A 113,144-nucleotide genomic window follows, 5' to 3' on the forward strand; every position below is an offset into this window, starting at 1 on the left:
CGCGACCACCACGTGGAGGTGCCGGGCGTGAAGGACGTCCGCAACGAGTTCTCCGCCCCGCTTGAGCTCCTCGAGCTCGCGCTGGAGCAGGAGAAGGAGGTCGCCGCCGACGTCTCCGCGCTGGCGAAGGCCGCGCGGGCCGAAGAGGACTACATCAGCGAGCAGTTCACGCAGTGGTTCCTCAAGGAGCAGGTCGAGGAGATCTCCCAGATGTCCACGCTGGTCACCGTCGCGCGCCGCGCGGGTGACAACGTGTACGAGATCGAGAAGTTCCTCCACCGCGAGTCCGTCGGCGCGCCCACCGCGGACGCCGGCATGCCCCCCGTCGCGGGCGGCGCTCTGTAAGGCTGCCGTTCATCCGGCCAGTCAGCGGGCGCTGTCACCATCAGGCCAGCCATCGCGGAGCCCGGGTTGTCCCCTTGTGGACAACCCGGGCTCCGTCGTTTTGTCGGCACGCGAGACGTGCGGGGCACCGGCGGGTCATGTCGCCGACAGTCGGCTGGCCGGTTCAGGCGCTAGGTCAGACCCACCCGGCCGTCCACAACGCCAGGCCCATGCGAACACCAGCAGCACTGCGCGCGACCGGACCGGGGTTCAGTGCGTCCGACCCACCCAGCCATCCACAACGCCAGGTCCATCCGAACACCAGCAGCACTGCGCGCGACCGGACCGGGGTTCAGTGCGTCCGACCCACCCAGCTGCCCACAACCGCCAGGCCCATCCGAACAGCAGCAGCCCTGCACACAGCCGGACCGGGGTTCAGCGGGCCCGACCTGTCCAGCCATCCAGCCATCCACAAAGTCGCCCACACAGCGGCAGCCACGCCAACTCCACCAGCACCCCTCGAGGACTCACTAGGTCGGACCCGCGCAACTCATCCGCACCGCCCGCACCAAGAGCCCATGGCATCGGTCGGCGCGAGCGACCAGCGATTCGCTGGGTCGGGCGTAGCCAGTCATCAACAGCAGACCGGACCGCAGCACCTCTGCGTGTGGCGAGCCAAGGGTTGTCAGGTCAGGCCTACCCGGCTGTCCACAAGGACGGCGGCCCATTCCGAACGAATTGGGTTCGACCTACCCAGCTGCTCACGAAGGCGGAGGTCGGATGGCAGCTCGTTAGGTCGGGCCCATCGAGCCGTCGCCAGTTGTCCATAAGGGCCCGGACAGAGAGGAACCCGGGCTCTCCCCCTGTGGATAGCCCGGGTTCCTCGGTCGGCGCCAGGCTCAGCCGGCGCAGGTCTGGTTGACGGAGCGGACGTCGAGGCTCGAGACGGAGCCGTCGTCGGCGAGGGTGAAGTGGTAGGCGCCCTCGTCGCCTGTCGGTGCTACCAACTCGTCGGAGGCCTGGGATGTTCCCGGGTACGCGGCGGTCACGTCCTCCTTCGCCGAGCCCTCGCCGACGCCCTCGGGCGTGTGGGCGGCGCCGTCCGGTTTCACGACGACCACGCCGGCGTCCGGCGAAACCACGGCGGTCGCGGCGAGGACGCCCGCACCGGCGACGTCGTAGTAGGTGCAGCCGGCTGATTCCTTGACCTGCGTCAGCGTCAGGCCCGACTCGGCCAGCTGCTCCTCCGTCATCCCGAGCTTCAAGACCCCGAGACCGTCCGCCGTCAGCAACGGTCCCTTCGTGACCTTGTCCGGCGCGTCACCCCGCGTGACCGCCGGCGGTGGTGAATGCCGCTTCGGCGGAGCGGACGAGAGGTGCGACGGCGCGACCGGAGGGGCAACAGGCGGATCTTCCGCCGCCGGCGGCGAGGCCGAAATAACCGGCGCGACCGGCGGCGGACCGGACACGTTCGGCACCGTCAGCCGCGAAGCCGTGAAGTCGGCCGCGCCCGTCGTGGCCTGGAACTTGAACACCACCAGCCCACCCGACACCAGCGCGAGCGCGCACACCGCCCCGGATGCCGACATCAGCACCTTCCGCCGCTGTCGTCGACGTCGCGCACCGGCCATAATCGCCGGAGCCGCGTCGGCCGGCGGCGCGACGCCGAGCCGGTCGTCGGAAAAGAGCGTGCGCAGCCGCTGTTCGAGCTCGTCATCGGAGACGTTCAACCTGCTTCGCTCCCTTCTCCGTGCTTCAGCTTCGTCCGCAACGAAGCGATGGCCTTGCTGGCCTGGCTCTTCACCGTCCCCTGGCTGACGCCGAGCGCTTCCGCGATCTCAGCCTCGGACAGTCCTTCGTAGTAACGCAGCACCACCACCGCGCGTTGCCTCGGCGGCAGATTTCGCAGCGCCTGCCACAGCGGCTCGTGCTCGAACGGGTCGTCCGACGCGCACGGGCTCGTGTCCGGCAGGTCCGCGACGAGGTTCTCCCGACGCGTGCGTCTCCACCGGCTGACGTGCGCGTTGGCCATCGAGCGCCGCACGTACGCGAGCGGGTCGCCCGTCTTCTGCTGGACGTAGGACCAGCGCGAGCCGATCTTCTCGAGCACGGTCTGCACCAGGTCGGCGGCGTCGTGCGGGTTGCCGGTGAGTGCGTGGCCGTAGCGCAGCAAGCCGGGCAGGCTGGCCGCGACGAAGTCACCGAACTCGGCGAACACCCTGGGCTCGGCCGCCACACGTGCGTCCGCGGCCCACGTCGGTTCTCCCCCCGAGATGACAGGTGCCGCTGCCGTCACCAAATCGCCCCCTCCCCGGATGAGATCGCCGCGCACCGCGTCCTCGTCATCTCCCACACGCATGGCAGCCCCCGCAGGTTGTCCAGCTCTCGCAACTACTTTCCGTGAACGTCCACGCGATTCAGCGCACGGAGAGCGACTCGGGCAGCTTCAACGAACCGTCCGCGCCTGATGGGAAATCGTGTACCGCGACCACAGCGTTTCGCGGGATCGGCCCGTAGATGTGCGGGAAGAGGATTCCGTCGGGGTGCGGCGGGGCGCCGTCCTCCCAGACCACGCGCGCATCGACCCGCGTGGGGTCGATCTCGAGCAGCACGAGGTCGGTGCGGCCGCGGTAGAGCGCGTTCGCGGGCAGGCTGACGGTGCCGGGGTCGGAGCAGTGGATGAACCCGATGTCGGCGAGCGAAGGCGCGGCGTAGTCGCCGGCCTCGGGCACGGCGGCCCACTCGTCGCGGGAACAGATGTGCAGGATCACCCCGACGATCGTGCCACCGCGGGGACACGTCGAGGTACGGGTTTACCCGGTGAGCGGGTGTGACTTCAACGCTGCGATCAACGCTGTGGAAGTTCGGCGTCGAACTTCCACAGCGTTGTTCACTAGCGGATGGTGAGCTGGCGGCCGATGAGGCCGTCGCGGGCGCGGCGCTCGGTGGCGTTGAGCGGCTCGGCGTCGAGCGACTTCAGCGCCTCCTCGAGCCGGGCGCCGAGCTGGTCCTTGGCTTCCGCCCATTCGCGCGCGTGCGCTTCGGGGTCGAGGTCCCACACCGGGACGAGCAGGCCGTGGGCGCGGAACGAACCCGCGTACCGCGTGCCCTCGCCGAGGCCCAAAGTGCCGGCCGCGGACAGGCGCGCAAGCGCTTGCAGCAGCAGGTTCTCCGGCTCGGGACGGACCCAGCGCAGGTGCGCCTTCTCACCGGCGAGCACCCAGTACGCACCGGTGCCGAGGCGCTCGGTGGGCATGATGGCGGCATTGGCGCGCTCGAGGGACACCGCGACGTCGCCGCTCGCGTCCGCGTCCTCGGGCAGCCACCAGCCGAAGTCGCTGTGGAGCGTGAGCTCCAGCTCGGCGGCGGGCGCGAGCAGGTCCTGCAGGCGGTTGTGCTCGTCCGGGTCGGTCGGCGTGGTCGTGTCCGGCACGGACAGGACGTCGCCCGGCTTCGCGTCGAGCACCCATCGCAGCGACCGGCCGAGGTCGCGGCTGATGTCCGACGACCGCGTCTGCACCTGCAGCCCGAGGTAGCGCTGCCCATCGGAGCGGACGAACGCCGCGGCCGCCATGGGCAGCACGGTGCCGAGGGTGACGTCGCCGCCGTCGGCGAGCGTGAGCTTCGCCGTGGCCGACGGCACGAACTCGCGCAACGCGATCAGCTCCGGCTCCGCAGCCAGACCTTCGAAGGGCTGCCCGACGAAAACGTCGCGCACCTTTGGTTTGCGGTCCGGCTTGGGACCCTTCTTCCGTGCGCCTTTACCCACTTCAGCCTCCTCAAAGCTCGATGCCAGACGCTATCGAAGCGGGGGCCGACTGAAGCGTCCGGGTTACTAATCCGGCCAAAAGTAGGCCGGCCCCCGCGCGGCACGTATCCGTTGCTACAGAGCCATTCGGCCTGTGACTGTGGTCGGATTGGTAACGATCGGCACAGTAGAGTCGGCTCGTGTTCGACGCTTCCGATCCCGCCTTCCTCGCCGACCCGTATCCCGCGTTCGCCGCGCTGCGCGCCGAGGGCGAGGTGCACCACCACAATGGGCTCGACCTGGCGATCACGGTCTCGCACGCCGCGTCGGCCGCCGTGCTGCGCCACCGCGGGCTGGGCCGGATCTGGACGGACGCGCAGCCGCTCGAGCGATTCGCATCGTTCAACCTGCTGCACCGCAACTCCTTGCTGGAGAACGAACCGCCGGCCCACACGCGGCTGCGGCGCGTGATCGCGGGCGAGTTCGGGCGTGGCCACGTGCAACGGCTGCAGCCGATGGTCGCGGCGCTCGCTTCGTCCATGGTGGACACATTGGCGGGCAAGATCGAGGCCGACGGTAGCGCTGACCTGCTGGAACACCTAGCGCAGCCGTTGCCGGTGGCCGTGATCGCGGAGCTGCTCGGCATCCCGGTGGAGGACGGGCCGCGGCTGGTGGCGTGGAGCAACGCCATCGTGAAGATGTACGAGTTCGGCCTGCCCGAAGCCGGCCGCGACGCCGCCGAGCAGGCCGCGGCCGACTTCGTCTCGTACCTGCGCTCGGTGGTGAGCGGGACGCCGGGCGGGATCGTGGCTGACCTGGTGGCCAGCGAGCTCACGCCGGACGAGGTCGTGGCCACCGCCGTGCTGCTGCTGATGGCGGGGCACGAGGCGACGGTGAACGTGATCGGCAACGGGGTGCTGGCGCTGCTGACTTACCGGTCCGAGTGGGAGCGACTTGGGTCGGACCCAAGTTTGCTCGACTCGGCTGTGGAAGAACTGATCCGGTTCGACGCGCCGCTGCAGCTGTTCGAGCGCACGGCGACTGAGGATGTGGAGATCGCCGGGTACCGGGTGGCGCGCGGCGCGAAGATCGGCGCACTGCTGGGGGCGGCGGCGCGGGATCCTCGGGTGTTCGATTCGCCGGATGTGCTGGACATCGGACGCTCGCCGAACGCGCATCTCGGTTTCGGGATGGGGATCCACTACTGCGTGGGGGCCCCGTTGGCTCGGGTGGAGATCGCGGCGGCGTTGTCGGCGCTTTCCACGCGGCTGCCGGGGTTGCGGCTGGCGGCCGAGCCGGAGAGGCGGCCGGAGTTCGTGATCCGGGGGTTGAGGACGCTGCCGGTGACGGTTTGATCGGTTCTTGCTGATCAAGCTGGGTTCTTGCTGGTCGATCGGGTCAGCGGAGGCCGGCGAAGAGGTCGTCTTCGTGGGTGTACGGGGTGGTGCCGACGAGGTGGTACTCCTCCCAGGGCCACGCGGCGCGTTCGACGTCGCGCGAGTGGTGGAAGAACGGGTGGGCCGGGTCGGCCTGGGTGGCGTGGGCTTTGAGGGCGCGGTCGCGGGTGTCGAAGTACTGCTCGCAGCGGATTCTCGTGGTGGCGCGAAGGCGGTCGGGCGGGAGCTCGTCGAGGACCGGGCCCATCTGTGACTCGAGGCCGGCAGCGACTGTGGCGTCGTGCATGGCCTGGAACCACGCGCGGCTGAGGGTGGCCTGGTAGTAGAGCTTGCGCGGAGTGCCGTCGTCGGTCGCGGCGAAGGCGGCGCGGGTGACTTCGTGGGTCCGGATGTGGTCGGGGTGTGGATAACCGCCGGTCTCGTCGTAGGTGATCACGACCTGTGGACGGAATCCGCGGAGCAGGTCCGCGAGGGGCTTGGCGGCGTCATCAATGGACAGTTTCGCGAAGCAGCCTTCGGGTAACGGCTGGTCGAGACCGGGGTCGACGTGCCCCAGGAACCGTTGGCGCACACCCAGAATCTCCGCGGCGGCGGCCATCTCGCGTCTACGGATGGCGGGGAGGTCCCTGTGGATGGCCGGGGTGTTCAGCGCTGGGTTGAGCACATCGCCGCGTTCGCCGCCGGTGCAGGTGGCCACGAGGACGTCGACGCCTTCGGAGGCGTAGCGGGCGAGGGTGGCGGCGCCCTTGCTGGATTCGTCGTCGGGATGGGCGTGGACGGCGAGCAGGCGCAGGGTCATCGGTGTCCCTTCAAGATTGATTAGGTCGGACCTAAGATTAGGTCTCGTCAATTCGCTGGGTCAAGCACAAACTTAGGTCGGACCTAGTATGCTGAGCCGGGTGAGCCTCAGGGAACAGAAGAAGCTTGAGACCAGGCAGAACATCTCGCACGCGGCGACGCGGCTGTTCATCGCGCGGGGGTTCGAGGGGGTGACGATCGCCGAGGTCGCCGAGGCGGCGCGCGTCGCGAAGATGACCGTGACCAACCACTTCGGGCGCAAGGAGGACCTGGTCTTCGACATCCGCAACGACTTCGTCGACTGGCCGGCGAAGCTGGTGCAGCAGGCGCCGTCGAGCACGCCGTTCGCGGCGGTGCGCGACGGGTACTTCGCGGCGCTCGAGGAGCGGAGCGCGCTGCTGGGGTTCGCGGGGATCGAGTTCGTCGGGATGGTGCGGGCCAGTGTGACGCTCATGGCCGCGCTCACGCAGATGCACCTCGACCGGGAGCAGCAGCTCGTCGCCGCCCTGCTGGAACGCGAGGCCCCCGGCAGCGACATCCTCGCGCGCGCGGCGGCGGCGCACCTGACTTCGGTGCTGCGGCTGCTCTTCGACGAGGTCTGGGACCTCACCTACGCGGGCGACGAGGATCTGGTCGCCAAGGTGCGTGAGGCGGCGACGAAAGCGTTCGGGCAGCTCGAACCGGCGCTCGGCTAAGGCTCACCGAGCAGCGCCGACCGGCGCCGGTGCGGCCGGGATCAAGACCACCTGGTCAGCAAGGCCAAGGCCGCGACTAAAACCTTCGCGCAGCCCGGCTGGGACTCTTGGAGAACGGCGCCGGCCGGACCGTGGACAGCGCACCGGGGGCGCCGACGAAGTGCCGCATGGCTCGATGCGACGGCGGAGGCGGAGGCCTTCGCACAGCTCGAACCGGCGCTCGGCTGAGGTTCAGCGAGCAGCGGTGGCGGTCGGACAACACAGGCAGCAGCGAGCCCCGCGCCAGGGCTGAGGCTCAGGAGAGCTCAGCGAGCGGCCCCGACCGGGCGGGCGTTGTGCAGCTCCGGTTCCGGGGCGCCGTCGACCTTGAGCACGCGCAGCTTGCGCAGGCGGCCGGGGGCGATGGGCATCAGGAGGTCGGAGAAGCGGCGGATGACGAGGGCCGTGGCGATCGCGAGGGCGGCGGCCGTGAGGTCGGTGAGGGCGACGAGGACAACACTGTCCGCCATCGCCTGGACGCCCGGGCGCAGGCGCCAGATGATCGTGACCGCGAGGAGCACCCAGTTGGCCACCCAGGTGCCCCACCAGATGAGGACGAGGCGGGAGGGCTTGGGGCGTTCGTCGCGGGGGCGGCGGAGGACGGCGTGTTCCAGTTCGCCCACCACGGACAGCGCCATGGGCAAGTTCGCAACCGGCACCAGCACGCCGACGAGCACCTGCCACACGGGACGCGCGGGCTCGACGCCGGCCTCGTCGGCGGCGGCGTGGCGGGCGACGAGCAGCCACCACACGGCCAGGCCCGCCGGGAGCAGCGAAAGGATCGTGGTGAGCAGGCCGGCGGTGACCACCAACGCGTCGGAGAACCCGACCACCGAGGTGCTCAGCGCGGAGTCGCGGCTCTGCACCAGCAGGACGTAGCGCCAGATCTCCGACCCCGCCGCGGCGAGGGCGAGGAACACGAACGTCCACAGGATGGTGTTGAGGCTCTGCGCCAGGACCGGGATGCGGTCGATCGCGCGCACCGCGCCGGACGCCGTGCCGGGCACGGTCGTCGGGCGGCGCCAGACGAGGTTCGGGAAGCCCCAGCGCGGCGGGACCGGGTAGGACGGCGGGCCGGTGTACGGCGTGGTCGCCACGGCGCGCCGCCGGATCACCGAACCGGGCGGGGGCGAGGCGACCCACTTCAAGCGCGGACGTTGCCGCGGAGTGGCGGGGTACTCCGGCGCGGTTCGCTGCACCTGGCCCTGCGGGGCGGCGGTGAACGGTCGCGGCTGGTTGGCCGTTTGACCAGGACCGCCGGCCGGCCGCGCACCGAAACCCGGCACCCAGCCGTCGGGAGACGGCTCACCCTGCCAAGGCGGGTACTGCGCCAGGGCACCGCCTTGCTGGGCAGGTGCGGCGAATCCCGGCTGCTGACCGGCCTCGGCCGGGTAGGCGCCGGGGTGTGGGCCAGCCTGCGCCGGGTGGTTGCCCACCTGCGAGTACCCGCCGGGATGGGCCGGGCCGGCCGAGGGCGAAGAAGAGGGACCAGCGCCGCCTGGCGCGGAGTGCGGCACCCCGGCGTGCGAGGCGGTGTGCTGGTCCGAGGCGCCCGCGGGTGAATCAGGACTGCCGGCCGGCGGCGCACCGAAACCCGGCGCAGAGTGAGGCACCCCGGCGTGCTGACCCGAGGGGCCCGCAGGTGAATCAGGACCGCCGGCCGGCGGCGCACCAAAGCCCGGCACCCAGCCGTCGGGTGAAGACTCACCCTGCCAAGGCGGGTACTGGGGCCAGCCCGCGCCGCCCTGGGGACCCGCGGGGTGCGCGGATCCCGGGGGGACGGGGGGCTGGGCTGGGTGCATCCGTCAGATGACCTCGGGTTCGGCGCCCGCGTTTTCGCTCACCATGGCGCGGCCCTCGCGGGCCCAGGCGCCCATGCCGCCGGCGACGTTGACCGCGTCCCAGCCGCTGGCGTTGAGCCAGGCGGTGGCGCGGGCGGAGCGGCCGCCGCTGCGGCAGATGACGTAGACGGGCTGGTCGTCGGGGAGCTCGGCGAGCTCGTCGACCCGCGCGGGCAGCTCGCCGAGGGGGATGTGCACGGCGCCGGGCGCGTGGCCGGCGGCCCACTCGTCGTCCTCGCGGACGTCCAGCAGGGGGACGCCGTCCTTCGGCAGGTCACGGACCTCGGCGGTCGGCAGTTCAGCGGGGCTCACCACAGTTCCATGCTCCCATGTCCAGGCGTTGTACGCGTGTGAGGAACCAGACGCTAGCCCCCGTACTCGGCGCGCAGCTCCGCGGCCAGGGGATCCAGTTTGCGGTTCGCGAAGCGCACATACAACGCCGTGATGACGAACGTCGTCAAGAACTGCGCCAGGCCCAGCACCAAACCCACGGTGATGTTGCCCCACAGGCGCGCGCTCATGAACGCGTGCGCGTAGTCGGCGAGGAGCACGTAGAGCAGGTACCAGGCCAGAAACGCCGCCGACATGGGGAACACGAACCCGCGCCGACGCCGGCGCAGCTGCTGGAACTCGGGGGTCGCCTGCACGTGCTCCCAGTCGACGTCCGCTTCGGTGCGTTCCACGGCGCCCCTTCCCGACAACGACCTGAAAACACCGACACGACCAACACGAAGATCTTCCGCCCCGGAAAGGCTGATGCGACCTCGTCGAATCGGGTGAATACAAAGTGACTCCGAGTGACCTACTTGCGGTGCCGGCCTCGCCCCGCTCGGGCCTTGTCCTCCGCCTGGCCGAACCGCGCGACGGCCCGGTCGTTCATGAGGCCGAGCGGGTCGGGGGCGTGCAGCCGCAGCATGATGTCGTTGACCAGCTCCGGGCGCCCGTAGCGGGTCAGGCGGCTGACCACGTACGTCGTGAGGAACGCCGCCGGCACCGAGATCAGGCCCGGCTGGCTCGTGAACCAAGGCGCTTCGAAACTCGCGTAGCCCGCAGCGATGTCGACGCCCAGCGCCGCCAGCACCAGCCCGCCGCCGACGAGCATGCCCGCCAGCGCGCCCGGCCAGCTGAGCTTGCGCCACCAGATGCCGAGCAGCAGCAGCGGGCTGAACGTCGACGCCGCCAAAGCGAACGTCAGCCCGATCGACAACGAGATGTCCTCCGTGCGCAGCAGGAACGCCAAGCCGAGCGGACACAGCGCGACGATGGCCGTGCCCACCTTGAAATCCTTGACGCGCCCGGGAAGCAGGTCCGTGGACACCACGCCGGCCACGCTCACCAGCAGCCCCGACGAACTCGACAGGAACGCCGCGAACGCCCCCGCCGCCACGACCGCCGCGAGGATCTGGCCCACGATCCCCGGCACCATCGCCGACGGCAGCATCAGCACGGCCGCGTCGGTGTTGCCGGTGACGAGCAGCTGCGGCACGTACATCCGCGACAGTGCGCCCAGCATCGTCGGGAACAGGTAGAACAACCCGAGAAGCAACAGCACGTGGACGGTCGTGCGGCGCGCGGCCTTGCCGTCAGGGTTGGTGTAGAAACGCACCAGCACGTGGGGCAGGCCCATGGTGCCGAGGAACAGCGCGAAGATCAGCGAGTACGTCTGCAGCAGGTCGGTGATCTTGCCGGACGCGGGGTGCAGCCAGGCGTCGTTGCTCGCCGGCGCATCGCTGATCACCGGCACCGGCGTGCCCGCGGCGAACTTGAGCGTGGTGCCCTTCTCGACCGTGTGCGGGATCAGCGGCGACCAGCGCGCCACGCCGCGCGCGGGGCCGTCGTCGATGCGGCCGTCGGCGTAGAAGTAGGTCTCGGTGGTGACGTTCACCGTCACGTCGGTCTGCACTGAAACGGTGGTGTCCTGCGGGAACACGGGCGGGGCGGGCGCACCGAGCCCGCGCACGCCGCCGGGGCCGCCGCCGGAGAAGAACACCATGCACAGCACGAAAGTCGGCACGGAGATCGCGAACAGCTTGAGCCAGTACTGGAAGGCCTGGACCACCGTGATCGCGCGCATACCGCCGGCGATCACGTTGATGCTGACCAGCACCGTGACGACGACCGCGCCCACCCACGCGGGCACGGGCAGGATCGACGCGAGCGTGAGCCCCGCGCCCTGCAACTGCGGGACCATGTAGAGGATCCCGATGAACACCACGAACGCCGTCGCGAAGCGGCGCAGCCCCAGCGAACCGAGGCGCATCTCCACGAAGTCCGGCAGCGTGTACGCGCCCGAGCGACGCAGCGGCGCGGCCACGAACAGCATCAGCGCGAGGTAGCCGGCGGTGAAGCCGACCGGGTACCAGGTGGCGTCGGCGCCTTCCTTGAGCACGATGCCCGCGACGCCCAGGAACGACGCCGCCGAGAGGTACTCACCCGAGATGGCCGCGGCGTTGCGGCGCGAACGGACTGTTCGCCTGGCGACAAGGAAATCGTGTGTGCTGGTGGCCGAACGCGAGGAGCGGTACCCGAGGTAGTACGTCGCGAGGGCGACCAGCACGATGCCGGTCAACGCCCACGGGTTCAGCTGCACGGCTGGAATCCTCGCACGAGCCCGCGGCCAGGTGATGCCCCGCCACCGGGGCTTTCCCGTCCGCGGCGGTCAGTTTTCGATCATGTCCACGAAGTCGCGCTCGTGGCGCTCGGCGAGCCGGTTGTACCAAAGGCCCACCGCGAACAGGAACGGGAACGGCAGCAGCCCGAGCACGAGCCACGGGATCGGGATGCCGATCACCGTGAACCGCGCGACGGCGGGCAGCAGGTAGAACAACACGGGCATCGCACCGAGCACCAGTAGCACGAGCAACGCCAGCAGCACGGCCGTGCGCAGCTGCACCTTCACCAGGTCGCGGACCAGTAGCTTTCCCCAGCTGGTCTGCTCCTCCAGCTCGACGCGCGCGCGCATCCGGCCCGCCGACTGGCGCGGGTCGGCCAGCACCACGCGCTGCCGCTTTGGCTTCTCGTGCGCGGGCTCGGCCGGGCGCAGCGGCTCGGGCGCCGGCGGCACCGGCTCCACGACCGCGCTGTCCTCGGGCACGCGACCCAGCGTCGGGTCCGGTTCGCGGACGCCGTTGGCCAGGCGGTGGTATGGGTCGTCGGGCGCTGACACAGGCTCAGCCGCCGCGGCCGGAGCCGACGAGCCGGTCCTTCAGCGCCCGCGTGTGCCGCCGGCTGACCGGCAGCACCTTCTCCTCGTTGCCGATCACGACCTGGTAGCCACCCTGGCCCATGCGCAGCTCCGTGATCAGCGGCAACGCGACCAGGAACGAGCGGTGGATGCGCACGAACCCGGCCTTCTCCCAGCGTTCCTCGAGCTGGGCCAGCGGGATGCGCACCAGGTGGCTGCCCTCGGTGGTGAACAGCCGGGCGTAGTCGCCTTGAGCCTCCACCCAGCGCACCGACGAGCGCGGGATGAGCTTGGTGGTGCCGGCGAGCTCGACGGGGATCACCTCGTCGTCGTTCTTCACCGGCTCGCCCGCGCGCTGCCCGGGCGGTGGCGAGGCGGCCGAAGCCAGCTTCTCGCGCACCCGCGAGACAGACCGGTCGAGGCGGTCCTGCTGGAACGGCTTGAGCACGTAGTCGACGGCGCCGAGGTCGAACGCGTTCACGGCTTCCTCGGCGTGGCCCGTGACGAACACCAGGATCGGCGACGGGTTCATCGCCGCGATCACGCGCGACATCTCCATACCGGACAGGCCGGGCATGTCGATGTCCGCGAACACGGCGTCGACCGTCGGCAGGCCCTGCGCGCGCCGGGCGATGAGCTCGGGGTCGTCGTGGGAGAACAACCGCAGCGCGTCGGAAGCGTCCGACGCTTTGAAGACGCGGTGGATGTGCGGGTTGTTCTTCAGGCCGTGGGTCAGTTCGTCAAGCCCGTTGAGCTCGTCGTCCACCGCCAGGACGATGAGCTTCCGGGTGTCTTCATGAGCACTCACAGTGAGACGCATCCTGCCGATTGCCGAGTGCAATGTCCAGCCCCGTCCCGCTCATCCGCCCGTCGGGGAAAGCCGACGCCCCCTTTGCCCCATTCCTGGTCACGGGCGCGGCACGGTGCCGTACGACAGTGCGGCCAACCGGGCGAGTGCCGGACGCGCACGGGGGTCCGGAGGTCACAAACCGAAGCGGGCCCACGCGGCCTTGGTGGTCACCGCGTCCAGCACCGCGCTCGCCGCCGCGGGGGCGCCGATGCCGAGCCGGGCCAGCAGCGGCTTCTTCGGCTCCGCCACGGAGATCTCGGCGTCCGGGTACCGCTCGGTGACGATCTGGCGCAGCGAGCCGAGGCCGTCGATCAGGCCGAGGTCGAGCGCCTTCTGCCCGAGCCAGACGTCGCCGGTGAACAGGTCCTCGGTGTCGGCGAGCCGGCTGCCGCGGCGCTCCTTGACCCAGTCGACGAACAGCTCGTGGAGCTGGCTGTGCATCTTCTTCAGCCACTCGACGTCCTCGGGCTTCTCCGGGCTGAACGGGTCGAGGCGCGACTTGTTCGCGCCCGCCGTGTGCAGCCGGCGCTCGATGCCGAAGCGCTCCAACAGGCCCGTGAACCCGAAGCCACCGCTGATCACGCCGATGGAGCCGACCATCGACGTGCGGTGGGCGAAGATCTCGTCGGCCGCGCACGCGAGCCAGTAGCCGCCGGACGCCGCGACGTCCTCGGCGAAGGCGAGCACGGGCACCTTCTTCTCGTCGGCCAGCTGGCGGATGCGCTCCGCGACCAGGCCCGACTGCGTCGGCGCGCCACCCGGCGAGTTGATCAGCAGCGCCACCGCCTTGAGCCGGTCGTGGCCGAACGCCCTGGTCAGCGCAGACTCGACGGCCGCCAGGTTGATCGAGCCGCGCGCCAGCGGCGAAGGCGAAGGCGTGATCACGCCGTGCAGCTTCACCACCGCGACCACGTCCTTGCGCTCGACGCGGTCGCCGAGCACAGGCAGGCGGGACGTCAGCTTCTCGGTAACGCTCATGCCGCCAGGCTAGCCATGTCAGAGGGCGGGCAGCATGCCCGAACGCGATCCGTTCACACCGTTGTGCTCGACCTCGGTGTCCTCGGGGCCGCCCTGTGATGGCACGTCGGCCGAGTAGTCGGGCATGTTCGGGCGCACGCCGAGCTTGAACTTCGGCACGCGCAGCGTCACCTTCATGCCGGCACCGGGCGCGGTGTCGACGGTGAGCGCGTAGTCCTCGCCGAAGACCTGGCGCATCCGCTGGTTGATGTTGCCGAGGCCGACGTGGGCGCCGGTGCGGTGCGCGTTCTTCAGGTCGGTGAGCGCGCGCGGATCCATGCCGATGCCGTCGTCCTCGACGCTGATCAGGGCCTCGGTGCCGTAGTCCTGCGCGATCACCGTGACGCAGCCGCCGCTGGGCTTGCTCGCCAGGCCGTGCTTCACCGCGTTTTCCACCAGCGGCTGGATGATCAGGAACGGCACGACCACGCTCAGCACCTCGGGCGCGATCTTCATCCGCACCTCGAGCCGGCCGCCGAAGCGGGCGTTCTCGATCGTGAGGTAGCGGTCGATGTTGCGCAGCTCCTCGGCGAGCGTGGTGTACATGCCGGAGGTGCGGAACGAGTAGCGCGTGAAGTCGGCGAAGTCCTGAAGCAGCTCGCGCGCCTCTTCGGGGTCCGTGCGGATCAGCGCGGAGATCGTGTTCAGCGCGTTGTAGACGAAGTGCGGCGAGATCTGCGCGCGCAGGGCCTTGATCTCGGCCTGGTTCAGCTGGTTGCGCGACTCCTCGAGGCGCGCCAGCTCGAACTGCGTGCAGACGAACTGCGCCACGGCCTCGGCCATCTGCACGAGCTTGCCGCGCGTGCGCCCGACGACGATCAGCGTGGCCTCCGCCGTGCCCTCGACCAGGATCGGCACGATGGCGGCGGTTTTCATCTTGCAGGTGCCACGGTGGTTGCACGGCATGCGGTTGTGATCGGCGACGGCGCGGCGGTGCTTGCGCAGCGCGGTGCCGATGTCGTCGACGAGGTCGAGGTAGTGGTCCGTGGCCTCGCCGGCCCAGGACAGGAGCGTGCCCTCACTGTCGGTGATCCCCACGGCGAGGCAGTCGAGCACTTCGAGCAGCTCGGCCGTCATCCGGTTGGCGGCCTCCTCGTCGAGCCCGGCGCGCAGGTTCGGCGTGGCCTTCGACATCCGGTGCACGGCCTGCAGCACCGCGTCCTGGATCACGCCCTTGGGCCGGCGCACCTTGAAGAGCAGCACCAGGACGATGACCGCGAGCACACCGGCCAGCGTCCACGGGACGACCTGCGCGAGGGGGAAGGCGGACACGACGTCCATGCTCTGCGCTCGACCGACCGGGTGCAAGGCTTGCTCCCCACTTTCTGTCCAGTTGTGACGACCGAGGGTGGTTGAACCCTACCGAGCGGCGTGCCAGGGCCGCATGGTCACTCCCTGCGACGGCTGGCGGAGTGGATTTTCCCGTTCGGCCCAGCGCTCTCACGGCGCGAACGGACCCGTCCTGCGGGGGTTCGCGGAGCCCGGGCCCCGCGTTACTTGAGCAACCGCGACATCCGGCGGTCGGCCAGGGGTTTGCCGCCCGTCTGGCAGGTCGGGCAGTACTGGAAGGACTTGTCGGCGAAGGAGATCTCGCGGATGGTGTCGCCGCAGACCGGGCAGGGCAGGCCGGTGCGGGCGTGCACGCGCAGGCCCGAGCGCTTCTCCCCCTTGAGCATCGCGGCCTTCTGGCCGACGGAGCGCTGCACGGCGTCGGACTCGATGTCGTGGATCGCGGCGGCCAGGGTCTCCAGCGCGCCCTCGTCGAGCTTGCCGACGGTGGCGTACGGGGAGAGCTTCGCCTTGTGCATGATCTCGTCGGAGTAGGCGTTGCCGATGCCGGCGATGAGCGACTGGTCGGTGAGCGCCCACTTGAGCCGCGTGCCCTTGCCGGCGAAGAGCTCGCGCAGCTGCGACGCGTCGAGCGACAGCGCGTCCGGCCCCAGGCGCGCGACGCTCGGGATCTCGCTCGGGTCGTGGACGATCCAGACGGCGAGGCCCTTCTTCGTGCCGGCCTCTGTGAGGTCGAAGCCCGGGCCGGCCGCGGCGTTGAGGTGCACGCGCAGCGAGATCGGGCCCTTGCCCGGCTTCAACGGCGTGGGCGAAAGCTGGTCGGACCAGCGCAGCCAGCCGGCGCGGGCGAGGTGGACGACGAGATGCAGGTCGCCGAGGACCACATCGAGGTGCTTGCCGTGGCGGGTGGTGCCGGTGATTTCGCGGCCGTGCAGCTCGGTGTAGGGCGGCACTGCCGTCTTCAGGACGCTGAGCGAGGCTACGTCGAGCCGGAACACCGTGGAGCCCACGGCGTGTTCGCGCAGGTGGTGGGCGAGTGCTTCGACCTCGGGCAGCTCGGGCATGGCACCAGTCTTGCTCGCGCTGCCCGAATCGGCCAGGTGCCGTTACTCGACAGCCCTATTCGACAGGCCTATTCGACAGGGTGCAGAGGACCGTCGAAATCAGGCAGCGAGTGCTTCTGGATCGTCTTCGTGATCCGCTTGACCTCGCCCGACACCGTGAACATGCCCCGGATCGTGCCGACCCAGCGCTCCGAGGGCCGGTCGCCCGCCACGTCGCCCTCGGTTTCGGCGACGACCGTCCACGGCCGGCGCAGGATCCAGCGCAACGGGAAGAACAGCAGCACCAGCAGGATCGCGAGGAACACCCACGCCGGCACACGCACCTGGTCCGGCGTCCAGATCACGAGCACCACAGCCAGGAAGGCGGTGACCAAGAGCATGGCGATGCCCGGCGTGTAGCTGCCGGCCACGTCGTGTTCGAAATCGTCCGCGGTGGCGGGCGCACGCCACTCCATCTGGGCTCGGACCACCCAGTCGCGGCCGTCTTCACCGCGTACCAGCCGGTTCATCCTGTTGCCTCCCGGGCGACGCTCGAGTCGGTCAACGTTATCGTGACGGCGCCCGTCAGCGCGAGGTGGTCACGGAGCGTGGCGTGAGGTTTGCCCGGTTTCCGCTGCTCAGGGAGCCGGCGGCGAATCGGAATCGGCCGAACCGGTGACATCCGACGGGGTCACGTCTCCCGAGTCCTGGGAAGTCGTATCCGTTTCGGACCGGGTCTCGGACGGCGTGGACTTGGTCGGAGCGGACTTCGCGGACGATTCGGGCTTCTCCGGGACGGTGTCACCCGGCGTCGGCGTGGTCGTGACCGTCGGCGGGAGGTAGGTCTCCGGCGGGGGCACGTACGTGAACGTCGGCGGCGGCACGAACGACGGCGGGTACGAGGTCCGCGTGGTGCTGAAAGGGCCATCGATCGTCGGGTCGTCGCACGGGGCGCCCGACGTCAGATCCGGGTCGGTGTCGGCGCGCGAGTCCGTGGACTCGGTGGTGTCCGTGGAGTTCTGGCTCGACATCGGGGCGTGCGACTGGCTGCCGACGGGGAGGTCGTCGCGGGCCGAACCGCCGGACGGCTGCCCGGCGCCGGGCCCGCCCGAGAGCTTCGGCACGTCGTTGGTGCCCAGATGCGAGCCGACGGTGTGGGCCGACGGGTGCTGCGGGCGCGCGGCGCCGTGCAACTGCCCGGTCGCCACGCGCGGCCCGTGCTGCACCTGCGGAGGCGGCTGCTGAGCCGGCGGCGCGGGCGGCTGCAACGCCAGCTCCGGCGCGCCACCCTGGAGGCCGACGTCCTGCACCGAGTGCGAACCGAACACGAGCGGACCGGTCGTGAACCCGGCGACGCCCGCGGCGGCCGTCGACGCGAGCGCGAGGCCCACCTTCACCTTCGAACCGAACAGCACGCCCTTCACAGTGGTGACGACCCCCGTCACCCCGGCGGCCTTGCCGAGGCCCACCAGCGCCGGCACCGCGACCACGATCACCTCGGCGTGCGCGCGCAGCGAGGAACAGACATCGCGCAGCTCGTCCTGCGTCGCCCGACAGGATGCGCACCCCAGCAGGTGCGCCTTGATCCGCTCCGCCTCGGCGCCCGTGACGCTGCCCGCCGTGAAGCCGCCCATCTTCTCGACGACCGAACGGCACGTCCCCGGCCCGCGGTTCACCGAAAGGTGCGCCTGCAGGTAGGCCGCCCGCAGCCCTTGGCGAGCACGGCGGGCGAGCGCCGCCGTCGCGTTGGCCGAAAGCCCGAAGTGCGGCGCGACCATGGCTGGCTGCTCGCCCTCGACCTCGGTCTGCCACAACACCGTGCGCCAACGCTCGGGCAGACTCGTGAACGCCGTGGTGATCAGCGTGTGCTCGGCGGTGCGCGCGTTGGTATCGGCGCCCGCGCCGGCGCGGAACGTCAGCTCGTCGTCGGTCACCGGCACATCGCGGCGCGCCCCGTGCCACTCCCACGACACGCGGCGGGCGACGGTCAGGAGGTACGCGCGGACGTAGTCACGCGGGCCCGCGCCGCGCCGCAGCGCCTGCAGGACCCGGAAGAACGTCTCGGCCGTGATGTCCTCGGCCTCGGAACTGTCGGACGCGAGGCTCTGCGCCAATCTCCGCACGGCCGCCGCGTGGAGCTCGAACAGCTCCCCGAACGCGGCGTCTTCCCCGTTGCGGAGCCGCTGAAGAAGTGCCTGCTCGTCGGATTCCGAGGCCGCTGGTGGCGGCGCCGTGCCCAGCTCGGTCATCCGGCAAGGCACCTCCTCCCCCGAAGGACTCACCACTCGGTCGAATGGGGACACCATACGGAGCGAAAAGCCCGTCGTCACCCCTTGTACGCCCGATGTGACACCGAAGCACCGAGTCGAGGCACGTCACAGGCCGGACTGGGACAAGGTGGACCCCCCGAAAGTGGCTCTCATCCCTCGGTATAGAGTTACGACAACACCGAGCAACAAGCGGTCAACGCGGATGTAGCGCAGCTGGTAGCGCATCACCTTGCCAAGGTGAGGGTCGCGGGTTCGAATCCCGTCATCCGCTCGGTCCAGGGGCCACTGTGTCTGCGGAATGCGCAGACCCGGTGGCCCTCGCCATATCTCCCGGGGGCCGAGCCCCCGGACCCCCGCGGTGCCATCGGTGACCATTCCTGCATGGTGGAGTTGGGGAGCTACTGCGCGGGGCGCAGTGCTCGTGGAGAGACCTGCGTTGGTGGGTTGCGGGTGAGATGCGCTGCGCGGCCGAGTTCAGTGGTGAGAGACCTGCGTTGGTGGGTTGCGGGTGAGACGCGCTGCGCGGCCGAGTTCAGTGGTGAGTGGTGAGACGAGCTCCCGAGGCGAGTTGCGGGTGAGGCGTTGTGCTCAGGTGAGTTGGTCGGTGGGCGCCCGCGGTGGTGAGGTGCCGGTGAGCGCGCGCGGCGCGGATGGAGTTGGCCGGTGAGGCGAGCTCCGTGGCGATGAGTTGCGGGGTGACCGTTCTCCCGCGCGGCCGAGGTGGGTGGTCCGGCCGGCCGCGTTGGTGAGTTGCGGGTGAATGCGCTGCGCGGCCACGTTGAGTGGTCTACCCGTGTATGAGTGAGGCGCGGACCGGCAGGCAGGCACGCGGGCCGGGCGCAGTGGGCGAGCAATCTCCCAACCGGCAGCGACTGCCATCTCGCCAACCGCAGGCCGGCAACGCAGCGGCGAGGGCGCCCAGACCCCTCCCTGCACCCTCGATCCGCAGCCCCCACACGGTGACAATCGATGATCGGGGTGCGTCCAGCGGCACCCGAAACCACCCACACAGGTGCCCGGCTCCGGCAGGACGAACACCCGAGCAAGTGCGGCCGAAGGCAAGCGGAGGGTTAGAGGAGAGCCAGCGGAGAGCAAGGCAAAACAGGAGCCCGAGGGGAACCGCCGGGTGGCCTAATGCGTTTACCAGCGGGAACAGGGCGGTTCGGGGTTGTTGGGTAGTTCGGAAGTTGTTTTCATCATGTGTTAGTCACTCGTTCTGAGATAACCACCTTTTTGGGTGACGGCGTGGCAGCAGGGTGTGAGCCATGACCGAACTGACTCGTCGCCGTCTGCTCGGATCCACCGCCGGGGCTGCGGCCGCCGCTGCCGCGGCCACGCTCCTTCCGCCCAGCGTGCAGAAGGCGCTCGCCCAGGGAGCGCCCAAGCACGGCTCGATCAAGGACATCGAGCACGTCGTGCTGCTGATGCAGGAAAACCGGTCGTTCGACCACTACTTCGGCACCATGCGCGGCGTTCGCGGGTTCGGCGACCCGCACGCCAAGAAGCTGCCGAACGGCAAGTCAGTGTTCTACCAGCCCGACACCGAGAACCCCGCCGGCTACGCGCTGCCGTTCCACCTCGACACGCACGCCACCAACGCCCAGAAGATCCCCTCGACCTCCCACGCCTGGCAGGTCCAGCACGACGCCCTCAACGGCGGCAAGATGGACAGCTGGCTCCCGGCGCACCGCAAGGCCGACGGCAAGAACGGCCCGTACGTGATGGGCTACCACACGCGCGCCGACCTGCCGTTCCAGTTCGCGCTCGCCGAGGCGTTCACCGTGTGCGACTCCTACTTCTGCTCGGTGCTCGGTCCGACGTGGCCCAACCGCATGATGTGGATGACCGGCACCGTCGACCCCGACGGCGTGAACGGCGGCCCCATCCTCGAAAACACCGCCCCCACCGGCGGCTACACCTGGACCACGTACGCGGAGCGCCTCCAGGCCGCGGGCGTGAGCTGGAAGGTCTACGAGCAGAGCGACACCTACGGCTGCAACATGCTCGAGAACTTCGCCAACTTCAAGAACGCGCCGGCCGACTCGCCGCTCGCCGTCAACGGCCTGACCCACCGACCCGAGGGCCAGTTCGAGTACGACGCGCGCAACGACAAGCTGCCCACCGTCTCGTGGATCATCTGCACCTCCACGGCTTCGGAGCACCCGAACTACACACCCGCCGAGGGCGCGGCGTTCGTCGCCTCGAAGATCAACGCCATCGCGTCCAACCCGGACGTGTGGGCCAAGACCGTGTTCATCCTCAACTACGACGAGAACGACGGCCTTTTCGACCACGTCGTCCCGCCGATCCCGCCCGCCGGCACCCCGCACGAGTACGTGAACGGCACCTCCCACGGCGGCACCAAGGGCAACGACCTCCCCGTCGGCGCGGGCTACCGCGTGCCGGCGATCGTGATCTCGCCCTGGACCGCGGGTGGCTGGGTGTGCAGCGAGCCGTTCGACCACACGTCGACCCTGCAGTTCCTCGAGCAGGTCACCGGCGTGAAGGAGACGAACATCTCCGACTGGCGCCGCAAGACCTTCGGTGACATGACCTCGGCGTTCCGCTTCAACGACCACAAGGCGCAGCCGCCGACGCTGCCCGACACCTCGGGCCCGCTCACGCTGTCGCGCTACGAGGCCGCGAACCTGCCCGCCCCGGTGTTCCCTGGCACGGACCAGAAGCCGCCGCGCCAGGAGCCAGGCAGCCGCCCGCAGACGCCGAACCACCACCACTGACGGCGCTCCACCAAGAACGCCGTCGGCCGGGGCAGAAAAAGCGAACGGCCCCTCTCGCGCCACAAGCGCGAAGGGGCCGTTCGTGCGTTTTCTACAGCTCGTACACGTCCAACACGATCGGGGCGACCGGCGTGAGGTGCTCGTCGCAGAACTCGGTCACGAGGCCGCGCGCCATGCGGAACACGCGGAACTCGTTGTCGTGGTCGGGATCCTGGTCGTCCCAGACGTGCAGCAGCCCGTATGAGCCGGGCGCCAGCTCGCCGACGCGCGTGAACGTCTCCAGCAGCTCGGGCGCGATCGCGCCGCCGTGCTTGTCGAGGCCGCCGAGGTGCAGCATCGGCATGCCCGCGCTCCAGCGGAGGTCGACGAGGTCCAGGGTGCCGGCGTCGCGCACGGCTCGGTGGACGCGATCGACCAGGCGCTCCAGCAGAGCAGCGTCGTCGTCGCCGCTCGTGGTCGCCGCGATGGTCACCCAGCCGTGGTATTCGTACACGTCGCGAACGGTAGCAGCGCCACAAGCTGCGCCGATGCGCCGGTCGGCCCGCCGCGACGGGCGGTTCCCCAGGCGGGACGGGCGGTCAGCGCGCCAGGGCGCTGGGGCGGCCGTCGCGGCGCAGGACCTTGGTCAGCACGCCCTCGCCGTGCTTCCCCACGGCGGGCAGCAGCCGATCGCCGAACGCGCACAACGTGCGTTCCCACGGGTGCCCGAGCGTGCCGAAGCTGAAGTCCTCGGCGAGGAACAGGTGGTAGTCGCCGCGCGGGAACACGGGCACGGGCCACGCCGCACCCTCGGGCATGCGGTGCGGCCAGAACTTGAACGACTGATGCTGCCAGTGCAGTACCCACAGCCACTCGTCCTCGCGCACGCTCTCCTTCAGCGCCGCCAGCACGATCCGCGCGACATCGGGCTCCTCCACCGCGTACGGCCCGAGCCGGAATTCCGCCGACGCGCGGTCGAAGTCACCCGCCGACAGATCCCACGTGCGCGACGGCGTGGGCTCGCGGAAGCCGGGCCAGTCGTGCGCGAAAGTGCTCGGCCAGAAGCCGAGCTTGTTGTAGACCCAGTACCAAGCGGGCTCGTCGGCCACTCTTGAGAGCGGCTCCCAGGCTGCTGCGTTCACTTATCGACCTCGAAGTCATCGGCCGGCTCAAAACTGTCGAAAGCTTCGTGTCCGGGGGCGAGATTGTCCAGTCCATAGCCGCCGAGTGCCAAATGCGTCACCCGAGTGGGTGCGTCCCGGGCCTGTGGCCTGCGGGATCGGTGACCGAGCGCAGCCCGAGTGCCCGGTCACCGACCGTTACCGAACGTCACATCACGCAGCGTCCCACAGGGTCATGAAGGCCGACGCCTCGCTGTGCGCCCACGGCCGCAGCCGCTCGCGGTCGCGCGCCGTGAGCGTGAACTCCTTCGCGCGCCGCACGTCGACGACCAGCGCCTCGCCGCCCGGCAGAATGTCGGACAGGCCTTGGGTGAGCAGCCACAGCGCGAGCTGCGCGGCGTCGCGCGTCAGCGGTTCCTCCTTGAAGTAGAGCCAAGTCGCGTAGCGCTGGCCGTTGCTCTTGCGCAGGCCGAGCTGCGGGCTCAGGCCCACTTCCAGCTCCCCCAGCGGCACGCGCGCCCGGCCGACCTCGATCAGCTTCGGGTCGCGCCGGCCCAGGTAGCGCAGCCACCCCTCGGCGATGGCCGAGTAGTGCGGGCGCGTGCGGTCGTCGGCGTGGTGGACCAGCGAACGCATCGCCACCTCGTCCTGCCGCGCCGCGCGCCCGGCCCGCACCGCGTTGGCCGCCCGCCGGTAGTAGTTGAACGCCGCCCGCGCCGGGTCCTCGTACAGCCGCCGCTGGCGCCGCACGAACGACGACCGCGTGGGACCCGTGCTCGCGCTGTAGCCGACGAACGTGGGCAGGGTGATGTAGGCCATGGGTCAGCCGCCTTCCGGTCCGAACTCTTCGCCGATGCCGCCCGTCGCGCGTGCAGTGCGCGAGCGGCATCTCCCCTGGACACGGCCAATTTTAGAACATGTGTACGACAGTTTTTGCCGCTCAACGGGTGACGGGCGGCCAGTTTCCGGAAAGAAGTTCACGGGCCCGTTGGAGGATCTGGTCCTCGCAGAAGCTGACGGGTGTGACGTCGGTGGGGATCCAGGCGTCGAGCATCGCGATCCACCGCCGCATCTCGTCCAGCGCATCGGGGTAGTCAAGCCGCCTGTCGAGCTCCCAGACGGCGGTGGCGCCTTCGTTCACCGACACGTCGCCGCGCGCCAGAGCCGCCAGCGCCTCGCCGAGCAGCTGCCAACGGGCCGTCGCCGCGTCGGTGGGCACCTCGATGCCCAGCTCGGCCACAACCTGCGAGAACAGGTCGGACGCGGTCGTGTCGTCGTGGCCGAGACCGGCCAGCTCGGGCAGAGTCGGCGAGTCGAGGCCCGCGACGATCGCCCGCGCCGCCGCGGTGACCAGATCGTCGGGCAGCACGGTCCGGCCGACGAGCCGGTCCATGGCCAAGGCGGCGAGTTCACCGCGGGCGGAGGACATACACCGATCCTACGGACGGCCCTGGACCCTGGACGCCACGCGACTGGCGCGGAATGATCTCGCCGACGAATCGATCACGAGTCGACAAACCGGTACCCCCGCAGGTCCGGGTGCATGAAAAACTACGGCCCCGACCAGTGGCAGAGGATGGCGATGAGCTGGCAGGAAGAGCTTCGGCGGCTGGACTCCGACCTGGCCGCGGGCCGGATCGGGCACGCCGAGCACCGGCACAAGCGCGAGGAGCTGCTCGCGGAGGCCTCGGGTGGGGGGGCGGCCTCGCCGGTGGCGTCGCCGTTGCGGGCGGACGCAGGCGAGATCCCGGCCCAGGTCACCGAGCCGAGCCCGGCCGCGGGGACGTGGAACGCCGAGCCGGTGTCGTGGAACCAGCCCCAGCAGGGCTGGGCGCCGGCCGCGCCGAATACTCCTAATACGCCGAACACGTGGGCCAGCGCCAACCCGGCGATCCAGCAGCAGCAACCCCAGCCCCAGCAACCCCAGCCCCAGCCGGTCTGGCACCCCGTCCAGCAGCAGGTCACCGAGCCCGTGCCCGCCGAGCCGCAGCGAGCGCGCCAGCCGGACAAGCAGGACAAGAAGGCCAAGCCGCAGCGGCCGCCGCGGTCGTCGCTGACCCGGAAGCCGCGGTGGAGCCCGAAGAACGGCGAGCCGTCGTTCGCGACCGCGCCGAGCCCGGCCGACACGCGACCGACCGGCTACCTGCCCGTCACCGGCGACACGAGTGACCTCGGCCGGCAGCAGACGCCCGAGCTGCGCCGCCTCTGGGAGGAAGCGCCGCCGCGGAAGAAGAAGCCGACGTGGCTGTTCCTGTCACTGGGGGTGCTGGTCGTGCTGGCGCTGGTCGTCGGCGGGATCTGGTACATCGGCAACCGGCCGGACCAGAGCGACAGCGCCGACACCGTCTCGCCGCCACCGGTCCCCTCGGCCACCGGCAGCCAGGACCCGTCGGCCTCGCTGGAGGACAAGCTGCCCGCGCTGGCGGGCACGCCGAACCCCGACAACTCGACGATGTCGCTCGACAAGGCCGTGGAGCTGAAGGTGCTGTCGCAGGCCGACGCGGACCTGATGAAGACCGCCACCGCGACCGAGCTCGTCTACCACGCGTACGCCGACACCACGCACACCGACAACGGCACGATCCTGCTCGCCGTGCCGACACCGTCACCCGCGCAGGCCGCGCAGCTCGTGCAGGGCCTGAAGCAGAACCTCACGGCCGGCGGCTTCGACAGCACACCGCTCGGACCCGCGCCGACGGACCTGCTCTACTCCGGCAGCAGCCCGGCCGGGCGGGTCCTCGCGTTCTGGTACACCTCCGGTCCGGTGGCGATCGGCATCGGCGTGTCGCAGCCGCTCACCGACGACGCGGTGGTGCTCCGGTCGCGGATCGAACAGATCCGCACGAAGGTCGCGGCGGCCCTGCCCGCCCGCTGACGCGAGGCCCGGCCACGGAAGTCGACCCGCGGGGTCGCGCGGGGTCACAGCCGTGCACAATGTCCACGTCGTCACACACATCGGGTCGCGGTGGCGCACTGATCGTCGCCATGCCGACAGATAAGGGGGGCCCTGGTGTCCTGGCAGGAGGAGCTGCGGCGGCTGGACGAGGAGCTCGCGTCAGGGCGGCTGTCCGCGGACGACTACCGGATCCGGCGCGACCAGGTGCTGTCCTCGGCCGTCGGCCAGCAGGACCAGCCGGCGCCGCAGCAGGCCGCCCCGAGCGCGGACTCGACGCAGATCATCACGCCGGTCAGCCCGCCGCAGGGGATGCCCCAGCAGCCCCAGCAACAGCCCCCGCAGCAGCAGCCCCCGGCCGCGCCGCAGCAGCCCGCCGGTGACCCGAGCGCGGAGCGCACGCAGGCCGTGCAGTCCTGGCAGATGCAGCAGCACGCCGACCCCGCGCGCACCGAGTACGTGCAGCCCCAGCAGCAGCCGCCGCAGGCGCAGTACTCCCCGCCCGGTGGGTTCCAGCAACCCGCCTCCCCGGCCGGCGGCTTCCCGCAGCAGCAGCCGTGGAACGCGCCCGAAGGCGACCAGAGCCCGCCGTGGGGCGGCGGCGAACTGCCTCCGCTCGGCCCGACGGGCAGTGACTCCTTCCGCCAGGGTCCCGAGTTCTTCGCCGAGAAGCCCAAGTCGGGCAACGGCAAGAAGGTCGGCGCGATCGTCGGCGCCGTGGTCGTGCTGGCCGCGATCGCCTTCGGCGCCTACTGGCTCTGGGGCCGCGACAGCGGGGGCGGCAACGAGCAGCCCACCGCCCAGCCGACGCAGCAGGCGCCCTCCAGCGCGCCGAAGCCGCCGGACCCCCTGGCCGTCGCGAACATGCCGGGCAAGGCCGAGACCCATGACGACATCACGTCGTTCAGCCAGGTCAACAGCCTGTCGTACCTGAACCCCGACGAACTCGAGGCCTACCAGGCCGCCGGCGCCGGCAAGGCCAAGTTCGTGGTCTACCACCTCGACAACGGTGACCAGATCACGCTGCTGCTGACCCAGGCGTCGAGCCCGACCGCGGCGGCGACCGCGGCCGACAAGCTCATGCAGATCCAGGTCACCAACGGCGCCAAGCGCGACACCGCCGCGCCCGACGGCGTCTTCGCGACCACGATCGACAAGAAGGACGGCCAGTCTGCCCAGGAGCGCGGCCACTACGCGCACGGCAACGTGATCGTCCGCATCGACGTCTCCGGCAAGGGAGACCTGTCGACGGTGAAGGCGGACTTCTCCTCCGCGCTGAACCAGCAGCTCACCACCCTGCCTGCCGATGCCTGAGCACGGCAGCACCGGAGCCACCGCCTGCACGATCGTCGCGCGGAACTACGTTCCCGCGGCGCGCGTGCTGGCCCGGTCCTACCTCGCGCAGCACCCGGGCGGCCGCTTCGTGATCGCGGTGATCGACGCGCCGCGCGACGAGGTGACCGAGCTCGAAGACGGCACGCAGGTCGTCGGCCCCGCCGCGTTCGGCATCGACGAGGCCGACTACCTGCGGATGGCCACGGCGTACTCGGTCACCGAGCTCGCCACGTCGGCCAAGCCGTACCTGCTGCGTGAGCTGCTGAAGACGTCCGAGGTCGCGATGTACATCGACCCGGACATCGAGCTGTTCGCCCCGATCCCCGAGGTCACGGAGCTGGCCCGCGAGCACGACATCGTGCTCGCGCCACACTTCCTGACCCCGCTGCCGCAGGACGGCCTCGAGCCGGACGACGCCGTGATCATGGGCACCGGCATGTTCAACCTCGGCTTCATCGGCGTCGGCCAGGGCGCGGGCGCGTTCCTCGACTTCTGGGCCGGGCGCCTGCGCCACGACGCGATCGTGGCGCCCGAGCAGCAGCTGTTCACCGACCAGCGGTGGGTGGACCAGGTGCCGGCGCTGTTCCGCAATCACGTGGTCACCGACCCGGGTTTCGACGTCGCCTACTGGAACCTCCACGAGCGCCCGATCGCGCGCGAGGCCGACGGCACGTACACCGCTGGCGGCGCCGCCCTGCGCTTCTTCCACTTCAGCGGCTACCGGCCGGAGAAGCCGTGGCTGCTGAGCTTCCACTGCGCCCGCAAGCCGCGCGTGCTGCTGTCGCACAACGACGACCTGCGGGCCATCTGCGACTCGTACGGCGCGAAGCTGCGTGAAGCCGGCTACGCCGAGACACTCGACTCGATCCCCTACGGCTTCAAGAACTTCCGCGACGGCACCGAGGTTCCGAAGCTCGCCCGCCGCGTGTTCCGCGAGGGCTGGATCAAGGCCGAGCGCAAGAACAAGCCCGCGCCGCCCCACGCGTACGGCGAGGACGGCGGCCAGGCCCTGCGCGAGTGGCTGGCCACGCCCGAGGACCAGGCGCAGGCCGCCGCCGGGCTCAACCGGCTGACGCACGCGATCTGGGCTTCGCGCATCGACCTGCAGATGGCGTTCCCGCACCCGTACGGCGCCGACGCCGACAACTTCCGCTTCTGGTGCGCCGGTTCCGGCGTCAGTGAGGCCGGGCTGCCCGAGTGGGCGCTGCCCGGCGAGCGGCCCGCCGGCCACCCGCCGGCCGACGAGTTCGGCGTCAACCTGCTCGGCTACCTCACGGCCGAGCTGGGCCTGGGCGAGATGGGCCGGATCGTGCTCGAGGCCATCGAGACCGGCGGTGTGCCGGTGGCGTCGGTGCTCGAGGAGAAGGCGGTGTCGAACCGCACGGGCATCGAGCGGCCGGCGACGGTCGGCGACCCGCGGTTCCCGCTGAGCGTGCTCGCGGTGAACGCGGACCAGACGCGCGTGATCCTCACCAACCACCCCGAGGTCGGCAACGGCCGCTACCGCATCGGGCTGTGGGCCTGGGAGCTCGAGGACTTCCCCGAGTGGCAGCACGAGGCGTTCGGGATGCTCGACGAGGTGTGGACGGTGAGCGAGTTCTGCCGCCGCGCCATCTCCGCGCACTCGCCGATCCCCGTGAAGACGATCCCGGTGCCGGTGCGCGACCCGGGTGAGCCGTCGCCGCCCGCGCGTGAGCAGGGCGAACCGGTGCGGTTCCTGTTCGCGTTCGACTTCAACAGCGTGGCCGAGCGCAAAAACCCGTGGGGTGCCGTCGAGGCGTTCCGCCGCGCGTTCGACGGCCGCGACGACGTGCGCCTCACGATCAAGGCGATCAACGCGAAGCTGCACCCCAACGCGGCCGAGCGCCTGCGCGCCGCGGTGGTCGGTGACGACCGCATCGAGCTGGTGGAGCGCTACCTGTCGGTGGCCGAACTGCACGAGCTGTACGAGCGCAGCACCTGCTACGTCTCCCTGCACCGCAGCGAGGGCTTCGGCCTCACCGTCGCCGAAGCGATGGCGCGCGCGATGCCGGTGATCTCCACGAACTACTCCAGCACCACGGAGTTCCTCGACGCGTCCACGGGCTGGCCAGTGCCGTTCCGGCTGGTGCCGGTGGGCAAGGACAACTACCCGTACCACGCCGACGCCGTGTGGGCCGACCCCGATCTCGACGCCGCGGCCGCCGCGATGCGCGAGGTCGCGGACAACCCGGCCGAAGCCGCGAAGCGCGGCCAGGCGGCGCGCGCGTACATCCTGCGCGAGCGCTCGATGGCCACGGCGGCCAAGTGGATGCGCGAGCAGCTGCAGGACGCGTACGGCGTGTGGCAGTCGGGCCGCCACGCCGGCCGGCCCGCGCCGCCGCACCCGATCACCCCGCTGCACGACGCCGGGCAGGCCCTGCACTGGCGGCCCGAGCCGGCCGCCCCGTCGCGGCTGCCGCTCGCGCCCGCGCTGCGCAAGGCCGTGCTGCGCGCGATCGACCACTACGACGTCCACCAGCGCAAGGTGATGGGCGCGCTGCTGGCCGGCGCGGAGGAGAGCAACCGGCGGCTGCTGGAGCGCATCGAGGCGCTGGAGCACGGCTTCGCCGACGCGGCCCGGGCCGCCGAAGGCGCGCGGAGCGACAGCCAGACGCTGGGCGAGCGCATGAAGACGCTCGACGACACCGTCGGCGAGCTGCGTCAGCGCGCCCCGGACACCGAGCTGGCGCTGCGCAACCTCGAAGCCGACGTGACGAAGCTGTCCGAGGGCTACGGCGGCTTCGGCGCCGATCTCGAGGCGACCACGACGTCGGTGCACAAGATGTTCTCCCAGCGCGACGAGCGGCTGGACGCCGACGAGAAGGCCATCCAGCGCGTGACGCTCGACGTGAGCGCCATGCGCGCCGCCGCCCGCCTGGCCCACGCCCCGGTGCCGCACGGCGCCGACGTGGTGCCGTGCGACGTCGGCGCGCTGCTCATGCCGGTCGACCAGGTCATGCTGCCGTGGATCGTCTTCCACCGGTCCTGGGAAGACGGCGAGGCCGACCTGATGGCGCGCCTGGCCCAGGGCGCGTTCCTCGACGTCGGCGCCCACGTCGGCTACCACACGCTGCGGCTGCTGCGGGCCACGCCGGACGTCACCCGCGTGGTCGCGGTGGAGGCCGACCCGGTCAACGCGGCTTACCTGCGCCGGAACGTCTCCGTCAACCTGCCGCCGGCGGCCGCCGAGCTGGTCACGGTCGTCGAGTCGGCGGCCTGGGACTCGGCCGGGACCGTACGCCTCACGCAGGCCACCGAGGGCAACAGCGGCGACAACCGCGTGAGCGCCGAGGGCCCGGGCATCGAGGTGCCCGCCGTGCGGCTCGACTCGCTGCCGGCGGTGACGGCGCAGCGGATCGGCCTCGTGAAGGTCGACCTGCAGGGCCGCGACCACCGCGCGCTGGCGGGCCTGCGCTCGGTGCTCGAGCGCGACCGTCCGCACGTGGTGTGCGAGTTCGACCCGGGCGCCATCCGGCAGCTCGGCGACGACCCGGCCGCGGTTCTGGCGGGCTACCGCTCGCTGGGCTACACGCCGAAGATCGTCGGCGACTCCGGCCCGGACGAGCGTTCCCTCGACGACGCAGCGCTGATCGCGGCCGCCGAGGGCGACGCCAAGGCCTTCGTGACGTTGTGGCTCGCGCCTGCGTGACTCCCGCTCAGGGGGCCACGTGGGCGATCGCCATCAGGAACGAGCCGTACCACGCGCTGATCGCCGCACCTGCCGGCAACAGCACCACGATGACTCGCGTCGGCATGCGAGCGAGCACCAGTGCGAGCGGCACCGTGAGCACGAAAGCGGGCAGCAGGAACCGCGCGCGCGACTGGAAGTAGTTCGACGACCCGAGCGCGATGAGCACGGTCAGCGTGCCGTAGAGCTGCCACGGCAAGGGCAGCTTCGTGCACCACGTCCACACCAGCAGTGCCACGGCCGCGAGCACGATGATCGCCGTGACGCTGGTCCAGCTGGATCCGTTCGCGGTCAGCCCCTCGCGGACTTGGACCCACGTGAAACGACCGAAGTCGAAGTGCATCTGCCAGGCGTTCTGGAGCCAGAACCAACCGTCGACGCGGCCGGTGCGAAACCCGACGTACGTGAGGTAACCCAGCAGCCCCAACGGCGCGAGCAGACCACCGACCCACGGCCGCCAGCCGTCCTGGCGCCGGAAGATCGCGACGATCGCCGCGACGCCCACCGCGGCCACGAGCGCGCCGGCGCTCGCCCGGGTAAGCCCCGCGAAGATGGCAAGCGCACCCGCGAGCAGCCACTTCCGGCGTGACACGGCGACCAGCGTCCACGCGACGAGGGCCACGAGCAGCGCCTCGGAGTACGCCATGCGCAACGCCGTCGAACCCGGCCCGAGCGACCACAGCACCGCCAGCAGCATCCCCACCCGCGGGCCGGCGAACTCGCGACCCAGCACGAACAGGCCCCACGCCGCGGCGCAGCCGGCCAGCAGCGACACCGCCAGGGCCGCGGGCAGCGCGGGAATGCCGACGAACGTCAGCACCGCGATCAGCGCCGGGTACAGCGGGAAGAACACCAGGCTGTTCTCCCCCGGCATGCCGTTCGCCAGGATCGTCGGCACCTGGTCGTAACCGTGCGTGGCCACTGAGATGAACCAGTTCGAGTCGAACGCGCCCACGAAGCGGCCCGGCGAGACGTCTGCCTTCCAGCTCATCAGCCACAGCACGCCGAAGGCGAGGAGCTGGAAGAGCAGGTACAGGCCGACCGCCGGCAAGGCGGGGCGGATCCTCGCCTGGAAGGCCGAACGGGACTCGAGATCCGCGTCGAGGGTGGTCGACTGCACTCGCGCGGGACTCCTGAACGGCTCGGGTGAAAAGGGACAAATTCCTACCCGATGGTACCTGCGCGTGGCATCTTCCGAGGCCAGAACGCCGCGGGTGGTTTTTCTCGAATCCCGGGCAATTCCGGGGACTGGTCCGCGGCCCCGGAGCAAGGCGCTACCCTGCTTGGGGGAATCAGCACGAGTAGACGGGGGTGGTCGCGCTGGTTGAGCAGCCACCTGCTGTGCAGAAGAAGACCCGCATCGTCTTCATCGACATCGGCCGTGGCCTCGGCGCCCTGCTCGTGTTCTACAGCCACATCGCCCACCCGTGGGTGATCGCGAAGAATGATTCCGCGCCTTACATCAGCTTCGTCGAGGCGCTGACGAGCAATCCGATGCACATGTCCACCCAGGGCATCGGTGAGATCGCCGTGCCGTTCTTCTTCGTGGTCAGCGGTTTCGTCGTCACGCCCATCGCACTGCGCCAGGGCCAGCGCCGGTTCGCCGTGAACCGGCTGATCCGCGTGTACGCGCCGATGCTGTTCGTGGTACTGCTCACCGCGTTGATGCTGGTGGTGAGCCTGCACCCGCCGTCGACCGGGCAGTCGCAGGAACTCAACCCGCTCACGATCTTCACCAACACCTTCCTGGTGAACTACCTGATCTACCCGCAGGTGGTGCTGGTGCCGGTGGCGTGGTCGATGATCGTCGAGGTCGTCTTCTACGTGGTGCTGATGGCCGTGCTGCCGCTGCTGCGCCGCTCGGTGTGGCTGGCGATCGCGGTGGAACTCACGTTCATCTTCGTGGTGATGATGAGCCGGTCGCAGCTCGGGCCGTCGTGGTCGCTGTTCGCGGTGAACGTGTCCTACCTGCCGGTGATGATCATCGGGCAGACGATCTGGGCCACCACGGCGAAGAAGATCCCGCTGTGGACGGGCGCGCTGTACGGCGCGTGCGCCTGGTCGCTGTACGTGCTGGCGGACATCATCGACGTCGGCCGCGTGGACACGTCCTACAACCTCTCGATGGCGTTCGCCGTGGTGCTGTTCATGCTGGGCATGATGGCGGAGCCGAAGCTCAAGCAGCGGAAGTTCTGGACCGCGGTGTCCGAACGCAGTTACTCGATCTACCTGCTGCACATGCTGGTGTCGTTCGTGCTGCTGCAGTTGCTGCGCCCGGCGGTGCCGCTGCCGATCGCGCTGCTGATCGTGATCCCGGCGGTGTTCGGCGTGGTCGAGGTGTGTTATCGGTGGGTCGAGCGGCCGAGCCACGCGCTGGCTCGCAAGCTCTCGTACCGGCGCGAAAAGCCGGCGCCGATCAAGGTCAACAGCGAGATCACGATCGAGATCCCGAAGGTCGCGGAACGGCCTCGGCACGCGGCTGGTTCGGCCAAGGGGTCGGTGTCCGGGTCGCTGAACGGCAGCCTGCCTTCGACGCCGCCCAAGGGGACCCCGAAGCCGCCTCCTCCGAAGACGCCGCCCGGCCCGAAGCCGCCGCCCCCGCCGGCTGACGCGGAGAAGACGGTCATCACCCGGGCCGTCCCGTCTCGCCGGCCGCAGCCGCAACCACAGCCCCGGCCCCCGCTCGCGCAGGAGACAGGCTCCGACCGCACGGCCGAGCCCCGCGCCCGCCACAGCACGCCGCGGCGGCGCCCGTCAGCCCCGCTTGAGCTGCAGCACCAGTCTGACCAGGAAGATCACGGCCAGCGTGGCGACCACGACGATCTCCCACGCCATGGGAGCTCCTTCCGCCGAACACATCGCTGAGTGAGGCGATGCTCTGCCGGTAAGGCGTCCGAACGTGGGACGACGTTCACCGACACGGCGTAACTCACACCTTCGGGCTAGTTGCGTCTCGGCGTCACGAGGCCTGATTCGTACGCCAGGACTACGAGCTGCGCGCGGTCGCGGGCGCCGATCTTCGTCATGATGCGGCTGACGTGGGTGCGCGCCGTGGCGGTGGAGATGACCAGGTGGGCGGCGATTTCGTCGTTGGACAGGCCGCCGGCGACGAGGCCGAGGACCTCACGTTCGCGGTCGGTGATCTCCTTGACCGCGGCGGTGTCGATGCGACGATGCTCCGGGCGGCCGACGAACTCCGAGATCAGCCGGCGCGTCACGGTCGGGGCCAGCAGCGCCTCGCCCGCGGCGACCACGCGCAGCGCGCGCAGCAGCTCCACCGGCTCGGTGTCCTTGAGCAGGAAGCCGCTCGCGCCCGAGCGCAGGGCCTCGTAGACGTACTCGTCGACGTCGAAAGTGGTCAGGACCAGCACCTTCACGTCGGCGAGCGCTGGGTCGGCGGTGATGCGGCGGGTTGCTTCGAGGCCGTCGGTGCCGGGCATGCGGACGTCCATCACCACGATGTCGGGCTTGTGCTCGGCCGCGAGCGCCACGGCTTGCGCGCCGTCGCCCGCCTCGCCGACGACAGCGAAGCCGTCTTCCGTCTCCAGCAGCACGCGGAAACCCGCGCGGACCAGGGCTTGGTCGTCGGCCAGTACCACGGTGATCGTCATCATTCCCCCTTCACGGGCAGCTCGGCCCGCACTTCGAAACCGCCGTCGGTGGCACTGACCAGGCCGGCGTGGACCGTGCCGCCGAGGGCGGCCGCGCGTTCGTTCATGCCGCGCAGGCCGTGGCCCGGTGTGGGTGCGGTGGTGGCGCGGCCGTCGTCGCGGACGGTGAGCGTGAGGGCGCCCGGACGCCGGTCGAGGTGGACGTCCACGTGCTGCGCCCCGTCGGCGTGGCGGACGACGTTGGTGAGCGACTCCTGCAGGATCCGGTAGGTCGCGCCGGCCACGGGCGCGGGCACATCGCCCGCGTCGCCGTGCAGCCGCACTTCGAGGCCCGCGGACCGCGCGTGGTCGAGCAGCTCGCCCAGCTGCGCAAGGCTCGGTGCGGGCGCCTTGTCCTCGCCCGAACGTAGGACTGCCAGCGTCGCGCGCAGGTCGTTGAGCGCCGACGCACTGGCCGCCTTGATGTTCAGCAGCGCCTCTTTCGCCTGCTCCGGCCGCCGGTCGGCGACGTGCGCAGCGACGCCCGCCTGCACGTTGATCATCGCGAGGCTGTGGGCCACGACGTCGTGCACCTCGCGCGCGATCTGCAGCCGCTCCTGCTCGGCCAGGCGGTGGCGGTGCTCCACCGCCTGCTCGCGCCGCGCCGCCAGGGCCGCGAACTGGTAGCGCACGGCGGTGCCGATGCCGATCACCGCCGCCAGCCACACCACGAACACCCCGGCCGAAGGAGTGATCGCGAACGACCGCGTGGCGATCACGTGCGCCGCGTACCCGGCGACGAGCACGCCGGCGCCGGTGCAGCCCGCGACCACCGGGCCACTGCGCCGGGTGAGCATGAACAACGCGATGGTCGGCACCAGGATGATCGGTCCGTTGGGCTCGCTGGAGGCGTAGAACGCGTACGCCGACGCGGCCGTGACCACGAAGACCGGCAGCGGGTAGCGGTGCACGACCAGCAGCGTCAGCACGGTCGCGACCAGCCACGCGGCGCCCGCGGCGCTGAGCAGGTGGGCGCCCGGCTGCCAGCGACCGGCCGCGCTCGTGGCGCCGAGGGTGAACACGAGCACCACGAAGGTCCGGAACACGCGTCCGAACCACGGGTTCCGCGCCCGCCACCAGTCCTGCATGGTGCAGAAAACTACCGCTCACGGCGCCTTCGCGCGTCCGTCCGGAAGCGGCACGATGGCTACGTCCGGTGCAGTACCCGAGTGACCGAGGAGCCGACGATGCCGGAGATGCTGACCGTGGACCTGCACCCGATCTTCCGCAGTGACCGGGACATCGACGCGGCCGTGCGGACCGCGATCTTCCGCGCGGCCAGGGAACGGATCAGGACCGTCGAGATCATTTCCGGCAAGGGCTCAGGCAAGCTGAAGCGGCGTGTGCTGGCCACGCTGAACCAGCCGCACCTCAAGAAGCTCTACCGGCGGGTGGAGGCCGACCCCGCCAACGACGGCCGGGTACTGGTGCACTTCTAGTCGAACGAGCTCGGCAGCTTCGCGGCGGTCTGCTCGTCGGCCGGCGTGTACGTGGACACGGTGATCTCGGAGCGGCGACCCGAGTACAGGTAGGTGAAGTTGAACTTCAGCAGGCCGACCTCGGGGTGGTCGTAACACTTGGTGCGGATCGGCTCGGGGTTCACGTCGTGGCGGTTCCACAGCTGCTCGAACAGCGGCGACTCCGCCTTCAGCCGCTTGACCAGCGCTTTCCACGACGGTTCGGCCACGTGCTCGGCCATCGCCGCGCGGAACGACGCGACCACGCGCGGGGTGTTCTGCTCCCAGTCGAGCATCCGGCTGCGCCAGTCCGGGTTGAGCAGGCACTGGACCAGCGTGTTGCGGTCCTCGAACGGGATGGAGTCGACGTCGCCCATCAACCACGCATACGCGCGGTTGTAGCCGAGCAGGTCGCAGCGCGCGTTGCGGACCGCGACGGGGAAGGGCTCGAGCTGGGTCATCATCTTGCGCATCGACGGCGTGATGGCGTTGCACTCGTTGGCGGCCGGCGGTTCGGCCGCGCCGGCGAGGGTGAACAGGTGCGAGTGCTCGTGCGGGTCGAGGCGCAGCGTCCGCGAAATCGCGCCGAGGACCTGCTCTGACGCGTTGATGTCGCGGCCTTGCTCCAGCCACGTGTACCAGGTGACCCCGACGCCGGCGAGCTGCGCGACCTCTTCGCGCCGCAGGCCAGGCGTACGCCGGCGGCCGCCGAGCGGCAGGCCGACCTGCTCGGGCGTGATGCGGGCGCGGCGGCTGCGCAGGAACGCGCCGAGCTCGCCGCGGCGGAGGCGTTCTTCGACAGCGGTGGTCATGCCCCCAGTTCAGCACAGCGCGTTGCCTGGTACCAGGTAGTCCCACTACCAGGATGAGAGCGCACCTGGTACCAGGTTCGAAAGCGTCGGAGCGTGGTAGTCATGACGACGACAACCACCACACCGGTGCACACCACCGGTGTGCCGACGAGACCGGCACTCACCTCCGCCGGCCTGGTCACCGTGCTGCTGGGGGCGGCACTGCCGATCATCGACTTCTTCATCGTCAACGTCGCCCTCCCCACCATCGATGCCGACCTGCACGCCTCGACCGCGACCCTGGAACTGGTGGTGGCCGCGTATGGCATCGCCTACGCCGTGCTCCTGGTCCTCGGCGGCCGGCTCGGCGACGCGTTCGGCCGCCGCCGGCTGTTCCTCCTGGGGCTCGCGCTGTTCACGCTGACCTCGCTGGTCTGCGGCCTCGCACCCGATGCGACGACGCTCGTGCTCGCCCGCGCGGCGCAAGGGGCGGCGTCCGCCCTGCTGCTGCCGCAGGTGCTCTCGATCATCCAGGCCGGCACGACCGGCGAACACCGCTCCCGCGCGCTCGGCTTCTACGGCGCGACGGGTGGCATCGCCACCGTCGTCGGCCAGCTGCTGGGCGGCGCCTTGGTGGCCGCCGACCTGTGGGGCACGAGCTGGCGGCCGATCTTCCTGGTCAACGTGCCGATCGGCCTCATCGGGCTGCTCGTCGCGCGCCGCACGGTGCCCGACAGCCGCGCGGAGAACCCGCTCGGCGTCGACCGCTGGGGCACGGCGCTGCTCGCCGCTTCGCTCCTGACGCTGCTCGTGCCGCTGATGGAAGGCGGCGCGCTCGGGTGGCCGTGGTGGACCATCGCACTGCTGGTGCTGTTCCCGTTCGCCGTGGTGGCCTTCGCCCGCGTCGAGACCCGGCTGGAGGCGCGCGGCGGGATGCCGCTGCTGCCGCCGGCGCTGCTGCGCACGGCCAACGTGCGCCACGGCCTGGTCGTCGCGGTGCCGTTCTTCTGCGGCTTCGGGTCCTTCATGTTCATCTACGCCGTGACCCTGCAGGACGGCCTGCACCTCGGCCCGCTCGGCTCGGGGCTCGTGCTGACGCCGATGGCCGTGGCGTACTTCGTGACGTCGCTGGTCAGCAGCCACCTCGTCGCACGCTTCGGCCAGAAGGTGGTGCTCGCCGGTGGCCTGATCGCGGCGCTCGGCCTGCTCGTGCTGGCCGGCTCGGCGCTGTGGGCGTGGCCGGACCTCACCCTGTGGGAGCTGGCTCCCGCCATGGTCCTCATCGGGATCGGCAACGGCCTGGCCATGACCACGCTGTTCCGCATCGTCCTGTCCCGCGTGCCCCACGACCTCGCCGGCATCGGCGGCGGCGTGATGACCACGACGCAGCAGACGTCGCTGGCTCTCGGGGTGGCCGTGTTCGGCAGCCTGTTCGCGGGCTTGAGCACGGGCTCAATGGGGTACGAGGGAGCGTTCGTGCTGGTCATGGGGCTGCTGGCCGCGGTGGCGCTGCTCGTGGTGGTGCTGGCGAGGAAGCTGCCTGATCCTCGGTGACGGCTCAGCCCGGGAGCGACGACCAGCCGCCGCCCCGGGCGAGCAGGATTCGGACGGCCTCGGCGTGTTCCGCGAAGCCCGCGAGGTCGCCGTGCAGCAACGCGGCGCGTTCGGCGTCCAACGGTGCCGTGTCGTCGCGCCAGAGCTCGAGGGTCCAGTTGGCGGCGAGGAACATCGAGCGCACGAGGCCGATGATCCCGGCGCCGTCGGGGCCGCCGCTGCGGCGGTAGGACTCGAGGATCTCGTTGCACGTCGAGAACAACCGCGTCAGCCCGGTCACGGCCTCGGCGGGCGTGCCGTCCCAGTCCGCCCCTGGCCACGTGCAGGAGCCCAGCTCCAGCCACAGCCGCCAGCCGGCGGTCAGCTCAGCTTCGTTGCACGGAGTCCAATGCCCGGCCATGGTTCGAGTGTGCGCCTGGGCAACGCGGGACCCGCTGGGGTCATGGGGTTTCTCACTCGTGTGGCTGTTCCCAGAGCCAGAACTCGATGCCCTGGTCGTCGACGCAGTCGGCGGTCGTGCCGTACGGGTGGTTCTCCACCTCACCGGCCGTGCCGCCGTGGTCGCGGACGCGGGCGAGAGCCGCTTCGAGGTCGTCCACCGCGTACATCAGCTTCCAGCCGACTTGCCGGCCCGGGCCGCCCCACAACCCGCCCTGGAGGCCGGGACCTTCGAAGCCCCAGGCGTCCGGCACGGAGCCCGGCGAGAACTGCCAGCCGAGGACGCGACCGTAGAAGGCCTTCGCCGCTTCGTCGTCGGGCACCTGGAACGTGAAGTACATGGCTTCGCCGTGGCGGGTCGGGTTCGTGGCGTACTTCCCGGTCCGCCCGGGGTGGCCGGCCTGCGCGACGAGCCACCGCTGGCCGTAGGGGTCCTTGATCGTGCCGCTGAGCCCGTACCCGCGGTCCTCGACCGGGCGCAGCAGCTCGCCGCCCAGCTCCACGGCGCGGCGGGCCGACTCGCGGACGTCGGGAACCTCCACGCGGATCAGCGGCCCGCCCTCGGGCGCGACGACGTTGCCCAGCTCTGGGAACTCCTCCGCGAGCATCAGCACGCTGTCGCCGATGGCCAGCTCGGCGTGCCCGACGCGGCCGTCGTCCATCACGATCGGGTCGGAGCGACGCTGCGCGCCGAAGACCTCGACGTAGAAGTCCAGCGCGGCGCGGGCATCGGTGACGACGAGGTACGGGGCGAGCGCGCGCACGGCGGCGTCGGCGGGAGTTTCGGTGGTGGTCATCTCGGCTCCGTTCAGGATGAGGCGCCGCAGGTTGTCCCGCAGCTCCCTGGCGAACGCCGGGTCCGGGTCGACCGGCGTCGGGGGCAGTGCGAGCGCGTCGAACGGCTCAGTCATCGCGGCCCCCTTTCTCCTCGTAGCTGTGGCGGAACGCAGCCTTCGCGCGGGTCAGCAACGCTTCCGTCGCGTTGACCGTGCGACCGAGGCAGGCGGCGACGTCGCCGACCGGCAGGCCGTCGACGTACCGCAGCGTGAGCACGGCCCGGTGGTTTGCGCCGAGCGATTCGAGCACCTGGCGTGCGCGCAACGCGTCGAGCTCGGTGTCCCACGGATCGTGGGTGTCGGGCTCGTGCACCAGCCGCAGCCCGCGTTCCTCGCGGGCCTTGCGGCGCCAGTGGTCGGCCAGCTTGTGCCGCGCCACCCCGATCAGCCACCGGGTGCTCACCGGCGGCGCACCACCCTTGCGGCACGCCGCGACGGCCCCCAGGAACGTCTCGGACGTCAGTTCCTCGGCCAGCACGCGGTCGCCGCAGCGCGCGAGCAGGTACCCGTAGACCTCCGGCAGCGCGGACTCGTACAGCCCGAGCAGCGCGAAAGCCGGGTCCGGTCTCACCCGCGGTTCCGTCACACCCACATCGTCGTCCGGGGACCGCGTTTTCCGTCGGGTGAATTTCGGGCCGCCGGAAAATCGTTGGTCGCCGCCGGTGGCGGGCGGCGACACTGCGGTCATGGCCGGGCGAGGACGAGCGACGGGGTTGAGCCTCACGTCGTGGGTGCTGTTCGCCGGCTCCGGGCCGGTGGCGAAGGCCGTGATGGGCACGGGCTGGTCACCGGCCGCGGTGACGGCGGTCCGGATCGCGCTCGCAGCGGTGGTGCTGGTGCCCGGCGTCGCGCTGGTGCGGCCGTGGGCGTTGCGGTTCCGCGGATCCGACGTGTGGCTGGTGCTGGGCTACGGCGTGCTCGGCGTGGCCGGGGTGCAGCTGTGCTTCTTCGTCGCCGTGGACCGGGTGCCGGTCGGAGTGGCGATGGTGCTGGTGAACCTGGCGCCCGCGCTGGTCGCGCTGTGGGTCCGCGTGGTGCGGCGCGAGCGGCTTCCGGCGCTGGTGTGGGCCGGGACCGCTCTGGGCGTGGCCGGGCTGGCGCTTGTCGCGCGGATCTGGCAGGGCGGACGGCTCGACGCGCTCGGCATCGCCGCCGGCGTGGGCGCGGCCGTGTGCTCGGCCGGCTACTTCCTGCTCGGCGAACGCGGCGCGGGCCGGCACGACTCAGTGGGGCTCACGGCGGTCGGGCTGGCGATCGGGGCCGTCGTGGTGGGCGCGGTCAGTCCACCGTGGACGGTGGCACCGGCGTCGATCACCGCCACGGCAACGCTCGGGAGCTTGCATGTGCCCGTGTGGCTGGCCTTGCTGGTGCTGGCCGTGGCCGGCACGGTGCTGCCCTACCTGGCCGGGCTGCGCGCGTTGCGCGATCTGCCTTCGGCACTGGCGAGCGTGCTGGCGCTCGTGGAACCGCTCGTCGCCGCGGGGCTGGCGTGGTGGTGGCTCGGCGAAACACTCGGCGCGACGCAGCTGGTCGGCGCGGCCGTGCTGCTCGCGGGAGCGGTGCTGGTGCAGGTGGCCGGATCCCGCACCCCGCCGGGAGCACGGGATCCCGCCCTGACTACCAGCCAGCCGGACGCGCGCGGTCCGGCTCGTAGGGCTGCGTGATCACTTCCATGCCGTTGCCGCCCGGGTCGAGGAAGTAGACCCCGCGGCCGCCGTGGTTGTGGTTGATCTCGCCGACCTGCTCGCCGGCCGGATCGGCGTGGTAGGTCACGCCGGTTTCCTTCAGCCGCGCGAAAAACGCGTCGAAGTCGTCCTCGGGGATCAGGAAACAGTAGTGCTGCAGCCGAAGGTCCTGCGGCGGGATCGTCGCGAAGTCCAGCCGGACGCCGTTGCCGGTTTCGACGGGGATGAACGGCCCCCATTCCTCGCCCACTTCGAGACCCAGCAAGCGGGCGAGGAACTCGGCGGACTCCCGGTTGTCCCGGGACGGCACGATCAGATGGTTGAGCTCAACGGAAACGGACACGAACAATGCCTCCAGAAGGCATCCCGGCACCTCCATGTCTCACCCAGCCGGTGACCGACACGCGATGCCGCGTCCGTGATCGTAAGCCAGGACTAGGAAACCGTCACGCGCTTTCGCCCCGCCACGCGCGGCCGCCCGACGCCCTGCCAGGAGAGGCCGGCGTCGATGACCGTGCGCGGGTCGAGGAGGTTGCGGGTGTCGACGACGTCGTCGCCCTCCATCGCGTCGGCCATCACCGTCCAGTCGAGGTGCTTGAACTCGGCCCACTCGGTGAGGACCACGATCACGTCGGCGTCCTTCGCGACCTGGTACGGGTCGTCGACCACGGTCATGCCGTCGATGCCGGTGTCCACCGCCGGGTCGTAGGCCGTGATCTCCGCACCTAGCGCGCCGAGCACCGAGGAGACGGCGAGGGCGGGCGAGTCGCGCAGGTCGTTGGTGCCGGCCTTGAACGCCAGGCCCAGCACGCCGATCCGCGCGCCGGCGAGCGTGCCGCCGCAGGCACCGGCGATCTTCGCGACGATGCGGTCGCGCTGGGCGATGTTCTCGTCGATGGCCGAGGTGAGCATGCGGAAGTCGTAGTTCACGGACTCGGCGACCTTCACCAGCGCGCTGGTGTCCTTCGGCAGGCACGAGCCGCCCCAGCCCGGGCCGGGCTTGAGGAACGTGCGGCCGATGCGCCGGTCGTAGCCCATGCCCTCGGTCACGAGGTCGATGTCGGCGCCGAGGCGCTCGCACAGCTCGGCGATCGAGTTCACATAGGACAGTTTCAGCGCGAGGAAGCAGTTGGCCGCGTACTTCACGAGCTCCGCGCTCGCCGCGTCCGCGACGACGACGGGTGCGCCGAGGTCCGCGTAGAGGTCACCGACCCAGTGCGCCGCGCCGGGGGTGTCGGAGCCGACCACGATCCGGTCGGGGTTGAGGAAGTCGGAAACCGCGGTGCCTTCCCGCAGGAACTCCGGGTTGGACACGATCGGGACGTCGGAGCGGCCGAGCATCGCGCGAATGCGCTTGGACGTGCCCACGGGCACGGTCGATTTGGTGATCAGCGCGCAGCCGGCGGGCAGCACGTCGCCGATCTCGGCGGTCACCGCCTCCACCGCGCGCAGGTCCGCTGAGCCGCCGGCGCCCATGGGCGTCGGCACGCACAGGAAGACACCGTCTGCCTCCTGCACGGCTTCGCGCGCGCCGACGACGAACGACAGCCGCCCACCGTTGATGCCACCGGTGACCAGTTCGGCCAGCCCCGGTTCGAGAATGTCCACTCTGCCGGCGGTGAGGCGAGAGACCTTCGCCTCGTCCACGTCCACGCAGGTGACGCGATGCCCCAGGCTCGCGAGACATGCCCCCGTGGTCAATCCGACGTACCCCGTCCCCACCACCACGATCCGAGCTGCGCTCATGATGCCGAAGGTGACATTCGGAGTTGAAGCGGGCGCTAACGGAAGTGGGCGACGCCGAATACTCCACGCGAGAAGTGAAGAACGGCTCTCGCGTGAGGCAGCACACCCGGCGCTGGTGCGAACGAACGTTAACCTGTCGTTACGGTGCAGGGCCGCACCACGAGCAGGAGAAAGGCTGAAGATGCAGATCACCGACACCGCAGCGCTCGTCACGGGTGGTGCTTCCGGCCTCGGCGGCGCCACCGCCAAGGCGCTGGCTGCCAAGGGCGCGCGCGTCTTCGCGCTCGACCTCGCCTCCTCGATCGAAAAGGCGGAGCAGGTCGACGGCGTCACCTACGTCGAGGCCGACGTCACCGACCCCGACCAGGTCCAGACCGCCGTGGACACCGCGGCCGGCTCCGGCGTGCCACTGCGCACGGTCGTGAACTGCGCCGGCATCGGCCCCTCGGCCCGCATCCTGTCGAAGAAGGGCCGCCACGACCTCGCGCTGTACGCGAAGGTCGTGCAGATCAACCTCATCGGCACCTTCAACGTGCTCACCATCGCGGCCGAGGCCATCGCCAAGACCGAGCCGCTGACCGACGACGCCCGCGGCGTCATCATCAACACCGCATCCGTCGCGGCCTACGACGGCCAGATCGGCCAGGTGGCCTACTCGTCGTCCAAGGGTGGCGTCGTCGGTCTCACGCTGCCGGCCGCGCGCGACCTGGCGTCGCAGGGCATCCGCGTGCTGACCATCGCGCCGGGCATCGTCGACACCCCGATGCTCGCCACCGTGAGCGACGAGTTCCGCGCGGGCCTCGCCGCCGGCGTGCCGTTCCCGAAGCGCCTGGCGCGGCCGGACGAGTACGCGCAGCTCGCCCTCTCGCTGATCGACCACGACTACCTCAACGGCGAAGTCGTCCGCATGGACGGCGCGCTGCGCATGGCCCCGCGGTAACAACCCGCTCACACCCGCAGCGGACCACCCGAGGTTGGCAGCACCCAGACTCCGCCCCGCACCTCGATCCCCACCTTGAACGCGGTCTGGACCACTTCGTCAAGGCAGGCTTTCCCGCCTTGACAAAGTGGTCCAGACCGTCGTGACAATCATGGATCGGGGTGATGGGGTCGCCCACTAGGCCTTGGTGAGGCGACCTTCCAGCCCGATGCCGTCCGTGGTGATGCGGCAGGAACCGAAGCGGCTTTCGCGCGCCAACGTTTCGAACTGCTCCGGCGTGTACGCGCGCTTGCGCAGCTGCCCGAGTGTCCACTTCGTCGTGAACGCACTCACGGCCCCCAGCTTCATCCCGGCCACCTCGGCCGCGATGTCTTCCGACGTGGCCGTCTTGCGCAGGTCCTGCACCAGCGCCACCCCGCCCGGCCGCAGCACGCGCCACATCTCGTCGAGCGCGTCGACCGGGTCGGCGAAGTTCTTGAACGCCGCCTGCGTGATCAGGAAATCGAAGGACCCGTCCGCGAACGGCATCGCCGCGACGTCGCCGTGCACGAACTCCGCCGCGACACCCTGCTCCCGCGCGTACTGGCTCGCCAGGGACACGAACGTGCGGCTCACGTCCAGCCCCGTGACCGCGAAGCCGAGCCGCGCGAGCTCGACCGCGTGGAAGCCGGGTCCGGGCGCCACCTCCAACACGTCGGCGCCGCCGGGCAGCTGCTTGGCCAGCTCGGCCGCCGATGAGCGGTAGTACGACATCTGCGGCGCCGTCCCGCGACCGCGCGCGTAGGCCCGCGCGACCGGTCCCTCCATCTCCGGCACGAGCTTGGTCCGGTGCCGTTTGACCTCGGTGTTCGTCATGGTTGCACTCCAGTTCGGTGGGTCGGCCGAACCGCTCCGGCGAGTGCGGGCCCGTATCCTGTGATCGCAGCCTGAGGATCGGATCCGCGTCCGCGGAATCGGTTCGAGGGTTTCCCCGGTCCCGGTGGCGGTGTGCCAGCACTGCCTCCGGGGCCGGCTTTCTACTCCTGGCCGCCTTCGGTGAAAGCGGTCAAGTCTTCCGGCAGCTCGCCGGTCTCGCGGTAGTGCCGCCACTCGGCGACGCCCGGCAGCGCGTTCGTGGCCAGGTCGTCGCGCAGGCTGCGCACCCATTCGATCTCGGCGCGCAGCAGCACAAGTTCAAACTCGCTTTCCACGAGGAACAGCCGCGGCACCTCGGCGCGCGAGGTGTCCAGCGCCGAAACCCGTTCAGCGAGGCGCTTTTCCAGTGCCGTGAGGCGTTTCGTCAGCAGGTCGGCGACCTCGTCCGGCCCGAGCGAAGCCATGATCGACAGCCCGGCCTGGAACTTCGTCGGCTCGAGGTCCGGCTCGCCGAGCAACTCGGCCACCCAGTCTTCCAGCTCCGCGCGGCCGGCGTCGGTGAGGCGATAGATCGTGCGCTCGGGCCGCGCGCCGTCGCGGACGCTCTCCACGGTGGCGACGAAGCCGTGCTTCTCGAGGTTGCCGACAACCGTGTAGAGCGAGCCCCACTTGATCTTCATGTCGGCGTCCTTGCCGCGTTCGCGCAGCACGGAGGCCATTTCGTAGGGGTGCATCGGCCGCTCGACCAGGGCCGAGAGCACCGCCAGCCCCAGCATGTTCCCGACCTTGCGCCGCTTCACGGCCACCACTTCCTCGTCTACGAGTATTCGCGGACGAGTATAGGCACAGCCGGCCGGTGATCGCCAGGGTCAGCGGTGGATGAGAAGCACCTCGGTGCCGTCGGCGGGTACGGCGACGGCGCGCTGCAGCCGCCCGGCGTGGACGGTGCCGAGGGCGACCACAGCGGCCGAGTGGCCGAAGCCGGTCAGGACGATCCGGTCGCCGTCGTGCAGCTCGCCGGTGCCGGCGGGGGTGACGATCGCCGGGCTGTCGACCGACGAGCCGGTGTCGTTCAGGGTGACGGGCTCGCCGGTGGCCGTCGTCGCGCGCAGTCCCCACGCCTCGGTCAGCGCACCCGGGTTGGACTTCACGGCCGCGAAATCGTCGCGGCCCTCGGCGATCACGCCGACGAACCCGGCCCGCGTCGCCACGACGTCGCCAGGCTTCGCGTCGACCCCGGAGATGCCGAACTGGGCATCGTCCCGGGCGCGGACGACGGTGCCCGTCGAGATCGCCGCGTCGTGGGCCGAACTGGTGAGCGTGCCGAAGACGGGATGCTGCGGGTTTCCGGTGGCGAGGGAGGTGTTCCACGCGGCCGCGGTGGGTGGGAGCTCCGCGGTCGCGAGGCCGTCGGCCACCCGGGTCTCGCCGGAGGTGAACCTCGCCGTGTCCACTTGCGGAGCGGTCACCGCGACGCCCGCCGCAGGGCCGCCATCCGGCGCGGAGGCGACGAAGCCGTAGGCCGGAGCCGTGAGCCGGCCGGCCGGGACGGTCAGCTGCGCCTGAACCGCCAGCTCGGGCCCGGTGAGAAACGCCAGCCGGACTCCGCCGTCGTGCTCCTGGCTGCGCAGCACGACGATCGTGCCCACCTCGGGCCGGCTCCCGGCGAACACCACCTGCGCCGCCTGCCCACCCCAGCCCCACCGCGCGCGCTCGATCAAGTCCACGTTGCCGGCCAGCGACCCCCGCGCAGGCCACTGCGTCACCGGCGTCGCCTGGACCTGCGACGACGTGGTTTGAGTGGTGACGATCGTCGCCGCACCCACCGCGAGCACCACGGCGGCGGCCGCGGCCCCGGCCAGCGTCCGCTGCCGTCGGCGGGTCCGGGTGCCCAGCACTCGCCGCGCCATCCGCGCCGCGTCCCCCGGCTCCGGCGGCGCCAGCGCGGTCTCGCCGAGCTCCCGGCGGACGGTGTCGGTGAACTCCTGCTGCCTCAACGCTGTCCCCTCCCGATCGCCGCCGGACTCGGCTCGTGCGCGACCTCCCACAAATCCCGCAGCCGGGCCAGCCCGCGCGCCGTCGACGACTTCACCGTCCCGACGCCGCAGCCCAGCAGCCGCGCGGTCTCCGCCTCACCGAGGTCGAGGTAGAAGCGCGCCGCGAGCACCGCCCGCATCCGCGGCGGCAGCTGCCACAGCAGCGCGACCATCTCCGCCCGGCCCGCCGACACGGCGAAGGCGTCTCCCCCGGCCTCGACGTCCGCCCCGGCGATCGGCATCAGCCGCTCCCGGCGGCGACGGTCGCGGCGAGCGAGGAAGACGCGGAACAACGCCTGGCGGGCGTAGGCGCGCTCGTGCTCGATGTCCGCGCGGCCGACGTGCTTGACCAGGCGCAGCAGCGCGTCGTGCACCACGTCCTCGGCCTCGCCGCGGTCGCCCGTCAGCACGAGCGCGTAGCGGAACAGCTCGTCGTAGTGCTCCTCGACGAAGACCTCGAACCCGCGCACACCCACCGCCCTCCGCTCCCCGACGCCCCTTGGATCGCGGAGAACGCCGGAAAGTTGCCTGGCCGGCCGAACTCGAGCCGGCGATTTACTCGGCGGGTGACCACACCCAGTTCGGCCGCTCGTAGGCCACCTGGAAGCCCAGGTTGAGCATGTTGTGCAGCGACGAGTTGTGCTCGCCCTCGGTCTCGGCGCCGGTTTCGGCGACGAGCAGGCGGCAGCCCAGCTCGGCCGCGAGCCGGGCGCGGGCGGCGAGGAGCTCCGTCTGCCCACCGCGGTTGCGGGCGTGTTCGGCCACCGCGCCGCCGAACATCTGGCCGATCTCGCCGTGCTGGTACATCATCGCGGTGCCGACCATCTCGTCGTCGAGCCAAACGGCGAACGGGTGGCAGTTCGGCTCGGTGGCCGCCGCGGCGAATATCTCCGCGAAGTGGTCCTCGGGCATGCCGAAGACGTTCAGCATCAGCGCGGCCCACCGGTACAGGTCACCGGGTTCGACCGGCTCGACCCGGATCTCGTCGGCCGGCCGGCGCTCGTCGTCGTCGGCGCGAGCCACGACTTCTTCCACCGGGGCGACGAGCTTGGCCCACGACGAGGTGGTCCTGAGCCCTTCGCGCTCGCAGATCTCGGCCCAGCCCTCCGGAATCACCGACGGCGCGAGCTGCAGCGTGGCCCGGCGCGTGCCCGCCGCGCGGTAGAACGCGCACACCTCGGCCATCAGCTCAGCGGTGACCGGCTCCGTGCGGCCGAAGCCCAGGGCTTTGCTCCAGTAGTCCGTCGGGTCGTTGCGCACCGCCAGCACCACCGCACCGCCGAGGCGCGTGGCCGTCATGCCGAGCGCGGAACGCACCGGCTCGGGACCCCCGGTCTCGAGCCGGAACAGCGCTTCCGCCTCGCACTCCTCGATCGCAAGGGGCGGCTCGACCTTGATCATCGCGTCAACATACTGCGCACCGGCCCGCGGATCAGAGATCGAGCATGAAAGGCACCTCGACTTGTGCCCGATCGGACATCCACTCGCGCAAGGCCTTGGTGGCCAGCACGTCGTCCTCGTTGTACTGCAGGAGACGCTCGCGCTGGGTGTCGTCGGGGGTCTCGCCGTCCATGCCCACGGCGTCGCGGTACCAGCGCATCGACGCTTCGCCGCCGGCCTCCGCGTCGCGCCACCGGAAGCCCGCGACGGGGGCGATCACCTTGAGTCCCTTGCCGCGCGAGCACAGGAACTGGTCGGTGACGCTGCGGAAGAGGTCCACCCACTCGTCGGAGTCCACAAAGGACTGCACGTCCTTCTTGGCCGGAATCCCCGGGTGGTCGCCGAAGCGCTCCACGGAGCCGAACAGCCAGCGGTTCTCCGCCAGCGCGTTGTAGCAGTAGGCGCGGAACGTGAGCCCGGCCGCGAGCGTGCGCTCGCGCACGTCGGTGAACCACGCCCAGAACTCCGCGAACGAGCGCGCCTCGTCCGTGGTCGGCAGCGGCTCCCACGTGGCGAACGCGCGGTAGCCCTGCTCGACACCGATGTCGGCGCCCGAGAGCAGCGTGCCCCACAGGTACGCCCCGGCGTCGCCGAAGCTCTCCATGTCGACGTCGACCTCGACGTCGCCGCGCGGCACCTCGACCTGCGGCGTGCGGCGCACCACGGTGAGGTCGGCGAGCCATGCGCGCGCGAGCATGATCGCGTCGGCGAACGTGCCGCCGGTCCAGTTCATCGGCGGCGCCTCGGCGGCCGGGTCGAGTGCGGCCAGCTTGTCCACAGTGGACACGCCGGCGCGGCGCAGCTCGCCGGCGTCCTCGCCGCGCACCACGAGGCTGACGTCGCGGGTCTCGGTGAGCTGCACCTCGCACGTCGGCCAGAACGGGCAGCGCCGGCACTCCAGCACGCGCGAGGGCATGGCCAGCGGTTCGCCGCCGGTCGCGGCCGCGGTGGCCACGGCGAGGCGGTCGGCGAAGCGCGCGTCGTACTCCGCCAGCGCGCTGCGGCCGCCGGGCCAGGTGCCGGCCGTGAGGTCGTGCCAGACGACCACATCGGCGTCGAGCCCGATCACACCGCCGACAGCGCGGCCGGTCTCGGCCCGCCCGTACGTCTGGAGCATCCGCCGCAGGTGCGCGAGCCGCAGCTGGTCGCGTGGCTGCGAGCGCACCTTGCGCGTCTCGTCCGGCGTGCGGTGCGCCGGGTCGAGGTCGGTCAGCCCGGTGGTCGGCGCACCCTGGCCGCGGTCGGTGATGCGGTGGCGCACCACGAGCACCGGCACGTATCCGGTCGCGGTGCGCACGAGCAGGTCGACGCCGCCGCGCCGGTGCCCGACCGGGTCGGCCTGCAGCAGCGGGCCCCAGATGAACCGCGCGCCCTCGGCGAAGGCTTCCTCCGTGAGCCGCACCCGATCTGCCGCGGGCAAGTCACGCGGGATGCGCGCCCAGGTCACGTCGGCACTGGTCGCATCAGTACTCGTCACATCACGGCCCGCGGCATCGGTGGTCGCGGCGATGAGGCGCTGCAGGATCGCCTCGCGGTGCGCCGTCGCGTCGGCGATCCGCTGCTGCGCCGTGGGATCCGGCGGCGGCAGCGGAACGTCGCGCATCGCGGGGTCGTGCTCCAGATGCACACGACGACGGCAGCGACTGACCGCGCCGGCGTCGAGCAGCACCTCGTTACCCATGACGATCACCTTATCCGCCCCCACCGACAGAACTGCCTTTCCGTGCTGCGAGCCGACATGCCCGGCCCCACTCGGACCAGTAAGTTCGACCACGACGAGTAGTAGGAGGTGGGCCATGGCGCGCAAGGCCAAGCAGGACGCGGGTGAAGCTCGGATCACCCCGAAGAAGGCGAAGAACGCGATCGCGGTGGCCAAGGTGCTCGGGCCGGCCGTGATCCCGGTGGTAGCGCCGTACGCGGTGCGCGCGGCGGGCGCGGCGCGGGAGCTGTACGACCGCTACCAGGCGCGCAAGCTCGGCGTCGCCGTCGACCAGCTCGGCGAATTCTCCGGCCGCGGTGCCGCGCTGCACGCGCGGATCGCCGGTCTCGTGCAGGGCCTGGGCGAGCTCAGGAAGTCGAGCAAGGCCACCGATGCCGACGCGAAGTTCGCGACCGACACCCAGGGCACGCTCGAACAGCTCTCGGCCACGGTCCGCGCGGCCGAGCGGATGCCCGCCACCCGGCGCAAGGCCGCGCACCGCGCGGTCGCTAGCGAGCTCGACTCCCTGGAGGAACAGCTGCTGCACCGGCTCGGCGTCTGAGCGCGAGCCGGGCCGCTCACCCGAAGTGGTGAGCGGCTCGATCGCCCCGAAGACAGCCCTGCTCAAGACAACCCGCTCAAGAAACCGAGGTTCCCGGCGGCAGCGGGATCCACTTGTGCGACCAGGTGATCACGGCGTCGACCACCGGCTCGAGGTCCAGGCCCTTCGCCGTGAGGCGGTACTCGACCTGCACGGGCGTGGTGGCGAGGACCTGCCGTTCCAGCAGGCCCTCCTCCTCCAGCGTCCGCAGCCGCTGCGCCAGCATCGTGTCGCTGACACCCGGCACCGCGGCCTTGATCTGGGCGTAGCGGTGGCTGCCGGTGAACACCGCGCGCAGGATCGCGCCGGTCCAGCGCGTGCCGATCAGCTCGATCGCCGTGTGGAAGCGCGTGCAGACCTGGTGGACGTCGTCGGCGTGCCCAGGTTCACCGTGCTCGACCATCGCCCGCTCCCCTCGCCAGGCGTCAGTCGCCCGAGCGCAGTGGCGCCAGCGACGCGGTGACCCGCACCAGCTCGTCGAACATGGCCTTGGCCGAGGTCTTCACGATCTCGTTGGGCACGAACTCGCCCTCGTCGCTGATGAACTGCTGCACGAACGGCACCGACACCGCGTCGAACACCGGGGTCATGCGCAGCGTCGTCACGACCTGCTTGATCTGCTGCACCGCGCGCGTGCCTGCCGCGACGCCGCCGTAGCTGACCAGGCCGACGGCCTTGTACTTCCACTCGTTGTGCAGGTAGTCGATGGCGTTCTTCAGCTCGGCGTTGTAGCCGTAGTTGTACTCCGGCATCACGAAGACGAACGCGTCCGCTTCGGACACCTTCGCGCTCCAGTCCTTCGTGTGCTGGTGCTCGTACTGACCGAGGCGCGGGTGCTTCGGCTCGTTGAAGAACGGCAGGTTGACCTCAGCGAGGTCCACGAGCTCGACGTCGAAGCCGCCGTGCTCGATCGCCGCGGACTCCGTCCACTTCGCGACCGGCAGGCCCACCCGGCCCGGCCGCGTGCTCGCCAGGATGATCTCAAGCTTCGGCAACGCCTCCGCCTCCTCCCGACCCGGCAAAACGCGGGCCGCTCGACTAAGGATTCCTGAGCAACTTAGCATTCCTTAGTGAACGGCCCGCGCCCGGCTGCTTACTTGATGAACCCCTTGTCGATCATCCACTGGTGCGCGACGACGCCGGCGTCCTCGCCGTCGACGTCGACCTGCTTGCACAGCTGCACCATCTGCGCGTTGTCGATCGCCGCGGTCACCTTCTCCAGCGGGCCGCGCAGCGCGGGGTGCTGGTTCAGGAAGTCCGTGCGCATCGTCACCGCGGCGTTGTACTGCGGGAACGCCTTCTTGTCGTCCTCGAGCACGCGCAGGTTGAGCCCCGAGATGCGGCCGTCGGTGGTGAACACCTCGCCGACCGGGCACGTGCCGTTGGCCACGGCGGAGTAGATCGTGCCGATGCCGAAGTTCTCGATCTTCGGATTCTGGAAGCCATACGCCTTGACCGCCGCCGGGAAGCCGTCCTGGCGGCTGGTGAACTCCGTCTCCAGGCAGAACCGCGCCTGATCGGGCTTCTGCTTGAGGAAGTTCGCCAGGTCGGTGGTGGACTTGAGGTTGTTCTGCTTGGCGTAGGCGTCGGTCGTGGCGAAGGCGTACTGGTCGTTGAGCGGCGAGTACTTGAGCCACGTGACGCCGTTCTTCTCGGCATCGGCCTTCGCTGTGGCGTCGTACTGCGCCTGCTCGCCGCCCGGCACCGGCAGCTCGTTGCCCTGGTAGTTGATCCAGCCGGTGCCGGTGTACTCCCAGGTGACGTCGGTCTGCCCGTTGAGCAGCGCCTGGCGCGACGAGTTGGACCCCTTGATGTCGGTGAGGTCCACGACGTCGGCGCCGGCGGCGCTCAGCGCCATCTCCGCCATGTAGCCCAGGATGATGTTCTCGGTGAAGTCCTTCGAACCCACCACCACGCGCACGCCCTGCACGCCGGGCGTCGGCTGGATGGAACCGGGCTGGATCGAGTACGGCACGGACGTGTTGAGGTCGAGCCCGCACGCCGAGAGCGTCCCGGCGAGCAGCGCCGCCCCCGCGAGGGCGCCCGCCTTCTTGAGGACGTTCATCAGCGCAGCCCCTTCGGTCCGAAGAACTGTTCCGCCACCGCGCCCAGCCAGTCGACCAGCAGCGCCAGCGCGACGGCCAGCACGGAGCCGGTGATCAGCACCTTCGTGAGGTTGAGCTTGTAGCCGGTGTCGATCAGCAGGCCGAAACCGCCGGCGTTGACGAACATCCCGAACGTCGCCGTGCCCACGGCCAGCACGAGCGACGTGCGCAGGCCGGCCAGGATCAGCGGGATCGCCAGCGGGAACTCCACGCGCCACAGCACGGCCGACGAGGACATCCCGATGCCGCGCCCGGCGTCGATCAGCGCCGGGTCCACCTGCTGCAGGCCCACCATCGTGTTGCGCAGCACCGGAAGCAGTGAGTAGAACGCCAGCGGCAGCGCCGCGACCCACAGCCCGCCGACGGCGCCGGTGACGATGAACCACAGCACCAGCACACCCAGCGCGGGCGCGGCCTGGCCGATGTTGGCGATCGCGAGGAAGATGGGCGCGAGGAACCGCGCCCACCGCCGCGTGACCAGGACGCCGAGCGGCACGGCCAACAGCACCACGAGCACCACCACGACCAGCGTCATCGCGACGTGGTCGCGCAACGCGGTGAGCAGCGAAGTCGCGTTGAGCGTGGTCGCCTCGGTGGCGGTCAGGCCGGTGCCGAACACCCAGCCGAGCGTGACCGCGACCAGCACGACCACGGCGATGGGCTGCGCGAACAGGCGGAAGCGCTCCGCGCCGCGGGAGCCGGACTCGGTGGAGAAGCCTGATTCGACGACTGCTGTCACTGTGACACACCTCCGACCGGCTCGTGGTCGTCGGCGTGCACTTCGCGCAGCTGTTGGATCGTGGAGATCACGGTGTCCAGCTCAATCATGCCGGCGAACTCGCCGCGCGGACCGGTGACGGGCACGCCACCGCCCTCGGCGAGCATGGCCTCCAGCGCGTCCTGCAGCGTCGACTGCAAGCTCACGATGTCACGCAACGGCTTGCCCGCGGTGGCCAGCGAGGTCGCCGCGGCGAGCTCACGCCGATGCACCCAGCGCACCGGGCGGCGTCGGGCGTCGAGCACGAGGACGAACTGCCTGCTCTTCTCGTCGAGCCGCTTGGCGACGTCCGCCGGCGCCTCGTCGACGCCGGTGGTGAGCACGTTCTGCCGCAGCTCGACGTCGCGTACGCGCAGCAGAGTCAGCTGCTTGAGCGAAGCGCCGGCGCCGACGAAGCCGGCGACGGTGTCGTCGGCCGGGTTGGCGAGGATCGCGTCCGGGGTGTCGTACTGCAGGATCTTCGACTCGTTGCCGAGCACGGCGATCTTGTCGCCGAGCTTCACAGCCTCGTCGAAGTCGTGCGTGACGAACACGATCGTCTTCTTGAGTTCGGTCTGCAGCCGTAGCAGCTCGTCCTGCAGGTTGCCGCGCGTGATGGGGTCCACCGCGCCGAACGGCTCGTCCATCAGCAGCACCGGCGGGTCGGCCGCGAGCGCGCGGGCCACGCCGACGCGCTGCTGCTGACCACCGGAGAGCTGGCGCGGGAAACGGTCGCGGAAGTCGGCCGGGTCGAGCCCGACGAGGTCCATCATCTCCTCGACGCGCGCGGTCACCTTCTTCTTGTCCCAGCCGAGCAGCCCCGGCACCACGCCGATGTTCTGCGCCACCGTGAAGTGCGGGAACAGCCCGGCCTGCTGGATCGCGTAGCCGATGCGGCGGCGGAGGGTGTCGACGTCGAGCTTCAGCGCGTCTTCCCCGCCGATCGTGATGCGCCCGGACGTCGGCTCGATCAGGCGGTTGATCATCCGCATCGTGGTCGTCTTGCCACAGCCGGACGGGCCGACCAGAACGACGATCTTGCCGGCGGGCACCACCATCGAGAAGTCATCGACGGCGGGCGCGCGCGTGCCCGGGTAGCGCTTGGTGACGTGTTCCAGCTCGATCTCGGCGCCGGAGACATGGTCGTCGGAAACGTGCTCAGCCACGGAGCCCCCTCGGTACGGTCAATCGCTTGATCAGGACGTAGATGGCGTCGAGCACGAGCGCGAGGATCACGACGCCGACGGTGCCCGCGAGGGCCTGGTTGAGGGAGTTGGCGCTCCCCGCGTTGGTGAGACCCGAGAAGACCTCGGAACCCAGGCCGGGGCCTTTCGCGTAGGCCGCGATCACCGCGATGCCCATCAACATCTGCGTCGCGACGCGCATGCCGGTGAGGATTGCGGGCCAGGCCAGCCGCAGCTCGACGCGGGTGAGCACGGAGAACCGGCCCATCCCGATGCCGCGCGCCGCGTCGGTCACCGCCGGATCGACTCCGGCGAGGCCGACGATCGTGTTGCGCACGATCGGGAGCAGGCCGTAGAGCACCAGCGCGATGACCGCGGTGGTGGAGCCGAGTCCCGAGAGTGGGATCAGCAGCCCGAGGAGAGCGAACGAGGGAACGGTCAGGATCGTGCTGGCCAGCGCCGTGGCGACCGCCGAGCCGATGGGGCTGCGGTACACCGCGATACCGATCGCCACCCCCAGCACGGCGGCGAGGATCGTGCACTGCACAACCATGCTCGTGTGCAGGTAAGCCTGCAGCCACAGCCTGTCCCACCGGTCCGAGATGTACTCGAAGAGGTTCATGCGTATTCGATCTCCTGCCGCTAGTGAGGAGCCCCAGACGTCACCCGTTCGGAGTAGCTCGTCAACCGGGAGGGTGACTACCCACAACGAAGACGGCCCAAACCTCCCGTCTCACCGTTGGTCAGGCCACCGTTTCGCATCCTGAGACGATCGGCAACCGAAGCGAGTGGCCCGGCCGGGCGGTCGTCACCTGATCGCAACGCTCCGACCAGCATTTACTTGAACGTTCACCGAGACACTGCTCACAGGCTGAAACCCCTCGTTCACGCGTCGGAGTGCCGATAAGCTGCCTCGGTGAGCACCCGGACCCGGCACCGCGGCGCGCTGGCCGCTGCCCGCGGCGGGCTGCTCGCAGCGAGCTCGGCGTCACTCGCGGTCACCGCCCACAGCGTTGCCGACGGCGCGCTGCCCGACCCGGCGCTCACGGTGTTGCTCACCGGCTTGCTCGGCTGGACGGCCACCGCGTTCGCGGACAAGGCCCGCGGCCGCCTCGCGACCGTCGCCGTGCTCGGGGCCGGCCAGCTCGTGATGCACCTCGTGCTCACCACGCTCGCGCACCACGACGGCCAACCGGTCGCCGGCTGGGCGAGCGGCTGGACGATGACCGCCACGCACGCCGTGGCCACCCTGATCACCGCGCTGCTGCTGGCACGGGCCGACGCGTTGCTGCTCGCCGTGCTGCACGTGGTGCGAGCGGTCCTGCCGCGCCTCACGCCGCCACTGCCCGTGCCCGCCGGCGCGGCGGTGACCCTTCCGCCGCGACCCGCCCGGTCCGTGGCGATCCTCGACGTCGAGCTGCGGCGCGTCCGCGGCCGGCGCGGGCCACCCGCCCTGTCCTGAACCCAGATTTCCCTTTCCCTCACCGGTGGAGTCCCCGAAAGAGCTCCACCGGATCACCCCTGTTCAGGAGCAGTTGTGTCCCATCACGTCTTCAAGCGTGCCGGCGTTCTCGCCGCCACCGTCGGCATCACCGGCCTGCTCGGCGCCGGCATCGCGTCGGCCCACGTCACCGCCAACGTCTACGGCGTCCCGGCGACCAAGGGCGGATACGGCGCCATCTTCTTCCGCGTTCCCAACGAGGACGCGAAGCTCGGCACCATCAAGCTCGAGGTGGACATCAAGCCCGAGTACGGCATCGGCAGCGTGAGCACCAAGCCGATCCCCGGCTGGACCGCGCAGGTCACCAAGTCGTCGCTCCCCCAGCCGGTGACCACCGCGTCGGGCACGAAGATCACCGAAGCGGTCACCAAGGTCGTCTGGACCGCCGACACCGGCACCAAGATCGGGCAGAACCAGTTCCAGGAGTTCGAGGTCAGCGCGGGCCCGCTGCCCGCGAACGTGGACCAGCTCGAGTTCCCCGCCATCCAGACCTACGAGGCGGGCAAAGTGGTGTCGTGGGACCAGACGGCGACGCCGGGCGGTGAGGAGCCGGAGCACCCCGCGCCCACCGTCAAGCTCGCCGCAAAGACCGCGGACGGCGACCACGCGAGCATGACGGCCAGCACCAGCGACTCCGAGGCCTCGGCACCCGCGTCGGAGGACACCACGGCCCGCTGGCTCGGCGGCGCCGGCCTGATCGTCGGCGCACTCGGGCTCGGCATCGGCGGCGGCGCGATCCTGCGCTCCCGCCGCACCGGCAACACCGGAGGAAGCAAGTAAATGCGGAAAGCGCTCCTCGCGCTGGCGATCACCGGGGTGGCCCTGCTGGGCACGGCCACCCCGGCGCTGGCGCACAACGTGCTGATCAGCTCCGACCCGGCCGACAACGCGTCGGTGGCGACCGGTCCGGCGAAGGTCACGCTCACGTTCGACCAGTACGTGCAGAACGCTGACGTGAACCAGATCGCGGTGACCGGACCCGACGGGAACCAGTGGGCCGAAGGCCCGGTGACCGTGGAGAACAACGTGATCAGCGCACCGCTTCGGCCACTCGGCCCGGCGGGTAAGTACACGGTCGGCTACCGGATCCTGTCGGCCGACGGGCACCCGGTGTCGGGCGAGATCCCGTTCACGCTCACCAAGGCGGGCACCGGCACGCCGGCGAAGGTCGACGCGGCCAAGGCCTCCGGGGCACCGGCCGCCGGTACGTCGGCGACGTCTTCGACCTCCGGCTCGACCGGCATCCCGATCTGGGTCTGGATCGCCGGCGCGGTGGTGCTGCTCGCGATCGGGCTCACCGTCGCGCTGCGCACCGGGCGTGAGCCGAGCCAGGAGAAGACGAAGCAGTGACCAGAGCCGAGATCACCTCCGCGGTCCGCTGGTCCACGCTGCTGTGCGTGGTCACGGCGGGCCTGCTGGGCGCGCTGATCGGCGTCGCGCTCACGGCGTCGGCGCCCATCCCGGGTGTGGTGGAGCCCAGCGAGGTGGTCTCGGCCGCCATCCCAGTCGTGCGCGTGCTGATGGACCTGGCCGCGGTCGCCACGATCGGGCTGGGCCTGCTTTCGGTGATGGTCGGCTACGACCGGCCGAAGCTCACCGAGCCGATCATGGCGCGGGCCCGACCGGCCGCCGTCGCCGCCGCGCTGATCTGGTCGGCCGGCTCCGTGGTCGCGCTGATCCTGCAGACGGCGGAGTACAAGCCGGGCAAGGACACGCTGACCGCGAGCGACATCGGCGCGTACATCGCCGAAGTCGGCGCGGGCAAGGCGCTCGTGATCGTCGCGGTGCTGGCGCTGCTGCACGCCGGGCTCGGGTTCCTCGCGCTGCGCCAGGGCGAGAAGGTGCCCGCCGAGGTGCGCGTGGGCGTGGGCATGTTCGCGCTGCTGCCGCTGCCGGTAACCGGCCACGCGTCAAACTCGTCGTGGCACGACTACACGATGATCTCGATGGAGCTGCACGTGATGAGCGCCGTCGCCTGGTGCGGCGGCCTCGGCGCGATGATCGTGCTGCTCGCGACGAACCGCACGCTGCTGGCCCACGCGCTACCACGGTTCTCCAAGCTGGCGACACTGTGCCTGGCCGTCTCCGCGGTGACCGGTGTGTTCAACGGCGCCGTCGAGATCCTGGCCAACCCCACCATCAGCTTCTGGGCGGGCGTGTTCACCACTCCGTACGGGCAGCTGGTGCTGCTGAAGATCGCGTGCACCGGGGCGATCGCCTTGCTCGCGGCCAACCTGCGCTGGCGGCTGATGCCGCAGATCGTGCGCCACAACCGCACGGCGATCGCGTCGTGGGCGACGCTCGAGCTCACGGTGATGGGGCTGGCGTTCGGCTTCGCGGTCGTGCTGACGCGGGCGCCGGTCGCCGTTTCCTGAAGCCGACTTGCTCGAAATCCGAGTGTTTCCGAGCCCGTTACCGGCTCGTTCTCACCGCACGTAGCTGCAAGTTGCACCACGGGATTAGCAGTCCTCCGTTAGAGGCGATCGGCCGGACCGAATTTTCTACTCGCGCGGAGACCCCGCGGGCGATCTTCGGGGAAGCGACGAGTGGTCCTCTTCAGGCGTCGAATGCACGTGCAGCAGCTCATGAATGTGGCGCGGGCCACTCGTCCCGATCAGCGGTAGCGCGCCCAGCCGGCGGCCGTGCGGCCCTGGCGGAGGTCGTCGAGGCGGCGACGCAGCTCGGGGCGCACCTGCGGGTGGCTGCGCAGGATCGGCAGCACGCTGGTGGTGAGCTTCAGCTCGCGTACGGCCCGCAGCACGGCGAAGCCGGACCAGGCCGTGACGTCGAAGCCGTACGCCCGGGAAAACTCCTGGTAGCGGTCCGGCGGGTCCCCGAACCGCTCACGGCCGACGGCCAGCGGCGTGAGGTCCCATTCAGGCGGGCCGACGCAGGAGGAGTCGAAGTCGCACAGCACCGGTCCGTCGGGGCCGGGGATCAGGTTGCCCGGGTACGCGTCGCCGTGGACGAAGCCCCTGGCCAGCGGGAAGTCCAGCTCGGCCAGCTGCGCCTCGACCTCGGCGCAGCGCTCCAGCAGGAACCGCCGGTCGTCGTCGGCGAGCTCCTCGGCGTCGGACACGCGGGCGCGCACCGCGTCGAACGGCGCCCACTCGGCGAGCCCGGCGGGCGGCGGCAGCGCGTGGACGCGGCGCAGCAGCCCGGCCAGGTCGGCGGGTGTGGCCGGGGGGCCGACGGACGGGACCTCGTGCCACGCCGTGACCAGGTGCGCCCCGGCGTGCATGGGCTGGCCGATGCCTTCCAGCAGGCGAATCGCGGGGATGTCGTGGCGCGCGAAGTGCTCGGCGACGCACACGACCGTGCCGACGCGGTGGCGAAGCCGCGTGGAGCCGACGATCCGGACCACGACCGGGGCCGTGGCCAGCGCGTACACCGCGTTGTTGGTGAACCGCAGCAGCCGCGCGCCGGCCGGGTCCAGGCCCAGCAGCGCGCACGTTTCGGTCAGCGCTTCGCGCAGCTTCGCGGGCGTGAACCGGCCGTCCACCGGGAGACCGGTGGCTCCACCGGCGCTCTCGGCGACGTCAGGCGGCGTAGAAGATCTTGAGCCGGTCGGCGAGGTCACGGGCGTCACCGTTGTTGCGCCGACGCTCTGCCTCCACCTGCAGCGGGCGCAGGCGGTCCTTCACGCGCTCCGACTTGATGCTCTCGGCGTAGTCGATGGCCTTGCTGCCCACCTTGGCGCCGTGGTCGAGGTCGCCGTCGAGCAGGTGGTTGGTGGCCAGCGCGCTGAGCATGAACGTCTTGCTGCGCGCCATGTCGTCGGTGTAGGAGTCGACAGCCCTGGTCAGGGCCGGAATGGCGTACTTGGTGTGCTCGGGGTTCTTCTGCGCCAGCACGGTGTGCACGGTGCCGGTCATCGCGTAGACGTCGGTCTCGTTGAAGAACTTCACCCACGACTCGGCGTTGGCGATGTCGGCGCGCGCGAACTCGTCCTTGCTGCGGCCGAGCAGCTTCGTGGCCTGCTCCTCGTTGCCCATCATCGCGTAGGCCCAGGCCTCGTTGGCGCAGAGCACCGCGACGGCGAGCTCGGAACCCGACTCCTGCGCGGCGATCTGGCCGAGCTGGAAGAGCTTCAGCGCGTCGTTCGGGGCGTCGTTGTGCAGGTAGACGCGGCCCATTCGGTAGAGGACGTTGGCGACGAGTGGGTGGCTGTCGCCCTGTTTGGCCAGGTCGAGGGCGTTGGCGAAGTGGCCGCGGGCGGAGTCCATCAGGCCGGTGTCGAACGAGGTCCAGCCGGCGAGGCTGTGCAGGTCGGCGAGCGCCACGAACAGGCGCTGCTTCACCACTTCGGTCGCGCTGGACTCGAGCATCTGCTGGCCCCACGACAACTGCGCCACCACGGCGTCGCGGCAGAAACCGCCGCCGTACTGGTAGTCGAGTGCGCGCAGCGCCCTCGTCGCAGCCTCCACCTGGCGGACGTCGGTCGTCCCGATGCGCCCGGGAGCGGGCGTTCGCGCGGGGGCCGCGGACCACGTCCCCGATTCCTGACCGAACACCGCCGCACCCATCGTGACCTGGGCGGCGTGCGCGAGGAACCTCCGTCGCTTCACGGACTCGTCCTCCTCAGCCTGCCGGCCGTCGGACGAACCGACGACCCGTATCGCCGTGGTCTCGTCGTACGCGAGACCCATGTATCCACGGGGGACACCCAGGCCGTCGGCGATTCTCGTGAGCACGTCGTAGGCCATGACCTGGCGACCCTTGAGGATCTCCGACACCTCGGACTGCGACTGGCCGGTCATCGCGGCGATCTGACGCTGCGAGACACCGTGCTTGCGCAACAGGCGATACACCGCGCTGACCTCCCGGGCCGCCAGCGCCGAGCGCATCTCCGGCTGTTCCCAGGCATCGGGCGGAACCGGGCTGCCCTGACGGGCATCGGTGCCACCGGAAACACTGTCGCCAGCACTGGCGTCCATAACGACCCCTCACCGTCCGTTGGGCGTCGGAAGCAGACTAAGCACACCTCGAGAAGCATGTGAAACGAGCAGACAGTGTGTCTGATCGGCCCGGCCGAACTCCACTGACCGCTTACCGTGGAACCTCGCCCGGTCACCGCTATGACGCGGTTTCGACCTTCTATCGCACTCGGTTTCACTTCACTGTAGTTGTCAGATCTCCGTCACCGCCCGGACACCGGTAGCGATCACGGAGAGCGACGAAGACCGGGAGACCGGCGACGACGCGGATGTGCATCTCGCAAGGTGCACACGGGACGAGAGAGCGGTGGAGGGCCAGTGGAGTTCGTTGACTCGCTCGCAGGAGGACATGCCGGGACCGCGATGCGGCCCTTGCGGCCCGCCCCGGGCGTGCCGGGAGTCGCGACCGCGACCCGGCCGGTCACCCCCTCCGCCGCGGCCGACCCCCGCACCGCGGGTGTCCGTCACTACGAAGGCGGACAGCTGGTGTGGCGCGTGCAGTGCGGCGACCTCATCAGCCGCGAGCGCGCGGTGACGGTGTTCGTGGAGAACGACCAGGTCGTCGTCGTTTCGCCTCCCGGCGAGACCGCTCGCCTGACATCCGGTCAGCTCGGCCAGCTCAGGGCCGCTCTCAACGAAGCCGCCAAAATGGCGGAAAGGTAACGGTGAGCTCTCCATGGATCAGGTACTCGGGCAGGTCCTCCGCAACGCGGTCTGGGAACGCCTCGACATGCTGTCCGACCTGGCGACCCGCGCCGACGCCCAGTCGCTCGTCTCGGTGGCCCGCTCCGAACTGCCGCGCCTGACCGAAGGCTGGCGGGCGATGCTGCAGGCCCACGAACCCGACGAGCGGGGCGACTGCCCCACGTGCTCCACCCGGTGGCACCGCTGCAAGGCGCCGTGCTCGGTGTGGCAGGTGGCGCACGAGCACCTCGTCGCCGGCGGCCTCGCTCCGCAGGCCCGCACGCAGGATGAGGGCCGCTCGAGCCGTCGCCGCGTCCCAAACCAGGCGCGGCGCGCAACGCCCGCCGAAACCACCGGCCGCCACGCGCTGGTGAACCCCCGGGCCGTCACGGCCTGATCCCGAGCAGGCGAGCGAGCGCCGGACCCGACTGCCCCGGTCGGACCGGCACCGGCACTCTCGCCGTGACCGCGGGCTGGTTCGTCCGTCCCCCCGAGCGAGACGAACCAGTCCCGGTTACCCAGCCCTCACTGCGATTAATCGAAAATTATCACGGGAGGCCCTAGCGGACGGCGAAATCCGCCGCTAGGTTGAAGATCATCGCAGCCGGGCCAACCCCCTGGCTACGACCACAAACTCCGCGGGCCGGTGCCGTTGCACTCCCCTCCCCCGACCGGCACCGGCCCGCGGTTCCACTTCCCGGAGTTATCGGGTTTGCCCGATTACCACTGTGGTTGCCGGACTGATCAACGCACGGCTTTCACTCGCGTGACGAGCACACCCGCGAGGACCGTCGCCAGCGCCGCCGCCCCGAACAGCGCCGGGTAGCCGCCGAGGAACTTCAGGATCAGCGTCGTCAGCAGCGGTGCCACAACCTGGGGCAGCGAGCCGGCGATGTTCACCACGCCGAGGTCCTTCGCCCGGTTCTGCGCGACCGGCAGCACCTGCGTGAGCATCGCCAGCGCCACGGCCATGTAAACGCCGAACCCGATGCCCAGCAACGGCGACGCGATCAGCGCCGCCGGCCACGTCTGCCACACCACCAGCAGCAGGGCGGCGACCGCCATCACGGCCGAGGACGCCAGCACGTACGGCTTGCGGCGGCCCGACTTGTCGGAGAAGTGCCCGGCCAGCACGGCGCCGACCACCAGCGCCACGCCGTAGAGGCCCATCATGATGAGCAGCCCGTCTTCCGGCGAGGGGTAGTGCACGGCGTCCTTGAGGAAGAACAGCAGGAAGAGTGTGCCGAACGCGTTGCCGAGGTTGATCATGAAGTGGCAGCCCCAGGCCCACGCGAAGTCCGGGTGCTTGCGCGGCGACACCCAGAGGTCGTTGAGAAAACTCCGGAACCGGGTGCTGGGCCGGAACTCGTGGGGCAGGCGCGCGTCGGGCGTGCGGAACACGAACGCGCCGGCCCCGCCGAGCACGATCACCGCGCACACCGCGTACCCCAGCGGCAGGCCCGCCACGTCGAGCATCACCACGACCACCACGGCACCGAGCACCGTGCCGAGCATCTGCGCGATGCCGACGAGCCCACCGACCTGCGCGCGCTGCCCGACCGGCACGCGGTCGGCGATGCCGCACATGAGCGTGGCGCCGAGCATGCCGTTGAGCCCGGCCTGCACGAGGCACCAGCCGATGGTCATCACGACGACGTTGGGCGCCTCGGCCAGCACCAGCAGCCCGGCCGCGCCGAGGACGGCGCCCAGGACGGTCCACGGGTGGCGGCGGCCGAAGCGCGAGACCGTGCGGTCGGACAGGAGGCCGACCAGCGGGTTCGCGACGAGCGCCACCGCCGCGCCGACGCCCGTGACCACGCCGAACACGGTTTCCTTGTTGGCCGCGTCGAGCAGCTCGGCCTGCTGCGGAAGCAGGACCTGGATCGGCGCGTAGATCCCCAGCCACATCGCGATGTTCGCGAAGAACAGCAGGCTCATCCAGCCCGGCCGAACCCGCGCGACGGGCTCGGCCAGCGCTGCCGGAAGCCGGTTGGTGGTCGTGTCACTCATGGCGGACCAGCTTTCGGTACCAGGCGAAGGAGTCCTTCGGTGTGCGGCGCTGAGTCTCGTAGTCCACGTGCACGAGCCCGAAGCGGGGTGCGTAGCCCTTGGACCACTCGAAGTTGTCGAGCAGGGACCAGACGAAGTAGCCGCGCACGTCGACGCCGGCGTTCATCGCTTCGCGCAGGGCCCGGAGGTGGCCGTCGAGGAAGTCGATGCGTTCGGGGTCGTGGACCTGGCCGTGTTCGTCGGGTGTGTCGGCGAAGCTGCAGCCGTTTTCGGTGATGTACACGGGTGGGAGGTGCTCGCGGTAGCGGTCCTGGAACGAAACCAGCAGCTCGCGCAGGCCCTGGGGCACGATCGGCGAGTCGTTGGTGGTCACCGGGTAACCCTCGACCGGGCGCAGCTCGAACGGAAGGGGATTCCCCTCGCCGGGTGCCGCGACGCCCTGGGGCTCGTAGTAGTTGACGCCGTAGAAGTCGAGCGGCTGGTGAATGGTGGGCAGATCTTTTTCGAAGCCCTCGGGAAGGTGCGGGTGGATCTGCTCGGGGTAGGTGCCGAGCAGGACCGGATCGGCGAACGTGCGGTTGAGGAGGGCGTCGAGCCAGGTCTTGGCGGCTTCGGTTTCCTCGTCTTCGTCGGCGGGCCAGATGGGCGAGTGGTTGTTGGCCGTGCCGATGCTCTCGGCGCCCGTGGCCCGCAGCGCCTGGGTGGCGAGGCCGTGGGCGAGGTTCTGGTGGTGGGCGGTCGGGAGCGCGTCGAGCAGGAGGAACTGGCCGGGCGCGTATTCGCCGATGCCGTAGCCGTAGATCGACATGACCATGGGCTCGTTGAGCGGGATCCACAGCTTCACCCGGTCGGCGAAGCGCTCGCCGAGGATGGCGGCGTACTCGGCGAAGTGGTGCGCGGTGTCGCGGTTGAGCCAGCCGCCCGCGTCTTCGAGCGCTTGGGGCGTGTCCCAGTGGTACAGGGTGACGGCGGGCGCGATGCCGGCGGCGCACACGTCGTCGATGAGCTTGTCGTAGAAGGCGAGGCCTTCAGCGTTCGGCTTGCCGGTGCCGGTGGCCTGGATGCGCGGCCAGGCGATGGACATCCGGTAGGCGCCCACACCGAGTTCCGCCATCAGGGCGATGTCTTCGGAGTAGCGGTGGTAGTGGTCCGCCGCTACCTTGGCGTCCTCACCGCGGGCGATCTTGCCGTCGGTCGCGGTGAAGGTGTCCCAGATGGACGGTCCACGGCCGGCTTCGGCCGTGGCGCCTTCGATCTGGAACGCCGAGGTCGAGACACCCCACAGGAATTCAGGCGGGAAGGTCGGATAGTCCACCGGCGGAACACACCTTTCTCATCCGGCCACCCGGTCGGGTGAACGTGAAAAGTTCTCATATGCTAGGTCGTCACTCGTCCAGGGGGAAGCCCGCAAGGGCGCTAAAGTCCCAGATCAGACGAGTGGTTCCGCCGCTGCCGGCGGAACGGGGAGCGCAAGAACAGCGAGAAAGACCGAGGAACGACAGTGTCGGAGACCCAGGCGGAGACCACTCCGCTGCGGCGCAAGCCCGTGCAGCAGCGCAGCGCCAAGCGCGTGGAGCAGATGCTCGACGCCAGCGCGCAGCTCATCGACGAGCTCGGCTACGACGCGTTGACGACCACGCTGATCGCCAAACGCGCGAACGTCGCGGTGGGCTCGCTGTACCAGTTCTTCCCCGACAAACGAGCCGTCGTCCAGGCGCTGACGCAGCGCAACCTCGAGCGCTTCGTGGCCGCCGTGAACGAGCGGCTGAAGGAGCTCAACCCCGAGCACTGGTGGAACATCGTCGACTCCGTGCTGGACATCTACCTGCGGATGCACCGCGAGGTCCCGGGCTTCTCCAAGGTCCACTTCGGCGACGTCATCGACGTCCAGCTCCTCGACGAGGAGCGCGACAACAACTCCGTGATCGTCGATTCGCTGGTGGACATCCTGCGGGTGCAGGTCGACCGGCCGGCGGATGAGCTCCGGTTCGCCATCGCCATCGCCAACGAGACCGCGGACGCGCTGCTGAAGCTGGCGTTCCGGCGTGACCCGCAGGGCGACGAGCGGATCGTGGCGGAGGCGAAGCACGTGGTGAAGGGTTACTTGGCGAGCAAGTTCGGCGAGTGATGGCGGGTGGCTTTTTCAAACCACTCGAGGGCTGGGCTGAGCGGAGTTGGTGTGGCCCAGCCGTTGATGGTGGCCAGTAGCCGGAGGTAGCGGTCCCGGCGGGGGTCTTTGGCTTGGTTGATGCGGGCCAGGTCTGCCGGGGTCGGGTCGATGTGGTGGAGGGCTTCGGCGCCGTCTGGTCCTTGGGGGTCTGCTTCGAGGTTGATTCCGGCGACTTCGGCGATGACGTCTCGGGCCGGCGGTTGGGTGCGGGGCTGTGCGGCGGCCAGGTCGCGGAGTGCGGTACGGAACTCCGGGTCTTGGGTGAGCTCGCCGAGTTCGACCCACGCGTCGACCTGTTCGGGGGTGGGATCGTCGGGGAGCTCGGGCGTGAGAGTGCGTTCGATGCCCGCCAGCCGCGCGTCCAACCCGCCGAAGACCGCCTCGAGGAACTTCTTGATCAGATTCCGCCGCTCTTGTGCCGACATCGCGGCCAGTTCGTGCACCATCTCGACCTCCTCCCACCCAACTCCATTGCGCGCGACGGCCAGCAGAACCGCGCGCCGCACCTGGAGCACCTTGATCCACGCTTCGATCGCCTCAGCCTCGCCGGCCGCGACGTCGCTCAGCTTTGCTTCTCGCCCGACGACGGCTCGAATGGTCTTCAACCCGACCCCGAGCGCCCGCAAGGTCCGAACCACTCCGAGGCGCGCCACGGCATCCGTGCTGTACCGCCGACGCCCGGCCGAATCCCGGCCGGCCGTGGGAACCAACCCGACGTCGGAGTAGTAGCGGACCGCCTTGACCGACAATCTGGCCCGCCGGGCCAGCTCGCCGATCGAGAGAACTTCGTCGTCTTCCACAGAGACCAGCGTGCCTGCTCCCCCCGTGGGAGGCGCAAGCTTTTCGGTTTGTCCACAGGAGTTGTCCACAACTCGTGTCCGTTGTGGACAACTCGGCCGTTGAGGTCTCCGTGCGACTTCCAGCCGGTAGAATGGGATCGGGGCGTCCCCCCGTAGGTCCCCCGCACCCGCGCGACGAACTCCTCCGCTCCGACCTTGAACCACGCCGCCGCACCAGGCGCCTGGCACACCGCGCGACCCACCTTGGTCCTCGTACACCACCCGCCCCGGCGCCCTCGATTCGACGCGCTCGCACCCGACCCCGTGCGCCTCGAGGATCTGGGCGAGTTCCAGGTCGTGGTGGTGCCTCAGCCGAAGTTCTTGTGTTCCCCGCGGTAAGTCGGCACCGTGCGGTCCAGTTGGTCGCCGCGCAGGAGGTGGTAGGCGTCGAAGCGTTCGGCGAGTTCGCCGGCTTTGGCGTGGCGCAGCCAGACGCGGTCGCCTAGCCGCAAGGCGCGGGCGGCGGGGCCGGTGACGGGGGTTTGGACCTCGCCGGCGCCTTCGAAGCCGAGGAGTTTCAGACCGGCCGGGAGGTAGGGCGAGGGGACGCGCGAGGCGCCCGCGGGGCCCGAGGCGATGTAGCCGCCGGCGAACAGGGTGGCGACGTCGCGGGCCGGGCGGCGGACGACGGGCAGCGCGAAGAGCGCGGCGGGGCGCGGGTGGAAGCGGGAGTAGCCGTCGAAGAGCGTGGGGGCGACGAGGCCTGAGCCGGCGGCGATTTCGGTGACGGCGGGTTCCGCGCCGGTAGTTTCGATGCTGCCGGTGCCGCCGCCGTTGACGAATTCGAGGTCGGCGATGTCGCGCACTGCGCGGACGACGGCGCCGCGGCGGCGCGAGATCTCGGCGGCCGAGCGGCGCTGCATCCAGCCGATCACGGAGTTGGACACGCCGCTGCCGGCCGCGTCGCCGAGGCCGGCGATCTGGCCTTCGTACGCCATCAGGCCTTTCAGCACGAAGCCCGGCCGCGCGGCGATTTCGCGGGCGAAGGACACGGCTTGTTTCACGGTGAACACCGGCGAGCGCCGCGTGCCGACGTGGACGCCTGGCAGCGGGCGCCACGACGCATCCAACTCGAGGCACACGCGGATGTCCGGGTGGCCGTGGCCGAGAGCGGCGTCGACGAGGTTCAGGTGCTCGGTGGAATCCACCATGATCGTGATGGCCGCGCGCGCTTCGTCCGACGCGGCGAGGCGGCGCAGGGCCTCGTGGTCGGCCGTCGGGTAGGCCACGACGATGTCGCGCGTGGTGCCCTGCTCCACGTGCCACACGGCCTCGGCGAGCGAGTAGCACATCAGGCCCTCGAAGCCGTCGCGCGCGAGCACGCGTTCCAGCAGGTAGCGGCACCGGACCGACTTGCTGACCACCCGGATCGGCTTGCCGGCGGCACGACGCAGGAGGTCGTCGGCGTTCGCGTCGAACGCGTCCAGGTCGACGATCGCGAAGGGCGGGTCGAGGTCCTTCGTCGCGAGGTCGTAGCCGTTCGGAGAGGTGGTCACGGACTTACGGTACGACAACAACGCTTGAAACGCGAATCTCATTCACTTACTGTTCCACCAATTACCGTAAGGACACTCAGCTCAGCGACGACAAGGTGCGCGATGACTCCGTGGAGCAACTGGGCCGGCACCGCCAAGGCCTCCCCGCAACGGGTGCACCGGCCCCGCAGCACGGCGGAGGTCGCCGACGTCGTGAGCGGCATCGCCGACGCCGGCCGCCGCGTGCGGCCGTGGGGCAGCGGCCACTCCTTCACGGCCATCGCCGTCGCCGAAAGCGACGCGCTCGACCTCACGCGCTGGACCGGCATCGAGACAGCCGACCTCGAAACCCACCGCGTGACCGTGCGCGCCGGAACCACGATCAAGCAGCTCAACGCCGAACTCGACGGCCTCGGCCTGGCCATGACGAACCTCGGCGACATCGACGCACAGACCATCGCCGGCGCGATTTCCACCGGCACCCACGGCACCGGCGCGCGCTTCGGCGGCATCTCGGCTCAGATAGTCGGGCTGCAGCTCGTGCTAGCCGACGGCTCCGTCGTCACCTGCTCCGCCGACGAGCGCCCAGACCTGTTCAACGCTGCCCGCGTCGGGCTCGGGGCCCTCGGCGTGATCACCACCGTCACCCTGCAGTGTGAACCCTCGTTCGTGTTGACCGCGCAGGAACGGCCCGAGCCGCTGGAGCAGGTGCTCGAAGGCTTCGACGAGTTCGCCGCCGCGTGCGACCACTTCGAGTTCTACTGGTTCCCCTACGGTAAGAACGCCCTGGTCAAGCGCAACAACCGGCAGCCGCTGGGCACTGTTCGCAAGCCGCTGTCGAAGCTGCGCCAGTTCGTCGACTACGAGCTCACGGAGAACGTCGCGTTCGGCGGCATCTGCCGGCTCGGCCGCGCGGTGCCGAAGCTCGTGCAGCCGCTCGGCGGGTTCGCCGCGCAGGTGCTCTCGGCGCGCGAGTACAGCGACCTCTCGCACCGCGTGTTCGTGACACACCGCGGCGTGCGGTTCGTGGAGTCCGAATACGCGGTTCCACGTGAATCACTGCTCGACGTGCTCGCCGAGCTGCGCGCGCTCGTGCCGCGGCTCGAGAACCCGGTGATGTTCCCCGTCGAGGTGCGCGTGGCCGCGGCCGACGACATCTGGCTGTCGACGGCGAACAGCCGCGACTCGGCCTACATCGCCATCCACCAGTTCGTCGGCATGCCCTACCGCGAGTACTTCGCGGGCTTCGAGGCGATCGTCGCGCAGGTCGGCGGCCGCCCGCACTGGGGCAAGATGCACGACCTCGACGCCCACACCCTGCGCACGCGCTACCCGCACTTCGACGATTTCCTGCGCGTGCGCAAGGAGTGTGACCCGGCCGGCACGTTCACCAACACGTACCTGGACCGGGTGCTCGGCTCGATCTGATCAAACCGGCCCGATCAAACCGGGTTGATCAGATCGGTTCGAACAGCGAGCTGACCGACTCGCCGTTGTGGATCCGCCGCATCGCCTCGGCCATCGCCGGCGCGATCGACAGGATCTTCAGCTTCTCGCTGCGCTCCTCGACCGCGACCGGCACCGTGTTCGTGCAGACGATCTCCAGCACGTCTTCCTGGCTGCCGATCCGGTCGATCGCCTTGTCGGCGAACAACCCGTGGGTACAGGCGACGCGGATCGTGCGCGGCTTCAGCTCTCGCAGGCGGTCGAGCAGCTCCAGCACGGTGCTGCCGCGGGCGATCTCGTCGTCGAGCACGATCACGTCGCGGCCGGTGATGTCGCCGATCACCGACGTGATCTCCACGCGGTCGTCGGCGTAGCGCTGCTTCGTGCCCGACGCGACACGCGCGCCGAGCAGCCGCGCGAAGTGCGCCGCTTCCTTCGCGTTGCCCAGGTCGGGCGAGACGACGGTGGCGTTGGACAGGTCGTACTGGCGGAAGTGCCGGGCCAGCTCGTGCAGCGCGTGCAGGTGGTCGACGGGCACCGAGAAGAACCCGTGGACCTGCGGCGAGTGCAGCGTCATCGCGAGCACGCGGTCGGCGCCGGCGGTGACCATGAGGTCGGCCACGAGCCGGCCGCCGATGGAGATGCGCGGCGCGTCCTTCTTGTCCGAGCGCGCGTACGCGTAGTGCGGCATCACTACGGAGATGCGGGCCGCCGACGCACCGCGCGCCGCGTCGAGCATCAGCAGCAGCTCCACCAGGTGCTCCTGCACCGGCTTCACCAGCGGCTGGATGATGAAGACGTCCCGCTCGCGGCAGTTGGCCTGCAGCTGCACCTGGAGGCAGTCGTTGGCGAAGCGTTCGACTTGTACCGGGAGCAGCGGCACCCCGAGGTGGGTGCAGATCTCCGCCGCCAGTTCGGGATGAGCGCTACCGCTGAAAACCGCGATGTCCCGCAAGGAAGGATTCCCCATCTCTGTGGTCCGGTGGGTACGGATCCAATCCTAGAGGTGCAGGTCAGAGCGCCGAGATCGCGTCTGCGATCGTGTCCTCACCCGAGATCAGCTCCAGCGTGCGCCGCGCGGTGGCCGGCGCGTCGAGCAGGGCGAGGACCACGGCGGCGACGTCCTCCCGCGGCACGGCGGCGCGGCCGGTTTTGGGGGCGATCTTGACGTTGCCGGTGCCGGAGTCGTTGGTCAGCGCGCCGGGACGCAGGATCGTCCAGTCGAGGTCGCGGGCCTTCAGGTCTTCCTCCGCGGCGGCCTTCGCGTACAGGTAGGCGCGGAATACCGGGTCGAGGTCCGGCGCGTCGGGAGTGTCGGCACCCATGGAGCCGATCTGGATGAACCGGCGGACGCCCGCACTCTGGGCCGCCTCGGCGAACAGCGCGGCGGCCGCGCGGTCGACGGTGTCCTTGCGCGCCTCGCCACTACCCGGCCCGGCGCCCGCAGCGAACACCGCCGCGTCGGCCCCGCGGAGCACCTCGGCGACGGCGTCCACATCGGACTGCTCCAGGTCGAGCACCACGGTCACCGCTCCGGCGGCCAGCAGGTCGCCTTCGTGATCGGGGTTGCGCACGATCCCGACGGGCTGATCACCCCGCTCGGACAGGAGCTTCTCGAGACGAAGGGCGATCTGACCGTGTCCACCGGCAATGACGACTCGCATGATTCCGACGGTAGTCCGGTCGCGAAGCCCGCGCAGGTCGGTCAGTCGACGTCGGCGGGGACTTCGGCAGTGCGCAGCAGCTGGTCGTAGGCCATTTCGTTGACCCAGCGCGACACGGGGTCCTCGGCGAGGAGGATGCGCTCGGTGCGGCCCTCGAGGTCGAGGTCGACCTGGGCGTGGGGGTCGGCGGCGGCGATGGCGAGCCCGTACGCGCGAGCGCGCGGCAGGCAGTTCGCCACGTAGTCTTCCGTCAGTACGGCAGGCGATGGGAGAACCATCGCGGCCTCGCCGTAACGTGCGAACGGAACCGCGGAGGCCATCGCGGTCCGCCAGTGCCGTGCGACCGCGAGGACGCCGATGATCTCGGCGGCCGGCGCGGGTGCGGTCGCAGCCAGCTCTGGCCAGGTCCAGGTGTCGACGGTGGCGCGATCGGCGACGGGACCGACACCCATCGCGATCCGCTCCGCGTGCACGTCGGTGCGAAGCCGGGCGACGATGCTGACCTTGCGGCCGAGCAGGGTCGCCTCGGGCAGCACAATGCCGTTCCAGCCCAGAAGGGCCGCGGCCTTGCGCGCCAGTTCGTCGACGCTCGCGGGGAGCTCGATCGGCGGCACCACCCGGCTCGGCATCGACCGGCTGCGCTTCGCGCCACCGGCGACCGTCGAGCGCTCGGTGTTCTGAGGTGTAGCCGCCACGAGTTCCGCCTCCTTCAACAACCTGTACCCCTGCGTGCCTTGTGAAACGGGCACATGACTTGAGTACCAGTGCGGCGGCACGGGGTCTTCACGTTGCACGAGTGGCTGCGATCGGCGGCGCTCAGCGGTCGGTGACCGGTCGGTAGGCGGTCGTCGGACTTCAGCCCGACCGTGCGGCCAACCGAGTGAGCCGGAGGTGAGTGGCGTTACGGACCGCCTACGAACGACTACCCGCGGCCCGGAACCCCACCATGGCAAGAGTCGAGCGCGTTACGCCATTCGGCGCAACCGCGCCGTGTTCCACTGTGGACGTCGCAGGTGGGAGGGGGTCACCCGGTTGGCGGTGACCTTCGCCGCAGCGGTGTCACACCGGCCCGGATTAGGGTTTGGCGACCGTCGATTCCTGTCTGGTCCCGTCGAGTTATGTCGCGTGAGGAGCGAGCATGACGCAGATCCGGCCCCGCCGATCGGTGCTCTACATGCCGGGCGCCAACGAACGCGCGCTCGAGAAGGCCAAGACCCTGCCGGCCGACGCGCTCGTCCTCGATCTCGAGGACGCCGTCGCGCCGGATGCGAAGGAAGCCGCGCGCGAGCGGGTGTGCGCCGCGCTGGGGAGCTACGGAACGCGCGAGGTGGCCATCCGCGTCAACGGCCTCGACACCGAGTGGCACGACGCCGACCTGCGCGCCGCCGCGTCCGCCGGCCCCGCCGCCGTGGTCGTGCCGAAGGTGAACTCGGCGGGCGAGGTGCACAACATCGAGCGCGCCCTGGAGCTCGGCGGCGCACCCGAGGAGACGAAGATCTGGGCGATGCTGGAGACGCCCGTCGCGATCCTGCACGCCGAGGAGATCGCCGCCGCGTCGTCGCGGCTGACGGTGCTGGTGATGGGCACGAACGACCTGGCGAAGGAGCTGCACGCCGCCTTCATCCCGGGCCGCTGGCCGCTGCTTTCCGCGTTGTCGACGGCCGTCCTCGCCGCCCGTGCGACGGGCAAGGTCATCCTCGACGGCGTCTACAACGACGTGAAGGACGGCCCGGGCTTCGAAGCCGAATGCCGCCAGGGCCGCGACTTCGGCTTCGACGGCAAGACGCTCATCCACCCGTCGCAGCTGGAGCCGTGCAACCGGATCTTCGCCCCGTCCCCCGCGGAGGTCGACCACGCCCGCCGGGTCATCGCCGCCTTCGACGAGGCCCGCTCGGCCGGCCGGGGCGTGGTGACGGTGGACGGGCGGATGATCGAGAACCTGCATGTGGAGGAAGCGCAGCGGGTGCTGGCGCTGGCGGAGGCGGTCGGCAGCTGAGTCCCACGTGGGACGGACGGTCCTCAGCCGATCGGCCAGGGGCGCTGCTCCGGGCGCAGCTGTTCGTACGCCGCGGCCGCGCGCAGGACAGCCAGGTCGGCGAAGCGGGGGCCCGCGATCTGCAGGCCGATCGGGATGCCGTCGGTGGTGTAGCCGCAGTTGAGGGCGACTGCGGGCTGACCGGACATGTTGTAGGGCACCGTGAAGGGGATGTGCTCGAAGGGGCGCGCGGGGTCGTTGGTGGGGGACGCGGCGTCGAAGGCCGGGGCGGAGACGGCGCAGACCGGGGAGAGGACGACGTCGTAGGCCGAGGTGGCCTGGATGGCGGCGGTGCTCATGCGGTCGATGCAGGCGAAGCCGCGGTAGGTGTCGAGAGCGGACACGGAAGCGGCCGACGACGCCCAGGTGGCGATGTAGGGCAGGACACGGGCGCGGCGGTCCTCTGGCAGCGCGAGCAGGTCGGACCAGGCGCGGACGCGCCAGAAGACGTCGAGGCCGTCGAGAAGTTCGCGGGTGAGGAAGGGGTCGACCGGGGAGACGTCGGCGCCCGCGGTTTCGAAGAGGGTTGCGGCGGCGGTGACGGCGGCGGTGATCTGCGGGTCGACGGGGAGGCCGACGCCGGGGTCGAGGTGGAGGCCGACGCGGAGGCCGCGCAACGAAGACTCCAGCGCGGTCCAGTCGAGGGTGGCCGGTGGGAGGCTGAGGTGGTCGCGGGCGTCGGGGGCGGACAGGACGCCCATCAGCAGCGCGGTGTCGGCGACGGTCCTGGTCAGCGGGCCCGCGACGCGGCCGAGGAACGGCGGGTCCACCGGCACCCGGCCGAAGCTCGGCTTCAGGCCGACGAGGCCGCACCAGCCGGCGGGGAGGCGGATGGAACCGCCGATGTCGGTGCCGACGTGGAGGGGTCCGTAGCCCGCGGCGGCGGCCGCCGTGGCGCCCGCGCTGGAGCCGCCGGGGGTGCGCGAGAGATCCCACGGGTTGCGGGTCGCGGTGTGGAAGCTGGAGAGGCCGGAGGTGAGCATGCCGTAGTCGGGCATGGTCGTCTTGGCGAGCAGCACGGCGCCGGACTCGCGGACGCGCGCGGCGGCGGGAGCGTCGGTGGCGGCCGGGGTGAGGGTGGTGGCGGCGGTGCCGAGCGGCACGGGAGTGCCGCGGGTTGCGATGTTTTCCTTCAGCGTCAAGGGAACGCCGTCGATCGGGCCCAGCGGCTCGCCGGCGTGCCAGCGGGCTTCGGACTGCTTCGCGGCAGAGCGCGCTGAAGCTGCGTCGTACGCGTACAGGGCGTGCAGCTGCGGCTCGCGCGCCTCGATGCGGGTGAGGACGGCTTCGGTCGCCTCGACGGGCGACACCGTGCCTGCGCGGTAGCCCGCGACCAGGTCCACCGCGGTCAGGTCGGTCAGCTCCATCGTTACCTCCGATTCACGAAGCGGGTGGTTCGAAACGCCCGTCGACGGCGGTCCAGCCCCCGTCGACGGCGAGCACGGAGCCCGTGACGAACGTCGAAGCGTCCGAAGCGAGGTACACCACGGCGCCGGCCAGCTCGTCGGCGCGCGCCCACCGGCCGAGGGCGCCCTTGGTGGCGTAGGCGTCGTACCAGCCGGGGTTCTGCTTGATCTGCGCGGTGAGCGGGGTCTCGACGACGCCCGGCGCGATGGCGTTCACGCGGACGCCCGACGGCCCGAACTCCGCGGCGGCGGTGCGGAAGAGCTGTACGAGGCCGGCTTTCGTCGCGGAGTAAGGGCCTTGGCCCGGCTCGACGGTGGTGCCGCGGATCGAGGAGAACCCGATGATGCTGCCCCGGCCGCGCGCGACCATCGGCCCGCCGAACGCCCGCACCACCTCGAACGCGACGCCGAGGTTCAGCTCGACGACGCGGTCGAACTCCTCGCGGGTGTAGTCGAGGAGGCGCTTGCGCACGTTCACGCCGGCCGTGAGCACGACCGCGTCGAGCTCACCCAGTTCCTCGGCCGCGCGCTCGACCGCACCCGGTTGAAGGAGATCGATCCCGTACACCTCGGCCACGCGGGTCTCCCGTGCGGCAGGAACGTCGCGGTCCGCGCAGATCACGTGCGCACCGTGCGCGGCCAGCGCCCGCGCGGCTTCGCGGCCGATGCCGCTTCCGCCGCCGAGCACCACGATACGGCGGCCATCCAGGCGGAAGAGGTTTTCGTAGTTCACGGGCGTAGCACCGCCATTCTCGTCACGGTCAGTTCTTCCACGGCGAAGCGGGGGCCTTCGCGGCCGATGCCGGAGTCCTTGACGCCGCCGTAGGGCATGGTGTCGGAGCGGAAGCCGGGGACTTCGTTCACGACCACGCCGCCGACGTCGAGCTCGTCGAGGGCGCGGAAGGCGGTGCTGAGGGAGCGGCTGTAGACGCTGGCGTGGAGGCCGTAGCGGGAGGCGTTCACGGCCGCGAAGGCGGAGTCCACATCGGACACCGCGCGGAGGCAGACGACGGGGCCGAAGATTTCTTCGTCCCAGCATTCGACGCCGTCGGGGACGTCGGCCAAGACGGTCGGTTCCAGGGCGCCGTCACGCAGAGAGCCACCGGCCAGCAGCCGCGCTCCGGCGGCGGTCGCTTTGTCGACCCACTCGACGACGCGGTCGGTGGAGCGGGGGTCGATCAGCTTGGACACGCGGGTGGCCTCCGAGCGCGGGTCGCCGACGACGACCTCGGACAGGCGAGCGAGCACGCGAGCCGTGAATTCCGAGGCCACCGAAGAGACGACCAGGACTCGCTGCACCGAGATGCACGCCTGGCCCGAGGCGTAGAAGCCGCCCCTCAACACAGCGTCGGCCGCCGCGTCGAGGTCTGCGTCTTCAGCGACAACCAGAGCCGCGTTCGAGCCCAGCTCCAACAGGGTCTTGGTCGGGGCGGCGTCGCGGGCGATCTGGTGGCCGACGGCGGCCGAGCCCGTGAACGACACCGCGCCCACGCGGCGGTCGGTGACCAGGGCGGAACCGACCGAGGCGTCGCCCGTGACCAGTTGCACCATGGCCGGGATGGGCGCCAGCGAGCGGACGAGGTGGACCAGCCACAACGTGGCCAAGGGCGTCTGCGGCGCGGGCTTCACGACCACCGGACAGCCGGCCGCGATGGCCGGAGCGATTTTGTGCGACGCCAGCAGCACCGGGTAGTTGAAGCCGGCGATCCCGACGACGACGCCGATCGGCTTGCGTTTCCAGAAGCCGACAAGGCCGTCGCCCGACGGGAGCAGGTCCAGGGGCACCGTCTCGCCGTGCAGGCGGGACACCTCTTCGGCCGCGGCTTCCCACGTGACGATCGTGCGCGCGACCTCGACCCGGCAGTCGACCAGCGGTTTTCCGGTTTCCAGGACCAGCAACGCTTCGAACTCGGCACTGCGTGAGCGCAAAGCAGCGGCCACGTCGTTCAGCAGCTGCCGGCGCGTCCGCGAAGGAAGAGCCGCGACCTCCCGCGCGACAGCCACCGCCTCGTCGATCGCGCGCGTCGCCAGGGCAGGAGTGCCGACCGGAGCAGAACCGATCACGCTGCCGTCATAGGGGAAAACCACGTCCGAAGTGTCCGAAGTAGATATCCAACCGGAGCCGATCGGCAGTCCCTCGGGGTAGTCAGGCATCCTCCGCGCTCCCTCCACTGAGTCCTCCAATCAGCCCTCCACTCAGCCGGGCCAGCTCGGCGCGCAGGTCGGGCGCGGCCGCCAGTAGTTCCCGGGTGTACTCGTGCTGCGGCGTTTCGTAGACCTCCTCGACGGCGCCGATCTCCACGATCTCTCCGCGCCGCATCACGGCGACGCGGTCGCACACGTGCCGCACCACGCCGAGGTCGTGCGAGACGAAAACGAGCGTCAGCGAGAACTCCGCCACCAGACGCGCCAGCAGGTCGAGGATCTGGGCGCGCACGGAGACGTCGAGGGCGCTCACCGGCTCGTCGGCCAGCAGCACACTCGGGTTCGGCGCCAGCGCGCGGGCGATGGAGATGCGCTGACGCTGGCCACCGGAGAACTGGTGCGGGTAGCGCGAAGCGGCGTCGGCGGGCAGGCCGACGGCTTCCAGCAGCGAGGCCACCCGCTCCGGCGAACGTCGGCCCAACGGCTCGGAAATGATGTCCCGCACCCGCATCCGCGGGTCGAGCGAACCCATCGGGTCCTGGAACACGATCTGCATCGACGACCGCAGGAACCCCAGCTTCCGCTCCGGCAGGTTGTCGATCCGCCGCCCGTCGAACGAGACCGTGCCCGACGTCGGCCGGTCCAGCGCCGCCAGCAGGCGCACCAGCGTGGACTTGCCCGACCCCGACTCGCCGACGATCCCGAACCGTTGCCCGGCCTCGACGTCGAAGCTCACGCCGCGTAGTGCGTGGACATCCCGGCGCGCGTACTTCCGATGCAGGCCACGGACTTCGATCATCGAGATGCTCCATCCTCCGGGGCCGAGCCCCGGACCCCAGCCGGGGGACGAGCCCCCCTGGACCCCCCCACAGCGGTCAGGTCGGAAGCTGCCAGTAACGCCTTCGTGTAAGCATGCTGCGGCGCCGTCAGCACCGACCGCGTCGACCCGCGCTCCACGATCTCCCCGTCCAGCATCACCAGCACCCGCTCGCACACCGACGCCACCACCGCCAGGTCGTGCGTGATGAACAGCAACGCGGCCTCAGCAGACAACGAACTCTTGATCAACGACAGGATCTGCGCCTGCACCGTCACGTCCAGCGCCGTCGTCGGTTCGTCGCAGATCAGCAGCGACGGCTCGTTGGCCAGCGCCATCGCCAGCACCACCCGTTGCCGCTGCCCGCCCGAAAGCTGGTGCGGATACGCCCGAGCGGTGCCCGGCAGGCCGACCGCCGCCAGCAGCTCGTCCGCCGAACGCCCCCGCCGGCCGTGCACGCGGAACGGCTCCGTCACCTGCCGGCCCACGCGCATCGCCGGGTTCAGCGCCGTCATCGGCTCCTGGAACACCATCGACAACCCGTTGCCGCGCAACCGCGACAGCTCGCGTTCGGACGCGCCCAGCAGCTCGCGATCGTTCAGCCGCACCGAACCCGTCGCCCGCAGCTCGTCCGGCAGCAGGCCCATGATCGACAACGCCGTGAGCGACTTCCCCGACCCCGACTCGCCGATCAGCCCGACGCGTTCGCCCGCGCCGATCGAGAACGACACATCCCGCACCAGGCCAGCGACCCGCAGACCGTCCACTGTGAGAGTCATGCGCGGGCCGCCAATCGCGGGTCGAGCCGGTCGCGCAGCCCGTCGCCCAGCAGGTTGAACCCGAGCACCGCCACCGCGATCGCGACGCCCGGCACCAGCGCGAGCCGCGGGTGGATGGTCAGCAGCTCCTGCGACTCCTGCAGCATCCGGCCCCACGACGGCGTCGGCGGCCGCGTGCCGAAGCCGAGGAACGACAGCGCCGCCTCGGCCAGCACGGCGATCGCGAACGACACCGAAGACTGCACGATCAGCAGGCCCGAGATGTTCGGCAGCACGTGGCGCGCGGCGATGTTCACACGCGAGCGCCCGGCCGCGCGCGCCGCGAGCACGAACTCGCTGCTGCCCACCTGCAACGTCCCCGACCGCGCGATCCGCGCGAACGACGGGATGGTGGCGATGCCGATCGCGATCATCGCCGTGAGCGTGTCGGCGCCGAACACCGCGCCGAACATGATCGCCAGCAGCAGCGCGGGAAACGCGAGCACGAGGTCGTTCACGCGCATCACGAACTCGCCCAGCCACCGCGGCGCCAGCCCCGCCAGCACCCCCAGCGGCGTACCGATCACCGCGGCGATGCCGACCGCCACCACACCGACGTACAGCGTGGTGCGCGCGCCGACCATGATCTGGCTGAACACGTCGCGGCCGAACTTGTCGGTGCCGAACAGGTGCTCGGCCGAAAAGCCCAGCAGCTTGTCGGCCGCGTTGACCTGCACCGGGTCGTACGGCGTCCACACGAACGACACCAGTGCGGCCAGGACGACGAGCGCCACCAACACCGCGCCGAGCGCGAGGCTGCGGTTTCGCACCGGAGTGAGCGTGGTCATCACGAACCCCGCAATCTCGGGTCGAGCACCGTGTAGAGCACGTCCACGACGAAGTTCACCAGCAGCACCCCCGCCACGAGCACCAGCACGATTCCCTGCACCGTCAGCAGATCGCGCGACGACACGGCGTCGAGCAGCATGCTGCCGAGACCAGGCAACACGAACACGCGCTCGACCACGACCGCGCCGATCAGCAGCGTCGCGAGCTGCAGGCCGAGCACCGTCACGACGGGCACCGACGCGTTGCGCAACCCGTGGCGCCGCAACGCCTGCGCCGGCAACAAGCCCTTCGACCGAGCCGTGCGCAGGTAGTCCTGGCCCAGTGTGTCGAGCACGGCCGAGCGGACGTAGCGCGTGAGCACCGCGCCCTGCACCAACCCGAGTGACAACGCCGGCAGGATCAGCCCGCGCACGAACTGCCCCGCGTCCTGGTCCGGCGGCGTCCACCCGCCGCTGGGCAGCCAGCGCAGCTGCACCGCGAAGATCTGCACCAGGATGATCCCGGCGAGGAACGCGGGGATCGCCACACCGATCTGCGACAGCCCGGAAACCGTGACCCCACTAAGCTTGCGGTGCCGCACGGCCGCGAACATCCCCACCGGCACCGCGATCACCAGCGCCACCACCATGCTCGCGCCGACCAGCCACAACGTCACGCCGAGCCGGTCGAGCAGCTGCGGCCCGATGGCTTCACGCGTGACGTACGAGCGGCCGAAGTCTCCGTGCAGCACGCCGCCGATCCAGCTGACGTACTGCGTGACGAGCGAGCGGTCGATGCCGAACTCCGCGCGCGTCTTCGCCAACAGCTCCGGCGTCGCGTTGACGCCGAGCGCGACCTGCGCCGGATCACCCGGCAGCACGGCCATGAACAGGAACACCACGATCGACGCGACGAAGAGGCTGACCACGAGGATCGCCACGCGCCGGAGCACCTTCACGGTCATGCCGGCCTCAGTCCCGTGAGGTCGAACGACTCGCTGACCTGGTTCTTCGCGAACCCCGTGACCTTGTTCTTCGCCACGATCACGTTGGGGTACAGGAACAACCAGTCGGCCGCCGCGTCGGTGTCGAGCTGGCGCGCCACCTGCTTCATGTCCGCGACCTGCTGCTGCGGCGTGCCGCTGTCGGCCTCGGCCAGCAGCTGCTGCACGCGCGGGCTGTCGTAACCCCAGTAGTACGTGGGTTTCCCGAACGTCGTGATGTCGCGGGCCTCCACGTGCTGGATGATCGACAGGTCGTAGTCGTGGTCGGTGAACACCTGCTTGAGCCACACGGCCGGGAAGTCGAGCGGCTCGATCGTGGTCCGCACGCCGACGTCGGCCAGCTGCGACTGCACCACCTGCGCGGCCGACACGGCATACGGCAGGTTCGGAATCCGCAGCCGCAGGTTGAGGTTCTTCACGCCGGCTTCCGCGAGTAGCTGCTTCGCCTTCGCCGGGTCGTACGGGTACACGCCGGAAAGGTCCTCGTACCACGGGTCCGTGGGCGGGACCATGCTGCCGATCAGCGTGCCCCGGCCGTTGAACACCAGGTCCAGCACGGCTTTGCGGTCGATCGCGTACGTCAGGGCCTGGCGCACGCGCGGGTCGGTCAGCGGTGCGCGCTGGTTGTTGAACGCGAGCGTGACCTCGCTGTTGGTGGTGCCCTGCAGCACGGTGAACCGGTCGTCGCCCTGGAACTGCGGGATCGAGTCGGCCGAGGTGAGTGAGGAGATCACGTCGATGCCGTTGCTGAGCAGGGCGTTGTTGAGCGCGGTCGGGTCGGCGATGTACTTGAGCACCACCGTGGAGTACGCGGGTTTGCGGCCCCAGTACGCCGGGTTCTCCTTGAGCACGATGGAATCCCCGCGCCGGCGCGACGCCACCTCGTACGGTCCGGTGCCCACCGGCTTGTTCGCCAGGTCGGCCACGCCGGTCGGGCTGAACATCGCGCCGAGGCGGCTGGTGAGGCTGAACAGCCAGCCGTTGCTGGGTTTCGAGAGCACCACGCGCGCGTGGTCGGGTGAGACGACGTCCACGTGGTCGACCACGTTCATCGCGGACTTGATCGAGATCGTCCAGTCGGTCTTCACGCGCAGCAGCGAGAACTTCACGTCCGACGCGGTGAACGGCGCGCCGTTGCTGAACTTCACGCCGGGCTGCAGCTGGAAGTCATACGTCTTGCGGTCGGGGCTCACGGTCCACGACTTGGCGAGCAGCGGCACGATCCGGCCCTGCGCGTCGAGCTTTACCAGGCCCTCGTAGACGTTGTACAGCAAGGCCTGCGGGATGGCGGCACCATCGGCGTGGGTGAAGTCGAAGTTCGCCGGTTCGGCCGTGAAGCCCACCGACAGCGTGTCGGGACGGCTCGACACGCTCGCGCTGGAGCCGGCCGAGCAGGCGGACGCCGCGAGCAGCACCGCGAGCGCCGCGAGGTGGAGCCGGGCTCTCATTCAGCCTCCTGAAGCGGCCTTCAAGCAAGTACACTGGTCTGACCAGTAGCCTGAGGTTGGCACCAGACGACGCCGAGGTCAAGGGATGAAGTTCGAACCGGTGGCCCCGGTCCGCGCGTACGAGCGGATCGTGGAGCAGATCGAGGAGGCCGTGGTCAGCGGCCGCCTCAAACCCGGCGAGCGCCTGCCCGGCGAACGCGAGCTCATGACGCAGTTCGGCGTCGGCCGCTCGACGGTGCGGGAAGCGTTGCGCGTGCTGCAGGCCGCCGAGCTGATCCGGTCGCGGCCCGGTGACCCGCGCGGCCCCGAGGTGCTGGCCGCGTCACCGGCGGCGTTGCACCGCTCGATGCACCGGCTCGCCCGCGCCGACCACGTGGGGCTGGCGGAGCTGCTGCAGTTCCGGATGGTGCTCGACGGTTCGGCCCACCTGCTGGCCGCGCAGCTGCGCACCGAAGCCGATCTGTCCGCTTTGGACACCGCGCTCGCGGCCATGCGCGCCGGCGCCGAAGAGGGGTTCGCGCAGTTCAGCCGGGCCGACGTGGCGTTCCACGAGACGATCGCCCGCGCGTCCCGAAACCCGCTGCTGGTGGTGAGCGCCGAGGTCGTGCGCGGAGTGGTGCTGGAGCTGATCGAGGACAAACTCTCGCATGCCCGCGACCGTTCGGCGTTGATGCAGTCGTGGCTGGGCCACCACGCCGAGGTGCTGGAAGCCGTGCGCGCGGCCGACGGGGAACTGGCGGCGCGGCTGGCGCGGCGAGCGCTGTATGACAACTACGCGGAGTACGTGCCGGAAGAGCAGCGCGCGCTGCTCACGCCGTTGCTCTGAACCCAGCAGGAAAACGACCGCAGCCCGGCCGTTGGTGGCGCCGGGCTGCGTGATCGCGTTCGGGAACGCTCAGGAGACGAGGTTCGCGTACACGACGATGTTGTCCTTGTAGCTGTGCTCGGCGTGGTCGAACACGCCACCGCACGTGATCAGCCGCAATTGCGGCTTGTCGGTGTTGCCGAAGACCGCCTGCGTGGGGAAGGTGTCCTTGGGGACCTCGTCCTTGTGGTCCACCACGAACTTCAGCTTCTTGCCGTCGCTGCGCTCGATGTCGACCTCGTCGCCGGGGTTGACGTCCTTGAGCTTGTAGAAGATGCCCGGCTGGTGGTTGCCGTCGACGTGCCCCAGCACGATCGCCGGGCCGACCTCACCCGGCACGGGCGAAAGGCGGTACCACGCGGCCTGCATCGGCGTCTTCACCGACGGCACCGAGATCTGCCCGTCCTTGTTGGGCAGCACGGTGATCAGCGACGACTTCGCGCCGATCTTCGGGATCTCCACCGAGGTCGGCCTCAGCCCGGTGAACGGTTTGGTCACCGGCACCGGCTTGCTCACCGGTGCGGGCTTCGCGGCGGTCGCCGGGGCGTCCGACCCGCAACCGCTCAGCGTCAGGGAAAGGAGCAGGGCGCCCGCGATCGCGACGCCCTGCCCGCACTTACCAATCCGGCCAAATGTAGGCCGGCCCCCGCGCGGCACGTAACCGTTACTGCGAAGCCATCCGGCCGTGGCTGTGGTCGGATTGGTAACGATCGGCGCAGTATTCGCCATCAAGCGGCCATGCCGCCGAAGCCGGTCTCGACGCCACCCTTGGGCGCGTACTTGACCTGCGAGCTGCCGTCACCGTTGGTCGTGCCCGCGGAGCCCGCGCCCGCGCCACCCGCCGGCGGCACCGGCTGGTCGCCGGTCTGGTCGCCGCCGCAGGTCCAGGTCGCGGTCACGTTGCCGGCGTCGAAGGACACGCCGTCGTGGCGCTGCACGAGCCAGCCCCAGTAGCGGCCGTCGGTCTCGTCCTGGTGTGGGCCTTCGATCAGGTCGAAGTCGCTCGAGGACACGTTGGTCGGCTCGCCCGCGGCGCAAGCGATCACGAACAGGCCCTGGTTGCCGTCGAAGTCGATGCCATACGCGATGTCGTCCTCGTACGGCGGCTCCTCCGGCGTGGAGGTCTCTTCCGAGCCTGACGTGGTCGGGGTCGCGGAGTCGCTCGGCTCACCGGTGTTGCCCGGGTTGCCCGGCTGGCTTGTGTCGGTCGGCTGCCCGCCCGTGGTGGGCGGAGTGTCCGAAGAGGACGGTGCCTCGGACGACGAGGGAGCGTCCGACGACGGCGTGTCCGACGCGGGCGGCGCGTCGGTGACCGGAGTGTCCGAAGTGGGCGGAGTCGAGACCTCGGACGTGGTCGGTGTGGTGCCGGGCTCGTCGTCCGCGAGGGCGGTCGGCGTGACGGCGAGGCTGATCAGGGCGCCCGCGAGCACAGCGCCCGCGAGTCTGCCCAGGGTCTTCTTCACGTGTTGTTCTCCCTGGAAGAAAGAGCGGTGACCCCCACCGCGTCCGCTGATCTTGCCGGAGAAAGAGGGCGAACACGAAACGTTTTCGACGGTGATTAAAAGCACCGTAAACCGAGGTAACGAACCCGCGGGCCCCGGCGATGAAGTGGCTCAACACCGCGCTCAGACACACGAAACCCGGCGGAACCGTGCCTTTACTGTAACAGTTTCCGGCCCGCCGGCGAAGCTCCGTGAATTGTTGACCGAATTCAGCCCAGTGCGGTAACGAGGTCGCGCCAGAGGTCTTCGGGGTCCTCCAGGCCGACGCTGAAGCGCAGCAAACCGGCGGGTACGCGCTCCTCACCCGGCAGCCACGCACGCCGCTCCACCAGGCTTTCCACGCCGCCGAGGCTCGTCGCCGCGCGGATCAGCCGGACGGTGGAACACACCTTGTCGGCGGCTTCGGCCGTGGCCAGCTCGAACGACACCATCATCCCGAAACCGGGGTAACGCACCTTGGTGACGGCCGGGTGTTCCGCCAAGCGGGAAGCCAGCAGCGACGCCGTTTTCGTCTGCTCCGCAAGCCGCACCGGCATCGTGCGCAGGCCGCGCAACGCGAGCCACGCTTCGAGCGCGCCCGGCGTCGAGCCGATGCGCGTACGCGCGCCGCGCAGCTCGGCCGCGATGCTCTCGTCGGCCGCGACAGTGATGCCCAGCAGCAGGTCGCTGTGACCGCCGATGAGCTTCGTCGCGCTGTGCACCACGATGTCCGCGCCCAGCTTCAGCGGCTGCTGGTGCAGCGGTGTCGCGAAGGTGTTGTCCACGACGACCCGGCCGCGGCTGCCGCGCGCGATGGTCTCGATCTCCATCACTTCGAGCGTCGGGTTCGTCGGCGACTCGAGCCAGAGTAGGTCGGCGTCGCAGTCGAGCCACGCCTGCGTGTCGGTGGGGTCGAGCTCGGTGACGCTGATCCGGCCCATCTTCTCCGCGTGGTGCATCGCGCCGCGCGTGACGGCGTAGCTGAACGTCGGGACCGCCACCGTCGAGCCGACCGGCAGTGTGTCGAGCACGGCCGACAGGGTCGCGACGCCGGAGCCGAAGGTGGTGGCGTGGCCGCCTTCCAGGGCACCGACGGCCTCTTCGAGCGCGTGCCAGGTCTCGGTGCCGTCGGAACGCGCGTAGACGGAGTCACCGCCGGCTTCGAACGTGCTCGTGGCCACGATCGGAGTGTTCAGGGGCTCGCCGGGGCCGTGCGGCCGCCCGGCCGCGATCGCGATCGTGCGCGGTGTCCATTCGTCCATAGCGACACCGTAGCTGTATCACCGTTGCCGATCCGGCCACAGCCACGGCGCTATGCCCTGCGTCGCAGGCTTCCGTTATGCCCCGGGGGACGCGCCTACTTTTGGCCGGATCGGCAATGGCGCCCACGGCCTCGCAGCCGTGATGTGGCGGTCGGCTCACCCGCGCCGGCGAGCCGACCACGTCTTTCAGTGCGCGTACACCTCGAACTCGTACAGCGAGTAGCCGTAACCGGTCCCCCGCTGCACGCCCTGCATCCGGACGAACCGGGCGTCCGCCGGGGTGAACGACACGTTGTCCGCGCCGCCGTTGCCGTCGGTCACCACGGCCGCGTCACGGCAGTTCTCGCCGTCGGCCGAGAGCTGCACCTTGTAGCCCTTCGCGTATGCGGCTTCCCACGACAGCACCACGCGCGCGACCTGCTGCACCGAACCGAGGTCGACGGTGATCGACTGGTTGTCGCTCCAGTCGCTGGCCCACCGTGTCTTCGCGTTGGCGTCCACGGCGTTCGACGCGGGCGAGTTGTACAAGCCCGTCTCGGCGCTCGTGGCGCTCACCGGTTTGCCCGCGGCGAGGTTGCTGACGTTGTCGCCGCGGTGCGCCGGGTACTCCACGACCTGCTGGAACGTCGGCCGGTTCTGGGTGCTGATCTTGTCGTGCGTGATGCCGCCGAGCGGCCGCTGGATCACGGTGTCGGCGCACCACTGGTCGCCGGCCGAGCAGTCGGCGTCACCCGGGTACACGGTGCTGGCCGGCTGCGCCGCGGCCGCCATGAGGGAGTCGACCAGCGCGGTGCGGCAGGCGGTGAGGTCGCCGCCACCGCAGAACGTGCTGCCCAGCGGACCGGCGACGGGCTGGCCCAGCACCGTGCGGAGGTCCTTGCTGACGTAGCCCCACCAGCCGTGCTGGTACGACGAACCCTGGTGTGGCTGGCCGACGTGCTTGCCCGGCAGCTCGTTCTGGAACCCGGAGGGGCTTTCGTTGACCTGCAGCACGTTCGTCATCGCGGTGAACGCGTCGTCGCCCAGGGCGGGCTTGAACTCCGCGGTGACGAGCAGCGGCCACCACGCGTCCATGATCCGGATCGCGTCGGCGTCGTTGTACGCCTTGCTGCCCGGCGCCGACTCCACGCGCCGGTGACCATGCTGCAGCCACGTCTTCAGCTTCGCCTCGGCGTCGGCCGCCGCGCCGGTGAGCGGCGTCTTGTCGAGCACCTGCAGCAGGAGCGGCAAGACCTCCTCGGCCCGTAGGTCGGCGAGCGCGGCGTCTTCCATGGCCTGCGCGAGGTTCACGCGCGTCACCTTGGTACCGCTGTTGATGAGCGCCTTCACGCGCGTGTCGAGCAGGTCGGCGCGGTGCACGGCCGACTTGTCGGCGCCGCCTGAGGCGTAGCCCTTGGCCTGCGCGTTGTTCCAGCTGACGTAGTAGTCCTGGTTGACCGACTGCGGGTGCTGCGAGGCCGGTGTGTAGTTCGCCTTGTTGCCGTCGGGGTTCCAGCCCTGCCAGTCGTAACCCTTGTCGCCCCACACCGGCATCATCGGGTCCACAGTGGAATTTCGGACGGGGTTGGCGCCGGAGTTGAAGTAGGCGACGTCCTTCGAGTCGGCGTAGAACCAGTTGAAGGTGAAGTTCACGTCGCTCGCGGCCCGCTGGAAGTCGGCCGCGGAGTGGATGAAGTCGGGGTCGTTGAACTCCTGGAAGCCGATGAGCGAATCGACCTCGTGGAAGTACGAGGACCGCAGCGACGCGTACGCCACCGGCTTGCCGCCGATCGTCGCGCGGCTGACGACCGGGCCGTACTTCGTGCGGTAGCTGCGCAGCGTGTACGAACCGGCGGCGGTGCCGTCGGCCACCGTCGGCGACCAGGAGTTCTTGCGCTCCACGGTGTCCATCGGCAGGCACTGGCCCTGGTAGACGTAGTAGTTCGAGTCCTTAGTGGCCGGCTTGCCGCTCGGATCGCACAGCGGGAGCGCGAACGTGTCGATGATGTCCTGCGCCGACGTCGTGGCGCTCCACGAGTAGTCCTGACCGCGGCCGAGCAGCACGTACATCGAGATGCCGGCGAACGACGCGCCGCGCGCGCTGATGCCCGGGCCCTGAAGTTCCTGCAGCAGGAGCAGCTGTGGCGCGAAGTACCCGGTCTGCGGGCCGAACACGGCGACCGGGTGGCCACTGGCGGTCTTCGAACCCGAGACGACGAGCGCGTTGGACATGCCGTGCTTGTCGCTCAGCATGTCGCCGGGCAGCACGCCGTTGTCGAACATGCCTTTCGCCGCCTGCTGGTCCGCCGGCGCCTTGACGTCGACCTTCGCGGGCGAGTCGGTGGCCGCGGAGCCGGACTGGTCGTAGACGAGCTGCTGCGGCGTGACGGAACCCTTGTCCGGCAAGGCCAGGCCTTGCGGATCGGCCGGGGTCATGCCGTAGTCGAAGGTCTGGCCGTCGTGCAGCGTCTTCACGGCTTCGGGATCGTCAGCCGAGCGCAGGCTCTGCCAGACCTGCTCGCCCTTGGCCACGCCGTACTTCTCCTGCAGCGCGAGCTTCGCGATCGCGTTCTGCACCTCACCACCGCCGCCGGCGCCGAACTGCGCGCCGACCACGGACGCGAGCACCACGAGGTCGGTGAGCTTGAACGGCTCGATGGTGCCGGCGTTGGTGATCGCGTCGACGTGGCCGGTGAGCACGTACTCGCCCGGGAAGTACCGGCCGTTGTGGGAGTCGGTGATGTACTTGTTGATCCCGTCGACGTAGGCCTGGGAGTCGGCGAGGCCCTGCCTGCCGCGCGGGCCGCTGGCGGCGGTCGCCTCGATCTGCTGCTGCAGCTCGTCCTCGGTGTAGGGCGCGGCGGCGAAGAACGACTGCTCGAGCTCGCGGTTCGCAGGCGCGCCGCCTGCGTATGAGGTCAGCTGGCCGCGGCCGACGCGGCGCATGATGTCCATGAGCCACAAGCGATCCTGCGCGGCCGCGTAGCCGGCGCCGAACTCGGTGCCCGAGCGCGTGGTGCCCTGGATGTGCGGGACGCCGGTGGCCTTGTCACGGGTGATCGTGACGTCGGAGCGGGGCTGCAGCGTGCTCGCGACCTGGTCGACGGGGACGCCGAAGGAGGAGTCGTTGAAGAACTTGCCGATGGTGTCGGTGGTCAGCGTTTTGTAGCCGCCGGCGAGGTCGGCGTACTTGCCGAGCTGGTCGTCGGCGTGCGCGGGCTGCGTGCCGAACGCCTTGTTGCCAAGGATCTCCGCCAGCGTCGCGCCGCCGTTCTCCCCCGGCGGGAGGATGTCGTTGCACTGGCCGGCGCAGTAGTCGTTGCCGGGCAAGGCCGCCGAGGCGGGTGGCGCGCCGCCGACCGCTGTCACGAGTCCCGCCGCGACAACGGCCAGGGCCGAAACAGCCAGAGTGCGGATGCGTCGTCGCATGCCGGAGCTCCCGTCCACGAGGTTCCCCCAGGGGTGACCCAGCGCACGCTACCGACGGGTAGATGAAGTGTGAAGACTATTCGCGTTTAACCCCTCTTTGGGCCTAGTCCGATCGGCGCAGCGCGAAGCCGCTGGGTACGGTGAGCGCCATGACCTTGGAAAAGCCCGAAATCGACCGCCCGGACGGACCCCCTCCCGCCGAACTGGAGATCACCGACCTCACCGTCGGTGACGGCGCGGAGGCCCAGCCGGGCAATGCAGTGACGGTCCACTACGTCGGCGTCTCGCACTCCACCGGTGACCAGTTCGACGCGTCCTGGGACCGCGGCGAGCCGCTGCGCTTCGCGCTCGGCGCCGGCCAGGTCATCCCCGGCTGGGACCAGGGAGTGGCCGGCATGAAGATCGGCGGCCGTCGCCAGCTGGTGATCCCGCCGCACCTCGCGTACGGCGAGCGTGGCGCGGGCGGCGTGATCAAGCCGAACGAGACGCTGATCTTCGTCGTCGACCTCGTCGGCGTGAACTGAACCTCCGGGCAACCGGGCCGACTCCACGGGCAGCCCGGTTGCCCGAACTCTTTCGAGTGAACCCCGGTCATCGCTAAGCTGCGCCGATCACCGGCCGGGACCGGTGCCACTGACCAGGGGGAAAGTGACATGCGCGTTCGCGCGATTGTTTCCGCGGCTCTGCTCACGCTCGGGGCCGCGCTGGCCGGCGCCGTGCCCGCTTCGGCCGTCGCCAACGGATCCGACGTGCCGCAGGGCCGGTTCGAGTTCGCCGCGAAGCTCACGATGACGAACATCCCGCGGCCCGACGGCACGCATTACGACAGCGGTTGCTCGGGCGCGCTCGTCGCGCCGCAGTGGATCCTCACCGCCGGCCACTGCTTCCACGACGTGAACCGCAACCCGATCTCCGGCCCGGTGCCGTACCCGACTTCGGTGCTGCTCGGCACCACCGTGCAGCGCGGCAAGCTCGGCGTGACGCGCCAGGTCACCGACGTGGTCCAGGCCGGCGCAGGCGACATCGCGCTCGCGAAGCTCGACAAGCCGGTTCGCGGGATCACACCGCTCAAGGTGAGCCGCTCCGAGCCGACGGTCGGGCAGAAGCTCACCCTCGCCGGCTGGGGCGCGCTGAGCTCGGTGGACGCGGCGCCGTCGATGAAGCTGCAGCAGGGCACCGTGGCGGTCGGCGAGGTCGCGGCCACCACCCTCGGCGTACACGGCGTCGCGCCGGCCGCGGATACCAGCGCCTGCCTCTACGACTCGGGCGCACCGTACTTCGTGGCTTCGGGCCGCGCCGGCCGGATCGTGGCGGTCGAGTCGGAAGGCCCCGACTGCCCCCACGACCAGCAGGAGACGGCCTCGCGCGTCGACGTGGTCGCCGACTGGGTGCTGTCGCAGACCCACTGACGCCCAGATACCAGAAGACGGGCTCCGCGCACAGGTCGCGGGGCCCGTTTTCTTTCGCCCGACAAGGGAATTCCTGACCAGGAAGTAGCTGGATAGCGTTGAGGGTCGATCATCGGCGCCCTGCCGGTGGCCCGACGAAGGGAAAGAATGCGCGTCCGCGCCGCACTCACCGCAGCAGCCCTCCTGCCCCTCCTCACCGCCGGCCCGGCGTTGGCCGTCGCCGACGGGTCCGACGTGGCCCCGGGCCAGTACGGCTTCACGGCCAAGCTGACCATGGCGAGCATCCCGCGCCCGGACGGAAGCACGTACACGAGCTTCTGCTCGGGCTCCCTCGTCGCGCCCACGTGGATCCTCACGACCGGCCACTGCTTCCACGACGCGCAGCGCAACCGCGTGTCCGGCCCGGTGCCGTACCCGACCACCGTGACGCTCGGCCTGGTCGACGAAGCGAAGGAAGCGGGCGTCACCCGCAAGGCCACGCAGGTGCTGCAATCCGCGGAGAACGATGTCGCCCTCGTGCAGCTCGACAGCGCGGTCCCGAACATCACGCCGCTGACCGTGAACCGCCTGATCCCGGCCGCGGGCCAGCGCCTCACCCTGGCGGGTTGGGGCAGCCACACGGCGAAGAACCCTGTGCCGTCCTCGAAATTGCAGCAGGGCACCGTGCAGATCGCCTCCGTGTCCAGCACCACCGTCGGCGTCCGCGGCGTCGCGCCCTCGCCCACCACCAGCGCGTGCGTCTACGACTCCGGAGCGCCCTACTTCGTCCCGTCCGGCAGCGGCGGTCAGCTCATCTCCGTGGAGACGACCGGCCCGGACTGCCCCCACACGACCGTCGAAACGACATCGCGGGTGGACGTGATCGCGGATTGGATCGCGGCGCGGACGAAATAGCCGGCCGACCGGCGCGGAGAGCGACAGTCAGGATCGCTCTCCGCGCCCCTGCCGCTGGCGGGTCACTGCGTGACAGCTTTTTTTACGCGTATTTCCCCTCGCGGCGTGCGGTCACGTTCGCCGGAATAATCGCGGCTTTACTTGTCCTTTTTCTTCGGCAGCTGGTCGGCGGCTTTCTTGCCCGCCGGGCCGAGTTTGTCGAGGACGGAGCGCACGCCGCTGACCACGGCGTCGCCGACGGGGTTCGGGTGATCGTCGTCCGGGTCGCCGATGCCGCCGGCAACGCCGCTGGAGCCTGAGTCCATGGTATTTCTCCCCAACTGTTGTTTATCGGATTACCCGTTCAATTACCGATGCTACGCAATCGCTGCACCCACAACAACCGCGCGATTTGGGCCTCCTCTCCGGGAACTGCGCCGAGTCGGTTGTTCATCAGGTGGACATGCTGGAACGCCGCGCGGTAAGGCGAAACTCGCCGTGCCGATTCGCGGTACTCCGTCCAAAAGCGCTCGGCGTAGCGGCGCAGGGGCTTGCCGACGCGGTCGGTGGCCAGTTCGCGCGTCACGTTCTCCAACAGCCGGCCCGCCTGGCGCACCGCGGCCGGGTCGTCCGGGCGGGCGGTGGCCGCGGCCGGGCGCCAGGCGACCGTGCGCGCGCCGCGGCCCGACCAGTACCAGGCGTACTGGTGCAGGAAGCTCACCTGCTGGTCGGCCGGCAGGCGCTCGACGATCGCGGCGGTGTGGGCCGCGGCCTGCGTGATGCGGTGGGTGGAAGCGCGGCCGGGGAGCAGCTCCAGCGCGGTGTCGCTGCCCAGGTGGGCCACGCGCTCGGCGAACTCGACGCCGTCGGGGCCGCGGAACTTCGCCAGCTCCGGTTCGTACCAGCGCTTCACGACCTCCGTGCCGCGTTCGGCGAAGCGGCGATCCAAGTCGGCTTCGACCACGGCGCCGGCATCCGGCTGCGCCTGAACCCGAACGCGCAGCTGGAGGCCCGACATGTCCATGTACTGCAGGAAAAACCAACGGCGCAGCGGATGTTCAGTGACCACCGGCCGCACCACCTCGTTCAGCAGCCGCGTCACGGACGGCAGGTCCGGGACGTACACGCGCCAGTAACGCCAGTCGGGCCACAGCAAGGCCTCAAGCATGGGTCACCACCGTCAGGAACTCGGTCACGCGCCCGACGCTCGCCCCGGCCGCGGGCAGGGCCTCCGTGAGTTCGAGCTCCTCCGCGCCGGCCAGGCCTTTCAACGCCGTCCACGCCGCAAGGGGGTGGGCGAAGCTGAGCCACTGCGGTTTCCCCTGCGGCACGCCGCCCGCGGCCAGACCGCGGACGAACACCTGCTCGGGCAAACCGTGCTCGGCCAGGAACATCCGGCCGGCGCGGAGGAAGTCCACATCGGGTCCGCCGGCGACGGCGGGCAGCGCCGACGCCGGCAGCGTCCAGCGGGCGCGGCGCAGCACCAACCGCCCGTCGGTCACGCGCTCGCGGAAGCCCGCGCCCGGCACCGGAGCCCACGGGCCCAGCGACAGCCACGGATCCGACAGCAGCTGCAGCACCCGCGGCACCCCGCGCAGCAGGTGCGCGGGCACGGCGCCGAGGTAGCTCAACGCGGCCGACCGCCCGGCCGGGTCGAGCACCTCCAACGTCCCCGTGGCCAGGTCGTGGCGCACACGGAACCCGTCGATCGACACGCCACCCGGCCCGGCCGACGGACGTTCGGCACCCCACGACAGCCACGGCGCCGAACGCACGGCCGGCCGCTGCGTGTCCGTCCAGTCGGCGTGCGCGGTCACCTGGTACACCGCGCAACCGGGGAAACGCTTCTCGTGCAACGAAGTCACCGCCGCCTCGACCCGCGCGGCCAGGCCAGGCACGCCGGCCCAGCGCGAGACGGCGCCGAGGTAACCCGGGTGCACCTGGTTGACCACCAGCGAATCACCCGCGACCTGCCAGAACACCGAGTGCGCCGGACGACCGATGCTCGGCCCGACGATGTCGCGTACGTCGGGTTCGGGCACGGCGCAGCGCGACAGCCACAGCATCGGGTCCAGGTCCCGCACCGCGCGGAACGCGAACTCGGCCAGGTCGGCGACGCCGCCGTTGCCGTAGTGGTGCAGGAAAAACCGGACGAGGTCGTAGTACCCCGCGCGCGGCCGCGCGGTGGCGCCCAGCAGGCCGTCGAGCCGGTCGAGCTCCCCCGCCACCCACACGGGCGGCGCGGTCTCCGGCTCCGGGCCGTGCGCGACGGTTTCGTGCACCAGCCCCAGCCCGTCGAGCCAGCGGGCGCGCGCCGGATCGCGTTCCGCCAGCACGGTCCGCAGCCGGCCGCGCAACGCGAGCACGGCGTCGGCCCGGCGCCTGCCGTCCGCGCTGCCGGCCACGACCTTCTCGGCTTCGGCCAGCGAAGGACGTCCCCAGGCGGTGAAGTGCCGGGGTTCGTCGAGCCGCCACGGCGGGCTCACCAGCAGCAATCCCTGGTCCACGAGCCGGCGCACGTCGTCGACGGCGCAGCCCAGCTCCGCGGCCAGCTCACGCAGCCGCCGCGGCCGCGGGTCGAGCGGCACCGGCCCGGCCAGCGCGGTGACCTCGTCCTCGCGGAAGTACACGCCGTGGCGCATCAGGTGCGCGGGCAGCGCGGCCAGCCACTCCGTGCCGACCAGGCGAGCGTCCACATTGGGCACCACGATCGGGTCGTCCTCCAGCGCCGCATACGCGAGCCGCGCGGCGACCCGCGAGGAACTCACCAGCCGGCACCCCGCGCCAGGGTCGACTGCGCCGCCGAAGTCCCCGACGCCGACGGTCGTCAACGCGCCGAACGGGCTCGGCTTCAACGTGGTCCGCACCAGGTACGACACCGCGCTGCGGCTCAGCCGGCCTCCGGGTTTGCCCAGCTCAGCGCGTTCGGTGAACGCCGTGACGAACTCGGGGCTCGCCAGCGCCAGCCCGGCCAGCACGGGCCGGCTGCGCAGGGCCGAAGCCACGGCGTGCTGCGCCGAAGCCAGCTCGGCGCCGAGTGCCCGCGCCGCCTTCTCCAGCAGCTCACGCTCGTGTACCAGCAGCTGGTGCCACTCGCCGAGCCGGTCCGCCTCCTCGGCGGACAGCACTTCCCGCGCGAGCCTGACGCCGGCTTCGTCGGAGCGCTCGTTGAACACGCTCCGACGAAGCCGGATCAGCCCGCGCCGCTGCTCGCGCGACAGCTCGTCGCGGCCGATCACGGCGTGCAACGCCTCGCAAACCGGTTCCGCCAGCGCGGTTTTGCGCGCGGCGGCGGACTCGGCCTCCTCAAGGAGGGCGACGGTCTCCGGGGCACGCAGACCGTCGAGCACGCCGGCGGGCAGGCCGCAGATCCGGGAGACGAGCAGCTCGGACACGACCTCACCGCCTCCGCGCGGCGAGCGACTCGGCCTGCCAGCCCGGGTCGTTACCGGCCCGCCAGTCGAGCGCGCCGTCGCCGCTCACCGGGGCGGGCAGCTCGCCCGGCGCACTGCCCAGGATGAACTCGCCGACCGACGACTCCTTCAGGTAGTCCAGCCCGAACGCGCGCGCCGCCGCGTCGGCGTCGCCGCTGCCGAGGCCGCAGCCGGCCAGGCCCATCGCGGTCGCCACCAGGTACATGGTCTGGTACAGCGCGCCGGCGTGCTTGAGCGTCACCGCGTACGCGATCGACTGGTACTTCCACGCTAGCCGCTGAAAGCGCGACGTCATGGTGACCAGCACGTCGGGCACGGCCTGGCCGCCGGTCGAGAGCGTCGCCACGCGAAGCAGCTCGTCGCGCGCTTTGGCCTCGGTGTTGATCAGCCGCAGCACGTGGTCGCCGGCGTCGTAGTGGTAGATGCCGGGCTCGAGCCCCTTGCACCGGCGGACGGTGACGTACAGCTCGAGCTCGTACCCCGCGCCACCGCAGGGGTACGGGCGGCTCGAACCCTCGTACGGCATCCGCGCCTCGGGCCGCGGGCCGTAGGTGCCGCGCACGCGCGCCGTGCGGTAGAGGAACTCGCCCAGCTGCTCGGCGGTGATGGGCTCCTCGCCGTAGGCGCGGATGGACTGGCGGGCCTCGATCGTCTCCTGCAGCCCCTGGTCAGCGGCGCGCACGGTGTCGAAGGACGGACGGAACAGCTCCGTACGCGGGCCTTCCGGCGCCGGCGCCACCGCGGGCAGCGGCTCGATCTCGCCGACGTAGGGGAACCGGCCGCCGAACGCCTCGTCGGTGCGCCCGATGCGGCTGCGGCTGTGGAAGTACAGGTCGTGCACGTCCCACTGGCGCAGCACGTCATCGGAGTCGACGGGGAACTCGCCTTCGGCACCGACGTCGAGGAAGCCGGCACCCGCCAGCGCGGCCAGCACCGGCCACCACTCGGTGTCCACTTCCGACGTTGGCCGCGCCACAGCGAGCGCGGCCACCGCGCCCGCCAGGCCCGCGTCGAGCAGCACCGCGCGGTACTTGCTCAGCGGCGACTCGATCACCAGCTCACCGCCGCGACGGCGCAGCAGGCTGAACTTGCCCAGCCGCAGCCACGCGCCGGCCAGCTCGGCCACCTCGGGCCGCAGCCCGGTCACGCCGGTGCGCTCCAGCACGGCCACACGCTCGCCACGCAGGCGGAAACCCGTGGCCAGGAAGGGTTCCACCTTCGTCAGCACGGTCGCGACCGGCGAGGCCGGGTGCTCCGCAGCCAGCTCTTCTTCGGTGTGCAGCCCGGCGCGGACCTGCTCCAGGGCCGCCAGCATCGGGGCGCCGACGCCGCGCAGGCGGTACCCCGCGCGGTCGGCCAGGCCGAGCAGGACCTGGTCGTCCTTGGTCAGCACGGCGACGTCGCGGCGGAAGGTGACGGTGTACTCGGCGGTGCGTTCGAGCGTGGTCATAGGAACATCGCAATCGGGTTGAGGTCGGCTTCGGACGGCGTTTCATCGATCCAGCCCAGTTCGCGCGGCACGTCGAAGAGCCGGCCGGGCGCGAAGCGGGGCCAGAAGTGCCGCATCCCCGGCACCAGCACGCGCACCACGGGCAGGCCGATGTCCACCCGCGTCTGGTCCAGCACCAGCATTTCCATCCCGCGCTCGGCCACGGAACGCTCGGCACGCAGCACGTCTTCGCGCACGTCGGCGCTTTCGTAACGCTCGAAGTCGGCCCGGGTGCGCAAGGCGCCTTCGGCCGGGAGCACGTACGGCTGGTTCTCCACCGTCGCGTTGCGCCACCAGTGCAGCTGGTCCGGGTCGTTGTAGGCGTAGGAACCCGAACCGTCGGCCTTCATCCCGATCACGGCCGGCAGGAACTGGTTCATCTCCGACAGCGCCCGCCCGATCGCGACCTCCACGTCGAAGTGCGCGCCGAGGGCGAACAGGATGTCCTGCGCGGGTTTGTCGCGGCGCACGGAAACCGCTGCCACGGACGGAATGCCCAGATCGTTGGTCAGGTCCAGCACCCAGGTGTCGCGCTGCAGCTCGTCGTAGCGCTGCTGCCACTGCGCGAAGTACGGCACGTCGAACGTCGACAGGTCGATCGCGGGCCGGCGCAGGCGGTGGTACCACCACATCGCCACGGTGTCGCGCTCCACCAGCTCCATGAAGCCCTGCAGGATCGCGTCCTCGAGGCTCGTGCCCGCCGCGCAGCCGTTGGAGTTCGCGCCGGCCTGAAACGGGGTTTTCGGGTTGTGGTAAGCGAAATACAGGCCTGAGGTCGGGAACAGCTTGGTGCGCTGCTCGGTCAGCGACCACACCGGCGACCACTCGATCTCGGCCTGCGGGTCGAGATCGTCGGCGACCCAGTGGAAGTGCGACGGGCGCGAGTTCCACGCCTTGCGGTCGCGGAACTGGTCGTCGCTGTAGAGGTGGAGGTCGTTGGGGTGGATGACCTCGGCCGGGTCCAGGTCGGCCAGCCGCGCGGTGCGGCGGGCCTCGTCTCCGTGGAACAGCCCCGAGTAGCGCTCGATCGCCTCGCCGACGGCCGACGCCTTGGCCTGTGCGTCGCTCATGCCCTTGCCCGCGCTGCAGCTGCGCAGGCCGGCACGCAGGTCGTTGGCGTTGGCCATGGGAATCGCGAAGTTCTGGCCCGCGGTGTAGGTGTGCAGGCCCTCGACCTCCAGCGGCACCTTCACAAGGTTGCTGATCGGGCCTGTGACGGGGCTGATCAGGTGCTCGTAGCGCGCCACGAACTGTTCCGGCGGACTCGAACGGTAACCACCGTCGCTGCTCGCCATGCGCGGACGCGGCTCGAGCCGCACCGGCGCCGCCATGCGGTCGGCCTGCAGGTCCGGCTCCCCGCACAGCGGGCACTGCGGCCGGCGCTGGAACGGGTGGTGCTCCTGCGTGAGGCTGACCGTGTCGAGCGTGATGACCTCCGACTGCCACGGCGTGCCGTACTGGGCGGCCACCCCGCCCGGCGGCTGCGGCATCGCGGCCCGGCCCGCGGCGAACGCGCCGGTGAGCCACTTGCCCACGTGCAGCGCGGCGAGGCGGTAGGCCAGCTCCTTCGTGACGCCGGTGCCGGTCACGGAGTTGACCAGCGCCGGGCTGTCGAGCACCCCGCGCTGGCGCAGGTAGCTGGCCAGCACGTTCTTGTTGGACAGCCGCACGCGCAGGCATTCGTAGCAGCCGGTCACGCCGGGCTCGAAGACCGGGCCGACCCAGATCATGCTGCCGACCGGCTTCACCGGCAGCCACGGCGTGCCGGCCGCGTGGAACTTCGTGCCCCACTCGGCGAGCTCGGGGCGCAGGTAGTCGTCGGTGAGGACGACGGTGAACCCGGCCGGCGCCTCGGGATCCGTCGTGACGCCGGTGCCGAGCGCCGCCAGCGCCGCGGTGAACCCGGCCGCGTCGACGTCGCCGGCGGTGAGCACCCGCACGTCCGCACCGGCCAGGCGGCGCACGGCGTCGTCACCGTCCACACCGGACGCTTCCCAGTAGCCGCCGACGCGCGGGTCGACCTCCGGGTCCACCTCCACGACGTACCCGCTGCGGCGCAAGCGGTCCAGCGCCACGTCGATGCGCGCCGGGTCGGCTTCCGCCAGCGCCTGCTTGATGCTTTCGCGGCTGTGCTGCCCGTCGACCAGCAGCGGAGCCAGCTGCTCGACGAGCGCGCCGGCCAGCCGGGTCTGCGTGGTGCGCTCGCTCGTGAGGTACACCGCGTCGCCGGGCACGGTCAGCACCCGCAGCGACCGGTTGAACCTCGTGATGCGATTGATGCTCTTGGTCATGGTTGTCCCCTCAGTCGAGCCGGCGGGCGCTGCCCACCAGCCGGGCGAAAGCCGTCGAATGGCCGGACAGCTCGGCAAAGGTGCCGAGGTCGGCGATGCGTCCGTGCTCCAGCACGGCGATCCGGTCGGCCGAGCGGATGGTGGAGAGCCGGTGGGCCACCACCACCCGGGTCAGCCGCAGGTCGTCGACCGCGCGCCGCACTCGCTCCTGCGCGGCGGCGTCGAGCGCGCTCGTGGCCTCGTCGAGCAGCAGCACGGCGGGCCGTTTGGCGAGGGCTCGGGCCAGCAGCAGGCGTTGCACCTGGCCGCCGGACAGGCCGCTCTCGCCATCGGTGACCTGTGTGTGCAGGCCCATCGGCAAGGCTTTTACGACCTCACCGAGCTGGGCCTGCTCGGCAGCGTGCTGCGCGAGGTCGAGATCCACCTCGGCCGCCGCGCCGCAGATGACCTCGGCGAGCGTGCCGCGCATGAGCGTCGCGTCCTGTGCGACGTAACCGATCCGCGTGCGCAGCTCGTCGACGTCGCAGGTGTTCACGTCCACGCCGTCGAGCAGCACGCTGCCGCGCTCGGTCCGGTCGAGGCCGAGCATGAGGCGCAGCAGGGTCGACTTGCCCGCGCCCGACGCGCCGATCAGGGCCACGAACTCCCCCGGCTCGATGCGCAGGGAGATGTCCGTGAGCAGGTCACAGGTCTGGCCGGGGTAGCGGAAGCTCACGTCGCACAGCTCCACCGCCCCCCGCGCGGCCGGCAGCGGGGTCGGGTGCGCCGGCGTTTCGGGCCGCGTGGTCAGCACCGGCGCGAGGCGGGCGTGCACCAGGCCGATGGCGAACAGGCCGACGAGCGCGCTCTGCAGCCGGGTGGCGGTGAGGTTGAGTGTCATCGCGACCATCACCACGGTCCACTGCCCGGTGAACCCCAGGCCCGACGCCATCGGCAGCAGCACCGCGAGCAGCGCCGGGTAGCAGGCCACGGCGAGCGCACTGGCGATTTCGGCGTACCTGAGCCCGGCGTCGTCGGACCGCTTCTGCGAGCGGAACGCCTTGCTCCAGCGACCGACCACATAGGACTGAGCGCCGAACGCGCGCACGTCGTCGATGCCGAGCATCGCCGGGTACACGGCCGCCTGCACGTCGTCGACGGCCGACAGAACCTCGGTGTCGTGCCGCTGCTGGCGCACGGAAAGCCACAGCATCGCCCCGAGCACGAGCCCGAAAATCCCGACCGCCGCGACGGCCAGCCACGGGTCCAGCAGCGCCAGCAACGCGATCGCCACCAGCGCGAACACCGCGTGCAACGCCGCCGTGAGGCCGCCGCTGCCGAGCAGTCCGCGCAGCTGGCCGACCCCGCCGGAGAAGCCCATGAGGCGACGCAGCGGATAGTCGCGGAAGAACGTCGCGGGCAGGCTCAACAGGCGTTGCCAGATCGCCGACTCGAGGCGGTCCTGCGCCCCGTCGGTCAAGGTCAGCAGCCCGCGTTCCACGACCGCCGTGGTCAGCAGCTGCAACGCGAGCAGCCCGACCAACGCGCCGGCCAGGTACGGCACGGCGGCGCGGTTGTTCGCGGCGATCGCGATCGCCAGCACCATCCCGGCCAGCGGCACGACGAACCCGAACACGGTCGCCAGCAACCCGAGCACGGCACTCACCACGAGCCGGGCCCGTTGGCCGCGCATCGCGAAGGACAGGAGGTGGCGACCGGTGCTGCCTTCGTGGGGCAGGACGGCGGTGGCCTTGCGAGGCAAGGCGGGCTCCGGCTCAACCTTCTTCTGGACGGCGGTGGCCGGCGAAGGAACGGCAGCATTGTCGTCGATACCCTGCGGCCCGGCCGCTTCGGGCTTGATCCGGCCGGCGACGGCGTGGCGCAGGGACGCCGCCGTCGCGCCCGTTTCCTCGAACCACGAGCGGCTTTTCTCAGTGGGCAAGGTGGTGGTCATCCGGCCACCTCCGCGATGTCGCGGTAGCCGCGGGAGTGGGCGAGCAGGTCATCGTGGGTGCCGTAGACGCGCACGGCGCCGTGGTCGAGCAGCACGACCGTGTCGTCGCCGCGGACTTCGGAGAGGCGGTGGGCCACGACGACCGTGGTGGTGCCGCGGGCGCGCAAAGCGGCGTCGATGCGGGCGGCCAAAGCGGTTTCGACCGCGCTGGTCGCCTCGTCGAGCACGAGGACGCGCGGGTTGCGGGCGAGCGCACGGGCCAAGGCGAGCCGCTGGCGTTCGCCACCGGAAAAGTTGCGGGCCTGCTGGCTGACCTGCGCCGCGTCGATGCCGCCGCGCAGCTCGATCATCTCGGTGAGCTGGGCGTCGTCGAGGGCGGCGGCGATGGCGTCGTCCGGCAGCGCGGTGCCGAGTTCCAGGTTCTCGCGCACGGTGCCCTCGAAGAACGCCGGGCGCTGCGGCACGTACCCGACCAGGAACGGCCGCACCGACGGCGGCAGGTCCGCGCTGCGCCGCCCGTCGACCAGAGCCACGCCCGACCACGGCCGCACGAGCCCGGCCAGCAGCTTCGCCAGCGTCGACTTGCCGCAGCCGCTCGGGCCGACCAGCGTCATCCGGCCGCCCGGCGGCACGTCGAGGTCGAGTGAAACCAGCAGCGGCTCGGCGTTGGTGTCGTAGCCGTAACGCAGTCCGCGCACGGTGACCCGGCCCGGGCCGACGGCGACGGGTTCGTCCACATCGGACGGATCGGTCTCGGCGCCGGCCACGTCGTCGTACGCGGCGAAGCTGCTGCGCAGGCCGCCGATCCGGTGCAGTCCCGTGACGAGCCCACCCGCGTGCAGCTGCCACACCGCGGCCAGCACGGCCACGGTGATCACCTCGCCGGGCGCGACCAGCGCGGTCAGCGCGAGACAGGCGGCGTACCCCAGCGCGTGCAGCGCTGTGACGGCCAGCCCGATCCCGTGCTCGCCCAGCGCCGCCCGCCGTTGCGCGGCCAGCACCTTGCGCTGCGCCGAAGACCAGCGCCCGAACGCCTGGCGCCCGCTGCCCTCGGCCTTCACCGTGTCGATGGCCGACAGCACGTTGAGCGAAAGCCCGTCGCGCGCCGACTGTTCGACCATCAACGCCGACTGCCGCTCGGTCCCGGCCCGCCGCCCGAACCGCACGACCAACGCGGTGAGCAGCGTGCTCCCGGCCAGCAGCGCCGCGGCCGGCGGGGCGAGCACGGCCAGCACCGCGAGCAGCCCGACGACGGCGGCCAGGCTCACCGCGACCGGCAGTACCACCGTGGTCAGCTGCTGCGCGATCGTGTCGGCGATCTGCACCCGCGCCGCGACGCCGCCCGTGAAGCGACGGTGGAAGTAGCTGCCGGGCAACCGAAGCAGGTGCCCGACCAGTTCGGTCGAGCGCTTCACCGAGGTGCGCAGCAACGCGGCCGAAACCAGCCGCTGCTGCGCCCAGCCCGCGAGCGCGACACCCACGGCCACCGCGGCCAGCCACCACGTCGCCCGGGGCCCGGCCGTCGCCGTGACCAGCGATCGCGCCAGCAGCGCGGCCACCACGGTCAGCCCGGCCGTGACCACCCCGGCCACCACGGCGCCGAGAACCACCGGCAGCCCGGCGCCGAGCCAACGCAGCGCGCGCGGCAGCACCCGCTGCGGCGCGCCACTCGGCTCGAACCCGGCCCCCGGCCGGAAACCCAGGTACAGCCCCGAAAACCGCTCGCGGAACTCGTCGATCGACAGCGTGTGCCGCCCGGCCGCGGGGTCGTGCAGCCGCACCTTGCCACCGCGGCCGACGCGTCCCAGCACCGCGAAGTGCCGGTTGTCCACGAAGACCACGCCGGGCGCGGCCAGCCCGCGCAGCGTGGCGACGTCGGCCTCCCCGCCGGACAGCCGCACGCGCTTGGCGCTCACCGTCAGCCCGAACTGCTGGCCGCGCCGGGCGAGCGTCGCGGCGCTGATGCCGTCGCGGCCACCGCCGCAGGCCTGCGAAAGGACCGGCCACGACAGGTATTTGCCGAACCCGGCGAGCAGGATGCCGAGGCAGGCCGCGCCACAGTCGGACTCTTCGACCTGGCGGAACTCGGCTCCGGCGCGCGACCGGTAGCGCGTGCTCACCGGGCACCGCTTTCCGCCAGCGCGGGCGCGAAGGTCACCGGCAGCACGCGCGGCGTCGGAAAAGCCAGCGACGCGCGCCACGGCAGCTCGGCCAGCGGACGGCTCGGGGTCGGCAGCCGGTCGTGCACCGCGGTCAGCAGCGACTGCGCGGACATCGCGGCGAGCGCGCTGCCGAGGCAGTAGTAACTGCCGTGGCCGAAGGCGACGTTGCCGGTCATCGGCCGGTCCCAGCGGAACTCGAGCGGCGCGTCGAACTTGCGCGGGTCGAGGTTCGCCGCGGCGAAGGCGAGGATCACGGTGTCGCCAGCCTTGAAGTTCAGCTTGCCGACGGACAGGTCGTGCGCGACCTGGCGCGAGCCGAACGCGACCGGCGTGCGCAGTCGGATGGCTTCGGCGAACACGCGGTCTCCGCACTGCGGGTCGGCGGCCAGGGCCGCGGCGACGTCGGGCTTCTCGGAGAGAACGACGAGCGTGTTGGCCAGCGCGGCCGTGACGGTGTCGAGCCCGGTCATGAACAGCAGCAGCACCATGTCCACGGCTTCGTCGGCGGTGAGCTTGCCCGCCCCCTGCGACTGGGCTAGGTGCCCGATCAGGTCTTCGGCCGGCTCGGCGCGGCGCCGGGCCAGCAGCCCGGCGACGTAGTCGCGCAGCTCGGCGAACTCGGCGGCGGTGATCGGGGTCCCCGCCTCGGGGTGCGACTCGGTGAGGAAACCGGCGGCGAGCTGGCTCATCATCCCGGTGGCCCGCGCCGTGACTAAGTCGCGGTCGGCGGTCGGCACGCCCAGCAGCACCGCGGTCACGGCGGCCGGCAGCGGCGTCGCCAGCTCGGAGACGAACTCCGCCTCGCCGCGACGCAGGGGTTCGGCCAGCAGATCGGCCACCACGTCGTCGATGCGGTCGCGCAGCCCGGCCAGCCGGCGGCCGGAAAACGCCCCGGTGAGCACACCGCGTAGCCGCGTGTGCTCCTCGGCGGCCCGCACCGACATGGTGCTGCCGAAGAAGCGAACAAACTGTGGGTTATCTCGGTGGACCACGTCGGTGAAGACGGGGGCCGCCATGGGGAAGCCGGGGTGGGTGCACAGGCGGGTCACCAGCTCGTAGCCGGAAATGACCCACATTCCGTCGAAGCGCACCACCGGCGTCTGTTCCACCAGCTCGGCGAAGAAATCCGGAGCCTGCATTCCGAACGACTCCAGGCGGGCGAAGTGCCGCCACAACCGCTGGACGATTTCCGACATCCCCCAGTCCTTTCCCAAGCACGTGTTTTCCCGCACCGCGTGGTCGCCGCCATTTCATGAATCATTTTTCGACGGCGACCACGCGGTGTGGGTGGAATAGCTGACCTAGCTCACCTGGAATCTGGTGGCTCAGGTGGCACAGCCGTACGTGCCGAAGCACACCGGGCAGCCGATGCTGCCCGCCGTTCCGAAGCAGTTGCTGGCACCGGCCTCGGTGAGCTCCTCGATCACGAGCTCCTCGACCTGCGGGGCCTGCGTGGTAACGTTCTCCATGACAACCTCCCTTCAGAGGTTCGTTTCGCCGCGGATGTCCTGGGGGATTGTCAGCTCGAGCTCGCGGTGCCGACCGTGCCCGCCGAGCTCGGGCACCCCGCGGTGCCCACGCTGCCGAGGCAGAAGCTGCCGGCCTGCGCGTCGGAGAGCTGCTCGATGGTGAGCTCGGTCGTGGCCGGCTCGAAGATTTCCTCGTTCATTTCTTTTCCTCCCTGCTCAGTTCAGTGCGTCAGTGCGAGCTGACGGTGCCGTAGCTGCCGGCGCTCGACGGGCAGCCGAACGTGCCGGCCGACCCGACGCACCAGCCGGCGCCGGTGGCGTCGGACAGCTCTTCGACGGTCAGTTCCTCGGTGAAGTCCTGCGTTTCCTGCGTCTCCATGACCGTTTTCCTCTCAGGACCAGCTGAAGGCGGTGCCGATGCACGCCGGGCAGGTGGTGGAGCTGATGGTGCCGCCGGTGTTGGTGGTACCGGCGCCGGCGACCTCGCCGAGCTCCTCCACCGTGATGTCCTCGGCGAACGCCTGCTCGACCTGGTTGTCGAACTCGTTCATCTCGGGTCTCCTCAGGTTTGTGGATCAGTTGTGTGGGACTGCTCAGCCGAAGCTGGACGCCGTGCCGGCGCTGGACGGGCAGCCCGCGCTGCCGATGCAGAAGGCGGTGCCGGCCGCGGTGGTTTCCACCAGCTCCTCGACCTGCAGCTCCTCCACCGCGTCCACGGCGGTCGTGTTTTCCTGCATTCCCTTCACCTCCCTTCGAAGGTGCAGAAAGCGAATGGAATTCACGCCTTGGGTTTGCAGGTGACAGTGCCCTGATTCCAGCCGTTGAAGCTGTACCGGTACAGGTATTCTCCGCCGTCGCCACCGACGTAATCCCATTTCGCCAGCTCGAAGCCGACGTACGCGAACTGCGTGCCGGGCACGCATCTCGGGGGCGCCGGGACGCTGGCCTCAGCAGCGGAAATACCGGATAAAACGGACACAACTACGATAGCGGCAACCATGACAGTTCTCATCACGCAAGCCCCCCCAGGCTTTTGATTCCCCAGTTTCGTGCTATTCGCGTTGAGCGATTCGCACAGGGGGAACGCTAAACCCAACCCGGTATGCAAGTGGAGGGTAAATCACACATGTCACCCGTCTGGAGTAGTTAGCTGACAGCTATCTTAGGTTTCTCCTAGGGTTCCCTTAAGGTAGATCAACTATGGGTGCCGGAGTGACTACTCCTCGGCTACAGCGAGTACGGCCCGGGCGGCGAGGACGAGAGCCCGCCACCCGTCCGTGAGAGCGGCCGGCTCCGGAGCGAAGTCAGGTGAGTGGTTGGTGCCGCGCGTGCCGACGCCGAGCGTCCAGTAGCACAGCGGCACGGTCCTGCCGTCCGGCAGAGCGGCCAGGTGGCCGAAGTCTTCGGCCGCGGCCACGGGCGGCGTCCAGCCGACGCGGTCCGCCCCCAGCCCTGACAGGTGCGCCGCCCGCACGGCCAGCACGAGCTGCCGGTCGTTGGTGGTCGCCGGCGCCGAGCGCACCGTCACGACCTCGGGCTCCACGGGCGCGCCGGACGCGGCGGCCTCGGCTCGGCACACGCGCCCGATCGCGGCCAGCGCCCGGGCCAGCGCCCCATCGCTCGCCGCGCGCACGCTCACCCCGAGCTCCACGCGGTCCGGGATCACGTTCGCCGCGTCGCCCGCGTGCACCGAGCCGACGGTGACCACGACAGGATCGGCCGGGTTCGTCTCCCGCGCGACCACCGACTGCAGGCGCACCACGAGGTGCGCGGCCAGCACGACAGGGTCCACGGCGAGGTGCGGCACGGCCGCGTGCCCGCCCCGGCCGTGGACGGTGATCGCCAGCTCGGCGCACGGCGCGGTGATCTGCCCCGGCGAATGGCCCACCCGGCCGACCGGTCCGGGCACCGCGTGCTGGGCCAGCAACGCGTCGGGCGCACCGAACACGTCGTGCACCCCGTCGGCCACCATCGCGAGCGCGCCTTCCAGCGTCTCCTCGGCCGGCTGCCCGAGCACCACGACCCGGCCGCGCCACTCCGCGCGCGTCGCCACGAGCTCGCGAGCGGCGCCGACCACGGCGGTCAGATGCAGGTCGTGGCCGCAGGCGTGCATGGCGGGACCGTCAGCCGCGTACGGCAATCCCGTGCGCTCGGCGAGCGGCAACGCGTCCAGCTCGGTTCGCACCGCTACCGTCGGTCCGTCGCCGTTTTCGAACGCCGCGACCACACCGTTTCCGCCGATTCCGCTACGCACGGTGAACCCCAGCGCGGTCAGCTCGCGAGCGAGTACGTCCGCCGTCCGCTTCTCCGCGCCGGCCAGTTCGGGGTTCGCGTGGAGGTCCTGGTACAGCTTCAGCAGGTCGGTCACAGCCATCCTGCCTCCTCGGCGACGCGGTACGCGGCCACGCGGTTGTCCACCTGCAGCTTGGTCAGCGCGCTCGACAGGTAGTTACGCACCGTGCCCTCGGCCAGCGACAGCCGCGCGCCGATTTCGGCGGGTCGCAGCCCCGCGCCGGACAGCCGCAGCACGTCCAGCTCCCGCTCGGTCAACGGCGTCTCCCCGACGGCCAGCGCGTCGGCGGCGATCTCCGGGTCCACGTGTCGACCGCCTGTGCAGACCTTGCGCACGGCGGTGATCAGGTCGTCGGGCGAGATGTTCTTGGTGACGAATCCACGCACGCCGGCCCGCATCGCGCGGTGCAGATAGCCGGGTTTGCCGTAGCTGGTGACCACGAGCAGCCCGCAGTCCAGCCCCTCGGCGCGCACGGCCTCGGCCACCTCGAGCCCGGACATCCGCGGCATGTCGATGTCCACCATGGCGCCGTCTGGGCGCTCGCGGCGGATGGCCTCCAGCGCGTCGGCGCCGTTGTCCACAGCTTCCACGACGTCGATGTCCTCGGCGAGGCTGAACACCGTGCGCAGCGATTCGCGCAGCAGGGCGTGGTCCTCGGCCAGCACGATCCGCAAGGTCATGAGCTCTTCCTCGGCAGGTCAAGGGGCACGCGGGCGGTGAGCACGAAATCGCCGTCGACCTCGCGGTGCTCCAGCGTGCCGCGCACGGCGGCCAGCCGCTCGGCCAGGCCGGTGAGGCCGTGGCCGGCCCGGGTGCCGCCGGCGTGCGGACGGTCGTTGCGGATCCGCACGAGCACGCACGAGGGGTCCCGCACGAACTCGACGCGGCAGTTCTCGGCGGCGCTGTGCCGCAGGATGTTGGTGCCGCCTTCGCGGATGGCCGAGCCGATCGCCTCCGCGACGGGTCCGGGCAGTCCCTCGGGCACCGGATCGGCGACCACGCGGACACCGGCGAGGCTGAGGATCGACGACGTGCCGCGCAGCTCCTCGGCCAGGCTCGGTTGGCGGTAGCCGGCGATCACCTTGCGCAGCTCGGTCACGGACCCGCCGGCCAGCTCCGCGATCTGCACCAGCTGCGCACGGGCGGCTTCGTGGTCGGTGTCCATCAGCCGCACGCCCAGCTCGGCCTTCAGGCGCACCACCGACAGGCCACGGCCGAGCACGTCGTGCAGGTCACGGGCGAAGCGCAGCCGCTCCTCGACCACGGCCATACGGGCCAGCTCGTCACGGTTGGCGTGGACCTCGGCCGCGTAGGTCACGAGCAGCCCCATTCCCGCCAGCACCACGATCGTCACCAGCGACCGCAGCAGCACCTCGGCCACCGCGTAGGCCGGCACCTGCATCAACAGAGCAAGCGCCGCCGTGACGACGAGTACGACCAGCGGGAAGATCCAGCGCTTGAGCCCCGTGAGGCTGATCGCGGAGACACCGGCGACCAGCGAAGGCAGCGCCAGCCACGCCGGCCCGAAGGCCAGCAGCAGCGCGAACGCCAGGCTCGTGGCGATCGCCACGTCCACCAGGTGCTCGCCGCGGGCGGCTGAGCGGCGCACGACCGCCCAGACGATGCGCCCGGTGCCGGCCAGCACACCCGCGCCGGCCAGCACCGCGAAGAGCACGTCGAGCACCGGGGGGTGGGTGCTCAGCCACAGAAAAAACGCCTCGACGGTGAACGCGGCGGTGGTCCCGAGGATCAGCAGCGCGACGACGCGGCCCAGTGTCCCGGGGTTCCACCGGTCCACGTCTCCTCCTGCTCAGCCCGACCGCTTCGGGTCCCACTTGAAGAAGCGCTTGCCCAGGCCGAGGGAAACGCCGATCCAGGCACACAGTAGTCCCAGGGGCATAACGCACACCCTGAACGACTCCAGGAATCCGACCTGGTGCGGCAGCTGCGCCGTCGCCGGATTCGACGCGAAGTCGCGGCCGAGATACGCGGTGCGCAGGATTTCCACGACCGAACTCGACGGCAGGTACTGCACCGGCACCTGAAGGAAGTGCGGCATTTCGGACAGCGGGAAAACGATCCCGGACGCGAACATCATGAGGAACAGGAATGGCGTCACGATCCACGTGGACACCTCACTCGTGGGCAGCAGACCCGACACCCCGATCGCCAGCAACGCGAACGTGAACGCCCCCAGCACCACGCCGACCAGCAGCAACAGCGGGTTGGCCGGCGCGGGCGCACCCAGGTACGTCAGCCCGAAAACGAGCAGGACGACCACTTGCGCGATGCTCGTGACCGATCCGCTCATCGCTTCGCCGGTCATGATGGCGGTGTCCGGCAATGGCGTGCCGCGAAGGCGTTTGTAAATCAGTTTTCCGCGTCGGCTGGTCGCCGAGTTCACCACGTTGTAGACGATCCAGACGAGGACGAATCCCATCATCCCGGGCAGCAGGTAGACCCCGCCGTCGACGCCGGCGATGGCGCCCTTGCCGTGCTGGCTCGCCGGCAATCCGATGCCGAGCCCGAGCGGAATGAGCACACCGGTGAGCGCGAATCCGAGATCGCGCCAGTGCACCTTCTGCGACAACAGGAATTGCGACCAGGTGTAGCGCCAGAAGCCAAGTGAACGACGAGGTCCGGCGGACGCGGGGGCGATGGCGGTCATCAGCGCTCCTTCGCGGTGGTGGCGAGGGCGGCCTCGTCGGCCACCTTGAGGAAAACGTCTTCGAGCGAGTTGCGCCGGACCTCGAGGTCCGAGATCCGCGCCCCGGCGCGGCCGGCCCAGTCGAGCAGCCGGTGCAGGTCCGCCTGTGGATCTGTGCTGCTCAGCTCGTAGTGGCGCCCGTCCTCCGACACCCCGGCCAGCTCGACCGGCACCGCCACCTCACTGACGAACGTGACCGTCGACCCGTGGTCCGCGCCGATCACCTCGTCCACGGACCCGTGCCGCATGATCCGCCCGCGGTCCATGATCGCCACGCGGTTCGCGAGGTACTGCGCCTCTTCCATGTAGTGCGTGGTCAGCAGGATCGCCATGCCGCCCGCGACCATGTTCTCCAGCACGTGCCACGTCCGCCGCCGCGCCTGCGGGTCCAGCCCTGTCGTCGGCTCGTCCAGGAACAACAACTCCGGCCGCCCCAGCACCGCCAACGCCAGATCCAGCCGCCGCCTCTCCCCACCCGACAGCTTCCCGACCCGCGTACCCGCGACCTTCCCCAGATCCACCAACTCGACGGCCTCGTCGACCGTCATCGCATCCGCCGTGAACCTCCGCCACGCCCGAATGGATTCGACCACCGTCAGATCGTCGAAGAACCCGGCCTCCTGCAACATGATCCCCACCCGCGGCGCCACCTCCTCGCGCTCACTGGCCGGATCCACCCCGAACACCCGCACACTGCCGGCCGATGGTCGCCGATACCCCTCCAGCACATCCATCGTCGACGTCTTGCCCGCACCGTTCGTCCCCAGCAACCCGAAGACCTCACCGGCCCGCACCGTGAAACTCAACCCGTGAACCGCGACAAAGGACCCGTACTCGACCCTCAGCCCATCCACCTCGACAACCGCTTCCCTACCCATGCCCCCACCGTGGCCGCCCCCGCGCCCAGCCCCCCAGACCCATACCTCACCAAGCCAGCGTGAATCCCCCACGCCCAACCCATGACAAACCTCATAACCGCAGCTCAGCACTATGGGTCTGGACCACGCTGGGTCGCTCACCAACCGCACCGTGGCGGTTCGGGTGGCTCCCATGCAGGAAGCGCCACCAGTGGCACCGTGGGGGGTCCGGGGGGCTCGGCCCCCCGGGAGACATGACGACCGACAAACGGGAGAAGCCCCCAGTCGCGCTAGCGGCTGAGGGCTTCGACCAAAGTGGGCGAGGAGGGAGTTGAACCCTCACGTCCTTTCGGACACACGGACCTGAACCGTGCGCGTCTGCCATTCCGCCACTCGCCCGAGTTGCTTCTCTCTGACAGCCAGCAAAGCGTAGCAGGGGGTTTTCACAGGTTTCAGCGGGGGTCGTGTCGAGGCTTCCTCTCCCGGATAGGATCGGTGCGGAAGCACACGTGCGAGGAGGTCACCCCAGGTGGGTCGGGTAGAGCGCTTCGACAGGCGTCTCGAGAACCTCGTGGGGAACACCTTCGCGCGCATGTTCGGTGGCAACGTCGTCACACAGGAAGTGGCGGTGGCGCTCGAGCGGGAAGGCGAGGAAAACGTTCGTGAGCTGGCAGGAGGTCGGCAGCTCGCCCCGAATCACTACATCGTGTCCTTGGGGCAGGCTGACCACGATCGGATGGCCGGTGACGAGCAGCGGGTCACTGCGGTTCTCGCACGAGCTGTGGGCGAACACCTCGCCGAGCACGGCTGGGAGACCTATGGTGACGTCGTCGTATCACTCGAGCGCAACGAGGCGCTGCATACTGGACAGTTCAAGACCCGTTCGTCCGTCGATCCCGACGCCCACGCGAGTGGACCCGGTGGCTCGTCACGGTCGGCACGACCCAGCAACGCAGGAGACCCAGCAATGAGCCAGCCCCCCGGATACGGCCAATACGACCAGGGTGACCCGTACGGCCAGCAGGGCCAGTACGGCTACGGACAGCAGGGTGGCCAGCAGCCCGGGTACGACCAGGGCTATGGCCAGCAGGGCGGTTACGAGCAGCAGGGTTACGGCCAGCAGCCCGGCTACGACCAGTACGGCCAGCCCCAGCAGGGCGGCGGTGCCGCTCAGCCCGGCTACGACCAGGGTGGCCAGCAGCCCGGGTACGACCAGGGCTACCAGCAGGGTGGTTACGACCAGGGTTACGGCCAGCCCCAGCAGGGCGGCTACGACCAGTACGGCCAGCCGCAGCAGGGTGGCGGCTACGGCCAGCAGGGCGGTTACGACCAGGGCTACGGCCAGCCCCAGCAGGGCGGCTACGACCAGTACGGCCAGCCCCAGCAGGGCGGCGGCTACGGCCAGGCGCCGGCGGCGGACCCGTACGGTCAGCAGCAGCCCGGTTACGGCCAGGCCCCGGCCGACCCGTACGCCCAGCAGCAGCCCGGCTACGGCCAGCCCGCTCCCGCGGCCGGCCGCGCGCTCGCGGCGAGCCTGCAGCTGGACGACGGCTCGAACCGGACGTACTCGCTGAAGCAGGGCGGGAACGTCGTGGGCCGCGGCCAGGACGCCGACTTCCGCCTGCCCGACACGGGGGTGTCGCGCCGGCACCTGGAGATCACCTGGGACGGCCAGAGCGCCACGCTCGCCGACATCGGGTCCACCAACGGCACGACCGTGAACGGGACTCCGGTGCAGACGTGGCAGCTGGCCGACGGGGACGTCATCCGGGTGGGTCACTCTTCGTTGGTGTTCCGAACCCAGGGCTGACCAGAGGCCGGTGACGGGGTTCCCGCAGAATTGTCGTGCGGGGGGATCCGCGGTGCGCGCGCGCCGCGGCTTGCAGGCAGAGTCGGGAGCGGACACAACAAGTGCCAGAGCTGGTCGTTCAACTCACCAGAGTGGGCTTTCTCGTGCTGCTCTGGCTCTTCGTGTTCGCCGCCCTGCGGGTCGTCCGTTCTGATCTCTACGCCGCGTCCGGCCTGCGGGTGCAGGTGCCCTCGTTCCGGCGGAACAAGGAGAAGAAGCCGCGGGGCAGCAAGGCCCCGCAGCAGCTCCTGGTGACCCATGGGGCGCTGGCGGGTACCCGCATCGCGCTCGACGGCCGGCCGATCCTGATCGGCCGCGCCGACGACTCGACGCTGGTGCTCGACGACGACTACGCGTCGACCCGCCACGCCCGTATCGCCCTGCGCGGGGAGGACTGGTACGTGGAAGATCTGGGCTCGACGAACGGGACCTACCTCGACCGGGCTAAGGTCACTGCACCCCTCCGGGTCCCGCTCGGAGTCCCCATCCGGATCGGCAAGACGGTGATCGAGCTTCGCCCATGACTCTCGTCCTCCGCTACGCGGCCCGCAGCGACCGGGGCCTGGTTCGTTCGAACAACCAGGACTCTGTGTACGCCGGCCCTCGCCTCCTCGCGCTCGCCGACGGTATGGGCGGCCACGCGGCCGGTGAGGTGGCCAGCAAGGTCGTCATCGCCTCACTCGCCCCGCTCGACGACGACGAGCCGGGCGACGACCTGCTCGGTCAGCTCCGCGAGGCCGTGACCAACGGCAACGCGGCCATCGCCGAGCTCGTCTCCCAGGATCCCGATCTCGACGGCATGGGCACCACGCTCACCGCCGTGCTCTTCGCGGGCAACCGCCTGGGGCTCGTGCACGTCGGCGACTCCCGCGCGTACCTGTTGCGCGGCGGCCAGTTCGCGCAGATCACCCGCGACGACAGCTTCGTCAACGAGCTGCTCGAGCAGGGCCGCATCACGGCCGAGGAGGCCGCGGTGCACCCGCAGCGTTCGCTGCTGCTCAAGGCGCTCACCGGGCACGAGGTCGAGCCGAGCCTCACCGTGCGCGAAGCGCGTCCCGGTGACCGGTACCTCATCTGTTCCGACGGCCTGTCCGGCATGGTCTCCGACGAGACGATGTCCGAGGCCATCCGCATCCCGGACCCGCAGGACTGCGCGGACCGGATGATCGAGCTCGCCCTCAAGGGCGGCGGCACGGACAACGTCACCGTGATCATTGCCGACGTGGTCGACGTCGACTTCGGTGACGACGCCCCGATCGTGGGCGGCGCCGCCGGCGACGGCAGCGACGAGCAGCACCAGGGCGACTCGCCGGCCGCGCGGGCCCGGGCGCTCACGCAGCCGCCCCCTCAGCCGCGGCCCGAGCCGCAGGCGTTCGAGGAGGACCCGAAGGCCAAGCGCCGCAAGCGGTTCCGCTGGCTCGTCGGCGCCGTCGTGGTGCTGATCGTGCTGGCCGCGGCCGCGATCGCGACCCGCTACTTCGTGCTCAGCCAGTACTACGTGGGCGAGGGTCCCGACCAGGAGGTCGTGATCTACCGCGGGGTGCCGGGCAGCATCCTCGGCATCCAGTTGCACTCCTTCGAGCAGGGCTCGTGCCCGCCGGGGACGCTGTGCACCGACAAGCTGCGCGTGCCGGCCCTGCAGGAGGACGCGCGCATCGCCGTGCAGAACGGTGTGAAGCGCGAGAGCCTCGACGACGCCCGCACGTACATCGACGACTTCCTGCGCCTGCGCAAGCAGCTGTCCGACTGCCCGCCGGCCACCCCCGGGACCACTTCCGGCGTGCCGACGGCTCCCGGCGGTCCGCCGGCGTCGTCGAGCAGCGCTGTTCCGCCGCCTTCGAGCGGCGCGTCTTCGTCGGCGAATCAGCCTGCGGGGAGGGACTGCTCGGCGTCGAGTACGGCGCCGACAGGAGGCGGTAACTGATGGGTCAGCCCCTGGCCGACCCGTTGTCGGCCCAGTTCGCGACCAATCCGCCCCGGGAGCTGCCCAAGCGCCGGGGCACCGAGCTGTTGCTGCTGGCGTTCGCCGCGTTCATCGTCACCCTCGCGCTCGTGCTCGTGGAGGCCAACCAGGAGCAGGAGCTCACGCTCTCGATCCTGTGGCTCGGCCTCGCCTACCTCGGTGTCCTGACGGCAGCGCACCTCGCCGTG

At 70.5% G+C, this 113,144-nt stretch carries 111 protein-coding genes and 2 tRNA genes (2 of these 113 only partly in view); 31 read left to right on the forward strand and 82 right to left on the reverse strand.

Annotated elements, in window-relative coordinates; translation table 11 throughout:
* On the forward strand, positions 1-345 hold the 3' portion of the coding sequence (locus AB0M56_RS11625; RefSeq protein ID WP_364173857.1) for a ferritin. It extends 207 nt beyond the left edge of the window; 345 of the gene's 552 nt are visible here — the last part of the coding sequence; its start codon lies beyond the left edge, outside the window; it ends in the stop codon at positions 343-345.
* Between the two features lie 878 nt (positions 346-1,223).
* Here the strand turns inward: AB0M56_RS11625 and AB0M56_RS11630 are convergent.
* From AB0M56_RS11630 to AB0M56_RS11645, 4 genes are all read right to left on the reverse strand, one after another.
* Positions 1,224-2,054 carry a hypothetical protein gene (locus AB0M56_RS11630; protein ID WP_364173860.1) on the reverse strand — a complete coding sequence of 277 codons (831 nt, stop codon included), beginning with the start codon at positions 2,052-2,054 and terminating at the stop codon, positions 1,224-1,226.
* The gene (locus AB0M56_RS11635) at positions 2,051-2,560 is read right to left on the reverse strand and encodes a SigE family RNA polymerase sigma factor (RefSeq protein ID WP_364173862.1); all 510 of its coding nucleotides are present in this window, start codon (positions 2,558-2,560) and stop codon (positions 2,051-2,053) included. The genes AB0M56_RS11630 and AB0M56_RS11635 overlap by 4 nt, the downstream gene beginning before the upstream one ends.
* A gap of 181 nt (positions 2,561-2,741) precedes the next feature.
* Positions 2,742-3,095, reverse strand: a complete 354-nt coding sequence (locus AB0M56_RS11640; RefSeq protein WP_364173865.1) for a DUF952 domain-containing protein — start codon at positions 3,093-3,095, stop codon at positions 2,742-2,744.
* Positions 3,096-3,217: 122 nt separating this feature from the next.
* Positions 3,218-4,093, reverse strand: a complete 876-nt coding sequence (locus AB0M56_RS11645) for a DUF5926 family protein (protein WP_364173868.1) — start codon at positions 4,091-4,093, stop codon at positions 3,218-3,220.
* Between the two features lie 179 nt (positions 4,094-4,272).
* Here AB0M56_RS11645 and AB0M56_RS11650 point away from each other — a divergent pair, with 179 nt between their 5' ends.
* Positions 4,273-5,427, forward strand: coding sequence for a cytochrome P450 (locus AB0M56_RS11650; protein ID WP_364173871.1), 1,155 nt, complete (start codon positions 4,273-4,275; stop codon positions 5,425-5,427).
* Between the two features lie 43 nt (positions 5,428-5,470).
* Here AB0M56_RS11650 and mca read toward each other — a convergent pair whose 3' ends face one another.
* A complete protein-coding gene (gene mca / locus AB0M56_RS11655; RefSeq protein ID WP_364173873.1) occupies positions 5,471-6,268 on the reverse strand; it encodes a mycothiol conjugate amidase Mca in 798 nt (265 codons plus the stop codon).
* A gap of 100 nt (positions 6,269-6,368) precedes the next feature.
* On the opposite strand from mca, the gene AB0M56_RS11660 reads away from it, so the two are divergent.
* Positions 6,369-6,962: a TetR/AcrR family transcriptional regulator gene (locus AB0M56_RS11660; RefSeq protein WP_364173876.1), complete on the forward strand. Its 594-nt coding sequence runs from the start codon at positions 6,369-6,371 to the stop codon at positions 6,960-6,962.
* Between the two features lie 305 nt (positions 6,963-7,267).
* Here AB0M56_RS11660 and AB0M56_RS11665 read toward each other — a convergent pair whose 3' ends face one another.
* The 11 genes from AB0M56_RS11665 to AB0M56_RS11715 all read right to left on the reverse strand — a co-directional run bounded on the left by AB0M56_RS11665 (position 7,268) and on the right by AB0M56_RS11715 (position 18,475).
* Positions 7,268-8,200, reverse strand: a complete 933-nt coding sequence (locus AB0M56_RS11665) for a DUF4328 domain-containing protein (protein WP_364174211.1) — start codon at positions 8,198-8,200, stop codon at positions 7,268-7,270.
* A 606-nt stretch (positions 8,201-8,806) separates the two neighbouring features.
* The gene (locus AB0M56_RS11670) at positions 8,807-9,157 is read right to left on the reverse strand and encodes a rhodanese-like domain-containing protein (protein ID WP_364173879.1); all 351 of its coding nucleotides are present in this window, start codon (positions 9,155-9,157) and stop codon (positions 8,807-8,809) included.
* Between the two features lie 50 nt (positions 9,158-9,207).
* Entirely contained in the window at positions 9,208-9,525 is a 318-nt protein-coding gene (locus AB0M56_RS11675; RefSeq protein WP_364043731.1) for a DUF485 domain-containing protein, read from the reverse strand.
* A gap of 119 nt (positions 9,526-9,644) precedes the next feature.
* The gene (locus AB0M56_RS11680) at positions 9,645-11,432 is read right to left on the reverse strand and encodes a cation acetate symporter (protein WP_364173882.1); all 1,788 of its coding nucleotides are present in this window, start codon (positions 11,430-11,432) and stop codon (positions 9,645-9,647) included.
* Positions 11,433-11,501: 69 nt separating this feature from the next.
* Positions 11,502-12,008, reverse strand: a complete 507-nt coding sequence (locus AB0M56_RS11685; protein WP_364043725.1) for a hypothetical protein — start codon at positions 12,006-12,008, stop codon at positions 11,502-11,504.
* 4 nt (positions 12,009-12,012) lie between these two features.
* Complete coding sequence (locus tag AB0M56_RS11690; RefSeq protein ID WP_364173885.1) at positions 12,013-12,846, reverse strand: LytTR family DNA-binding domain-containing protein; 834 nt, start codon at positions 12,844-12,846, stop codon at positions 12,013-12,015.
* Between the two features lie 162 nt (positions 12,847-13,008).
* Positions 13,009-13,854 (reverse strand): S49 family peptidase, encoded by an 846-nt coding sequence (locus tag AB0M56_RS11695; RefSeq protein WP_364173888.1) that lies wholly within the window; start codon positions 13,852-13,854, stop codon positions 13,009-13,011.
* Between the two features lie 18 nt (positions 13,855-13,872).
* Positions 13,873-15,174, reverse strand: a complete 1,302-nt coding sequence (locus AB0M56_RS11700; RefSeq protein ID WP_354865887.1) for a histidine kinase — start codon at positions 15,172-15,174, stop codon at positions 13,873-13,875.
* Between the two features lie 212 nt (positions 15,175-15,386).
* Entirely contained in the window at positions 15,387-16,247 is an 861-nt protein-coding gene (locus AB0M56_RS11705; protein WP_364173892.1) for a DNA-formamidopyrimidine glycosylase family protein, read from the reverse strand.
* Between the two features lie 68 nt (positions 16,248-16,315).
* Positions 16,316-16,756: a DUF983 domain-containing protein gene (locus tag AB0M56_RS11710; protein WP_220245532.1), complete on the reverse strand. Its 441-nt coding sequence runs from the start codon at positions 16,754-16,756 to the stop codon at positions 16,316-16,318.
* A gap of 108 nt (positions 16,757-16,864) precedes the next feature.
* Positions 16,865-18,475 carry a sigma-70 family RNA polymerase sigma factor gene (locus AB0M56_RS11715; protein ID WP_364173895.1) on the reverse strand — a complete coding sequence of 537 codons (1,611 nt, stop codon included), beginning with the start codon at positions 18,473-18,475 and terminating at the stop codon, positions 16,865-16,867.
* 219 nt (positions 18,476-18,694) lie between these two features.
* Here AB0M56_RS11715 and AB0M56_RS11720 point away from each other — a divergent pair.
* Together AB0M56_RS11720 and AB0M56_RS11725 are read left to right on the forward strand one after the other, a co-directional pair.
* A tRNA-Gly gene (locus AB0M56_RS11720) sits at positions 18,695-18,767 on the forward strand.
* Positions 18,768-19,761: 994 nt separating this feature from the next.
* On the forward strand, positions 19,762-21,234 hold the full coding sequence (locus AB0M56_RS11725; protein WP_364173898.1) for a phosphocholine-specific phospholipase C: 1,473 nt from the start codon (positions 19,762-19,764) through the stop codon (positions 21,232-21,234).
* A 91-nt stretch (positions 21,235-21,325) separates the two neighbouring features.
* Here the strand turns inward: AB0M56_RS11725 and AB0M56_RS11730 are convergent, their stop codons facing one another.
* From AB0M56_RS11730 to AB0M56_RS11745, 4 genes are all read right to left on the reverse strand, one after another.
* Positions 21,326-21,727, reverse strand: coding sequence for an immunity 7 family protein (locus AB0M56_RS11730; RefSeq protein ID WP_364173901.1), 402 nt, complete (start codon positions 21,725-21,727; stop codon positions 21,326-21,328).
* Between the two features lie 85 nt (positions 21,728-21,812).
* Positions 21,813-22,322 (reverse strand): DUF2716 domain-containing protein, encoded by a 510-nt coding sequence (locus tag AB0M56_RS11735; RefSeq protein WP_364173904.1) that lies wholly within the window; start codon positions 22,320-22,322, stop codon positions 21,813-21,815.
* A 225-nt stretch (positions 22,323-22,547) separates the two neighbouring features.
* On the reverse strand, positions 22,548-23,153 hold the full coding sequence (locus AB0M56_RS11740; protein ID WP_220245527.1) for a hypothetical protein: 606 nt from the start codon (positions 23,151-23,153) through the stop codon (positions 22,548-22,550).
* Positions 23,154-23,274: 121 nt separating this feature from the next.
* Positions 23,275-23,763, reverse strand: a complete 489-nt coding sequence (locus AB0M56_RS11745) for a hypothetical protein (protein WP_364173908.1) — start codon at positions 23,761-23,763, stop codon at positions 23,275-23,277.
* A 114-nt stretch (positions 23,764-23,877) separates the two neighbouring features.
* On the opposite strand from AB0M56_RS11745, the gene AB0M56_RS11750 reads away from it, so the two are divergent.
* From AB0M56_RS11750 to AB0M56_RS11760, 3 genes are all read left to right on the forward strand, one after another.
* Positions 23,878-25,209 carry a hypothetical protein gene (locus AB0M56_RS11750; protein WP_364173911.1) on the forward strand — a complete coding sequence of 444 codons (1,332 nt, stop codon included), beginning with the start codon at positions 23,878-23,880 and terminating at the stop codon, positions 25,207-25,209.
* Between the two features lie 135 nt (positions 25,210-25,344).
* Entirely contained in the window at positions 25,345-26,541 is a 1,197-nt protein-coding gene (locus AB0M56_RS11755; RefSeq protein ID WP_364173914.1) for a hypothetical protein, read from the forward strand.
* Positions 26,534-30,232 (forward strand): FkbM family methyltransferase, encoded by a 3,699-nt coding sequence (locus tag AB0M56_RS11760; protein ID WP_364173917.1) that lies wholly within the window; start codon positions 26,534-26,536, stop codon positions 30,230-30,232. The genes AB0M56_RS11755 and AB0M56_RS11760 overlap by 8 nt, the downstream gene beginning before the upstream one ends.
* Positions 30,233-30,239: 7 nt before the next feature.
* On the opposite strand, the gene AB0M56_RS11765 is transcribed toward AB0M56_RS11760, so the two are convergent.
* On the reverse strand, positions 30,240-31,391 hold the full coding sequence (locus AB0M56_RS11765; protein ID WP_364173920.1) for a hypothetical protein: 1,152 nt from the start codon (positions 31,389-31,391) through the stop codon (positions 30,240-30,242).
* A 191-nt stretch (positions 31,392-31,582) separates the two neighbouring features.
* On the opposite strand from AB0M56_RS11765, the gene AB0M56_RS11770 reads away from it, so the two are divergent.
* Positions 31,583-33,136 (forward strand): acyltransferase, encoded by a 1,554-nt coding sequence (locus tag AB0M56_RS11770; protein ID WP_364173923.1) that lies wholly within the window; start codon positions 31,583-31,585, stop codon positions 33,134-33,136.
* A gap of 77 nt (positions 33,137-33,213) precedes the next feature.
* Here the strand turns inward: AB0M56_RS11770 and AB0M56_RS11775 are convergent, their stop codons facing one another.
* Positions 33,214-33,882 (reverse strand): response regulator transcription factor, encoded by a 669-nt coding sequence (locus AB0M56_RS11775; RefSeq protein ID WP_364173925.1) that lies wholly within the window; start codon positions 33,880-33,882, stop codon positions 33,214-33,216.
* Positions 33,882-35,009, reverse strand: coding sequence for a sensor histidine kinase (locus tag AB0M56_RS11780; RefSeq protein WP_364173928.1), 1,128 nt, complete (start codon positions 35,007-35,009; stop codon positions 33,882-33,884). Before AB0M56_RS11780 ends, AB0M56_RS11775 begins: the two co-directional genes overlap by 1 nt.
* Before the next feature lie 99 nt (positions 35,010-35,108).
* Between AB0M56_RS11780 and AB0M56_RS11785 the strand changes: the two genes are divergently transcribed.
* On the forward strand, positions 35,109-35,360 hold the full coding sequence (locus AB0M56_RS11785; protein ID WP_354865862.1) for a Smr/MutS family protein: 252 nt from the start codon (positions 35,109-35,111) through the stop codon (positions 35,358-35,360).
* Here AB0M56_RS11785 and AB0M56_RS11790 read toward each other — a convergent pair.
* A complete protein-coding gene (locus AB0M56_RS11790) occupies positions 35,357-36,190 on the reverse strand; it encodes a helix-turn-helix transcriptional regulator (protein ID WP_364173931.1) in 834 nt (277 codons plus the stop codon). The two genes, AB0M56_RS11785 and AB0M56_RS11790, sit on opposite strands and share 4 nt — an antisense overlap.
* 102 nt (positions 36,191-36,292) lie before the next feature.
* On the opposite strand from AB0M56_RS11790, the gene AB0M56_RS11795 reads away from it, so the two are divergent.
* Entirely contained in the window at positions 36,293-37,723 is a 1,431-nt protein-coding gene (locus tag AB0M56_RS11795; RefSeq protein ID WP_364173933.1) for an MFS transporter, read from the forward strand.
* 4 nt (positions 37,724-37,727) lie between these two features.
* Here AB0M56_RS11795 and AB0M56_RS11800 read toward each other — a convergent pair whose 3' ends face one another.
* The 3 genes from AB0M56_RS11800 to AB0M56_RS11810 are packed head-to-tail and all read right to left on the reverse strand — an operon-like array spanning position 37,728 to position 39,583.
* A complete protein-coding gene (locus AB0M56_RS11800; protein WP_364173936.1) occupies positions 37,728-38,123 on the reverse strand; it encodes a hypothetical protein in 396 nt (131 codons plus the stop codon).
* A 52-nt stretch (positions 38,124-38,175) separates the two neighbouring features.
* A complete protein-coding gene (locus tag AB0M56_RS11805) occupies positions 38,176-39,072 on the reverse strand; it encodes a VOC family protein (RefSeq protein WP_364173939.1) in 897 nt (298 codons plus the stop codon).
* The gene (locus AB0M56_RS11810; protein WP_364173942.1) at positions 39,065-39,583 is read right to left on the reverse strand and encodes a sigma-70 family RNA polymerase sigma factor; all 519 of its coding nucleotides are present in this window, start codon (positions 39,581-39,583) and stop codon (positions 39,065-39,067) included. Before AB0M56_RS11810 ends, AB0M56_RS11805 begins: the two co-directional genes overlap by 8 nt.
* Before the next feature lie 100 nt (positions 39,584-39,683).
* Here AB0M56_RS11810 and AB0M56_RS11815 point away from each other — a divergent pair, with 100 nt between their 5' ends.
* A complete protein-coding gene (locus AB0M56_RS11815) occupies positions 39,684-40,661 on the forward strand; it encodes an EamA family transporter (protein ID WP_364173944.1) in 978 nt (325 codons plus the stop codon).
* Here AB0M56_RS11815 and AB0M56_RS11820 read toward each other — a convergent pair.
* Positions 40,615-41,025 carry a VOC family protein gene (locus AB0M56_RS11820; RefSeq protein ID WP_364173946.1) on the reverse strand — a complete coding sequence of 137 codons (411 nt, stop codon included), beginning with the start codon at positions 41,023-41,025 and terminating at the stop codon, positions 40,615-40,617. The genes AB0M56_RS11815 and AB0M56_RS11820 overlap by 47 nt on opposite strands.
* A gap of 92 nt (positions 41,026-41,117) precedes the next feature.
* Entirely contained in the window at positions 41,118-42,428 is a 1,311-nt protein-coding gene (locus AB0M56_RS11825) for a UDP-glucose/GDP-mannose dehydrogenase family protein (protein ID WP_364173948.1), read from the reverse strand.
* Between the two features lie 181 nt (positions 42,429-42,609).
* Between AB0M56_RS11825 and AB0M56_RS11830 the strand changes: the two genes are divergently transcribed.
* Complete coding sequence (locus AB0M56_RS11830; protein WP_364173950.1) at positions 42,610-43,368, forward strand: SDR family NAD(P)-dependent oxidoreductase; 759 nt, start codon at positions 42,610-42,612, stop codon at positions 43,366-43,368.
* 177 nt (positions 43,369-43,545) lie between these two features.
* Here AB0M56_RS11830 and AB0M56_RS11835 read toward each other — a convergent pair whose 3' ends face one another.
* The 6 genes from AB0M56_RS11835 to AB0M56_RS11860 all read right to left on the reverse strand — a co-directional run bounded on the left by AB0M56_RS11835 (position 43,546) and on the right by AB0M56_RS11860 (position 49,380).
* Positions 43,546-44,223: a class I SAM-dependent methyltransferase gene (locus AB0M56_RS11835; RefSeq protein ID WP_364173952.1), complete on the reverse strand. Its 678-nt coding sequence runs from the start codon at positions 44,221-44,223 to the stop codon at positions 43,546-43,548.
* Positions 44,224-44,384: 161 nt separating this feature from the next.
* On the reverse strand, positions 44,385-45,023 hold the full coding sequence (locus AB0M56_RS11840) for a PadR family transcriptional regulator (protein WP_364174214.1): 639 nt from the start codon (positions 45,021-45,023) through the stop codon (positions 44,385-44,387).
* Positions 45,024-45,092: 69 nt separating this feature from the next.
* On the reverse strand, positions 45,093-46,220 hold the full coding sequence (locus AB0M56_RS11845) for a hypothetical protein (protein ID WP_364173955.1): 1,128 nt from the start codon (positions 46,218-46,220) through the stop codon (positions 45,093-45,095).
* Positions 46,217-46,735, reverse strand: coding sequence for a sigma-70 family RNA polymerase sigma factor (locus AB0M56_RS11850; protein ID WP_364173958.1), 519 nt, complete (start codon positions 46,733-46,735; stop codon positions 46,217-46,219). The genes AB0M56_RS11845 and AB0M56_RS11850 overlap by 4 nt, the downstream gene beginning before the upstream one ends.
* Before the next feature lie 79 nt (positions 46,736-46,814).
* Complete coding sequence (locus tag AB0M56_RS11855; protein ID WP_364173960.1) at positions 46,815-47,660, reverse strand: GNAT family N-acetyltransferase; 846 nt, start codon at positions 47,658-47,660, stop codon at positions 46,815-46,817.
* 31 nt (positions 47,661-47,691) lie between these two features.
* A complete protein-coding gene (locus AB0M56_RS11860) occupies positions 47,692-49,380 on the reverse strand; it encodes a TM0106 family RecB-like putative nuclease (RefSeq protein WP_364173962.1) in 1,689 nt (562 codons plus the stop codon).
* A 115-nt stretch (positions 49,381-49,495) separates the two neighbouring features.
* On the opposite strand from AB0M56_RS11860, the gene AB0M56_RS11865 reads away from it, so the two are divergent.
* Positions 49,496-49,960, forward strand: a complete 465-nt coding sequence (locus tag AB0M56_RS11865) for a DUF6474 family protein (protein WP_364173965.1) — start codon at positions 49,496-49,498, stop codon at positions 49,958-49,960.
* Positions 49,961-50,036: 76 nt separating this feature from the next.
* On the opposite strand, the gene AB0M56_RS11870 is transcribed toward AB0M56_RS11865, so the two are convergent.
* The 6 genes from AB0M56_RS11870 to AB0M56_RS11895 form a co-directional block, all read right to left on the reverse strand.
* On the reverse strand, positions 50,037-50,402 hold the full coding sequence (locus AB0M56_RS11870) for a helix-turn-helix domain-containing protein (RefSeq protein WP_364173968.1): 366 nt from the start codon (positions 50,400-50,402) through the stop codon (positions 50,037-50,039).
* Between the two features lie 22 nt (positions 50,403-50,424).
* Positions 50,425-50,994 carry an NAD(P)H-dependent oxidoreductase gene (locus AB0M56_RS11875; RefSeq protein WP_220245503.1) on the reverse strand — a complete coding sequence of 190 codons (570 nt, stop codon included), beginning with the start codon at positions 50,992-50,994 and terminating at the stop codon, positions 50,425-50,427.
* Positions 50,995-51,092: 98 nt separating this feature from the next.
* Positions 51,093-52,064: a glycine betaine ABC transporter substrate-binding protein gene (locus AB0M56_RS11880; RefSeq protein ID WP_364173972.1), complete on the reverse strand. Its 972-nt coding sequence runs from the start codon at positions 52,062-52,064 to the stop codon at positions 51,093-51,095.
* Positions 52,064-52,843 (reverse strand): ABC transporter permease, encoded by a 780-nt coding sequence (locus tag AB0M56_RS11885; protein ID WP_364173975.1) that lies wholly within the window; start codon positions 52,841-52,843, stop codon positions 52,064-52,066. Before AB0M56_RS11885 ends, AB0M56_RS11880 begins: the two co-directional genes overlap by 1 nt.
* On the reverse strand, positions 52,840-54,027 hold the full coding sequence (locus tag AB0M56_RS11890) for an ABC transporter ATP-binding protein (RefSeq protein WP_364173978.1): 1,188 nt from the start codon (positions 54,025-54,027) through the stop codon (positions 52,840-52,842). Before AB0M56_RS11890 ends, AB0M56_RS11885 begins: the two co-directional genes overlap by 4 nt.
* Positions 54,020-54,667, reverse strand: coding sequence for an ABC transporter permease (locus AB0M56_RS11895; RefSeq protein WP_364173981.1), 648 nt, complete (start codon positions 54,665-54,667; stop codon positions 54,020-54,022). The genes AB0M56_RS11890 and AB0M56_RS11895 overlap by 8 nt, the downstream gene beginning before the upstream one ends.
* A gap of 345 nt (positions 54,668-55,012) precedes the next feature.
* Here AB0M56_RS11895 and AB0M56_RS11900 point away from each other — a divergent pair, with 345 nt between their 5' ends.
* The 4 genes from AB0M56_RS11900 (at position 55,013) to AB0M56_RS11915 (ending at position 57,921) form a co-directional block, all read left to right on the forward strand.
* On the forward strand, positions 55,013-55,507 hold the full coding sequence (locus AB0M56_RS11900; RefSeq protein WP_364174217.1) for a hypothetical protein: 495 nt from the start codon (positions 55,013-55,015) through the stop codon (positions 55,505-55,507).
* 75 nt (positions 55,508-55,582) lie between these two features.
* Positions 55,583-56,326, forward strand: a complete 744-nt coding sequence (locus AB0M56_RS11905; protein ID WP_364173984.1) for a YcnI family protein — start codon at positions 55,583-55,585, stop codon at positions 56,324-56,326.
* Positions 56,327-56,896, forward strand: coding sequence for a copper resistance CopC family protein (locus AB0M56_RS11910; protein WP_364173987.1), 570 nt, complete (start codon positions 56,327-56,329; stop codon positions 56,894-56,896). It abuts the gene before it with no gap.
* The gene (locus AB0M56_RS11915; RefSeq protein ID WP_364173989.1) at positions 56,893-57,921 is read left to right on the forward strand and encodes a CopD family protein; all 1,029 of its coding nucleotides are present in this window, start codon (positions 56,893-56,895) and stop codon (positions 57,919-57,921) included. The genes AB0M56_RS11910 and AB0M56_RS11915 overlap by 4 nt, the downstream gene beginning before the upstream one ends.
* Positions 57,922-58,160: 239 nt before the next feature.
* Here AB0M56_RS11915 and AB0M56_RS11920 read toward each other — a convergent pair whose 3' ends face one another.
* Together AB0M56_RS11920 and AB0M56_RS11925 are read right to left on the reverse strand one after the other, a co-directional pair.
* Positions 58,161-59,048 carry an aminoglycoside phosphotransferase family protein gene (locus AB0M56_RS11920; protein WP_364174220.1) on the reverse strand — a complete coding sequence of 296 codons (888 nt, stop codon included), beginning with the start codon at positions 59,046-59,048 and terminating at the stop codon, positions 58,161-58,163.
* Between the two features lie 37 nt (positions 59,049-59,085).
* Positions 59,086-60,483 carry a helix-turn-helix transcriptional regulator gene (locus AB0M56_RS11925; protein ID WP_364173991.1) on the reverse strand — a complete coding sequence of 466 codons (1,398 nt, stop codon included), beginning with the start codon at positions 60,481-60,483 and terminating at the stop codon, positions 59,086-59,088.
* A 318-nt stretch (positions 60,484-60,801) separates the two neighbouring features.
* Between AB0M56_RS11925 and AB0M56_RS11930 the strand changes: the two genes are divergently transcribed.
* Both AB0M56_RS11930 and AB0M56_RS11935 read left to right on the forward strand, forming a co-directional pair.
* The gene (locus tag AB0M56_RS11930) at positions 60,802-61,146 is read left to right on the forward strand and encodes a hypothetical protein (RefSeq protein WP_285971254.1); all 345 of its coding nucleotides are present in this window, start codon (positions 60,802-60,804) and stop codon (positions 61,144-61,146) included.
* 13 nt (positions 61,147-61,159) lie between these two features.
* Positions 61,160-61,564 carry a hypothetical protein gene (locus AB0M56_RS11935; protein WP_364173994.1) on the forward strand — a complete coding sequence of 135 codons (405 nt, stop codon included), beginning with the start codon at positions 61,160-61,162 and terminating at the stop codon, positions 61,562-61,564.
* Positions 61,565-61,911: 347 nt separating this feature from the next.
* Here the strand turns inward: AB0M56_RS11935 and AB0M56_RS11940 are convergent, their stop codons facing one another.
* On the reverse strand, positions 61,912-63,177 hold the full coding sequence (locus AB0M56_RS11940; RefSeq protein WP_364173997.1) for an MFS transporter: 1,266 nt from the start codon (positions 63,175-63,177) through the stop codon (positions 61,912-61,914).
* Positions 63,170-64,492 (reverse strand): GH1 family beta-glucosidase, encoded by a 1,323-nt coding sequence (locus tag AB0M56_RS11945; protein ID WP_364174000.1) that lies wholly within the window; start codon positions 64,490-64,492, stop codon positions 63,170-63,172. The genes AB0M56_RS11940 and AB0M56_RS11945 overlap by 8 nt, the downstream gene beginning before the upstream one ends.
* Before the next feature lie 186 nt (positions 64,493-64,678).
* Between AB0M56_RS11945 and AB0M56_RS11950 the strand changes: the two genes are divergently transcribed.
* On the forward strand, positions 64,679-65,305 hold the full coding sequence (locus tag AB0M56_RS11950) for a TetR family transcriptional regulator (RefSeq protein ID WP_220245489.1): 627 nt from the start codon (positions 64,679-64,681) through the stop codon (positions 65,303-65,305).
* Here AB0M56_RS11950 and AB0M56_RS11955 read toward each other — a convergent pair.
* Together AB0M56_RS11955 and AB0M56_RS11960 are read right to left on the reverse strand one after the other, a co-directional pair.
* On the reverse strand, positions 65,278-66,147 hold the full coding sequence (locus tag AB0M56_RS11955) for a MerR family transcriptional regulator (RefSeq protein ID WP_364174003.1): 870 nt from the start codon (positions 66,145-66,147) through the stop codon (positions 65,278-65,280). The genes AB0M56_RS11950 and AB0M56_RS11955 overlap by 28 nt on opposite strands.
* Before the next feature lie 347 nt (positions 66,148-66,494).
* Positions 66,495-67,682 carry an amino acid deaminase/aldolase gene (locus AB0M56_RS11960; RefSeq protein ID WP_364174006.1) on the reverse strand — a complete coding sequence of 396 codons (1,188 nt, stop codon included), beginning with the start codon at positions 67,680-67,682 and terminating at the stop codon, positions 66,495-66,497.
* 102 nt (positions 67,683-67,784) lie between these two features.
* On the opposite strand from AB0M56_RS11960, the gene AB0M56_RS11965 reads away from it, so the two are divergent.
* Positions 67,785-69,089, forward strand: a complete 1,305-nt coding sequence (locus tag AB0M56_RS11965) for a D-arabinono-1,4-lactone oxidase (protein WP_364174009.1) — start codon at positions 67,785-67,787, stop codon at positions 69,087-69,089.
* A 28-nt stretch (positions 69,090-69,117) separates the two neighbouring features.
* Here AB0M56_RS11965 and AB0M56_RS11970 read toward each other — a convergent pair whose 3' ends face one another.
* From AB0M56_RS11970 to AB0M56_RS11980, 3 genes are read right to left on the reverse strand one after another with little or no spacing between them, the layout of a single operon-like run.
* Positions 69,118-70,077: a ribose-phosphate pyrophosphokinase gene (locus AB0M56_RS11970; RefSeq protein ID WP_220245486.1), complete on the reverse strand. Its 960-nt coding sequence runs from the start codon at positions 70,075-70,077 to the stop codon at positions 69,118-69,120.
* A 43-nt stretch (positions 70,078-70,120) separates the two neighbouring features.
* Positions 70,121-70,771 (reverse strand): NAD(P)H-binding protein, encoded by a 651-nt coding sequence (locus AB0M56_RS11975; RefSeq protein WP_364174013.1) that lies wholly within the window; start codon positions 70,769-70,771, stop codon positions 70,121-70,123.
* Positions 70,772-70,812: 41 nt separating this feature from the next.
* Complete coding sequence (locus AB0M56_RS11980) at positions 70,813-71,466, reverse strand: hypothetical protein (protein WP_364174016.1); 654 nt, start codon at positions 71,464-71,466, stop codon at positions 70,813-70,815.
* A gap of 443 nt (positions 71,467-71,909) precedes the next feature.
* On the opposite strand from AB0M56_RS11980, the gene AB0M56_RS11985 reads away from it, so the two are divergent.
* Positions 71,910-72,767: a CoA ester lyase gene (locus AB0M56_RS11985; protein WP_364174019.1), complete on the forward strand. Its 858-nt coding sequence runs from the start codon at positions 71,910-71,912 to the stop codon at positions 72,765-72,767.
* A gap of 23 nt (positions 72,768-72,790) precedes the next feature.
* Here the strand turns inward: AB0M56_RS11985 and AB0M56_RS11990 are convergent, their stop codons facing one another.
* Genes AB0M56_RS11990 through AB0M56_RS12025 form a run of 8 tightly spaced genes read right to left on the reverse strand, consistent with a single transcriptional unit; the run spans position 72,791 to position 81,211 of the window.
* Complete coding sequence (locus tag AB0M56_RS11990; RefSeq protein ID WP_364174022.1) at positions 72,791-74,173, reverse strand: amidase; 1,383 nt, start codon at positions 74,171-74,173, stop codon at positions 72,791-72,793.
* Positions 74,174-74,186: 13 nt separating this feature from the next.
* Positions 74,187-74,945, reverse strand: coding sequence for an SDR family NAD(P)-dependent oxidoreductase (locus tag AB0M56_RS11995; RefSeq protein WP_220245481.1), 759 nt, complete (start codon positions 74,943-74,945; stop codon positions 74,187-74,189).
* Complete coding sequence (locus tag AB0M56_RS12000) at positions 74,942-76,366, reverse strand: aldehyde dehydrogenase family protein (RefSeq protein WP_364174025.1); 1,425 nt, start codon at positions 76,364-76,366, stop codon at positions 74,942-74,944. Before AB0M56_RS12000 ends, AB0M56_RS11995 begins: the two co-directional genes overlap by 4 nt.
* A complete protein-coding gene (locus tag AB0M56_RS12005; protein ID WP_364174028.1) occupies positions 76,359-77,156 on the reverse strand; it encodes an ATP-binding cassette domain-containing protein in 798 nt (265 codons plus the stop codon). The genes AB0M56_RS12000 and AB0M56_RS12005 overlap by 8 nt, the downstream gene beginning before the upstream one ends.
* Positions 77,153-77,953 (reverse strand): ABC transporter ATP-binding protein, encoded by an 801-nt coding sequence (locus tag AB0M56_RS12010; RefSeq protein WP_364174031.1) that lies wholly within the window; start codon positions 77,951-77,953, stop codon positions 77,153-77,155. Before AB0M56_RS12010 ends, AB0M56_RS12005 begins: the two co-directional genes overlap by 4 nt.
* Complete coding sequence (locus tag AB0M56_RS12015; protein WP_364174034.1) at positions 77,950-78,762, reverse strand: ABC transporter permease; 813 nt, start codon at positions 78,760-78,762, stop codon at positions 77,950-77,952. Before AB0M56_RS12015 ends, AB0M56_RS12010 begins: the two co-directional genes overlap by 4 nt.
* 17 nt (positions 78,763-78,779) lie before the next feature.
* Positions 78,780-79,724 (reverse strand): ABC transporter permease, encoded by a 945-nt coding sequence (locus tag AB0M56_RS12020; protein WP_364174037.1) that lies wholly within the window; start codon positions 79,722-79,724, stop codon positions 78,780-78,782.
* Positions 79,721-81,211, reverse strand: coding sequence for an ABC transporter substrate-binding protein (locus AB0M56_RS12025; protein WP_364174040.1), 1,491 nt, complete (start codon positions 81,209-81,211; stop codon positions 79,721-79,723). The genes AB0M56_RS12020 and AB0M56_RS12025 overlap by 4 nt, the downstream gene beginning before the upstream one ends.
* Positions 81,212-81,296: 85 nt before the next feature.
* Here AB0M56_RS12025 and AB0M56_RS12030 point away from each other — a divergent pair, with 85 nt between their 5' ends.
* On the forward strand, positions 81,297-82,037 hold the full coding sequence (locus tag AB0M56_RS12030; RefSeq protein WP_364174043.1) for a FadR/GntR family transcriptional regulator: 741 nt from the start codon (positions 81,297-81,299) through the stop codon (positions 82,035-82,037).
* Between the two features lie 69 nt (positions 82,038-82,106).
* Here AB0M56_RS12030 and AB0M56_RS12035 read toward each other — a convergent pair whose 3' ends face one another.
* The 4 genes from AB0M56_RS12035 to AB0M56_RS12050 all read right to left on the reverse strand — a co-directional run bounded on the left by AB0M56_RS12035 (position 82,107) and on the right by AB0M56_RS12050 (position 88,227).
* Entirely contained in the window at positions 82,107-82,700 is a 594-nt protein-coding gene (locus AB0M56_RS12035) for a class F sortase (RefSeq protein WP_220247274.1), read from the reverse strand.
* 104 nt (positions 82,701-82,804) lie between these two features.
* Complete coding sequence (locus AB0M56_RS12040; RefSeq protein WP_364174046.1) at positions 82,805-83,539, reverse strand: hypothetical protein; 735 nt, start codon at positions 83,537-83,539, stop codon at positions 82,805-82,807.
* Between the two features lie 248 nt (positions 83,540-83,787).
* The gene (locus AB0M56_RS12045; RefSeq protein WP_364174049.1) at positions 83,788-84,819 is read right to left on the reverse strand and encodes a PLP-dependent transferase; all 1,032 of its coding nucleotides are present in this window, start codon (positions 84,817-84,819) and stop codon (positions 83,788-83,790) included.
* A 186-nt stretch (positions 84,820-85,005) separates the two neighbouring features.
* Complete coding sequence (locus AB0M56_RS12050) at positions 85,006-88,227, reverse strand: penicillin acylase family protein (RefSeq protein WP_364174052.1); 3,222 nt, start codon at positions 88,225-88,227, stop codon at positions 85,006-85,008.
* 149 nt (positions 88,228-88,376) lie between these two features.
* Here AB0M56_RS12050 and AB0M56_RS12055 point away from each other — a divergent pair, with 149 nt between their 5' ends.
* The 3 genes from AB0M56_RS12055 to AB0M56_RS12065 all read left to right on the forward strand — a co-directional run bounded on the left by AB0M56_RS12055 (position 88,377) and on the right by AB0M56_RS12065 (position 90,530).
* Positions 88,377-88,751 (forward strand): FKBP-type peptidyl-prolyl cis-trans isomerase, encoded by a 375-nt coding sequence (locus AB0M56_RS12055; protein ID WP_364174055.1) that lies wholly within the window; start codon positions 88,377-88,379, stop codon positions 88,749-88,751.
* A 129-nt stretch (positions 88,752-88,880) separates the two neighbouring features.
* Positions 88,881-89,636 (forward strand): trypsin-like serine protease, encoded by a 756-nt coding sequence (locus tag AB0M56_RS12060; RefSeq protein WP_364174058.1) that lies wholly within the window; start codon positions 88,881-88,883, stop codon positions 89,634-89,636.
* 147 nt (positions 89,637-89,783) lie between these two features.
* Positions 89,784-90,530, forward strand: a complete 747-nt coding sequence (locus AB0M56_RS12065) for a trypsin-like serine protease (protein ID WP_364174061.1) — start codon at positions 89,784-89,786, stop codon at positions 90,528-90,530.
* A gap of 137 nt (positions 90,531-90,667) precedes the next feature.
* Here AB0M56_RS12065 and AB0M56_RS12070 read toward each other — a convergent pair whose 3' ends face one another.
* The 20 genes from AB0M56_RS12070 to AB0M56_RS12165 all read right to left on the reverse strand — a co-directional run bounded on the left by AB0M56_RS12070 (position 90,668) and on the right by AB0M56_RS12165 (position 109,543).
* Positions 90,668-90,835 (reverse strand): hypothetical protein, encoded by a 168-nt coding sequence (locus AB0M56_RS12070; RefSeq protein WP_220245467.1) that lies wholly within the window; start codon positions 90,833-90,835, stop codon positions 90,668-90,670.
* Between the two features lie 38 nt (positions 90,836-90,873).
* Entirely contained in the window at positions 90,874-91,677 is an 804-nt protein-coding gene (locus tag AB0M56_RS12075; protein WP_364174064.1) for a thiopeptide-type bacteriocin biosynthesis protein, read from the reverse strand.
* Entirely contained in the window at positions 91,670-93,904 is a 2,235-nt protein-coding gene (locus tag AB0M56_RS12080) for a hypothetical protein (RefSeq protein WP_364174067.1), read from the reverse strand. Before AB0M56_RS12080 ends, AB0M56_RS12075 begins: the two co-directional genes overlap by 8 nt.
* Positions 93,905-93,908: 4 nt before the next feature.
* Positions 93,909-95,393 (reverse strand): SagB family peptide dehydrogenase, encoded by a 1,485-nt coding sequence (locus tag AB0M56_RS12085; protein ID WP_364174069.1) that lies wholly within the window; start codon positions 95,391-95,393, stop codon positions 93,909-93,911.
* The gene (locus AB0M56_RS12090) at positions 95,390-97,723 is read right to left on the reverse strand and encodes a TOMM precursor leader peptide-binding protein (RefSeq protein ID WP_364174072.1); all 2,334 of its coding nucleotides are present in this window, start codon (positions 97,721-97,723) and stop codon (positions 95,390-95,392) included. The genes AB0M56_RS12085 and AB0M56_RS12090 overlap by 4 nt, the downstream gene beginning before the upstream one ends.
* 10 nt (positions 97,724-97,733) lie before the next feature.
* On the reverse strand, positions 97,734-99,656 hold the full coding sequence (locus tag AB0M56_RS12095; protein WP_364174075.1) for an ATP-binding cassette domain-containing protein: 1,923 nt from the start codon (positions 99,654-99,656) through the stop codon (positions 97,734-97,736).
* A complete protein-coding gene (locus tag AB0M56_RS12100) occupies positions 99,653-101,776 on the reverse strand; it encodes an ATP-binding cassette domain-containing protein (RefSeq protein ID WP_364174078.1) in 2,124 nt (707 codons plus the stop codon). Before AB0M56_RS12100 ends, AB0M56_RS12095 begins: the two co-directional genes overlap by 4 nt.
* Positions 101,773-103,014 (reverse strand): cytochrome P450, encoded by a 1,242-nt coding sequence (locus AB0M56_RS12105; protein ID WP_364174081.1) that lies wholly within the window; start codon positions 103,012-103,014, stop codon positions 101,773-101,775. Before AB0M56_RS12105 ends, AB0M56_RS12100 begins: the two co-directional genes overlap by 4 nt.
* Before the next feature lie 129 nt (positions 103,015-103,143).
* Positions 103,144-103,287 carry a hypothetical protein gene (locus AB0M56_RS12110; protein ID WP_158688140.1) on the reverse strand — a complete coding sequence of 48 codons (144 nt, stop codon included), beginning with the start codon at positions 103,285-103,287 and terminating at the stop codon, positions 103,144-103,146.
* A 50-nt stretch (positions 103,288-103,337) separates the two neighbouring features.
* The gene (locus AB0M56_RS12115) at positions 103,338-103,487 is read right to left on the reverse strand and encodes a thiocillin family RiPP (protein WP_220245459.1); all 150 of its coding nucleotides are present in this window, start codon (positions 103,485-103,487) and stop codon (positions 103,338-103,340) included.
* A gap of 29 nt (positions 103,488-103,516) precedes the next feature.
* The gene (locus AB0M56_RS12120) at positions 103,517-103,666 is read right to left on the reverse strand and encodes a thiocillin family RiPP (RefSeq protein ID WP_220245458.1); all 150 of its coding nucleotides are present in this window, start codon (positions 103,664-103,666) and stop codon (positions 103,517-103,519) included.
* A gap of 13 nt (positions 103,667-103,679) precedes the next feature.
* Positions 103,680-103,838, reverse strand: a complete 159-nt coding sequence (locus AB0M56_RS12125) for a RiPP peptide (protein ID WP_285971290.1) — start codon at positions 103,836-103,838, stop codon at positions 103,680-103,682.
* A 42-nt stretch (positions 103,839-103,880) separates the two neighbouring features.
* Complete coding sequence (locus AB0M56_RS12130) at positions 103,881-104,024, reverse strand: thiocillin family RiPP (RefSeq protein ID WP_220245456.1); 144 nt, start codon at positions 104,022-104,024, stop codon at positions 103,881-103,883.
* Between the two features lie 41 nt (positions 104,025-104,065).
* Positions 104,066-104,206 (reverse strand): hypothetical protein, encoded by a 141-nt coding sequence (locus AB0M56_RS12135; RefSeq protein ID WP_364174085.1) that lies wholly within the window; start codon positions 104,204-104,206, stop codon positions 104,066-104,068.
* A gap of 297 nt (positions 104,207-104,503) precedes the next feature.
* Positions 104,504-105,661 (reverse strand): amidohydrolase, encoded by a 1,158-nt coding sequence (locus AB0M56_RS12140; RefSeq protein WP_364174088.1) that lies wholly within the window; start codon positions 105,659-105,661, stop codon positions 104,504-104,506.
* Positions 105,652-106,260 (reverse strand): response regulator transcription factor, encoded by a 609-nt coding sequence (locus AB0M56_RS12145; RefSeq protein WP_360584499.1) that lies wholly within the window; start codon positions 106,258-106,260, stop codon positions 105,652-105,654. Before AB0M56_RS12145 ends, AB0M56_RS12140 begins: the two co-directional genes overlap by 10 nt.
* Positions 106,257-107,378 carry a histidine kinase gene (locus AB0M56_RS12150; protein ID WP_364174091.1) on the reverse strand — a complete coding sequence of 374 codons (1,122 nt, stop codon included), beginning with the start codon at positions 107,376-107,378 and terminating at the stop codon, positions 106,257-106,259. The genes AB0M56_RS12145 and AB0M56_RS12150 overlap by 4 nt, the downstream gene beginning before the upstream one ends.
* Positions 107,379-107,390: 12 nt before the next feature.
* Positions 107,391-108,248 (reverse strand): ABC transporter permease, encoded by an 858-nt coding sequence (locus AB0M56_RS12155; protein ID WP_364174094.1) that lies wholly within the window; start codon positions 108,246-108,248, stop codon positions 107,391-107,393.
* Positions 108,248-109,165: an ABC transporter ATP-binding protein gene (locus tag AB0M56_RS12160; protein WP_364174097.1), complete on the reverse strand. Its 918-nt coding sequence runs from the start codon at positions 109,163-109,165 to the stop codon at positions 108,248-108,250. The genes AB0M56_RS12155 and AB0M56_RS12160 overlap by 1 nt, the downstream gene beginning before the upstream one ends.
* Before the next feature lie 295 nt (positions 109,166-109,460).
* A tRNA-Leu gene (locus AB0M56_RS12165) sits at positions 109,461-109,543 on the reverse strand.
* Between the two features lie 130 nt (positions 109,544-109,673).
* On the opposite strand from AB0M56_RS12165, the gene AB0M56_RS12170 reads away from it, so the two are divergent.
* From AB0M56_RS12170 to AB0M56_RS12185, 4 genes are all read left to right on the forward strand, one after another.
* The gene (locus AB0M56_RS12170) at positions 109,674-110,954 is read left to right on the forward strand and encodes a DUF3662 and FHA domain-containing protein (RefSeq protein ID WP_364174100.1); all 1,281 of its coding nucleotides are present in this window, start codon (positions 109,674-109,676) and stop codon (positions 110,952-110,954) included.
* A 101-nt stretch (positions 110,955-111,055) separates the two neighbouring features.
* Complete coding sequence (locus AB0M56_RS12175; protein ID WP_037718919.1) at positions 111,056-111,517, forward strand: FHA domain-containing protein; 462 nt, start codon at positions 111,056-111,058, stop codon at positions 111,515-111,517.
* Positions 111,514-112,917 carry a PP2C family serine/threonine-protein phosphatase gene (locus AB0M56_RS12180; RefSeq protein WP_364174103.1) on the forward strand — a complete coding sequence of 468 codons (1,404 nt, stop codon included), beginning with the start codon at positions 111,514-111,516 and terminating at the stop codon, positions 112,915-112,917. The genes AB0M56_RS12175 and AB0M56_RS12180 overlap by 4 nt, the downstream gene beginning before the upstream one ends.
* Positions 112,917-113,144: the 5' end (the start) of an FtsW/RodA/SpoVE family cell cycle protein gene (locus tag AB0M56_RS12185; RefSeq protein ID WP_364174106.1), read on the forward strand. The gene runs 1,266 nt beyond the window's last position; 228 of the gene's 1,494 nt are visible here — the first part of the coding sequence; the start codon lies at positions 112,917-112,919; the stop codon falls past the right edge of the window. Before AB0M56_RS12180 ends, AB0M56_RS12185 begins: the two co-directional genes overlap by 1 nt.

The sequence above is a fragment of the Amycolatopsis sp. NPDC051372 genome (assembly GCF_040682095.1).
Taxonomy (GTDB): domain Bacteria; phylum Actinomycetota; class Actinomycetes; order Mycobacteriales; family Pseudonocardiaceae; genus Amycolatopsis.

Bases quoted from the DNA above. Each gene is read 5' to 3' on its own strand.
- AB0M56_RS12155 (WP_364174094.1), bottom strand. From the start codon at position 108,248: ATGACCGCCATCGCCCCCGCGTCCGCCGGACCTCGTCGTTCACTTGGC.
- AB0M56_RS11830 (WP_364173950.1), top strand. From the start codon at position 42,610: ATGCAGATCACCGACACCGCAGCGCTCGTCACGGGTGGTGCTTCCGGC.
- AB0M56_RS11760 (WP_364173917.1), top strand. From the start codon at position 26,534: ATGCCTGAGCACGGCAGCACCGGAGCCACCGCCTGCACGATCGTCGCG.
- AB0M56_RS11790 (WP_364173931.1), bottom strand. From the start codon at position 36,190: ATGACCACCGCTGTCGAAGAACGCCTCCGCCGCGGCGAGCTCGGCGCG.
- AB0M56_RS11895 (WP_364173981.1), bottom strand. From the start codon at position 54,667: ATGAACCTCTTCGAGTACATCTCGGACCGGTGGGACAGGCTGTGGCTG.
- AB0M56_RS12125 (WP_285971290.1), bottom strand. From the start codon at position 103,838: ATGAACGAGTTCGACAACCAGGTCGAGCAGGCGTTCGCCGAGGACATC.
- AB0M56_RS12005 (WP_364174028.1), bottom strand. From the start codon at position 77,156: ATGATCGAAGTCCGTGGCCTGCATCGGAAGTACGCGCGCCGGGATGTC.
- AB0M56_RS12090 (WP_364174072.1), bottom strand. From the start codon at position 97,723: ATGACCAAGAGCATCAATCGCATCACGAGGTTCAACCGGTCGCTGCGG.
- AB0M56_RS12145 (WP_360584499.1), bottom strand. From the start codon at position 106,260: ATGACCTTGCGGATCGTGCTGGCCGAGGACCACGCCCTGCTGCGCGAA.
- AB0M56_RS11750 (WP_364173911.1), top strand. From the start codon at position 23,878: ATGAAAAACTACGGCCCCGACCAGTGGCAGAGGATGGCGATGAGCTGG.
- AB0M56_RS11690 (WP_364173885.1), bottom strand. From the start codon at position 12,846: ATGCGTCTCACTGTGAGTGCTCATGAAGACACCCGGAAGCTCATCGTC.
- AB0M56_RS11725 (WP_364173898.1), top strand. From the start codon at position 19,762: ATGACCGAACTGACTCGTCGCCGTCTGCTCGGATCCACCGCCGGGGCT.
- AB0M56_RS12115 (WP_220245459.1), bottom strand. From the start codon at position 103,487: ATGAACGAGGAAATCTTCGAGCCGGCCACGACCGAGCTCACCATCGAG.
- AB0M56_RS11985 (WP_364174019.1), top strand. From the start codon at position 71,910: ATGACGCAGATCCGGCCCCGCCGATCGGTGCTCTACATGCCGGGCGCC.
- AB0M56_RS11865 (WP_364173965.1), top strand. From the start codon at position 49,496: ATGGCGCGCAAGGCCAAGCAGGACGCGGGTGAAGCTCGGATCACCCCG.
- AB0M56_RS12110 (WP_158688140.1), bottom strand. From the start codon at position 103,287: ATGGAGAACGTTACCACGCAGGCCCCGCAGGTCGAGGAGCTCGTGATC.
- AB0M56_RS11965 (WP_364174009.1), top strand. From the start codon at position 67,785: ATGACTCCGTGGAGCAACTGGGCCGGCACCGCCAAGGCCTCCCCGCAA.
- AB0M56_RS11940 (WP_364173997.1), bottom strand. From the start codon at position 63,177: ATGAGTGACACGACCACCAACCGGCTTCCGGCAGCGCTGGCCGAGCCC.
- AB0M56_RS11990 (WP_364174022.1), bottom strand. From the start codon at position 74,173: ATGGAGCTGACCGACCTGACCGCGGTGGACCTGGTCGCGGGCTACCGC.
- mca (WP_364173873.1), bottom strand. From the start codon at position 6,268: ATGACCCTGCGCCTGCTCGCCGTCCACGCCCATCCCGACGACGAATCC.
- AB0M56_RS12160 (WP_364174097.1), bottom strand. From the start codon at position 109,165: ATGGGTAGGGAAGCGGTTGTCGAGGTGGATGGGCTGAGGGTCGAGTAC.
- AB0M56_RS11695 (WP_364173888.1), bottom strand. From the start codon at position 13,854: ATGAGCGTTACCGAGAAGCTGACGTCCCGCCTGCCTGTGCTCGGCGAC.
- AB0M56_RS11745 (WP_364173908.1), bottom strand. From the start codon at position 23,763: ATGTCCTCCGCCCGCGGTGAACTCGCCGCCTTGGCCATGGACCGGCTC.
- AB0M56_RS11800 (WP_364173936.1), bottom strand. From the start codon at position 38,123: ATGGCCGGGCATTGGACTCCGTGCAACGAAGCTGAGCTGACCGCCGGC.
- AB0M56_RS11925 (WP_364173991.1), bottom strand. From the start codon at position 60,483: ATGGACGCCAGTGCTGGCGACAGTGTTTCCGGTGGCACCGATGCCCGT.
- AB0M56_RS11785 (WP_354865862.1), top strand. From the start codon at position 35,109: ATGCCGGAGATGCTGACCGTGGACCTGCACCCGATCTTCCGCAGTGAC.
- AB0M56_RS12105 (WP_364174081.1), bottom strand. From the start codon at position 103,014: ATGTCGGAAATCGTCCAGCGGTTGTGGCGGCACTTCGCCCGCCTGGAG.
- AB0M56_RS12000 (WP_364174025.1), bottom strand. From the start codon at position 76,366: ATGCCTGACTACCCCGAGGGACTGCCGATCGGCTCCGGTTGGATATCT.
- AB0M56_RS12065 (WP_364174061.1), top strand. From the start codon at position 89,784: ATGCGCGTCCGCGCCGCACTCACCGCAGCAGCCCTCCTGCCCCTCCTC.
- AB0M56_RS11855 (WP_364173960.1), bottom strand. From the start codon at position 47,660: ATGATCAAGGTCGAGCCGCCCCTTGCGATCGAGGAGTGCGAGGCGGAA.
- AB0M56_RS12180 (WP_364174103.1), top strand. From the start codon at position 111,514: ATGACTCTCGTCCTCCGCTACGCGGCCCGCAGCGACCGGGGCCTGGTT.
- AB0M56_RS11805 (WP_364173939.1), bottom strand. From the start codon at position 39,072: ATGACTGAGCCGTTCGACGCGCTCGCACTGCCCCCGACGCCGGTCGAC.
- AB0M56_RS12055 (WP_364174055.1), top strand. From the start codon at position 88,377: ATGACCTTGGAAAAGCCCGAAATCGACCGCCCGGACGGACCCCCTCCC.
- AB0M56_RS11795 (WP_364173933.1), top strand. From the start codon at position 36,293: ATGACGACGACAACCACCACACCGGTGCACACCACCGGTGTGCCGACG.
- AB0M56_RS12085 (WP_364174069.1), bottom strand. From the start codon at position 95,393: ATGACCACGCTCGAACGCACCGCCGAGTACACCGTCACCTTCCGCCGC.
- AB0M56_RS12070 (WP_220245467.1), bottom strand. From the start codon at position 90,835: ATGGACTCAGGCTCCAGCGGCGTTGCCGGCGGCATCGGCGACCCGGAC.
- AB0M56_RS12130 (WP_220245456.1), bottom strand. From the start codon at position 104,024: ATGCAGGAAAACACGACCGCCGTGGACGCGGTGGAGGAGCTGCAGGTC.
- AB0M56_RS11975 (WP_364174013.1), bottom strand. From the start codon at position 70,771: ATGCGAGTCGTCATTGCCGGTGGACACGGTCAGATCGCCCTTCGTCTC.
- AB0M56_RS11870 (WP_364173968.1), bottom strand. From the start codon at position 50,402: ATGGTCGAGCACGGTGAACCTGGGCACGCCGACGACGTCCACCAGGTC.
- AB0M56_RS11880 (WP_364173972.1), bottom strand. From the start codon at position 52,064: ATGAACGTCCTCAAGAAGGCGGGCGCCCTCGCGGGGGCGGCGCTGCTC.
- AB0M56_RS11715 (WP_364173895.1), bottom strand. From the start codon at position 18,475: ATGACCGAGCTGGGCACGGCGCCGCCACCAGCGGCCTCGGAATCCGAC.
- AB0M56_RS12060 (WP_364174058.1), top strand. From the start codon at position 88,881: ATGCGCGTTCGCGCGATTGTTTCCGCGGCTCTGCTCACGCTCGGGGCC.
- AB0M56_RS11910 (WP_364173987.1), top strand. From the start codon at position 56,327: ATGCGGAAAGCGCTCCTCGCGCTGGCGATCACCGGGGTGGCCCTGCTG.
- AB0M56_RS12020 (WP_364174037.1), bottom strand. From the start codon at position 79,724: ATGACCGTGAAGGTGCTCCGGCGCGTGGCGATCCTCGTGGTCAGCCTC.
- AB0M56_RS11705 (WP_364173892.1), bottom strand. From the start codon at position 16,247: ATGCCCGAGCTGCCCGAGGTCGAAGCACTCGCCCACCACCTGCGCGAA.
- AB0M56_RS11935 (WP_364173994.1), top strand. From the start codon at position 61,160: ATGGATCAGGTACTCGGGCAGGTCCTCCGCAACGCGGTCTGGGAACGC.
- AB0M56_RS11710 (WP_220245532.1), bottom strand. From the start codon at position 16,756: ATGAACCGGCTGGTACGCGGTGAAGACGGCCGCGACTGGGTGGTCCGA.
- AB0M56_RS11970 (WP_220245486.1), bottom strand. From the start codon at position 70,077: ATGGGGAATCCTTCCTTGCGGGACATCGCGGTTTTCAGCGGTAGCGCT.
- AB0M56_RS12075 (WP_364174064.1), bottom strand. From the start codon at position 91,677: ATGCTTGAGGCCTTGCTGTGGCCCGACTGGCGTTACTGGCGCGTGTAC.
- AB0M56_RS12025 (WP_364174040.1), bottom strand. From the start codon at position 81,211: ATGAGAGCCCGGCTCCACCTCGCGGCGCTCGCGGTGCTGCTCGCGGCG.
- AB0M56_RS11780 (WP_364173928.1), bottom strand. From the start codon at position 35,009: ATGCAGGACTGGTGGCGGGCGCGGAACCCGTGGTTCGGACGCGTGTTC.
- AB0M56_RS12140 (WP_364174088.1), bottom strand. From the start codon at position 105,661: ATGGCTGTGACCGACCTGCTGAAGCTGTACCAGGACCTCCACGCGAAC.
- AB0M56_RS11825 (WP_364173948.1), bottom strand. From the start codon at position 42,428: ATGAGCGCAGCTCGGATCGTGGTGGTGGGGACGGGGTACGTCGGATTG.
- AB0M56_RS12120 (WP_220245458.1), bottom strand. From the start codon at position 103,666: ATGGAGACGCAGGAAACGCAGGACTTCACCGAGGAACTGACCGTCGAA.
- AB0M56_RS11860 (WP_364173962.1), bottom strand. From the start codon at position 49,380: ATGGGTAACGAGGTGCTGCTCGACGCCGGCGCGGTCAGTCGCTGCCGT.
- AB0M56_RS12045 (WP_364174049.1), bottom strand. From the start codon at position 84,819: ATGGACGAATGGACACCGCGCACGATCGCGATCGCGGCCGGGCGGCCG.
- AB0M56_RS11775 (WP_364173925.1), bottom strand. From the start codon at position 33,882: ATGACGATCACCGTGGTACTGGCCGACGACCAAGCCCTGGTCCGCGCG.
- AB0M56_RS12030 (WP_364174043.1), top strand. From the start codon at position 81,297: ATGAAGTTCGAACCGGTGGCCCCGGTCCGCGCGTACGAGCGGATCGTG.
- AB0M56_RS12095 (WP_364174075.1), bottom strand. From the start codon at position 99,656: ATGACCACCACCTTGCCCACTGAGAAAAGCCGCTCGTGGTTCGAGGAA.
- AB0M56_RS11835 (WP_364173952.1), bottom strand. From the start codon at position 44,223: ATGACGAACACCGAGGTCAAACGGCACCGGACCAAGCTCGTGCCGGAG.
- AB0M56_RS12050 (WP_364174052.1), bottom strand. From the start codon at position 88,227: ATGCGACGACGCATCCGCACTCTGGCTGTTTCGGCCCTGGCCGTTGTC.
- AB0M56_RS11700 (WP_354865887.1), bottom strand. From the start codon at position 15,174: ATGGACGTCGTGTCCGCCTTCCCCCTCGCGCAGGTCGTCCCGTGGACG.
- AB0M56_RS11740 (WP_220245527.1), bottom strand. From the start codon at position 23,153: ATGGCCTACATCACCCTGCCCACGTTCGTCGGCTACAGCGCGAGCACG.
- AB0M56_RS12010 (WP_364174031.1), bottom strand. From the start codon at position 77,953: ATGACTCTCACAGTGGACGGTCTGCGGGTCGCTGGCCTGGTGCGGGAT.
- AB0M56_RS11815 (WP_364173944.1), top strand. From the start codon at position 39,684: ATGGCCGGGCGAGGACGAGCGACGGGGTTGAGCCTCACGTCGTGGGTG.